The organism is Streptomyces sp. NPDC091292 (genome assembly GCF_044757265.1).
Lineage (GTDB): Bacteria > Actinomycetota > Actinomycetes > Streptomycetales > Streptomycetaceae > Streptomyces.
In genome coordinates, this window is the sequence record NZ_JBIVUQ010000011.1 from 1 (window position 1) to 115,343 (window position 115,343).

At 70.7% G+C, this 115,343-nt stretch carries 89 protein-coding genes (1 of these 89 running past the window's edge); 52 read left to right on the forward strand and 37 right to left on the reverse strand.

Features of this window, described 5'->3' with window-relative positions; translation table 11 throughout:
• The first annotated feature begins 217 nt into the window (after positions 1–217).
• The 3 genes from ACIQNU_RS26595 (at position 218) to ACIQNU_RS26605 (ending at position 2,467) form a co-directional block, all read left to right on the forward strand.
• The gene (locus ACIQNU_RS26595; protein ID WP_401371158.1) at positions 218–1,441 is read left to right on the forward strand and encodes an ATP-binding protein; all 1,224 of its coding nucleotides are present in this window, start codon (positions 218–220) and stop codon (positions 1,439–1,441) included.
• The gene (locus ACIQNU_RS26600; protein WP_401371161.1) at positions 1,438–1,800 is read left to right on the forward strand and encodes a nucleotide pyrophosphohydrolase; all 363 of its coding nucleotides are present in this window, start codon (positions 1,438–1,440) and stop codon (positions 1,798–1,800) included. The genes ACIQNU_RS26595 and ACIQNU_RS26600 overlap by 4 nt, the downstream gene beginning before the upstream one ends.
• A 184-nt stretch (positions 1,801–1,984) precedes the next feature.
• The gene (locus ACIQNU_RS26605; RefSeq protein WP_401371163.1) at positions 1,985–2,467 is read left to right on the forward strand and encodes a DUF6099 family protein; all 483 of its coding nucleotides are present in this window, start codon (positions 1,985–1,987) and stop codon (positions 2,465–2,467) included.
• A 143-nt stretch (positions 2,468–2,610) separates the two neighbouring features.
• Here the strand turns inward: ACIQNU_RS26605 and ACIQNU_RS26610 are convergent, their stop codons facing one another.
• A complete protein-coding gene (locus ACIQNU_RS26610; protein ID WP_401371166.1) occupies positions 2,611–2,895 on the reverse strand; it encodes a hypothetical protein in 285 nt (94 codons plus the stop codon).
• A 247-nt stretch (positions 2,896–3,142) separates the two neighbouring features.
• Here ACIQNU_RS26610 and ACIQNU_RS26615 point away from each other — a divergent pair, with 247 nt between their 5' ends.
• Entirely contained in the window at positions 3,143–4,066 is a 924-nt protein-coding gene (locus tag ACIQNU_RS26615) for an LLM class F420-dependent oxidoreductase (protein WP_401371169.1), read from the forward strand.
• Between the two features lie 113 nt (positions 4,067–4,179).
• Here the strand turns inward: ACIQNU_RS26615 and ACIQNU_RS26620 are convergent, their stop codons facing one another.
• Together ACIQNU_RS26620 and ACIQNU_RS26625 are read right to left on the reverse strand one after the other, a co-directional pair.
• Entirely contained in the window at positions 4,180–6,705 is a 2,526-nt protein-coding gene (locus tag ACIQNU_RS26620; protein ID WP_401371171.1) for a polynucleotide kinase-phosphatase, read from the reverse strand.
• The gene (locus ACIQNU_RS26625; protein WP_401371174.1) at positions 6,702–8,285 is read right to left on the reverse strand and encodes a 3' terminal RNA ribose 2'-O-methyltransferase Hen1; all 1,584 of its coding nucleotides are present in this window, start codon (positions 8,283–8,285) and stop codon (positions 6,702–6,704) included. The genes ACIQNU_RS26620 and ACIQNU_RS26625 overlap by 4 nt, the downstream gene beginning before the upstream one ends.
• 455 nt (positions 8,286–8,740) lie before the next feature.
• Between ACIQNU_RS26625 and ACIQNU_RS26630 the strand changes: the two genes are divergently transcribed.
• The 4 genes from ACIQNU_RS26630 (at position 8,741) to argF (ending at position 12,755) form a co-directional block, all read left to right on the forward strand.
• A complete protein-coding gene (locus ACIQNU_RS26630; RefSeq protein ID WP_401371177.1) occupies positions 8,741–9,253 on the forward strand; it encodes a hypothetical protein in 513 nt (170 codons plus the stop codon).
• Between the two features lie 272 nt (positions 9,254–9,525).
• Positions 9,526–10,296 carry a class F sortase gene (locus ACIQNU_RS26635; protein ID WP_401371180.1) on the forward strand — a complete coding sequence of 257 codons (771 nt, stop codon included), beginning with the start codon at positions 9,526–9,528 and terminating at the stop codon, positions 10,294–10,296.
• Positions 10,297–10,374: 78 nt separating this feature from the next.
• Positions 10,375–11,610, forward strand: a complete 1,236-nt coding sequence (locus ACIQNU_RS26640; protein WP_401371182.1) for an arginine deiminase — start codon at positions 10,375–10,377, stop codon at positions 11,608–11,610.
• A gap of 131 nt (positions 11,611–11,741) precedes the next feature.
• On the forward strand, positions 11,742–12,755 hold the full coding sequence (gene argF, locus ACIQNU_RS26645) for an ornithine carbamoyltransferase (RefSeq protein WP_401371183.1): 1,014 nt from the start codon (positions 11,742–11,744) through the stop codon (positions 12,753–12,755).
• Positions 12,756–12,803: 48 nt separating this feature from the next.
• Here argF and ACIQNU_RS26650 read toward each other — a convergent pair whose 3' ends face one another.
• Positions 12,804–13,241, reverse strand: coding sequence for an ATP-binding protein (locus ACIQNU_RS26650; protein WP_401371185.1), 438 nt, complete (start codon positions 13,239–13,241; stop codon positions 12,804–12,806).
• A 177-nt stretch (positions 13,242–13,418) separates the two neighbouring features.
• On the opposite strand from ACIQNU_RS26650, the gene ACIQNU_RS26655 reads away from it, so the two are divergent.
• The 3 genes from ACIQNU_RS26655 (at position 13,419) to ACIQNU_RS26665 (ending at position 15,876) form a co-directional block, all read left to right on the forward strand.
• Positions 13,419–14,252, forward strand: a complete 834-nt coding sequence (locus ACIQNU_RS26655) for an alpha/beta fold hydrolase (RefSeq protein WP_401371186.1) — start codon at positions 13,419–13,421, stop codon at positions 14,250–14,252.
• Positions 14,253–14,375: 123 nt separating this feature from the next.
• A complete protein-coding gene (locus ACIQNU_RS26660) occupies positions 14,376–15,353 on the forward strand; it encodes a helix-turn-helix domain-containing protein (RefSeq protein ID WP_401371188.1) in 978 nt (325 codons plus the stop codon).
• 121 nt (positions 15,354–15,474) lie between these two features.
• Entirely contained in the window at positions 15,475–15,876 is a 402-nt protein-coding gene (locus tag ACIQNU_RS26665; RefSeq protein ID WP_401371190.1) for a hypothetical protein, read from the forward strand.
• Here the strand turns inward: ACIQNU_RS26665 and ACIQNU_RS26670 are convergent.
• Complete coding sequence (locus tag ACIQNU_RS26670; protein WP_401371191.1) at positions 15,873–16,727, reverse strand: GNAT family N-acetyltransferase; 855 nt, start codon at positions 16,725–16,727, stop codon at positions 15,873–15,875. The two genes, ACIQNU_RS26665 and ACIQNU_RS26670, sit on opposite strands and share 4 nt — an antisense overlap.
• A gap of 45 nt (positions 16,728–16,772) precedes the next feature.
• Positions 16,773–17,474, reverse strand: coding sequence for an alpha/beta fold hydrolase (locus ACIQNU_RS26675; protein ID WP_401371193.1), 702 nt, complete (start codon positions 17,472–17,474; stop codon positions 16,773–16,775).
• 1,669 nt (positions 17,475–19,143) lie between these two features.
• On the opposite strand from ACIQNU_RS26675, the gene lanL reads away from it, so the two are divergent.
• The 4 genes from lanL to ACIQNU_RS26695 all read left to right on the forward strand — a co-directional run bounded on the left by lanL (position 19,144) and on the right by ACIQNU_RS26695 (position 24,232).
• Positions 19,144–21,915 carry a class IV lanthionine synthetase LanL gene (lanL, locus tag ACIQNU_RS26680; RefSeq protein WP_401371195.1) on the forward strand — a complete coding sequence of 924 codons (2,772 nt, stop codon included), beginning with the start codon at positions 19,144–19,146 and terminating at the stop codon, positions 21,913–21,915.
• A 44-nt stretch (positions 21,916–21,959) separates the two neighbouring features.
• Positions 21,960–22,121: a VenA family class IV lanthipeptide gene (locus ACIQNU_RS26685; RefSeq protein ID WP_401371197.1), complete on the forward strand. Its 162-nt coding sequence runs from the start codon at positions 21,960–21,962 to the stop codon at positions 22,119–22,121.
• Between the two features lie 144 nt (positions 22,122–22,265).
• A complete protein-coding gene (locus ACIQNU_RS26690; protein WP_401371617.1) occupies positions 22,266–23,345 on the forward strand; it encodes an ATP-binding cassette domain-containing protein in 1,080 nt (359 codons plus the stop codon).
• Positions 23,342–24,232 (forward strand): ABC transporter permease, encoded by an 891-nt coding sequence (locus ACIQNU_RS26695; RefSeq protein ID WP_401371199.1) that lies wholly within the window; start codon positions 23,342–23,344, stop codon positions 24,230–24,232. The genes ACIQNU_RS26690 and ACIQNU_RS26695 overlap by 4 nt, the downstream gene beginning before the upstream one ends.
• Positions 24,233–24,801: 569 nt before the next feature.
• On the opposite strand, the gene ACIQNU_RS26700 is transcribed toward ACIQNU_RS26695, so the two are convergent.
• Positions 24,802–26,331, reverse strand: a complete 1,530-nt coding sequence (locus ACIQNU_RS26700) for a helix-turn-helix domain-containing protein (protein ID WP_401371200.1) — start codon at positions 26,329–26,331, stop codon at positions 24,802–24,804.
• A 407-nt stretch (positions 26,332–26,738) separates the two neighbouring features.
• Here ACIQNU_RS26700 and acnA point away from each other — a divergent pair, with 407 nt between their 5' ends.
• Complete coding sequence (acnA, locus tag ACIQNU_RS26705; RefSeq protein ID WP_401371202.1) at positions 26,739–29,453, forward strand: aconitate hydratase AcnA; 2,715 nt, start codon at positions 26,739–26,741, stop codon at positions 29,451–29,453.
• 127 nt (positions 29,454–29,580) lie between these two features.
• Positions 29,581–30,159, forward strand: coding sequence for a TetR/AcrR family transcriptional regulator (locus tag ACIQNU_RS26710; protein ID WP_401371204.1), 579 nt, complete (start codon positions 29,581–29,583; stop codon positions 30,157–30,159).
• A 23-nt stretch (positions 30,160–30,182) separates the two neighbouring features.
• On the opposite strand, the gene ACIQNU_RS26715 is transcribed toward ACIQNU_RS26710, so the two are convergent.
• Positions 30,183–33,995 carry a GH92 family glycosyl hydrolase gene (locus tag ACIQNU_RS26715; protein WP_401371205.1) on the reverse strand — a complete coding sequence of 1,271 codons (3,813 nt, stop codon included), beginning with the start codon at positions 33,993–33,995 and terminating at the stop codon, positions 30,183–30,185.
• Between the two features lie 479 nt (positions 33,996–34,474).
• Between ACIQNU_RS26715 and ngcE the strand changes: the two genes are divergently transcribed.
• From ngcE to ACIQNU_RS26730, 3 genes are read left to right on the forward strand one after another with little or no spacing between them, the layout of a single operon-like run.
• Positions 34,475–35,929: an N-acetylglucosamine/diacetylchitobiose ABC transporter substrate-binding protein gene (ngcE, locus tag ACIQNU_RS26720; protein WP_401371208.1), complete on the forward strand. Its 1,455-nt coding sequence runs from the start codon at positions 34,475–34,477 to the stop codon at positions 35,927–35,929.
• A 46-nt stretch (positions 35,930–35,975) separates the two neighbouring features.
• The gene (locus tag ACIQNU_RS26725; RefSeq protein ID WP_401371211.1) at positions 35,976–36,899 is read left to right on the forward strand and encodes a carbohydrate ABC transporter permease; all 924 of its coding nucleotides are present in this window, start codon (positions 35,976–35,978) and stop codon (positions 36,897–36,899) included.
• 12 nt (positions 36,900–36,911) lie between these two features.
• Positions 36,912–37,871: a carbohydrate ABC transporter permease gene (locus tag ACIQNU_RS26730; RefSeq protein WP_401371213.1), complete on the forward strand. Its 960-nt coding sequence runs from the start codon at positions 36,912–36,914 to the stop codon at positions 37,869–37,871.
• 72 nt (positions 37,872–37,943) lie between these two features.
• Here ACIQNU_RS26730 and ACIQNU_RS26735 read toward each other — a convergent pair whose 3' ends face one another.
• Positions 37,944–38,504, reverse strand: coding sequence for a response regulator transcription factor (locus ACIQNU_RS26735; protein ID WP_401371215.1), 561 nt, complete (start codon positions 38,502–38,504; stop codon positions 37,944–37,946).
• A gap of 311 nt (positions 38,505–38,815) precedes the next feature.
• Here ACIQNU_RS26735 and ACIQNU_RS26740 point away from each other — a divergent pair, with 311 nt between their 5' ends.
• Both ACIQNU_RS26740 and ACIQNU_RS26745 read left to right on the forward strand, forming a co-directional pair.
• Positions 38,816–39,268, forward strand: coding sequence for a DUF2690 domain-containing protein (locus ACIQNU_RS26740; RefSeq protein ID WP_401371218.1), 453 nt, complete (start codon positions 38,816–38,818; stop codon positions 39,266–39,268).
• Between the two features lie 102 nt (positions 39,269–39,370).
• The gene (locus tag ACIQNU_RS26745; protein ID WP_401371220.1) at positions 39,371–43,771 is read left to right on the forward strand and encodes a hypothetical protein; all 4,401 of its coding nucleotides are present in this window, start codon (positions 39,371–39,373) and stop codon (positions 43,769–43,771) included.
• An 89-nt stretch (positions 43,772–43,860) separates the two neighbouring features.
• On the opposite strand, the gene ACIQNU_RS26750 is transcribed toward ACIQNU_RS26745, so the two are convergent.
• Positions 43,861–44,433 (reverse strand): DUF6461 domain-containing protein, encoded by a 573-nt coding sequence (locus ACIQNU_RS26750; protein ID WP_401371223.1) that lies wholly within the window; start codon positions 44,431–44,433, stop codon positions 43,861–43,863.
• A 258-nt stretch (positions 44,434–44,691) separates the two neighbouring features.
• Between ACIQNU_RS26750 and ACIQNU_RS26755 the strand changes: the two genes are divergently transcribed.
• From ACIQNU_RS26755 to ACIQNU_RS26780, 6 genes are all read left to right on the forward strand, one after another.
• Positions 44,692–45,891 (forward strand): ROK family transcriptional regulator, encoded by a 1,200-nt coding sequence (locus tag ACIQNU_RS26755; protein WP_401371225.1) that lies wholly within the window; start codon positions 44,692–44,694, stop codon positions 45,889–45,891.
• A gap of 133 nt (positions 45,892–46,024) precedes the next feature.
• The gene (locus ACIQNU_RS26760) at positions 46,025–47,128 is read left to right on the forward strand and encodes a substrate-binding domain-containing protein (protein ID WP_401371227.1); all 1,104 of its coding nucleotides are present in this window, start codon (positions 46,025–46,027) and stop codon (positions 47,126–47,128) included.
• 231 nt (positions 47,129–47,359) lie between these two features.
• Entirely contained in the window at positions 47,360–48,148 is a 789-nt protein-coding gene (locus ACIQNU_RS26765; protein WP_401371230.1) for an ATP-binding cassette domain-containing protein, read from the forward strand.
• Positions 48,145–49,449, forward strand: coding sequence for a sugar ABC transporter permease (locus ACIQNU_RS26770; RefSeq protein ID WP_401371233.1), 1,305 nt, complete (start codon positions 48,145–48,147; stop codon positions 49,447–49,449). The genes ACIQNU_RS26765 and ACIQNU_RS26770 overlap by 4 nt, the downstream gene beginning before the upstream one ends.
• A gap of 222 nt (positions 49,450–49,671) precedes the next feature.
• Positions 49,672–51,597, forward strand: a complete 1,926-nt coding sequence (dxs, locus tag ACIQNU_RS26775; protein ID WP_401371235.1) for a 1-deoxy-D-xylulose-5-phosphate synthase — start codon at positions 49,672–49,674, stop codon at positions 51,595–51,597.
• Positions 51,598–51,763: 166 nt separating this feature from the next.
• A complete protein-coding gene (locus ACIQNU_RS26780) occupies positions 51,764–53,260 on the forward strand; it encodes an amino acid permease (RefSeq protein WP_401371237.1) in 1,497 nt (498 codons plus the stop codon).
• On the opposite strand, the gene ACIQNU_RS26785 is transcribed toward ACIQNU_RS26780, so the two are convergent.
• The 4 genes from ACIQNU_RS26785 to ACIQNU_RS26800 form a co-directional block, all read right to left on the reverse strand.
• The gene (locus ACIQNU_RS26785; RefSeq protein WP_401371240.1) at positions 53,248–53,619 is read right to left on the reverse strand and encodes an NTP pyrophosphohydrolase; all 372 of its coding nucleotides are present in this window, start codon (positions 53,617–53,619) and stop codon (positions 53,248–53,250) included. The two genes, ACIQNU_RS26780 and ACIQNU_RS26785, sit on opposite strands and share 13 nt — an antisense overlap.
• A gap of 127 nt (positions 53,620–53,746) precedes the next feature.
• A complete protein-coding gene (locus ACIQNU_RS26790; protein ID WP_401371241.1) occupies positions 53,747–55,891 on the reverse strand; it encodes a 3-hydroxyacyl-CoA dehydrogenase NAD-binding domain-containing protein in 2,145 nt (714 codons plus the stop codon).
• The gene (locus tag ACIQNU_RS26795) at positions 55,888–57,114 is read right to left on the reverse strand and encodes a thiolase family protein (protein WP_401371244.1); all 1,227 of its coding nucleotides are present in this window, start codon (positions 57,112–57,114) and stop codon (positions 55,888–55,890) included. The genes ACIQNU_RS26790 and ACIQNU_RS26795 overlap by 4 nt, the downstream gene beginning before the upstream one ends.
• 164 nt (positions 57,115–57,278) lie before the next feature.
• Positions 57,279–58,130: a LysR substrate-binding domain-containing protein gene (locus ACIQNU_RS26800; RefSeq protein WP_401371247.1), complete on the reverse strand. Its 852-nt coding sequence runs from the start codon at positions 58,128–58,130 to the stop codon at positions 57,279–57,281.
• 79 nt (positions 58,131–58,209) lie between these two features.
• Between ACIQNU_RS26800 and ACIQNU_RS26805 the strand changes: the two genes are divergently transcribed.
• Together ACIQNU_RS26805 and ACIQNU_RS26810 are read left to right on the forward strand one after the other, a co-directional pair.
• Positions 58,210–58,749 carry a cupin domain-containing protein gene (locus ACIQNU_RS26805; protein ID WP_401371249.1) on the forward strand — a complete coding sequence of 180 codons (540 nt, stop codon included), beginning with the start codon at positions 58,210–58,212 and terminating at the stop codon, positions 58,747–58,749.
• Positions 58,746–59,108, forward strand: coding sequence for a DoxX family protein (locus ACIQNU_RS26810; RefSeq protein WP_401371252.1), 363 nt, complete (start codon positions 58,746–58,748; stop codon positions 59,106–59,108). Before ACIQNU_RS26805 ends, ACIQNU_RS26810 begins: the two co-directional genes overlap by 4 nt.
• A 78-nt stretch (positions 59,109–59,186) precedes the next feature.
• Here the strand turns inward: ACIQNU_RS26810 and ACIQNU_RS26815 are convergent, their stop codons facing one another.
• The 3 genes from ACIQNU_RS26815 to ACIQNU_RS26825 all read right to left on the reverse strand — a co-directional run bounded on the left by ACIQNU_RS26815 (position 59,187) and on the right by ACIQNU_RS26825 (position 62,197).
• Positions 59,187–60,494, reverse strand: coding sequence for an HRDC domain-containing protein (locus tag ACIQNU_RS26815; protein WP_401371255.1), 1,308 nt, complete (start codon positions 60,492–60,494; stop codon positions 59,187–59,189).
• A gap of 78 nt (positions 60,495–60,572) precedes the next feature.
• Positions 60,573–61,235, reverse strand: coding sequence for a LuxR C-terminal-related transcriptional regulator (locus tag ACIQNU_RS26820; RefSeq protein ID WP_401371258.1), 663 nt, complete (start codon positions 61,233–61,235; stop codon positions 60,573–60,575).
• 293 nt (positions 61,236–61,528) lie between these two features.
• Positions 61,529–62,197 (reverse strand): DUF3000 domain-containing protein, encoded by a 669-nt coding sequence (locus tag ACIQNU_RS26825; protein ID WP_401371261.1) that lies wholly within the window; start codon positions 62,195–62,197, stop codon positions 61,529–61,531.
• Positions 62,198–62,300: 103 nt separating this feature from the next.
• On the opposite strand from ACIQNU_RS26825, the gene hemE reads away from it, so the two are divergent.
• The gene (gene hemE, locus ACIQNU_RS26830) at positions 62,301–63,377 is read left to right on the forward strand and encodes a uroporphyrinogen decarboxylase (protein WP_401371264.1); all 1,077 of its coding nucleotides are present in this window, start codon (positions 62,301–62,303) and stop codon (positions 63,375–63,377) included.
• Between the two features lie 48 nt (positions 63,378–63,425).
• Here the strand turns inward: hemE and ACIQNU_RS26835 are convergent, their stop codons facing one another.
• Together ACIQNU_RS26835 and ACIQNU_RS26840 are read right to left on the reverse strand one after the other, a co-directional pair.
• Complete coding sequence (locus tag ACIQNU_RS26835; protein WP_401371267.1) at positions 63,426–64,823, reverse strand: FAD-dependent oxidoreductase; 1,398 nt, start codon at positions 64,821–64,823, stop codon at positions 63,426–63,428.
• A 27-nt stretch (positions 64,824–64,850) separates the two neighbouring features.
• A complete protein-coding gene (locus ACIQNU_RS26840) occupies positions 64,851–65,927 on the reverse strand; it encodes a DUF4349 domain-containing protein (RefSeq protein ID WP_401371269.1) in 1,077 nt (358 codons plus the stop codon).
• A gap of 135 nt (positions 65,928–66,062) precedes the next feature.
• Between ACIQNU_RS26840 and hemG the strand changes: the two genes are divergently transcribed.
• Positions 66,063–67,535 carry a protoporphyrinogen oxidase gene (gene hemG, locus ACIQNU_RS26845; protein WP_401371271.1) on the forward strand — a complete coding sequence of 491 codons (1,473 nt, stop codon included), beginning with the start codon at positions 66,063–66,065 and terminating at the stop codon, positions 67,533–67,535.
• A gap of 49 nt (positions 67,536–67,584) precedes the next feature.
• On the forward strand, positions 67,585–68,304 hold the full coding sequence (gene hemQ, locus ACIQNU_RS26850; protein ID WP_401371274.1) for a hydrogen peroxide-dependent heme synthase: 720 nt from the start codon (positions 67,585–67,587) through the stop codon (positions 68,302–68,304).
• Here hemQ and ACIQNU_RS26855 read toward each other — a convergent pair.
• From ACIQNU_RS26855 to ACIQNU_RS26875, 5 genes are all read right to left on the reverse strand, one after another.
• The gene (locus tag ACIQNU_RS26855; RefSeq protein WP_401371276.1) at positions 68,253–69,890 is read right to left on the reverse strand and encodes an alpha/beta hydrolase; all 1,638 of its coding nucleotides are present in this window, start codon (positions 69,888–69,890) and stop codon (positions 68,253–68,255) included. The genes hemQ and ACIQNU_RS26855 overlap by 52 nt on opposite strands.
• A 147-nt stretch (positions 69,891–70,037) precedes the next feature.
• On the reverse strand, positions 70,038–70,808 hold the full coding sequence (locus tag ACIQNU_RS26860; protein ID WP_401371279.1) for a TIGR04222 domain-containing membrane protein: 771 nt from the start codon (positions 70,806–70,808) through the stop codon (positions 70,038–70,040).
• Positions 70,809–70,817: 9 nt separating this feature from the next.
• On the reverse strand, positions 70,818–72,227 hold the full coding sequence (locus tag ACIQNU_RS26865; RefSeq protein WP_401371282.1) for a DUF692 domain-containing protein: 1,410 nt from the start codon (positions 72,225–72,227) through the stop codon (positions 70,818–70,820).
• A 221-nt stretch (positions 72,228–72,448) separates the two neighbouring features.
• Positions 72,449–73,213: a DUF4142 domain-containing protein gene (locus tag ACIQNU_RS26870; protein WP_401371619.1), complete on the reverse strand. Its 765-nt coding sequence runs from the start codon at positions 73,211–73,213 to the stop codon at positions 72,449–72,451.
• A gap of 234 nt (positions 73,214–73,447) precedes the next feature.
• Complete coding sequence (locus ACIQNU_RS26875) at positions 73,448–74,104, reverse strand: hypothetical protein (RefSeq protein ID WP_401371285.1); 657 nt, start codon at positions 74,102–74,104, stop codon at positions 73,448–73,450.
• Positions 74,105–74,304: 200 nt separating this feature from the next.
• Between ACIQNU_RS26875 and ACIQNU_RS26880 the strand changes: the two genes are divergently transcribed.
• Together ACIQNU_RS26880 and ACIQNU_RS26885 are read left to right on the forward strand one after the other, a co-directional pair.
• The gene (locus ACIQNU_RS26880; RefSeq protein WP_401371288.1) at positions 74,305–75,111 is read left to right on the forward strand and encodes a PIG-L deacetylase family protein; all 807 of its coding nucleotides are present in this window, start codon (positions 74,305–74,307) and stop codon (positions 75,109–75,111) included.
• A 46-nt stretch (positions 75,112–75,157) separates the two neighbouring features.
• On the forward strand, positions 75,158–75,778 hold the full coding sequence (locus ACIQNU_RS26885; protein WP_401371291.1) for a DJ-1/PfpI family protein: 621 nt from the start codon (positions 75,158–75,160) through the stop codon (positions 75,776–75,778).
• A gap of 92 nt (positions 75,779–75,870) precedes the next feature.
• On the opposite strand, the gene ACIQNU_RS26890 is transcribed toward ACIQNU_RS26885, so the two are convergent.
• Positions 75,871–76,647 carry a peptidyl-tRNA hydrolase gene (locus ACIQNU_RS26890; RefSeq protein ID WP_401371294.1) on the reverse strand — a complete coding sequence of 259 codons (777 nt, stop codon included), beginning with the start codon at positions 76,645–76,647 and terminating at the stop codon, positions 75,871–75,873.
• A gap of 87 nt (positions 76,648–76,734) precedes the next feature.
• Between ACIQNU_RS26890 and ACIQNU_RS26895 the strand changes: the two genes are divergently transcribed.
• Positions 76,735–77,727, forward strand: coding sequence for an ATP-binding cassette domain-containing protein (locus ACIQNU_RS26895; RefSeq protein WP_401371297.1), 993 nt, complete (start codon positions 76,735–76,737; stop codon positions 77,725–77,727).
• Complete coding sequence (locus tag ACIQNU_RS26900; RefSeq protein ID WP_401371300.1) at positions 77,724–78,392, forward strand: ABC transporter; 669 nt, start codon at positions 77,724–77,726, stop codon at positions 78,390–78,392. The genes ACIQNU_RS26895 and ACIQNU_RS26900 overlap by 4 nt, the downstream gene beginning before the upstream one ends.
• Positions 78,393–78,418: 26 nt before the next feature.
• Here the strand turns inward: ACIQNU_RS26900 and ACIQNU_RS26905 are convergent, their stop codons facing one another.
• The 3 genes from ACIQNU_RS26905 to ACIQNU_RS26915 form a co-directional block, all read right to left on the reverse strand.
• Complete coding sequence (locus ACIQNU_RS26905; protein ID WP_401371302.1) at positions 78,419–78,595, reverse strand: hypothetical protein; 177 nt, start codon at positions 78,593–78,595, stop codon at positions 78,419–78,421.
• A gap of 88 nt (positions 78,596–78,683) precedes the next feature.
• Complete coding sequence (locus tag ACIQNU_RS26910; RefSeq protein ID WP_401371305.1) at positions 78,684–79,559, reverse strand: polysaccharide deacetylase family protein; 876 nt, start codon at positions 79,557–79,559, stop codon at positions 78,684–78,686.
• A 110-nt stretch (positions 79,560–79,669) separates the two neighbouring features.
• Positions 79,670–80,359, reverse strand: a complete 690-nt coding sequence (locus tag ACIQNU_RS26915; RefSeq protein ID WP_401371308.1) for an alpha/beta fold hydrolase — start codon at positions 80,357–80,359, stop codon at positions 79,670–79,672.
• Positions 80,360–80,899: 540 nt separating this feature from the next.
• Here ACIQNU_RS26915 and ACIQNU_RS26920 point away from each other — a divergent pair.
• From ACIQNU_RS26920 to ACIQNU_RS26935, 4 genes are all read left to right on the forward strand, one after another.
• Positions 80,900–82,420, forward strand: coding sequence for a VCBS repeat-containing protein (locus tag ACIQNU_RS26920; protein WP_401371310.1), 1,521 nt, complete (start codon positions 80,900–80,902; stop codon positions 82,418–82,420).
• Positions 82,421–82,583: 163 nt separating this feature from the next.
• Entirely contained in the window at positions 82,584–86,240 is a 3,657-nt protein-coding gene (locus tag ACIQNU_RS26925) for a LamG-like jellyroll fold domain-containing protein (RefSeq protein WP_401371312.1), read from the forward strand.
• 90 nt (positions 86,241–86,330) lie between these two features.
• Positions 86,331–93,170, forward strand: coding sequence for an RHS repeat-associated core domain-containing protein (locus tag ACIQNU_RS26930; protein WP_401371315.1), 6,840 nt, complete (start codon positions 86,331–86,333; stop codon positions 93,168–93,170).
• On the forward strand, positions 93,167–93,451 hold the full coding sequence (locus ACIQNU_RS26935; RefSeq protein WP_401371318.1) for a hypothetical protein: 285 nt from the start codon (positions 93,167–93,169) through the stop codon (positions 93,449–93,451). The genes ACIQNU_RS26930 and ACIQNU_RS26935 overlap by 4 nt, the downstream gene beginning before the upstream one ends.
• Before the next feature lie 68 nt (positions 93,452–93,519).
• On the opposite strand, the gene ACIQNU_RS26940 is transcribed toward ACIQNU_RS26935, so the two are convergent.
• The 5 genes from ACIQNU_RS26940 to zapE all read right to left on the reverse strand — a co-directional run bounded on the left by ACIQNU_RS26940 (position 93,520) and on the right by zapE (position 99,752).
• Positions 93,520–94,416 carry a polyphosphate kinase 2 family protein gene (locus ACIQNU_RS26940; RefSeq protein ID WP_401371320.1) on the reverse strand — a complete coding sequence of 299 codons (897 nt, stop codon included), beginning with the start codon at positions 94,414–94,416 and terminating at the stop codon, positions 93,520–93,522.
• 80 nt (positions 94,417–94,496) lie between these two features.
• On the reverse strand, positions 94,497–95,840 hold the full coding sequence (locus ACIQNU_RS26945) for an alkaline phosphatase PhoX (RefSeq protein WP_401371323.1): 1,344 nt from the start codon (positions 95,838–95,840) through the stop codon (positions 94,497–94,499).
• 239 nt (positions 95,841–96,079) lie between these two features.
• Entirely contained in the window at positions 96,080–97,687 is a 1,608-nt protein-coding gene (locus ACIQNU_RS26950) for a SulP family inorganic anion transporter (RefSeq protein WP_401371326.1), read from the reverse strand.
• A 297-nt stretch (positions 97,688–97,984) separates the two neighbouring features.
• Positions 97,985–98,350, reverse strand: a complete 366-nt coding sequence (locus ACIQNU_RS26955) for a hypothetical protein (protein WP_401371329.1) — start codon at positions 98,348–98,350, stop codon at positions 97,985–97,987.
• Between the two features lie 301 nt (positions 98,351–98,651).
• Positions 98,652–99,752: a cell division protein ZapE gene (gene zapE / locus ACIQNU_RS26960; RefSeq protein WP_401371332.1), complete on the reverse strand. Its 1,101-nt coding sequence runs from the start codon at positions 99,750–99,752 to the stop codon at positions 98,652–98,654.
• Between the two features lie 37 nt (positions 99,753–99,789).
• Between zapE and ACIQNU_RS26965 the strand changes: the two genes are divergently transcribed.
• From ACIQNU_RS26965 to msrB, 4 genes are all read left to right on the forward strand, one after another.
• Positions 99,790–100,587 (forward strand): pyrimidine reductase family protein, encoded by a 798-nt coding sequence (locus tag ACIQNU_RS26965; RefSeq protein WP_401371334.1) that lies wholly within the window; start codon positions 99,790–99,792, stop codon positions 100,585–100,587.
• A gap of 119 nt (positions 100,588–100,706) precedes the next feature.
• Complete coding sequence (locus tag ACIQNU_RS26970; protein ID WP_401371338.1) at positions 100,707–101,180, forward strand: indole-3-glycerol phosphate synthase; 474 nt, start codon at positions 100,707–100,709, stop codon at positions 101,178–101,180.
• Positions 101,181–101,473: 293 nt separating this feature from the next.
• Positions 101,474–102,871, forward strand: a complete 1,398-nt coding sequence (murC, locus tag ACIQNU_RS26975; RefSeq protein ID WP_401371341.1) for a UDP-N-acetylmuramate--L-alanine ligase — start codon at positions 101,474–101,476, stop codon at positions 102,869–102,871.
• A 48-nt stretch (positions 102,872–102,919) separates the two neighbouring features.
• Positions 102,920–103,327 carry a peptide-methionine (R)-S-oxide reductase MsrB gene (msrB, locus tag ACIQNU_RS26980; protein WP_401371344.1) on the forward strand — a complete coding sequence of 136 codons (408 nt, stop codon included), beginning with the start codon at positions 102,920–102,922 and terminating at the stop codon, positions 103,325–103,327.
• A gap of 71 nt (positions 103,328–103,398) precedes the next feature.
• On the opposite strand, the gene ACIQNU_RS26985 is transcribed toward msrB, so the two are convergent.
• The 3 genes from ACIQNU_RS26985 to ACIQNU_RS26995 form a co-directional block, all read right to left on the reverse strand.
• On the reverse strand, positions 103,399–104,280 hold the full coding sequence (locus ACIQNU_RS26985) for a lytic polysaccharide monooxygenase (protein ID WP_401371347.1): 882 nt from the start codon (positions 104,278–104,280) through the stop codon (positions 103,399–103,401).
• 139 nt (positions 104,281–104,419) lie between these two features.
• Entirely contained in the window at positions 104,420–106,393 is a 1,974-nt protein-coding gene (locus tag ACIQNU_RS26990) for an amino acid transporter (RefSeq protein ID WP_401371350.1), read from the reverse strand.
• 107 nt (positions 106,394–106,500) lie between these two features.
• Positions 106,501–107,094, reverse strand: coding sequence for a hypothetical protein (locus tag ACIQNU_RS26995; protein ID WP_401371353.1), 594 nt, complete (start codon positions 107,092–107,094; stop codon positions 106,501–106,503).
• A gap of 181 nt (positions 107,095–107,275) precedes the next feature.
• On the opposite strand from ACIQNU_RS26995, the gene ACIQNU_RS27000 reads away from it, so the two are divergent.
• From ACIQNU_RS27000 to ACIQNU_RS27010, 3 genes are all read left to right on the forward strand, one after another.
• Positions 107,276–109,594, forward strand: a complete 2,319-nt coding sequence (locus ACIQNU_RS27000) for a germacradienol/geosmin synthase (protein WP_401371355.1) — start codon at positions 107,276–107,278, stop codon at positions 109,592–109,594.
• Positions 109,595–109,744: 150 nt separating this feature from the next.
• Positions 109,745–110,197: a hypothetical protein gene (locus ACIQNU_RS27005; RefSeq protein ID WP_401371358.1), complete on the forward strand. Its 453-nt coding sequence runs from the start codon at positions 109,745–109,747 to the stop codon at positions 110,195–110,197.
• Positions 110,198–110,418: 221 nt separating this feature from the next.
• Entirely contained in the window at positions 110,419–111,072 is a 654-nt protein-coding gene (locus ACIQNU_RS27010; RefSeq protein WP_401371361.1) for a PDZ domain-containing protein, read from the forward strand.
• Between the two features lie 29 nt (positions 111,073–111,101).
• Here ACIQNU_RS27010 and ACIQNU_RS27015 read toward each other — a convergent pair whose 3' ends face one another.
• Positions 111,102–111,857 (reverse strand): metallophosphoesterase, encoded by a 756-nt coding sequence (locus tag ACIQNU_RS27015; RefSeq protein WP_401371363.1) that lies wholly within the window; start codon positions 111,855–111,857, stop codon positions 111,102–111,104.
• Between the two features lie 203 nt (positions 111,858–112,060).
• Here ACIQNU_RS27015 and ACIQNU_RS27020 point away from each other — a divergent pair, with 203 nt between their 5' ends.
• The 4 genes from ACIQNU_RS27020 to ACIQNU_RS27035 form a co-directional block, all read left to right on the forward strand.
• On the forward strand, positions 112,061–112,681 hold the full coding sequence (locus ACIQNU_RS27020; RefSeq protein ID WP_401371366.1) for a LysE family translocator: 621 nt from the start codon (positions 112,061–112,063) through the stop codon (positions 112,679–112,681).
• A 168-nt stretch (positions 112,682–112,849) separates the two neighbouring features.
• A complete protein-coding gene (locus tag ACIQNU_RS27025; protein WP_401371368.1) occupies positions 112,850–113,974 on the forward strand; it encodes an aminopeptidase P family protein in 1,125 nt (374 codons plus the stop codon).
• A gap of 34 nt (positions 113,975–114,008) precedes the next feature.
• Positions 114,009–115,058, forward strand: a complete 1,050-nt coding sequence (locus ACIQNU_RS27030; RefSeq protein WP_401371371.1) for a phosphotransferase family protein — start codon at positions 114,009–114,011, stop codon at positions 115,056–115,058.
• 151 nt (positions 115,059–115,209) lie between these two features.
• Positions 115,210–115,343: the 5' end (the start) of a hypothetical protein gene (locus tag ACIQNU_RS27035; RefSeq protein WP_401371374.1), read on the forward strand. Its footprint extends 928 nt past the window's final position; only the first 134 of its 1,062 coding nucleotides appear in the window; its start codon is at positions 115,210–115,212; the stop codon falls past the right edge of the window.

A 115,343-nucleotide genomic window follows, 5' to 3' on the forward strand; every position in this document is an offset into this window, starting at 1 on the left:
CGATCCGACGAGCCTGGCACACCCACCGCTGGGACAACCGCCCGCGCAGCCCCCGCATCCGATAGCCCGGCTCAACGCCTACTGGCGGACGCTCTTAGGCGGGGCGGTGGCCAAGCGCGCGCGATCCGTTCTGTTCCCCGGTCTGATCCCTCGTTCGTAGGAAGCCGGTTCAGGCGGAACGGTTCGCCTGGACCGGCGGTCCCTACCGTCCGGAGACATGACTGTGCTTTCCCGCGGGGCGGCCGGGCCGTCCGCGCGGCCCGGCCGCCCCGGCCTCACCGAACTCCGGCTGTCCGCCTTCGCCGCGCACCGCGCCGCCACCTACCCGCTGGGCCCCCTGACGCTCTTCGCGGGCCCCAGCGGCAGCGGCAAAACAGGTGCCCTGCGCGCGTACGAGGCGTTGGCGCGGCTCGGCGGCGGCGCGTCCCTCGCCGAGGCGTTCCCCGACCCGGCCGCGTGCGTACCCGAACGGGCCCGCCCCGACGCCGAACAGCGGCGCGGCTTCCGCATCGGCTGCACGGTCGACGGCCCCGCCGGAGCCGTACGGCTCGACCTCGCCGTCCAGGCCGAACCCGAACTGCGGATCGTCGGCGAACGCCTCACCCTCGACGGGCTGACCCTCCTGGAGACGGCGTTACGGGACCCCGGCCGGCCCACCGTGCAGGCGGCCTGGCACACCGCGGGGGCCACACCGGTGACCCGCGCGCCCCTGCCCGACGACCTCCTGGGCACCGCGCTCGTGCCGCTGCGCGTCGCGGGCAAGACCGACGGACAGCGTCTGGTGATCGCGGCGGCGGAACAGGCCGTCGTCGCCCTGCGATCGGTGTTCGCGTGCGACCCGCGCCCGGACCGTATGCGCGCGCCCGTCCCCTGTGGCGACGGCCGGCTCCTGAGCGGCTGCGACAACCTCGCCGATGTCCTGCTGCGCACGCGCGCGGAGTGCGGCCGACGCCACGGTCTCTTCGTCAACGCCGTCCGCGCGGGCTGCGCGGGGCCGGTCGCCGACGTGCTCACCGAGGCGCTGCCCGACGGCACGGTACGGGCGGTCGTCGACCGGGGCGACGGGGTCCGTACCCCCGTGCGGCAACTGGGCGAGGGCGAGCTGCGGTACCTGGCGTTCGCCCTGGTCCTGCTCACCGGACCGGGAGTACTGGAAGTCGACCCGGTGGCCGAGGTCCCGTCCGCCTACCAGTCGCTCACCGTCCTCACCGACGGCCTCGACCGGTGCCTCGACGCCCGCCAGTTCCGCGAACTCGTCACTCTCGCCCACGCGATGTGTGCACGCGGGCACATCCGGCTGGTGGGGACGGTGGGCGAAACGGCACCGCTGAGCGAGGCGACAAGGGTGGAGATGGGGGAGACGGGGGAGACGCAGGAGACGGGGGAGACAGGGGAGGCCGCGAGGGCCGGTGTTCTCACGGTGGTAGACCTGGGACGGTGACCACCGCATCCTCAGAGCCCCACGCAACACCTCTCGACGTCCCCTCCTTGCAGCGACGGTTGACCGAATTCGCCGCCGCACGGCACTGGCAGCCCTTCCACACCCCCAAGAACCTCGTCGCCGCGCTCAGCGTGGAAGCCTCCGAACTCGTCGAGATCTTCCAGTGGTTGACCCCCGAGCAGTCGGCGCGGGTCATGGACGACCCCGGCACGGCGCACCGCGTGACCGACGAGGTGGCGGACGTCCTCGCCTACCTCCTTCAGCTCTGCGAGGTGCTGGGCGTCGACCCGCTCGCCGCGCTCGCCGCGAAGATCGACCGCAACGAACACCGCTTCCCGATCCCGGAAGAAGGGGCCTGAACCTGCCCGTCTCTGACAACTTCGTCACTCTCCGGAGTGGATGTCTTATCCACATTCGATTTTCTGTCCACAAATATCGGGCTACCTCTGGCTTTTCGTCCCGAAGGTGCTCACTCTAGGTAGTGGACAAAGGAGTTGGAGCGGACGTGTCGCGGGGCACGTCCCGGAGAGGCAGGGGCGGCGGATGGATGCGGTGCGGCTCATCGGAGTGAGCAGACGTGCCCTGGCGGCGAGGACCGACGCACCGGGCATCATGACCGAGTCGTGGCAGGCTCAGGCCCTGGCCCAGGCGATGGGCAGCAGGCTGGCGGTGACAGGTCCGCCGGAGTTACGGGGCGAGGCGCTCGGCCTCAGCGAGATCGGCGGCCGTGGCTGCGGCGCGCTCGACATCCCGGCCCTCGGTATCGAGGGAATACGGGCGGCGCGGCTGACGGAGATCAGCGACGCCCGGCGCGCCCTGGTGGAGTTGGGCGCCCTGCTCGGCGACGTCGGGATCGCGCTGGTCGGCATCGCCTACTCGGCCGAAGAAGAAGGCACCTACTGGCAGTGCATGGAGGCGATCGACGCGGCGGACGAATGCCGGGACCGGGTCGTGGAGATGATCCGCAGACTGCTGGTGCGCGACCAGGCCATCGCGGAGCCCGACTCGACGGCGGGGGCTTCGTGAAGGCCGGGACGGCGCCGCGGCGATCGGCGCCCGGGGCGATGCGCCGGCCGACGCGGTTTAGGCAATGGTGGCCGATCTCGTGGACGCTGTGCGCGCTCGCCCACTGGACGACGGCCGGGTGGTCGCGGTGGCGGGTCCGGCGGTCAGAAGTCCGGGCCGGCGCCCCTCCCGGAGGCGGTTTCGGGGGCCCTCCCGGAGGCGGCTGTGTCGCCGGCCGCCGTGGTGTCCGGCGACGGGCGACGGGCGCCCGAGGACTGCTGGAGGTCGGCGTCGAGCTGCGACAGATCCGCGGTGAGCGCTGCCATCAGCTCTTCCATCTGCTGCAACAGGCCCTTGGGCGACCCCTGTCGGCCGGGCACGGTCGGCTCGGTGGCGACCCGCGTGGACAGTTCGTGCCCGGACTGTTCGGGACCGGCTTCCTGGGACATGGCGGCCTCCTCGGCCTTCGCCCTCCGCGTGGGGGAGGAGCGGTGACACAAGCGACGCATCGGCGGCGGCCACCGGCGCGGATGCCGGGCGGTCCGGCACCGCCCACGCCAACGATCACTGAGAGACCGGGTCACCGTCGCGGGCGCCGTCGCGGCCGGCGGTTGACGGAATTTCACCCGACCGTGGCCCGGCCACGGCGGCACGACCAGGACGGTTGACGTGTGTTCGACCGTGCAGGATGGAGGTATGGATCTTCGCATCTTCACAGAGCCCCAGCAGGGCGCGACCTACGACACACTCCTGACCGTCGCCAAGGCGACCGAGGACCTCGGATTCGACGCGTTCTTCCGCTCCGACCATTTCCTCTCCATGGGCTCGTCCGACGGGCTGCCCGGACCCACCGACGCCTGGATCACACTGGCCGGGCTCGCCCGCGAGACCAAGCGGATCCGGCTGGGCACGCTGATGACGGCCGGCACCTTCCGGCTGCCGGGTGTGCTCGCGATCCAGGTCGCGCAGGTCGACCAGATGTCGGGAGGCCGCGTCGAACTGGGCCTGGGCGCCGGATGGTTCGAGCAGGAGCACACGGCGTACGGGATTCCGTTCCCCAAGGAGAAGATCGCGCGCCTGGAGGAGCAGCTCGCGATTGTCACGGGGCTGTGGGCGACGGACATCGGCAAGACGTTCAGCTTCGACGGGAGGTACTACCAACTGACCGACTCACCCGCACTGCCGAAGCCCGCGCAGGCCAAGGTGCCCGTGCTGATCGGCGGGCACGGCGCGACCCGCACACCGCGCCTCGCCGCGCAGTACGCCGACGAGTTCAACATGCCGTTCGCGTCGATCGAGGACAGTGAGCGCCAGTTCGGCCGGGTCGGGGACGCGGCGGAACAGGCCGGAAGGGGCAGGGACACGCTGGTGTACTCCAACGCGCTCGTGGCCTGTGTCGGCAAGGACGATGCCGAGGTCGCCCGGCGGGCCGCCGCGATCGGCCGGGACGTGGCCGAACTCAAGGCCAACGGTCTCGCAGGTTCCCCGGCGGAGGTCGTCGACAAGATCGGGCGGTACGAGGCGATCGGTTCCCGGCGGATCTACCTCCAGATGCTGGACCTGTCCGACCTGGACCATCTGGAGCTGATCGCGTCGCAGGTCCAGTCGCAGTTGTCGTAGCGGAGCCGCTGTCCGGGGGTCCGGCGGCAGAGGGAGGCGCGCCGTGAGGCGCGGTCTCCCCCCTGCCGCCGGGCGTGGGCCGGCTCCCGCGGACGGGGTGTCGTTCGGGGGTGTCAGAGGCGGGGGTCCACCGGTTCCGACTCCAGGGACAGCACCGCGAACACCGCTTCGTGGACGCGCCACAGCGGCTCGTCCCCGGCGAGACGGTCCAGGGCCTCCAGGCCGAGTGCGTACTCGCGCAGGGCGAGGGAGCGCTTGTGGCCCAGGTGACGGCCGCGGAGCCGGGCGAGGTTGTCGGGGCGGGTGTACTCGGGACCGTAGATGATCCGCAGGTACTCCCGGCCCCGGCACTTCACACCGGGCTGTACGAGCCGGTCCTGACCGGTGCGGACGAGGGCGCCGAGCGGCTTCACCACCATGCCCTCACCGCCCTGGCCCGTCATCTCCAGCCACCAGTCGACGCCCGCCTGAACCGACGCCTCGTCGCCGGTGTCGACGAGGAGACGGCGGGTGGTGCGCAGCAGACCGGTCGGGTCGTGTTCCACGAGCCGGTCGATGAGGGCCAGTTGCTCGTCGTGCGGGAGCCCGGCGAGGGACCGGCCACGGACAGCGAGGATCTGGAAGGGGGCGAGATGGACACCGTCGAGACCGTCGGTGGTCCAGCAGTAGCGACGGTAGGCGTCGGTGAACGCGGCGGCGTCCACGGCCCGTTCGCGCTGCCGGGCCAGCAGGCCGGCCACGTCCGTGCCGCGCGCGGAGGCCGCTTCGAGGGCCGCGACGGCCTCCGGCAGCACGGCGCCCGAGGCGGCGCCGACCGCCGCGTACTGGGCCCGCAGCAGCCCGGACGCCTTCAGCGACCACGGCATCAGCTCCGCGTCGAGCAGCAGCCAGTCCGTGTCGAGCGATTCCCACAGCCCGGCGCCCGTCGCGGCGGCGCGCAGCCGGCCGAGGATCTCCTCGGTGATCTTCTCGTCGTCGAAGAAGGGCCGGCCGGTGCGGGTGTAGAGGGAGCCGGTCGGGCCGTCCACGCCGAAGCGTTCCCGTGCCGCGTCCGCGTCGCGGCACACCAGCGCCACCGCGCGCGAACCCATGTGCTTCTCCTCGCACACGACACGCTCGACCCCGTCGGACAGGTACTGGGCGAACGCCTCGGCGGGGTGCTCCAGGAAGCCCTCGCGCGAAGAGGTCGCGGTGGGTGCCATGGTCGGCGGGAGGTAGGGCACGAGCCGCGGGTCGACCGCGAAGCGGCTCATGACCTCCAGGGCCGCCGCCGCGTTCTCCTCGCGCACGGCGATCCGCCCGGCGTGCCGGGTCTCCACGACCCGCCGCCCGTGCACGTCCGACAGGTCGAGGGGCCGCCCCTCGTGACCACCCGGTGCCTCGGCGGCGAGCGGGCGGACGGGCTCGTACCAGACCTGCTCGGCCGGTACGTCGACCAGTTCGCGTTCGGGCCAGCGCAGGGCGGTGAGGGCGCCGCCGAAGACACAGCCGGTGTCCAGGCAGAGGGTGTTGTTCAGCCAGCGGGCGTCGGGCACCGGGGTGTGACCGTAGACGACGGCCGCGTGGCCCCGGTAGTCCTCGGCCCACGGGTAGCGCACGGGCAGGCCGAACTCGTCGGTCTCGCCGGTGGTGTCGCCGTACAGGGCGTGCGAGCGGACCCGGCCGGAGGTGCGGCCGTGGTACTTCTCGGGCAGCCCGGCGTGGCAGACCACGAGGTTGCCTCCGTCGAGGACGTAGTGGCTGACCAGACCGCGGACGAACTCGGCGACGTCTGCGCGGAACTCGTCGCTCTCGCGGTCGAACTGCTCAGCGGTCTCGGCGAGACCATGGGTGAGCTGGACCTTCTTGCCGGCGAGCCAGCGGCCGAGCTTGTTCTCGTGGTTGCCGGGCACGCACAGCGCGTTGCCCGACGCGACCATCGCCATCACGCGCCGCAGCACCCCGGGACTGTCGGGGCCCCGGTCCACGAGGTCGCCGACGAAGACGGCGGTGCGGCCGTCGGGGTGGACGCCGTCGACGTAGCCGAGCCGGGTCAGCAGGGTGTCCAGCTCGGAGCGGCAGCCGTGGATGTCGCCGATGATGTCGAAGGGACCGGTGAGGTGGGTGAGGTCGTTGAAGCGCTTCTCGGTGACGATCTCCGCGCCGTCGATCTCCTCGACGCCGCGCAGGATGTGCACCTTGCGGAAACCCTCGCGTTCGAGGCCGCGCAGCGAGCGGCGGAGTTCGCGCTGGTGGCGCTGGATCACATGGCGCGGCATGCCGGCCCGGTCGGGGCGCGCGGCGTTGCGTTCCGCGCACACCGACTCGGGCACGTCGAGGACGATCGCCTGGGGCATGACGTCGTACTCGCGGGCCAGCCGGACGAGCTGCTTCCGGGCGTCGGACTGGACGTTCGTGGCGTCGACGACGGTGCGGCGGCCGGCGGCGAGGCGCTTGCCCGCGATGTAGTGCAGGACGTCGAAGGCGTCGCGGGAGGCCGCCTGGTCGTTCTCGTCGTCGGAGACCAGGCCGCGGCAGAAGTCGCTGGACAGGACCTCCGTCGGCTTGAAGTGGCGGAGGGCGAAGGTCGACTTGCCGGAGCCGGTGGCGCCGATCAGCACCACGAGGCACAGGTCGGTGACGGGCAGCGTGCGGGTCATGCGGCCTCCTCCTTCGCGGTGTCGCGCCCGGGGGCGTGGCCGGTGTCGCGGGGGGTGTCGTGGTCGGGATGGTGACGGGGGCCGTGGTCCGTGTCGTGGCGGGCGTCCTGGCGAGGGCTCGGGCCCTCCTCCGGCTCAGGGTCCGCCGCCCTGCGGAACAGGGCCAGCTGGGTGGGCGGCCCCACCTCGGGGTCGTCGGGGCCCACAGGACGGAGTTCGACGGTGTAGCCGTGCCGCGCGGCCACGGCGTCCGCCCAGGCACGGAACTCGTCGCGCCGCCACTCGAAGCGGTGGTCGCCGTGCCGGACATGCCCGGCGGGCAGCGACTCCCAGCGCACGTTGTACTCGACGTTCGGCGTGGTCACGACCACCGTGGCCGGACGCGCGGCGCCGAACACCGCGTACTCCAGGGCCGACAGCCGGGGCGGGTCGACATGCTCGATCACCTCGCTGAGCACCGCGGCGTCGTACCCGGTGAGACGGCGGTCGGTGTACGTGAGCGAGCCCTGGAAGAGCTTCACGCGCGCGGCCTGCCGCTCGCCCATCGTGTCCAGACGCAGCCGCCGCGAGGCGATGGTCAGCGCCCGTACGGACACGTCGACGCCGACGACCTCCGTGAACCGGGCGTCCTTGAGCAGCGCCTGCACCAACTGGCCCTGACCGCAGCCCAGGTCGAGCACCCGGCCCGCACCCGCGTCGTGCAGCGCGGTGACGATCGCCGCCCGGCGGCTGACCGCGAGCGGCACCGGCTTCTCCTCGGTGTCCGTGCCCTCGTCCACGGCGTTGTCGATCTCCTCGACCTCGCTGTCGTCGGCCTCCGCGAGGCGTGCCAGCTCAAGGCGTTCCCTCGCGGCGCGCGTCAGCGACCAGCGGCGCGCCAGGTAGCGGCTGGTGATGACGTTCTGCTCCGGGTGCGCCGCGAGCCAGCCCTCGCCCGCGCGCAGCAGCTTGTCGACCTCGTCCTCGGAGACCCAGTAGTGCTTGGCGTCGTCGAGGACCGGCAGCAGGACGTACAGATGCCGCAGCGCCTCGGCGAGGGTCGGGGTGCCGTCGAGGACGAGCCGTACGTACCGCGAGGCGCCCCACTCCGGGAAGCGGTCGTCCAGCGGTACGGGGTCCGCCGTCACCGTCCAGCCCAGCGGCTCGAACAGCGCACGGACCAGGTCGGCTCCGCCGCGCGCGGGCAGCGCGGGCACCTCGACACGCAGCGGCAGCGGTACGCCCGGCAGCTCGGGCCGCGCCTTGCACTGCCCCTTCATCGCGCTGGAGAACACCCCGCTCAGCGCGACCGCGAGCAGGGACGACGCGGCGTAGGGGCGGTCGTTCACGTACTGCGCGAGCGTCGCGTCCGGCGCGCCGCCCCGGCCCTTGCCCTTGCCGCGCCGGACCAGCGCCACCGGATCCACCTCCAGCAACAGCGCGGCCGTGCAGCGCTCGGGCGTCGCCTCGGGGTAGAAGACGTGCGCCGTGCCGTGCGAGGTGGAGAACGCCTGGGCGCGCCCGGGATGCTTGTGCAGCAGAAACCCGAGGTCGGTCGCGGGGCGTTCGGGGGTACCGGTCGTACTGATCGTCAGGAACACCTGACCGAGTATCGCCGGGCGCGGCGCCCGTATCCAGGGACTTTTCCCGTACCCGGACGCCGACGGCCCGACACGGCCCCCGTCCGGACCTCGCACCGCCCGTGCCCGGCCGCTGCCCGGCCGCCACCCCCCACCTCCGCGCGGACGCGATCCGAGCGCCCGCCCGTACCCCACGCCACCCCCCGGCCCCGGGTCCAGTGGGCTTGCTCCGTACGGGCCCCGCCGACCCGTGCGGGCGCACCCCGGCAAGATCACCTGACTGTCCTAGCGCGGGCCCGTGTGACCTGCGGTGTTCGGTCGCGGGCGCCCGCAGGAGGCGGAAATTCCCACTGGCGGACGAGCGGCTGGAGATGCGGTGGCCCCGGGGGCGCTTTCACATGAGTGATCGACGGTGCCGACTCTCGTCAGCGCATGGGTAATGGCCCTTGCGCGGTTGGCGCCTGACGGAGGATCACATGAACGTACGACGCATTCTGGTCTCGGCCGGGATGGCCGCCGCGACGGCCGCCCTGGCCGTGGCGCCGGCCTTCGCCGCCGCCGCTCCCGCGGGCGGCCCCCCGCGCAACGAGGAGACCCTCGACTTCCGGCCCAACCCGGCCCGCTCCGGCGGCTCGGTGGAGGTCACCACGTTCCACTGCGGTGACAGCCAGTTCGCCTGGGTCGACACGGATTCGATCCGTGACGCGAACCGGGTGAAGCTCACCCGGGGCTTCGGGGACCGTACCCTGACGGGCCGCCTGCACCTGCCCGACGAGACACGGCCGGGCCGCCATGACATCACGGGCCGGTGCGAGAACGGCTCCGAGCTGCGCGGTGTCCTCGAAGTCGTCCCGGGCCGCGGCGCCCACGCCGGATTCGGCATCGACCAGAACAACACCACGCACGCGGTCGCCGGATCCGTGCTGATCGCCGGTGCCGGACTCGGCGGGGCCTTCCTGCTGCGTCAGCGCCGCGCCCGCCAGGCCTGACCCTGACTCCGGGTCCCCCTGATCCCCTGTCCCGCTGACTCCCCGATCCGATCCGATCCACTCACCAGCCGCCGACCACCCTCCCACCACCCTCCCACCACCCGCCGACCACCCGCTCCCGGGGCGCTCCGGGAGCGGGATCCGCGCTCCCGCCCGCCCCCGGGCCCGCGCACCCCCGTCGGCGGAACCTCTCGCCCCGGGGGCAGGCACACTCCACCGCCGAACCGCGCCGCGTACTCGCCTACCGTCGCGCCGCAGAAGGAGCCCGCCGCATGTTCTGGCAGCACAAGACCGCCCGCGCGGTCTACGTCGACCCCGAGACCGCGCACGCCCAGGCCGTACGCGCCGAGATCATGAACCCCCGGTCCCGGCGGGGCCGGCACAGGCGCGGCGGCTGGTCGATGGTCGCCCTCGCCGTGCTTCTCGGCGTCCGGCTCGTGCAGGGGGACCCGTACGCCGATCCGCCGCAGCCCACCGCCGCGGCGGCCGTGGGAGCCGCGCCGGGCAAGAGCGGGTCGCAGGACGGCGCCAAGGGGTCCCGCCCCTCGCGCTTCGGGGAGATCGCGCCCGGCGCCCACGCCCCGATGAGCCCGTCGCGCCCCGCACGCCTCGCGATCCCGTCGATCGGCGTGAACGCGCCCTTCCTGGACATCGGCTACGACGCACAGGGACAGATCGACGCACCGCCGCCCGAACGGGCCGACACGGCGGGCTGGTTCGCCTCCGGACCCACACCGGGCGAGCAGGGCACGGCCGTGATCTCCGGCCATGTCGACACCCGGCGCGGCCCCGCCGTCTTCTACTCCCTCGGCGCCCTCCCCAAGGGCTCGACCGTCGAGATCGCACGGGACGACGGCAAGACCGCCGTGTTCACCGTCTACGGGGTCGAGGTCGTGCCCCGCGACGACTTCCCCGCCGAACGCGTGTACGCAGACACCGGCACGCCCGAGCTGCGGCTCATGACGTGCGGCGGCACGTTCACCGGTGGCCAGGGGTACGACGCGAATGTGATCGCGTTCGCCAAGCTGACCGACGTACGGTAGGCGCGCCTTCTCCGGCCCGGCGTGCGCGGGTCGGCCGAAGGGCGCGCGTCCGGTGGCGGGGCGGGGAAGGATGGGCCCATGGGATTCCACGTCGACTCCGAGACCGGCCGGCTGCGCCGCGTCATACTCCACCGGCCGGATCTGGAGCTGAAACGCCTCACCCCCAGCAACAAGGACGCCCTCCTCTTCGACGACGTCCTGTGGGTACGCCGGGCCCGGCAGGAGCACGACGGGTTCGCCGGCGTCCTGCGGGACCGGGGCGTCGAGGTCCACCTCTTCGGCGACCTGCTCACCGAGTCGCTGGAGATCCCGGCAGCCCGGAACCTCGTCCTGGACCGCGTCTTCGACGAGAAGGAGTACGGGCCGCTGGCCACCGGCCATCTGCGGGCCGCCTTCGAGACGCTGCCCGCCGCCGAACTCTGCGAGGCGCTGGTCGGCGGCATGACCAAGCGGGAGTTCCTGGCCGGGCACCCCGAACCGACCTCCGTCCGCTTCCACGCCATGGAACTCGACGACTTCCTGCTCGGCCCGCTCCCCAACCACCTCTTCACCCGCGACACCTCCGCCTGGATCTACGACGGTGTGTCGATCAACGCGATGCGCTGGCCCGCGCGGCAGCGCGAGACCGTCCACTTCGAGGCGATCTACCGGCACCACCCGCTGTTCCACACCGCCGACGCCGGGCCCTTCCACGTCTGGTCCGAGGGCCAGCTCGACTATCCGTCGACCATCGAGGGCGGCGACGTCCTGGTCATCGGCAACGGCGCCGTACTCATCGGCATGAGCGAGCGGACCACACCCCAGGCCGTCGAGATGCTCGCGCACAAACTGTTCGCGGCCGGGTCGGCGCGGACGATCGTGGCGCTCGACATGCCGAAGCGGCGCGCGTTCATGCATCTGGACACTGTGATGACGATGGTCGACGCGGACACCTTCACGCAGTACGCGGGCCTCGGCATGCTCCGCTCGTACACCATCGAACCGGGCGTGGACGCCCGCGAGTTGAAGGTCACGGACCATCCGCCGGAGCACATGCACCGCGCCGTCGCCGCCGCGCTCGGCCTGGGCGAGATCCGGGTCCTCACCGCCACCCAGGACGTCCACGCGGCGGAGCGCGAGCAGTGGGACGACGGCTGCAATGTCCTCGCGGTCGAACCCGGCGTCGTCATCGCCTACGAGCGCAACGCGACCACCAACGCCCATCTGCGGAAACAGGGCATCGAGGTGATCGAGATCCGCGGCAGCGAACTCGGCAGGGGGCGCGGCGGGCCACGGTGCATGAGCTGTCCGGTGGAGCGGGACGCCGTCCGCTGACGCATACCCCGGGCCCCCAGTCCGTATATAAATGTGGGTTATCGTATAGACTTCCAAAGTCCCGGGCCCCGCAATTCCCGGTCCCGCAGCTCTCCGCCCCGCAGTCCTCAGCCGATCCAGGAGTCCCCGCCATGGTGCATGTCCCGACCGGTTTCACCGGCCGTCACTTCGTCAAGGAGCTGGACTTCACCGCGCAGGAGTTCCTCGGCCTGGTCCGGCTGGCCGCCGAGCTGAAGGCCGCCAAGAAGGCCGGCACGGAGACCCAGGAGCTACGGGGCCGGAACATCGCCCTGATCTTCGAGAAGACCTCGACCCGCACCCGCTGCGCCTTCGAGGTCGCCGCCGCCGACCAGGGCGCCACGACCACGTATCTCGACCCCTCCGGCTCCCAGATCGGGCACAAGGAGTCCGTCAAGGACACCGCACGCGTGCTCGGCCGCATGTTCGACGCCATCGAGTACCGCGGCGACAGCCAGGCAGCCGTCGAGGAACTCGCCGCCCACGCGGGCGTGCCCGTCTACAACGGCCTCACCGACGACTGGCACCCCACCCAGATGCTCGCCGACGTCCTCACCATGACCGAGCACTGCGCCAAGGACATCGACCGGGACCCGTACGTCCTCGCCTACCTCGGTGACGCCCGCTTCAACATGGGCAACTCGTACCTGATCACGGGCGCGCTGCTCGGTATGGACGTCCGGATCGTGGCGCCCGAGGCGTACTGGCCCGCCGACGCCGTGCTCACCCGCGCGCGGGAGCTGGCCGGGACGAGCGGCGCCGTCATCACGCTCACCGAGGACACCACGGAAGGCGTGCGGGGCGCCGACTTCGTCGCCACCGATGTGTGGGTGTCGATGGGGGAGCCCAAGGAGGTGTGGGACGAGCGGATCACCGCACTCGCGCCGTACGCCGTGACCATGGACGTGCTGCGCGCCACGGGCAATGCGCAGGTGCGGTTCCTGCACTGCCTGCCGGCCTTCCACGACCTGGGGACGAAGGTGGGCCGCGACATCTACGAGAGCCACGGCCTGGACTCCCTGGAGGTCACCGACGAGGTGTTCGAGTCGGACCATTCGGTCGTCTTCGACGAGGCCGAGAACCGGCTGCACACCATCAAGGCGGTCCTGGTGGCGACCCTCGCCTGAACCCGCCCCCGAACTCGACCGCGCGTGCGGGTTTCGGCGTATGGGCGATCAGGAGTGCCGGCGCTGGCGCGGCACCGAGGGCAGCGTGAACCACACCGCCTTGCCGGTCTCCGTCGCCCGGTGCCCGCACGACGAACTCAGCGTCCGGATCAGCAGCAGCCCCCGCCCGTGCTCCTGCCAGGGATCCGGCTCGCCCAGCGGTCCCGGCCGGGTGAGATGGTGCGGCGGTGCGGGGTCCGGATCGTGCACCTCCACCTGACAGCCGGTCGGCAGCAGCTCCACCACCAGCTCGATCGGATCGTCGCCCGCCGTGTGCTCCACCGCGTTGGCGACCAGCTCGGCCGTGAGCAGCTCCGCCGTGTCACTGTCGGCGGCGTGCTCGATGTCGGCGAGCGCCGTCCGCACCAGGGCACGCGCCACCGGCACCGCCGCAGTGGTGTGCGGCAGCGCGATACGCCAGGAGGCGGGGGCGGAGGGTTCGGGCACGACATGTCCGTTCGGGGGAGCAGGTGGTCCTGCCGTCAACCTTATGAATGGTACGGGGTGCCGCGGCAGGGCCGACGGTAGGGCGAACAGGGGACCTCCGCCCCTGGTCGGCCAATGGTGCGGGCACGCGCACCGGGCCAGGATGGACCCAGCACACCACCCCTGGGAGGTCTCGTCATGCCGGACGTCGCACTCACCGGAGGCACGCTCACGTACGGAGACAGCGGCGGGGACGGCCCCGTCGTCGTCCTGCTGCACGGGCTGGTCCACGACGCCACGGTCTGGCGCAAGGTCGTCACCGCCCTCGGCCCCGGCTTCCGGCTGATCACGCCGACGCTGCCCTACGGCGCCCACCGCACCCCGATGAACCCCGACGTGCCGCTCTCCCCGGACTCCGTCAACGCCATGATCGTGGAGTTCCTGGACCGCCTCGACCTGCGGGACGTGACCCTGGTCGAGAGCGACTGCGGACGGGCCCAGACCGTCGCGGCCCGCCACCCGGAACGGCTGGCCCGGCTCGTCCTGATCTCCTGCGAGGCGTTCGACAACTACCCGCCGGGGCTGCCCGGCAAGATGCTCACGCTCGCCTGCCGGACCCCCGGCGGCATCCCGTTCCTGGTACGGACCCTCGGTCTGAAGGCGCTGCGTAAGCTGCCCGTCGGAATCGGCGCCCTCGCGAAGTATCCGATCCCCGACGAGATCGTGGCGGGCTGGCTGGAGCCGCTGCGCACCGACCCGGCGATCCGCGCCGACTTCCGGCGCTACGGCAGGGCCGTACGCGGGACCGAACTCCTCGAAGCGGTCGAGGGCCTGGCGAAGTTCGACCGGCCCGCCCTCGTCGTCTGGGCGACCGAGGACCTGATGATGCCCCGCGAGCACGGCAGCCGCCTCGCCGCGCTCCTTCCGCAGGGCCGGCTCGTCGAGATCACCGACTCACGGACCCTCATCGCCGAGGACCAGCCGGGGCAACTTTCCGACGCACTCAGGGAGTTCATCGTGACGACGGGCTGATCCGCTCCACGTACGCCACATCACCGCCCGCATGGTGGCATCGCCAGGTATTGGGTGCATGGGTACATTGAGGCGTATCGCTGGAGAGTCGGAGCGTCGGCTCGATGCGAAAGTGGTGGGGGCATGCTGATCGAGACAGTGTTCCGGAGCGAGGACGTACCGGCGGCGGACCGGTTCGAAAGCTGGCGTGAACGCATGGCGCGGACCCATGCCCCGATGGACCTCAGCAGCGAGTACGCGGCGGATTTCCGGGCGTTCCAGAGGTTCATCTCGCTGGGTGAGGTGACCGTCTGGCCGGCCTCTTTCCAGCCCCTGGTCTTCCGGCGGACACCGAAGCTGATCCGGCAGTCCGATCCCGAGGTGTACCACCTCTCCCTTCTGCTGAACGGGGCCGCCGGCGCCACCTGGGGCGAGCAGCGGGTCGCGACATACAACCCGTTCGACTTCCATGTGAACGACTCCTCGCGGCCCTACGACATCTGGACCGGCCCCGAGCCCATCAGGTCGGTGGGTGTCGAGGTGCCCAAGGCGCTGTTGCCGCTGCCCAGGGACCGGGCCGACCGGATCATCGGGCACCGGCTGTCGGGGCGGGAGGGGATCGGCGTCCTGCTGGCGCAGTTCCTCGTGCAGGTGACCGAGCACACCGACCAGTACGCGGTGTCCGACGGGCCACGGCTGGGGACCGTACTGCTCGATCTGGTCGCCGCGCTGTTCGCCCACACCCTCGACGCGGAGGATTCCGTACCGCCCGAAACGTATCGGCGGAATCTGGCGCTGGAAATCAGGGCATTCATCCAGGCCCATCTTCAGGACCCGCAGCTGACCCCTCGGGCGATCTCCCAGGCGCATGGAATTTCCCTCAGCTATCTCCACCGGATCTTCCAGGACACGGACGAATCCGTGTCCGCCTATCTGCGCCGTACACGACTGGCGCGGGCCCGCGACGACCTGGCCGATCCGGCGCTGCGTGGCATTCCCGTCCACGCCATCGCGGCGCGCTGGGGATTCACCCACCCGGCCGCTTTCAGCCGGGCGTTCCGTGACGCCTACGGAATTCCGCCGACCGTCCACCGTCGCCGGGCCATCGGGCCCTTGGAGTAGACGGAGCGTCAAGCAATCATGGACCCCTCGCCAACGACGGCCGGGCTGGTCAGGCGCATGCTGGGAGACGGTGGACAGACCCTGGCCACACAGATCGGTAAGTGGATCACACGGGGGAACAATGGAACAGCCCGAAGTGGTGATCGAGGGTGTCGAATTCCCTGAGGCCCGGCCGCGGATCGCCGCCGCGCTGAGGTCTCTCTCCGATGTCTCCTACCAACAGCGCGCCTGGGTCCGGCGCACACCGGCGGCGGACGACCCGCCGGGCGACCTCACGACGGCGATCAATGTGCTGTACGACGACCATCACGTCCTGGACGACCCCGAAGCCGCGTGGGGGCCGGTCCTCAGAAACGACACGGAGGTCGCCGCGATGAAACGCCTCGCGGATCTCCTGAATTCGCTGATCGAGGAAAAGGGGTGGGCCGGGGACGAGGAATACGTGGCCGCCCCGGCGTGGACGTCGGTGGCGGAGGCGGCAGACGCGGCACTCCGGGAGATGTGCCGGCCGCAGGCGGGCTAACGGCGTGGCTGCCAGGACCAGTTGCGGCGTTCGTAGGCCACCTGGAAGCCGAGGCGGAGCATGTTGTGCAGCGAAGAATTATGGGTCCCCGCGGTCCCGGCACCGGACTCGGCGCCCGTCTCCGCGATGAGCAGACGGCACCCCAGCTCCTGGGCCACCCGGGCCCGCGCCGCCAGCAGAGCGGTCTGACCGCCGCGCTTGCGGGCGTGGGGCAGTACGGCACCGGCGAACATCTGCGCCGTCCCACCATGGACGTGAAGGGTTCCGGTGCCGACGATCTCCCCGTCCAGCCAGGCCGCGAAGGGGTGCCACCCCGGCCGGGTCGCGGTCGCGGCGCCCATCTCCGCGTACCGCTCGACCGGCATTCCGAAGGCCCGCATCATGACCGATCCCCACTCGGCGGCCCGGTCCGCCTCCACAGGGGCCACCTGGATTCTGGCGGGGGACATGCCCAGCGCGTCGGCGCGGGCGACGGCCTCATCGGTCGGGCAGGCGAGCTTCACCCAGGACGACGCCGGGACGATTCCTTCCCGCTCGCACACCTCCGCCCACTCCTTGGGCAGGAAGGCGGGCGCGATCTGGAAGGTGGCCTGCGGAGTCCGCTGCGCCCGGTAGAAGGCGCAGACCTCGCCGATCGACTCGGCGGTGACCGGCGCGGTGACACCGAAGCCGAGGGCCTTGCTCCAGTAGTGGGTGACGTCCTCGCGCATCGACAGCACCACTCCGCCACCGATCCGCGCGGCGCTCATGCCCAGTGCGGTACGGACGGCCTCGGGAGCCTCCGTCTCGAAGCTGAAGAGCGCCTCGGCCTCGGACCGCTCGGCGACGGACGGATCGACGACATCGGTCATGAATCAGCTACTCCTTGTGTGACAGGTCGGGCGGCAGCGGGACAGTCAATCCTGCCGGGCGGCGGCCCGCTTGATCAGCTCGGCCACGGCTTCCGGCTGCGAGACGTACACGGCGTGGCTCGCGGAGGTCTCGCTCACGGTGGCTCCGGCCCGCTCGGCCATCGCGCGCTGCGCCGGGGGCGGGATCATCCGGTCCTCGGTCGTGACGAGGTACCAGCTCGGCCGGGTCCGCCAGGCGGCCTCGGTGACCGGCCCGTTCAGCGCGTCCAGACCCCACGGAACCTGCGAGTCCGCCATGAACCGGGCGTCCTCGGCGGCGACATCGCCCGCGAACGACGCGGCGAACTTCTCCCGGTCCAGGAAGAGGAAGCCGTCCTGGGGCGGCAGGATCGGCGGTACGGGCGCGCCGGGAGCCGGGTCGGCGATGAGGGTGCCGACCGACTCGTCCTTGTCCGGCGCGAAGGCCGCGATGTAGACGAGCGCGGCCACACTGTCGTGTCGGCCCGCCTCGGTGATCACGGCCCCGCCGTAGGAGTGGCCCACGAGCACGGCGGGCCCGTCCTGGGCGTCCAGCACCTGGCGCGTGGCCGCCGCGTCGCCCGCGAGGGAGTGGGTCGGGTTCTGCACGACGCTCACGCGGAATCCGTCGCGGGTCAGGAGGCGGTACACCGACTGCCAGCCGGAGCCGTCCACGAATCCTCCGTGGACGAGGACGACATTTTTGACAGGGTTCTGGCCAGAACTCATGCGATTACTCCTAGATCACCTTGATTCATCCGATTGTCGGAGATCTTCCGGCGAGTGGCCGTCACGAAACGCGTCATCGCCCGTGAGAAGGCGTCCGGCTGGCCGTGCAGCCGTGCGGGTGGGAGGGCAGGCGGGCGGAGGTGCCGGTGCCGATCGGCTGTCAGGGGTTTTCGCTTCGCGTCGGCGGACAGAACTCGACGCGGCACTTGATGAGTGGGGAGGGAGCCCTGACGACGGCCCCGGTTGGTCCGGGGCCGTCGGTCTCGTAGCGGCTGCACCTCAGCCGGTGCTGCCTCCTCTTGCACGTCGTCCCTGGGGCCCTCCCTGCTCCATGCGGGAGCGTCTCACCGCATGGTTCCGACTCAGCCCTGGTTCACGGGAGTTCGTCGATGGCGCAGCCCTGGCGACATGCAGATTGAACTGCGACAGGCTGTCGTTGGCGGGTCCGGCCACGTGATTCACCGGGGGCGGGTTGTGGCGCTGGGTCGGCTGGAACGGCCCCTGGAAGTCACCTGCCGGGAAGTCGACCGCCGAGAATGCCTGGGCCTGCTCGTAGGCCCGCCGGTTCGCCTCCCGTGTCAGCTCGTCCGCCAGGGGCGGGTCTGCCGAGTACGGCTGAGACTGAGACTGGGGCTGGGCACTTTGATGGGAGAAGTACGCGGCCTGTTCCGGACTGAGTGTCGTGCCCCCCGCATACCCCTGGAACTGGGGCTGTTGGTAGCCCCCCGAGTATCCCTGCGAGTACGCCGAGGAGTGAGCCGGGGCAGACGGTTGTTGCCACGTCCCCGCTGCCGCTGCCGCTGCCGCTGCCGCTGCCTCGGCCGGATCCATGGTTTGGTAGTCCCACTGGTCGGGGTTTTCCGCTGGAGGCGTCCCCCTGCCCTGTTGCCGCTCCCGCTCCCTCAACTGGTCCTGAGCATCCCGGTCGACAGCGGCCACCCAGGTGCCCGAGGGCCGTTCCCAGGTAGCGGCCTGCTCCCGGTACTCAGGCAGTGTCGCCCCCGGCCGTGCCGACCGCGCCTGGCCCGGATCCATCTGCGACGGTTCCGTCCGCGCCAGATACCCTCTGGCCTCCTGGGCCATGATCTGTCGCGCCAGCTCAGGGTCGATCGGGCCGCTGCCCTGCGGAGTGCGTCCTGCCGGCGCCTCCCGACTCCACTGGCGCCGATACTCGTCCCCGTAGGGATTGTTCGAGGCGAAGTTCCTCCGACCCTCATCTGACATGCGTGCTACATCCCCGTAATCGATTTAGTCGCCACCAAGACCGGCAGGGCGACCGGGGCGGTTCTCCACCGGCCCGCTGTTGCCCGTGCGCTCCGCTCGCCCGATCCGGTCTGGCCGGATACTTCCCCAACGGGCGGGGCCCGGACATGGTTCAAATCTCGGGCACACGGCAACGTCTCGCCGCTGCACTTTCCCATGGCTGCCTCGCTCCACAGGCTCCGCCGCCGGTCTGCCCCAGAGCCTTCGGGTGAACTGCTTGGCCCACTAAGCCCGTTACAACCAGCGCTCGCCGTCCGTGCGCCGTCCCCGCGCCGGTCGCCGCTGTGAAGGGACGGCGCACCACCGCGCGCTCAGCAAATCAAGTGATTCCAGCGGGCCCACGGTGAACGTACCTGTGACGTGGGCACGTTCCGACCAGCGGTTCTCGCTGGTGGGAAGGGTGCTCATGACGAACGACGCAACTGAGGCCGAGACCGGAGCCGAGGGTGAAGTCGAGGCCGAAGTCGAGGCCGAGACCGAAGACGGGTTGCAAGCCCTTCTCCATCGCGCGCTGCTCGTCACGGGTACGGACACGCGCTGGACGGTCGCCACGGACGACTTGTGGTGCCGCGTCGCACCGCGCTCGGGGAGCCACCCCGAACAAGGCTGGAAACTCCACCTGTCGGCGACAGCCGGCTCCGCGCCGACCGTCCTCACAAGGGCGTTGGAAGTGCTGCTGCCGGACGGGTCCGGGTTCAAGTTCGCCCGCTCCCTCGACCAGGTGAGCGCACTCAACTCCAGGGCCACACCCAGGGGGAGTTCCGGCAAGTTCCTCACCGTCTACCCCCGTTCCGACGCCGACGCCGCCCGGCTCGCCCAGGAGTTGGACAGAGCCACGACCGGGCTGGCCGGCCCGCGGATCCTGTCCGATCAGCCCTATGCCGCGCACAGCCTGGTGCACTATCGCTACGGGGCCTTCGTCGGCAGGCAGCGGCTGTCGGACGACGGTCTGCTGATGTGGTTCATCAAGGACCCCGCCGGAAATCCCGTGGAGGACGAGCGCACCGGCCGCTACTCCCCGCCCCCCTGGGCGGTCTCCCCGTTCCCCGGCGCGGCGCCCCTCCCTCCACGCACACCGGCCGCGGCGAGCGGCGCGCCGGGACCTGTGGTGCTCGGCGGTCGTTTCGCCGTGCGGGAGGCGATCCGGCACACCAACAAGGGCGGCGTCTACCGGGGCACCGACGTCCACACCGGCCACCCCGTGGTGATCAAGGAAACACGGCCGCACGTGGAGGCCGACGCCTCCGGCCGCGATGTACGCGACTGGCTGCGGGCCGAGGCCAGGACCCTGGAGCGGCTTCAGGGCACGGAACTGGCTCCGGAAGCGCTGGCGCTCTTCGAACACGGCCACCATCTGTTCCTGGCCCAGAGCGAGGTTCCGGGCGTCACCCTGCGCACCTGGGTCGCCGAGCACTTCCGCGACGTCGGGGCCGAGTGCTACCGCGCCGATGCCCTGGCCCAGGTCGTACGTCTGGTGGAGCTGGTCGCGGCGGCCCACTCCCACGGCTGCGTTCTCCGGGACTTCACCCCGGCCAACGTCATGGTCCGCCCGGACGGTGAACTACGCCTCATCGACCTCGAACTCGCCGTCGTGGACGACGGCACCTCCCCGCCGACCCGGGTGGGAACCCCCGGCTTCAGCGCCCCCGAGCGGCTGGCCGACGCACCCGTCTCGGCGACCGCCGACTACTACAGCCTCGGCGCGACGGCGTGCTTCGTGCTGGCCGGGAAGGTACCGAACCTGCTGTCCGAGGAGCCCGCAGGCAAGGCCCCCGAGGAACGGCTCGCCGCCTGGCTGAACGCCTGCGCCGGGCCGCTCCGCCTGCCCGGCGGCATGGCGGCGATGATCCTCGGACTGATGCGGGACGATCCCGCCGAGCGCTGGGACCCGGCCAGGGCACGCGAGGCCCTTCGGACGTCGGGCCCCGCGCGACCCGGCGCCCGCCCCCCGGCGCCGCAGACCCGCGAGGCCGGGAGACGGACGCCGGCCGCCCCGGTCCACCGCCCGGAGGTGGCCGGACTCAGCGGCCTGGTGGCCGGGATCGTGGACCACCTCGTCGCATCGATGAATCCGGCGGACGAACGCAGGCTGTGGCCGGTGTCGACCACGGCAGGCGAGACCGGCCCCTGCACCGTGCAGCAGGGCTCGGCCGGGGTCCTGGCCGTCCTGACGCGGTACTACGAACTCACCAAGGACCCCCGCCTGCCCGAGGTGATCTCGACCGCGGGCCACTGGACCGCGCGCCGCTCCGACACCCGCTCCACCCGCCCCGGACTCCACTTCGGCGGCCGGGGCACCGCGTGGGCGCTGTACGACGCGGGCCGCGCCATCGACGACCGGGCGCTCGTCGACCACGCGCTGGCCCTGGCACTGGCTCCGCAGGACTCCACGCTCCACCACGACATCACCCACGGCACCGCGGGCAGCGGCACGGCCGCCCTCCACCTGTGGCACCGTACGGGCGACCCGCGCTTCGCCGCGCTTGCCGCCGACGCGGCCGACCGACTGGCCGCCGCCGCGCAGCGCGAGGCGTCCGCGGTGGGCTGGCCGGTTCCCGCGGACGCCCTGTCCGGAGAAGTCGGCAAGCGTTATCTCGGTTTCGCCCACGGGACGGCCGGGATCGGCTGTTTCCTCCTCTCCGCCGGGCTCGTCCCACACCGCCCCGAGCACAGGGAACTGGCCGTGGAGATCGGCGAGCAACTGGTGGCCGACGCCGTACTCGTGGGCGGGGCGGCCCAGTGGCCCGCCTACGCCACGGACACGCCCACGGCCCCGTACTGGTGCCACGGTGCGGCGGGCATCGGCAGCTTCCTGGTCCGGCTGTGGCAGGTCACCGGTGACGACAGATTCGGCGACCTCGCCCACCTCAGCACCCGTTCCGTCACGGAACGCGCCTCCCGCGCCCCCCTCACCCAGTGCCACGGCCTTGCGGGCAACGGTGACTTCCTGCTCGACATGGCCGAGGCCACGGGCGACCCCGCGTACCGGACGCAGGCCGAGGAGCTGGCCCGCCTCGTCCTCGCGGAAGCCGCCCACCGCCATGGCCACGCGGTCTTCCCCAACGAGTACGGGGACGTCTCGACCAGTTGGAGCGACGGATCCGCCGGGATCCTGGCGTTCCTCCTGCGGCTGCGGCACACCGACTCCCGGCACTGGATGATCCAGCTGCCGGGCTGAGCGGCAGGAGGCCTGCCGCCACCTCTCAGAGAAGGAAGAAGATCATGGAGAACCTCAACCTCGACCTCGAACTGCTCGCCGAGCTGCACGCCCTTCCGGAGACCGACCCGGTCGACATCGGCGGAGCACCGTTCAGCGGGACGTGTGCGTGCACCGGCCTCCTGACCCTCCTCAACACGGTCTGTGTGGGCATCAGCTGTAGCTAGCCAACCGTCACGAGCCCCCGGGCGGAGGCTGTCCTGGGACAGCCTCCGCCCGGGGTGCCGGCCCGGTCCTCCCCTGTCCCCGAGCAGTAAGGCTGACGCAGCGTGCCGACGAGACGCGCCGACGACCTCGCCCCCACAGCCCTCATGACGGCCGCCCCCACCGGTGCGCACGCCATACGCCACCCGTCCGGGCCGGCGTACGCCATCAGCACACGCGGGCTGGTCAAGAGCTATCCCGGCCCCGAGGGCGCCACCACCTACGCCGTGCGCGACCTGGACCTCGACGTGGCACGGGGCGAGATGTTCGCCTTCCTCGGCCCCAACGGCGCCGGGAAGTCCACCACCATCGCCCTGCTGTGCGCCCTGGCCCGGCCCACCGCCGGCCACGCCACGGTGGCGGGCGCCGACGTCCTCACCCAGCCCCACCGGGTACGGCGACAGGTCGGCATCCTGTTCCAGCACAGCGCGCTCGACCCCGACCTGACGGTGAGCCAGAACCTCCACATCCACGCACGCCTCTACGGGATGCGCAGCCGGTACGCCCGCCAACGCGCCGCCGAGGTGCTGGAGACGGCCGGACTGACCGACCGGCCGCGCTCTCCCGTCCGCACGCTGTCCGGCGGTATGCGGCGCCGCCTGGAGATCGCCCGCCAACTGTTGCACGCGCCCGACGTGCTGTTCCTGGACGAGCCGACCACCGGGCTCGACCCTCACGCCCGCGCCCAGATCTGGGAGCACCTGCGCGCCCTGCGCCAACGGCACGGCAGCACGCTCTTCGTCACCACCCACTACCTGGACGAGGCGGAGAACTGCGACCGCATCGCGATCATCGACCACGGCCGGCTCGTGGCACAGGGAACGCCGCTCGCGCTGAAGGCAGCGATCGGAGACGACCGGGTCGTGCTGCGTACCGGAGACGACGCCGCGGCCCGAGAGGTCGTCCGGCGGACCGCACCACCGGAACATCCCGTCACCATGGACGCCGACGGGGTCTGCCTACGGGTGCCCGGCGGCAGCGCCTGGATCCCTCGCCTGTGTGCGGCACTGGAGGGCCACGGCATCGCGGTGCACGCCGCTTCCGCGACGCCGCCCACCCTCGACGACGTCTTCTTCCACCACACGGGCCGCAGCCTGCAAGCCGCCCCGACAGCCCCGACACCGACCGGCCCCACTCCGGGCGCGACCACGACAGACACCGGCGACGGTGACGGTGACGGCCTATGACCACCATCCCCCTCCACCCCGCCGACACCTCCGCCCCGCCCGGAACCTCCCCTGCGTGCGGCGCCTCCGGCAGTGGACGACCGACCCGCCTCCAGCACGAACTGCGCGCGTTCCACGCTCTGGTCCACCGCGATCTGCTGCGCCTGGCCGGCCAGCGCATTCAGACCGCGCTGATGCTGCTCCACCCGGTGCTGTACCTCCTCATCCTCGGCGGCGGAATGTCCGCCCTCATCCCTCAGACGTCACTGGGCGTCGGGTATCAGACCTACCTCTTCCCCGGCATGCTGATGATGACGGTGCAGACCCCGGCCTTCATGGTCGGCGTCCGCCTGATCACCGACCGGCAGAGCGGCTACCTGCGGGAACTGCTGATGGCCCCGGCCAACCGCACCACCCTGCTCCTGGGCAGCTGCGCCGGAGGCACCCTGGTCGCCACGGTCCAGGGCGTGGTCCTGCTCAGCATGGCCGGCGTGGTCGGCCTGCCCTACGACCCGCTTCTCCTGGCGCTTCTCCTCGCCGGCATGGTCCTGGTCTCCTTCACGATCACCGCCTTCGCCCTGGCCCTCGCCGTGAGCCTGCGAAGGGCCGAGGCGTTCCACACCCTCCTCGGTGTGGTGATGATGCCTGTGCTGTTCCTCTCCGGCGGCTTCTTTCCGCTCCAGGCCCTCCCCGGCTGGGCCCGGATCCTGGCCGACGTCAATCCGCTGGCCTACGGGGTGGACCTGCTCCGCCGTGGCATCGCACTGCGGGCGCCGGACCGGGCAGCCGTCGGTGGCATCGAATGGGCGGGCTGGCAGCCTCCCCTCCTCCTCGAAGCCGCCCTGCTCCTGGTCAGCGGTGTGCTGGCCCTGTTGTGGGCGGGCCGCCGCTTCAACCGCCTTGAATGACCGACTGACCGTCACCGCCTCGGAGGCAAGCACTCGCGCGCCGCGTTGATACGGACCTTGACGCCGGCGGTGCCCTGTGGCGGGCGTGGCAGCGCGCCGATGCGGCGCCACGGGCAGCCGAGCCGGCCGAACCTCCCTCCGGTACTGGACTGCTGGTCTTGGAGGGACGAGGCGGCCCGCAGCTTCGTCAGCGGCGTCTACCACCTGAGCATGCGCCGACTCTTCAGAGGCGTAGAAGTGGTGCAGGGCGTGAAAGCCGTGCTCCCGGGACGGTCAGGCCGGCGAATCCATCGACTCCCTGGCCCGCCGGCCTGGGCACTCCGACCCCGGGTTCACGCTGCGGGAGTACTCACACTTCCTGCCGCGAGCCGGCGCGCGCGGGGCGGCGCCGCCATCGACGCGATCTTCGCGTAGCCGCGGCCGGCCGGCAGGGCCCGTTGAGTGTGGGCCCGGAGCCCGCCCAAGGCCCAAAGTCCCGGAGAAGTCCCGGAGAAGTCCCAGAGATGCCGCCGCACCCCTCACCTGCCCGCTACGGAGCACGTCAGAGGAGGTGCAGCGGCATCGTCATGTCAAATGTCCCGGAACGTCTCGATCTGGGCGCCCACCGAGTTGAGGCGTTCGGCCAGGTCCTCGTAGCCGCGGTTGATCACGTACACGTTCCGCAGGACCGACGTGCCCTCGGCGGCCATCATCGCGAGGAGGACGACCACGGCGGGGCGCAGGGCGGGCGGGCACATCATCTCGGCGGCGCGCCAGCGCGTCGGGCCCTCGACCAGGACCCGGTGCGGGTCGAGCAACTGGAGACGTCCGCCGAGCCGGTTGAGGTCGGTCAGATAGATGGCGCGGTTGTCGTAGACCCAGTCGTGGATCAGGGTCTGGCCCTGCGCGGACGCGGCGATGGCCGCGAAGAACGGGACGTTGTCGATGTTGAGGCCGGGGAACGGCATCGGGTGGACCTTGTCGATGGGCGCCTCCAGTTTGGAGGGCCGGACGGTGAGGTCGACCAGGCGGGTGCGGCCGTTGTCGGCGACGTACTCGGCGGAGCGGTCGTGGTCGAGGCCCATCTCCTCCAGGACCGCGAGTTCGATCTCCAGGAACTCGATCGGCACCCGCTTCACGGTCAGTTCGGACTCGGTGACGACGGCCGCGGCCAGCAGGCTCATCGCCTCGACCGGGTCCTCGGACGGCGAGTAGTCCACGTCGACGTCGATGTTCGGCACACCGTGCACGGTGAGTGTGGTGGTGCCGATGCCGTCGACCCGGACGCCCAGGGCCTCCAGGAAGAAGCAGAGGTCCTGGACCATGTAGTTCGACGACGCGTTGCGGATGACGGTGGCGCCGTCGTGGCGGGCGGCGGCGAGCAGCGCGTTCTCGGTCACGGTGTCGCCGCGCTCGGTCAGCACGATCGGGCGGCCGGGGGAGACGTCGTGGGAGACCTGCGCGTGGTACAGGCCCTCGGTCGCGGTGATGTCGAGGCCGAAGCGGCGCAGCGCGATCATGTGCGGCTCGATGGTGCGGGTGCCGAGGTCGCAACCGCCCGCGTAAGGCAGCTTGAACTGGTCCATGCGGTGCAGCAGCGGGCCGAGGAACATGATGATCGACCGGGTGCGGCGCGCGGCCTCCGCGTCGATCGCCGCCATGTCCAGCTCGGCGGGCGGCACGATCTCCAGGTCCACGCCGTCGTTGATCCAGCGGGTGCGGACACCGATGGAGCCCAGCACCTCCAGGAGGCGGTAGACCTCCTCGATGCGGGCGACGCGGCGCAGGACCGTGCGGCCCTTGTTGAGGAGGGTGGCGCACAGCAGTGCCACACAGGCGTTCTTGCTCGTCTTGACGTCGATGGAGCCGGAGAGGCGGCGACCGCCCACGACTCGGAGGTGCATCGGCCCCGCATAGCCCAGGGACACGATCTCGCTGTCCAGGGCTTCCCCGATACGGGCAATCATCTCAAGGCTGATGTTCTGGTTGCCGCGCTCGATCCGGTTGACGGCACTCTGGCTGGTGCCGAGCGCCTCGGCCAACTGGGACTGAGTCCAGCCACGATGCTGTCGGGCGTCACGGATGAGCTTGCCGATGCGTACGAGGTAGTCGTCTGCCATGAGCCGTACGTTATCTCAGATATGAGATGGGGTTCGCGCTGGGGGTGGCATTCGGGTGAGGGCTGTGTGCCCACCGGCGTCCATCGGGCCGCGTTCTGACGATCCGTCGGCGCACGACCCGCGTCAACTCGAACCGGTCCGTCCGGGTGGCGACGTGGTGGCCGGCCACGCCAGGGGCGCACGCCGACACCGTCCGGGCGCACGCCGGTGCGGTCCGGGCATGACCCCGGCGGCGCGATGTACTAGAGTTATCTCGACATCGAGATATCTGCCGAGGCGCACCACAGCCCCGCGGCACCGCCGATCCGGCGGTAAGGGTTACCTAACTTAGCCTTACCTCAGCGGATCGGCAACGTGACGTGGCGGCAGGATGTGGTGGAACGCGCACATATATGAAGGAGACTGTCGTGTCGGCGAACAGCTTCGACGCCCGCAGCACGCTGCGCGTGGGCGACGAGTCGTACGAGATCTTCAGGCTGGACAAGGTCGAGGGCTCCGCGCGCCTTCCCTACAGCCTCAAGGTGCTCCTGGAGAACCTGCTCCGCACCGAGGACGGCGCGAACATCACCGCCGACCACATCCGGGCGCTCGGCGGCTGGGACTCCCAGGCGCAGCCCAGCCAGGAGATCCAGTTCACGCCGGCCCGCGTGATCATGCAGGACTTCACCGGCGTGCCCTGTGTCGTGGACCTCGCGACCATGCGTGAGGCCGTCAAGGAGCTGGGCGGCGACCCGGCGAAGATCAACCCGCTGGCCCCGGCCGAGCTGGTCATCGACCACTCCGTCATCGCCGACAAGTTCGGCACGAACGACGCCTTCGCGCAGAACGTCGAGCTGGAGTACGGCCGCAACCGCGAGCGGTACCAGTTCCTCCGCTGGGGCCAGACCGCGTTCGACGAGTTCAAGGTCGTCCCGCCCGGCACCGGCATCGTCCACCAGGTCAACATCGAGCACCTGGCCCGTACGGTCATGGTCCGCAATGGCCAGGCGTACCCCGACACCCTCGTCGGCACCGACTCGCACACCACCATGGTCAACGGCCTCGGCGTCCTCGGCTGGGGCGTCGGCGGCATCGAGGCCGAGGCCGCGATGCTCGGCCAGCCCGTGTCGATGCTCATCCCGCGCGTCGTCGGCTTCAAGCTGACCGGTGAGCTGACCCCCGGCACCACCGCCACCGACCTGGTCCTCACGATCACCGAGATGCTCCGCAAGCACGGTGTCGTCGGCAAGTTCGTGGAGTTCTACGGCGAGGGCGTCGCCGCGACCTCGCTCGCCAACCGCGCCACCATCGGCAACATGTCGCCGGAGTTCGGCTCCACCGCCGCGATCTTCCCGATCGACGGCGAGACCATCAAGTACCTGAAGCTGACGGGCCGCAGTGAGCAGCAGCTCGCGCTCGTCGAGGCGTACGCCAAGGAGCAGGGCCTCTGGCTCGACCCGGCCGCCGAGCCCGACTTCTCCGAGAAGCTGGAGCTGGACCTCGCCACGGTCGTCCCGTCGATCGCGGGGCCGAAGCGCCCGCAGGACCGGATCGTCCTCGCCAACGCGTCGCAGCAGTTCAAGCAGGACGTGCGGAACTACGTCAGCGACGACGAGGAGGCCGGCAAGGAGTCCTTCCCGGCGTCCGACGCCCCGGCCGCCACCAACGGCGTCCCGACGAACCCGACCACCGTCACCGCCCCCGACGGCTCCACGTACGAGATCGACCACGGCGCCGTCACCGTCGCCGCGATCACCTCCTGCACCAACACCTCGAACCCGTATGTCATGGTCGCCGCCGCGCTGGTGGCCAAGAAGGCGGTCGAGAAGGGCCTCACCCGCAAGCCGTGGGTCAAGACCACGCTCGCCCCGGGCTCCAAGGTCGTCACCGACTACTTCGACAAGGCCGGGCTCACGCCCTACCTCGACAAGGTCGGCTTCAACCTCGTCGGCTACGGCTGCACCACCTGCATCGGCAACTCGGGCCCGCTGCCCGACGAGGTCTCCAAGGCCGTCAACGACCACGACCTCGCCGTGGTCTCGGTGCTCTCCGGCAACCGCAACTTCGAGGGCCGGATCAACCCCGACGTCAAGATGAACTACCTGGCGTCCCCGCCGCTCGTCGTCGCCTACGCCCTCGCCGGCTCCATGAAGATCGACATCACGCGCGACGCGCTCGGCATCGACACCGAGGGCAAGCCCGTCCACCTCCAGGACATCTGGCCCACCGAGGCCGAGGTCAACGACGTCGTCGCGGGCGCCATCGGCGAGGACATGTTCAACAAGTCCTACCAGGACGTCTTCGCGGGCGACGCCCAGTGGCAGGCGCTGCCGATCCCGACCGGCAACACCTTCGAGTGGGACGCCGAGTCGACGTACGTCCGCAAGCCCCCGTACTTCGAGGGCATGACGATGGAGACCACCCCGGTCTCCGACATCGCGGGCGCCCGCGTCCTGGCCAAGCTGGGCGACTCGGTCACCACCGACCACATCTCCCCGGCCGGCGCCATCAAGGCCGACACCCCGGCCGGCGAGTACCTCACGGGCCACGGTGTGCAGCGCCGTGACTTCAACAGCTACGGCTCGCGCCGCGGCAACCACGAGGTCATGATCCGCGGCACCTTCGCCAACATCCGCCTGCGCAACCAGATCGCGCCGGGCACCGAGGGCGGCTACACCCGCGACTTCACCCAGGCCGACGCTCCTGTCGCCTTCATCTACGACGCCTCGCGCAACTACATCGAGCAGGGCATCCCGCTCGTCGTCCTCGCGGGCAAGGAGTACGGCTCCGGCTCGTCCCGCGACTGGGCCGCCAAGGGCACCGCGCTCCTCGGCGTCAAGGCCGTCATCGCCGAGTCGTACGAGCGCATCCACCGCTCGAACCTCATCGGCATGGGCGTCCTGCCGCTCCAGTTCCCCGAGGGCGCGTCCGCCGAGGCGCTGGGCCTCACCGGCGAGGAGACCTTCTCCTTCACCGGAGTGACCGAGCTGAACAACGGCACCACCCCCCGCACGGTCAAGGTCACCACGGACACCGGCGTCAGCTTCGACGCGGTCGTCCGGATCGACACCCCCGGCGAGGCGGACTACTACCGCAACGGTGGCATCATGCAGTACGTCCTGCGCTCCCTCATCCGCAAGTAGGCATCCGCGAGCAGGCGGGCGCGGACGGCAGACCGCATCCGAGGGCCGCACCCCTGGACGTCAGGGGTGCGGCCCTCTGCTTCCGCCGGGCCCCGCAAGCCTTGTAGGCGCTTCTGTAAGGACACGTATGCGACAGAACCCCGCGCGGCGCACCGCCCTGCTCGACGCCGCCATCGAAGTCCTCGCCGGGGAAGGCTCCCGGGGGCTCACGCTGCGCGCCCTCGACCGGGAGGCCGGCGTCCCGACGGGCACCGCGTCCAACTACTTCACGGACCGCGCCGACCTGCTCGGGCAGGTCCTGGGGCGGGTACGGGAACGGCTCACCCCCGACCCGGCCGCACTCGGCGCCACCATGACCGCCGAACCCTCCAGGGAACTCGTCGTCACGCTGATGCACCAGCTCATCGGCCGGATGGAGGCGGACCGCAGCAGCCATCTCGCCATGATGGAACTGCGCCTCGAAGCGACCCGGCGGCCCGAACTCCGCGAGGAGCTGAGCGGCTTCTTCAGCACCGAACTCGACGCCAACATCGCCTTCCACCTCGGCGCGGGGCTGCCCGGCGACCGCACAGGGGTCGTACTGCTCTACCTCGCGATGCTCGGCCTCCTGCTGGACGAACTCACCCTGCCCGGCCTCCTCACGCACCATCGCCCCGACCAACTGGTCGAGGCGATGGTGACAAGGCTGCTCGGCGAGGAGCCCTAGACGGCCCTGTACGTACTGACCCGTCAGGACAGCAGCTCCACCTCCGCGAGCGTCGACTCGGTGTCGAACACCAGCCGGTAGTGGGCGTACGCCTTCGACGAGCCGACCGAGAAGACCCGGGTCTGCTTGTCCCAGGCGAAGGACTCGCCCGCCCGCTTGTCCAGGTCCTTCCACGCCGTACCGTCCGCGGAGCCCTGGAGGACCCAGCCCTTCGGGGCCTTCGTACGGTCCGCCGAGGTCAGCGTGTACTGCGCGGCCTGGGTGTCACCCGCCACCGGCAGGTCGACGGACACCACGGTCGCGCTCGTCGCCGACGTGTTGTCGAACAGCGCGCCCGCACCCTTCAGGGCGTCCGTGCGCGGCGTGGGCACCTTGTCGTCCTGCGTCACCGAGGACGGCGCCGCGTTCTTGCCGGTGCCCCACGACGACGGCTTCGAGCCCATCGAGAACTCCAGGACTCCGCCGCGCGCGATCTTCTCGTGCGGCAGCGCCGTCGAATTCCACGCCTTGCCGTTGACCTTCAGGCCCTGCACATAGATGTTCTTGCCGCTGTTGCGGGGCGCCTTGACCACGAGGTCGCGGCCGTTGTCCATATGGACCGTGGCCTTGGTGAACAGCGGAGAGCCGATCGCGTACTCGCCACTGCCCATCACCAGCGGGTAGAAGCCGAGCGCCGAGAAGATGTACCACCCCGACATCTCGCCGTTGTCCTCGTCACCGAGGTAGCCCTGCCCGATCTCGCTGCCCAGGTAGAGCCGGGAGAGGACCTCGCGGACCTTCTCCTGCGTCTTCCAGGGCTGACCGGCCGCGTCGTACATGTAGGCGGCGTGGTGCGCGGGCTGGTTCGAGTGCCCGTACTGGCCCATCCGCACATCACGGGCCTCCGTCATCTCATGGATGACCCCGCCGTAGGAACCGGGGAACCCGGCCGTCTCCGGCGTCCCGAAATAGGTGTCGAGCTTCTTCGCGAGCCCGCTCCGGCCGCCGTACAGATTCGCCAGACCCCGCGAGTCCTGCGTCGCGGTGAAGGCGTATCCCCAGCCGTTGGTCTCGGTGTAGTCGTACCCCCACACCCGCGGGTCGTACTTCTCCGCGTCGACCCGCCAGACACCCTTCGTGTCACGGCCCTGGAAGAAGCCGATCTTCTCGTCGAAGAGGTTGACGTAGTCGCGCGCCCGGTTGAGGAAGTACTCCGACTCCTCCTTGTAACGTTTCTTGCCGGTCTTCTTGTAGAGGGCCTTGCCCATCTCGGCGATGCCGTAGTCGTTGACATAGCCCTCCAGCGCCCAGGACAGACCCTCGTGGGTGTCCGTGCTGGTGTAGCCGAGGAACGGCGAGGTGGTCATGCCCTTGCGGCCCACACCCGACGACGGCGGCACGACGGTCGCGTTCTTCAGCGCCGCGTCGTACGCCGCCTCCGCGTCGAAGTCGACGCCCTTGACGTACGCGTCGGCGAACGCCACGTCCGAGGAGGTGCCGGTCATCAGGTCCGCGTACCCGGGCGACGACCAGCGCGAGGTCCAGCCGCCGTCCTTGTACTGCTGCACGAACCCGTCGACCAGCTCACCCGCCTGATTCGGCGTCAGGAAGGAGTAGGCGGGCCAGGTCGTGCGATACGTGTCCCAGAAGCCGTTGTTGACATACGGCTTGCCGTCGACGATCTTCGCGCCGGTGTGCGTCGGCGTGTCCGGGTTCGGCTGCGGCGAGAACGGCGACGCGTACTGGTACTTCGAACCCACCTTCTCGAAGCCCGAGTTGGGGTACAGGTACAGCCGGTACAGGTTGGAGTACAGGGTGGTGAGCTGGTCGGGCGTGGCGCCCTCCACCTCGACGCGCCCCAGGACCTTGTCCCACTCCTGCTGGGCCTTCGAGCGGACCTTGTCGAAGGACGAGCCCGCCGGGATCTCCTGGCGCAGATTGTCCTTCGCCTGGTCCACGCTGATCAGCGAGGTCGCCAGGCGCAGCGTCACCGTGCGGTCCTTGCCCGGCTTGAAGCGCAGGAAGCCCGACACGTCACCGCCCGCGTCGCTCTTCAGCTTGCCGCCGCCGGTGACCGCCGTGTCGAAGACGCCGTACACGAACAGGCGGGTCGCGCCCGTCGACAGTCCGGACTTCACGTCCGAGAAGCCGGTCACGACACCGTTGTCGGTGTCGAGGGTGAGTCCGGCCTTGTCGGAGACGTTGTCGAATATCACGCTCGCGTCGTCACCGGGATAGGTGAACTTGAACATCGCCGCGTGGTCCGTCGGCGTCATCTCCGTCTTGAGACCGTTCTCGAAGGTCACGCCGTAGTAGTGCGGGCGCGCCGTCTCGTTCTCGTGCCGGAAGGGCAGCGTCCGTGCGGTCCGCGAGGCGTCCGGGGTGCCGGCCGCGAGGGACGGCATCAGCTGGAACGTCTGCCGGTCACCCATCCAGGGGCTCGGCTCATGGCTCGCGCTGAACGCCTGGAGCGTGGGCAGATTGTCCGCGTTGTTCCCGCGCGCGTAGTCGTACAGCCAGCTCAGGGAGCCCGCGTTGGTCACCGGGGTCCAGAAGTTGAAGCCGTGCGGGACCGCCGTCGCCGGGAAGTTGTTGCCCCGCGAGAAGCCGCCGCTGGAGTTGGTGCCGCGGATCGTCGACGCGTAGTCCGACAGATGCGCCTTCGGCTTCTCCGGCTTCGCGACCTTCAGCGCCACGTCGTCGATCCAGCCCCGGAACTTCGCCGGGCCCTTCGGCGAGTCGTACGCCACCAGGATCCGGTCGACCGTCTTGCCGGCCGCGACCGAGCCGATCCGCGAGACGACGTTGTTCCACTGGTTGACGTAGAGCGCCTTGGCCGCGCCCTGCCCCTGCGGAGTGAGCTTGAAGCCGTGCGCGTCCAGGGCGCCCAGATCACTCAGATAGGTGCCGTCGGTGAAGGCGAGGTCCATGGACACGTTCGTCGCGTCGTAGTCCAGGTCGCCCGCGGCCATCGACGGGAAGATCTTGTACGACAGCTCGGTGTCCCGCCCGACGCCCACGTTCACGTCGAACACCTTGTTGTACGAGTAGGCCCGGCCGTCCGCCGTGTGCGAGCCCGCGTACCGCAGCGCCCGCTTCCCGGTGAAGCCCGCGCCCGCCTTGGCGGTGGGGGAGCCGCTGGGACCCCGGTCGACCAGCGACAGCATGTCCTTCGGCGTCGGATCACCGGCGTCGGCCGTCGCGAACTGGACGTCCGCGAGCTGGGTGGCGGACGCGCCGTTGTTCTTCGTGATGTCGAGGCGGAAGTGCGCGAAGCTCTCCGGCGCCGCGAGGTCGTAGATCTTCGTCTGAAAACGGCCGCTGAACGTCTCGCCGCTCCGGGTGTCGAGGGTCTTCCACTCCTTGCCGTCGGCCGAGCCCTGGAGGGTCCAGTCCTTCGGGTCGCGGTCGGCGAAGTCGTTGGCCGACGTCATGGCGTACTTGATCGCGGTGACCGGCTGGTCCAGGTCGAACTCGACCCAGCCCGTCGGCGCGAACGTGAGCCACTTGGTGCTGGACTCACCGTCGACGAGGTTCTCCTTGACCTCACCGGAGCCCGCGTTCTCCCCACTTGCCCGGACATCGGTGACATGGTCCGTGACGTTCCCCGGGATGCCGGCGCTGTAGCCGCCGTCCACACCGGACGTCCGCTTCTCGCCCGTGGGCCCGGTCTCCACCGTGCTGAGCCAGTCGGGTGCCGGGTCACCGGACTCGAACGACGAGCCGAACTCCTTGTCGGGCACCGCCGCTTGACCCGGAAGGGCCACCGCGGCGCCCTGCCCCGTGACCACGAGCGCCAAGGCCGCCGCCCCCAGGACGGCGGTCGAACCTAGTCTGTGCCGAGATCTGCGCCGCATCCCTCTGCCCCTCCTCAGGAACCAGACAACGTTGTCAATTCCACATCGCAAGGAACAGTAGTGCGTCAAGTGCTCTACCGTGTCAAGGGTGTTGTGCGTGATGTCTGTGGTGTATCGCGCGGGAGGGTGGTACGACCACTCATTCGGCGTTGTTTTCGGACACCCCGTAAGGGCTCGCCGAACTCGCCTCCGGCTCTTATTTCCGTGAGGTCTCAACTCGGGAAAGACTGCCGGCCCAACCTGCATTCGATCTTGCCCGCGCCCCCTCAAGTGGACTATACCTGTCGGCGTCCGCACCGGTTCCGAGACCTGCGGACCGCCCCGGGGGGATGGGGAGACGGATCACGGTGTCAGGGGGCATCAACTCCGTATATTCCAGGCGTTCCCGGTACTTCCAGCACGACCCCAGCTTCATATCACCGCGGTGCCGGGGAGGATCCGGTTCACCGCCTGAGTCCTGGAGAAGAGAGGACTTGAGCATGGGATCCACTTCCGCCCAGAACAACCACGAGGGCGTCGGCCGTCGCGATCTGATCAAGCGCTCCGCCGCGCTCGGTTTGATCGCCGTGCCCACGATGGGTTTCCTGTCCGCGTGTGCCACCGGTGGTGGCGACGGCGACACGAAGGAGACCGACAAGCCCAAGGGCGAGACGTCCGCAAAGAACCCCCTGGGGGTCAAGAAGGGCGCTCCGCTGGAGGCGTTCATCTTCAAGGGCGGTCTGGGCGACCAGTACGCGAAGGACGCCGAGGCCGACTACAACAAGACGTACGGGGTCACGGTCAAGCACACCGGCACCCAGCAGGTCGGCCCCAAGCTGACCCCGCGGTTCGCCGGCGGCAACCCGCCGGACGTCATCGACAACTCCGGCGCCGACCACCTGGACATGAACAAGCTGTCCACCCAGGGCCAGCTCCAGGACCTCGCCGCGCTGCTCGCCGCGCCCTCCATGGACGACGCCGCCAAGAAGATCAGCGACGTCATCCACCCCAGCACGATCGAGAAGGGCAAGCACGGCGACGTCTTCGACGTCCTGTACTACGCCTTCACGATCTACGGCACCTGGTACTCGCAGAAGACCCTCGACGACAACGGCTGGGCCTACCCCAAGACCCTCGACGAGATGGTCAAGCTCTGCGGCGACATCAAGAAGAAGGGCATCGCGCCCTGGACGTACGCGGGCAAATACCCGTACTACGTCCACTTCAACCTGTTCGCCCAGATCGCCAAGATCGGCGGCATGGAGAACTGGATCAAGATCGACAACCTGGAGCCCAACGCCTGGACCAGTAACGACGCGGTCAAGCAGGTCATCGAGCACTACGAGGAGCTGGCCGCCAAGAAGTACTTCCTCGAAGGCAGCCAGGGCCTGACCCACATCCAGTCGCAGACCTCCTGGAACAAGGGCAAGGCCGTCTTCATCCCGAACGGCTCCTGGGTCGAGAACGAGTCCGCCCCGACCACGCCGAAGGACTTCGCCATGGCGGTCGGCGCGCTCTTCGACGGCGGCGCCTCGGACAAGCTCCCGCAGGGCACGCTGCGCGCCGAGCCCAGCGAGCCGTACATCGTCGCCAGCAAGGGCAAGAACCCCGAGGGCGGCATGGAGCTGCTGCGGATCATGCTCTCCAAGAAGCACGCGCAGAACTTCGCCACCAAGGTGAAGTCGCTGACCTGCGTCATGGACGCCACCGAGGGCATGACCCTGTCCCCGGGTCTCGCGTCCGCGAGCAAGGTCTTCAAGGACGCCGGCGACAACCTGATCAGCCTCCAGCTGCAGGAGTGGTACCCGGCGCTCACCGACGAGAAGATCGGCGGCCTGACCGGCCAGCTGCTCACCGGTGACCTCAAGGCAGCCGACTGGATCAAGAAGACGCAGGCGTACGCCGACGACGTCGCCAAGGACGACTCCGTCAAGAAGTTCCAGCGCACCGCCTGATCCGTCCGTTCGGCAGCTGAGTACACAAGGGGAAGGCCGGGAAGTCATGCGGCACGGGAAATACCGATTCATTGTGGGCTTCCTGGCCCTGCCTTTGATTCTTTACGCGGTCTTCGTGATCTCGCCATTCGTGCAGGCGTTCCAGATCTCGATGACCGACTGGTCCGGGCTGGTCGGGACGGCCAAGTTCGTCGGATTCGACAACTTCCAGCGGCTCTGGGAGAGCGCCGACTTCTGGAACGCGCTGCGGCACAACATCTATATGCTGCTCGCCATTCCGGTGGTCACTCTCGGCCTCGGCCTGTTCTTCGCCTTCATGCTGAATGTCGGCGGCAAGCGCAAGAAGAACGAAGTGGTCACGGGCGTGACCGGCTCCAAGTTCTACCGCTTCGTCTACTTCTTCCCGCAGGTCATCTCGATCACGATCATCGCCGTGATCTGGTTCAACATCTACAATCCGGACCCGAGCGACGGCATGCTCAACTCGCTGCTCGGCGCCGTCGGTCTGGACAGTTGGCAGAACGCCTGGCTCGGCGAGAAGAGCATCGCGCTGCTCTGCATCAGCGCGGTCATGGTCTGGGCGAACGTCGGCTTCTACGTCGTGCTGTTCTCGGCGGCCATGGCGTCGATTCCCCGCGAGATCTACGAGGCGGCCCTCCTCGACGGGGCCAGCCGCTTCCACACCTTCTTCCGGATCACCCTCCCGCTGCTGTGGGACACGGTGCAGACCGGCTGGGTGTACATGGGCATCATCGCGCTCGACGCGTTCGCCCTCGTCCAGATCATGTCGGTGAACAACGGCGGCCCCGACGGTGCGACGGACGTCATGCCGCTGAGGCTCTATCAGACGGCCTTCCGCGACAGCCAGTTCGGATACGCATCCGCGATGGGCATCGCGATGCTGATCGTCACCATGGCCTTCGCAGTACTCACGATGCGTTTCGCGCGGCGTGAGCGGATCGAGTTCTAGGGGTACGGGCGAATGGCAACCGAAATCGACACGGTCTCCAAGGACGACGGGGACGGCGGGGGCGGCGGACGCGGCGGGAACGGCGCGGAGCGTCCCCGTATCACCAAGAAGCTCGGCCCGACCGACGGCCGCTCCTCCGAGGGCGGGGTGCTGAACGTCTTCTCGCACGGCATGCTCGTCGTGTGGGCCCTGATGGTCGGCGTGCCCCTGCTGTGGGTGCTGTGGAGCAGCTTCAAGGACACCAACTCGATCCTCACGGACCCCTGGGGCCTGCCGACGACCTTCCACTGGGAGAACTGGTCCAAGGCGTGGGACGACGCCAACATGGGGACCTACTTCGTCAACACCGTGATCGTGGTGGGCGGTTCGGTGATCGGGACCATGGTCCTCGGCTCGATGGCCGCGTACGTCCTGGCCCGCTTCGAGTTCCCGGGCAACCGGTTCATCTACTACCTGTTCGTCGCCGGTATGTCCTTCCCGGTGTTCATGCTGGTCATCCCGCTCTTCTTCGTGCTGCGGGACTTCCCGGGAACCTCGCTCCTGGCGACGTACCAGGGTCTGATCCTCGTCTACATCGCCTATTCGCTGCCCTTCACGGTCTTCTTCATGACCGCGTTCTTCCGAACACTGCCCACGTCGGTCGCGGAAGCCGCCGCGATCGACGGGGCGTCGCACACGCGGATCTTCTTCCAGGTGATGCTGCCGATGGCCAAGCCCGGCCTGATCAGCATCGGCATCTTCAACTTCCTGGGGCAGTGGAACCAGTACCTGCTGCCGATGGTGCTCAACCAGCAGGAGGACAAGTACGTCCTGACGCAGGGCCTGGCGATGATCGCGCTGCAACAGGGCTACGAGAACGACTGGGGCGCGCTGATGGCCGGCATGATGATCGCGATGCTGCCGGTGCTGATCGTGTACTTCGTCTTCCAGCGCCAGGTGCAGGCAGGTCTGACGGCGGGCGCGCTGAAGTAGCCGCCTTCTCTTTCGCAGGGGGAGGGCCCTGGCGCCGAACGGGCGCCAGGGCCCTCCCCTCTGTCCGCGCGGTCAGTTCAGGAGCTGTGCCTCCCAGGCCAGGCGGGCCGCGAGGGTGCGGTTCGGGGTGCCGAGCCGGTCGAGGATGGTCTGCACATGGTCCTTCACGGTGGCCGGTCCGACGGCGAGCGCTTTCGCTATCTCCGGGTTGGTCAGACCCTTGCCGACAAGGGTCAGCACCTCCTGTTGACGGGGTGTCAGTTTCTCCTGCACCTGCCGCAACGCGCTGTTCGTGTGCGGCTGTTCATTGCTGCGCAGGAATCCGGTGACCACGGTCCGCGCCCAGGGCGCCGGCAGTGACCAGCCCCCCGAGGTGACGGTCCTGATGGCCTGGGCCAGTGATCGGGCACCGCTGTCCCGCTCGGCGATGCCGAGCGCCCCCGAGCGCAGGAGGCGGTGCAGGGAGAGATGGTCGTGCGCCGGGACGAGCAGCAGCAGGGGTGGCGAGCCCCGGCGGCGCAGCCGGGACAGCGAGGTGAGCAACTGGTCGGCTCCCCGGTCGGAGCCGAGGAGACAGACGTCCAACGCCCCGCGACGGGCCGGGGAATGCGTGTCCTGCAACGTTCCGGTCATGGACACTCTGATGTCCGATTCCCTGGTCAACAGGGCTTCCACACCTGCTCGATACACTTCGCTGTCGTCAAACAGCCCTACGTCGATCATGGCCCCCCCGGGTCTCATGAAGCGCTTGCTGTACGGACCTGAGTCTACGGATCCGCCTACGCCGAACAAGGGGGATTCCGCTCCACCGATCGGCGGGGGGCGCCCCTCGCGCCACCACCGATCAGTGGTGGTGGCCCCCGGAGCCTCCGGATTGAATGCCCATGTCAACAAGGGGTCGCGGGGGACACCCGGGAGACCCCGAGGCATCGGGAAGGACACGGGTGAAGAAGCACCTGATCAAGAGGGCCGCCGGCGTCGTGGGCGCGGCCACCGTCATGACGCTGGTACCGCTCGCGGGCACGTCGTACGCGGCGACCTGTAGCGGAACCGGATGTACCAACAAGGGCCCGGTGGCCACGGGTTGCGACGCGGGCGCCACGACCAAGAAGTCCACCGGTGACTCCTACCGGTACGCGGAGCTGCGCTGGTCCGCGACCTGTACCGCGGGATGGGTCCGCGTGGTCACGAAGGACTCCCCGTGGGGCCCCGACTACGCCACGATCGAAGCCTGGAACAAGAACACCTGGGACCTGACCAAGTCCCTCAGCGTCTCGGCGGTCAGCAACGGCTCCGACTGGTCCAACATGATCGGCGGCGCTGGTTACGCGTACCGCGTCTGCTACAAGAACGCTTGGGACAACACCCTTTCCTGCAGCGGCTACTGGTACTCCTGAGCCGTTTTCGCACCAACCCGACCACAGTTCTTCAGCCGGTGCCCCGTCCGTGAAGCGTTTCCGTCGCGGACGGGGCACCGGCATGCCGGTAAGGAGTTCAGGGTGATACCGAAGAGAAGACGACGGGTGTCGTGGGCGGCGGTGGTGGCCGCCGCCGCGATGCTCGCGGGGACCGTCCAGGGGTCGGCGGGTGCCGCGGACCCCGGACCGGGCGGCGAGGCGGGCGCGAGGCCCGCCGCGCCCGCCCCCGACGCGGTGCCCGCCGACCGGCGGGCCGCGCTGCTGGGCGAGGACTGGAAGGAGTCGGGGGATGTCGCGTGGACGACGAGCGGTGACGCGAGCGGCTTCCACGTCCTGACGGCCCGCGAGCGGGACGGCTACGCGTGGCGTACGGCGGCGACGCTGTCGGAGCCCGGGTTCGACGCGGACGCCTGGATCGGGAACATCTGCGTCACCGGGTCCGGGAAGCGGGCCGTCGTGGTGTACGCGCCCCGGACGTTCACCAACAAACCGGCGCTGATGGCGCGCGGCGCGTTCACGGCCGTGGTCGACCTGGCATCGGGCGAGGTCACCAAGCTCAAGGTGAAGGCGTCGCTGTCGTACTACAACCCGGGCTGCGGCACGGGGGAGAGCGCGGTGCTGACGCAGTCCGGCGGGGACGATCTGCCCGGCACCCGGCTGATCCGCCTGGACACCCGCACGGGCGCGGTGGCCGAGCCGATCCGTACGAAGGGACAGGTCACATCGGCCGTTCCGGCGGCCGGCGGCACCGTCGTCGGCGCGTCGGGCGCGCAGGTGGTACGGATCGACGCGCGGGGCAGGGGCACCGCGCTGGCCCGCACCGACGGGGTCCCGTACCGGCTGACGCCCGACGGGGACGGCGGGCTGGTCTTCCTCGACAAGCGGGGCGAGACGTCCCGCGTGAAGCGGATCGGCGCACCGGCCGTCGCCCGCCCGGACGCCACCCGGACCCGTCCGGCCGTCCTGGCGCAGGGCCGGGCGACCGAGACCGGACTGACCCGCAGCGCCGGGACCGTCTACGTCACCGGAGCGACCAAGCGCACCGCCGCCTCCGCCGAACTGCCCGGTACCGTACGGCGGTTGGCGGGGGAGCCGAAGGACGTGACCGTCTCCACACGGGGCGCGGCCGTCCTGGAGCACCCCGAGTGGGGTGACGGCAAGGGAACGCTGCTCCTGCCCGGCGACGCGGGCCGCGCCCGTACCGTCAAGCTGTCGATGACCGTGCGGGACTCCGGGCGCGAGGCGTCGTTCACGGTGGATCCGGCGCGGCGGGAGTCGGAGCACGCGGCGCAGGGGCGCGCGATGTCGCCGGGTCTGACCGGCGCCGCGCCCTCCGCGAAGGCGGCTTCCGGCCCCTCGGCGAAGGCGGTGGCGGCGGCCTCGCCGACCGACCCCGTCGAGGACGAGCGCACCTGCTCGGTCCCGCGCAACGACCCGCGCAACCAGGCGATGCAGCCCAAGCCGCGCCAGGTCGAATGGGCCGTGGACATGGCGGTCACCGGATATCTGAACACCCACATCAGCCGCCCGGCGAACTGGAAGAACCTGGGAATGCCGGCGTACGCGCCGCAGAGCCTGTTCCTGAACCCGGTCGTCGAGGGCGGTGGCCGGGCGATGGCGCAGGTCATGCTCGGCGTGACCGCGCAGGAGTCGAACATGTGGCAGGCCGCGCGCTCTGCGGTGCCGGGTGTGACGGCGAACCCGCTGATCGGCAACTACTACGGCATCGACCTCTACGACGGTTCCAGCGCCAACGACTGGGACGTCGACTTCGCCGAGGCGGACTGCGGTTACGGCATCACGCAGGTCACCGACCACATGCGGATGGCCGGACGCGAGGACGGACACGGCGGCGCCGCCTGGGACTACCAGAAGCAGCGGGCCGTCGCGCTCGACTACACCGCCAACATCGCGGCGGGCCTCCAGATCCTGATCTCCAAGTGGAACGAGACCCGCGCCGCCGGCATGACCGTCAACCACGGCACGTCGGGCCGCCCCGAGAACTGGTACTACGCCCTGTGGGCGTACAACTCGGGCTTCTACGCCAAGACCACCGACGGCTCCCCGTGGGGTCTGGGCTGGGCCAACAACCCCGCCAACCCCGAGTGGGACGCGGGCAGGCTGCCGTTCATGGAGAACGCGGCCGGCGGCGACGACGCCAGCGCGGCGGCCCGCCCGCAGCTCTGGCCCTACCAGGAGAAGGTCCTCGGCTTCGCCGCCCACCCGCCGTCCTTCCTGGAGTCCCCGGGCGTCATGGTCCCCGCCTTCCGGCAGGCCACCTGGAACGGCACCGGGGAGGCCGTGACCGTCAAGGGCAGCGCCCTGTACAACCGGGCGGGCGTGAAGGCGCCCGAGAACGCGTTCTGCGACACTTCCAACTCCTGTGACCCGAGCCGGATCTCCGACTCGGCGTCGAACGACAGCGCGACCAGTGGGCCGTGCGGCCGTGCGGACTTCAAGTGCTGGTGGAACAAGCCGGTCACCTGGAAGACCGACTGCGTCGACACCTGCGGGTACGAGTTCATCCGCTTCGCCAACACGATGCCCGAGGAGGCCGACGGCACCGCCTATCCACCCGTCTGCACCACCGCCGGACTGCCGTCGGGCGCCCTGATCGTCGACGACGTCCCCCAGGGCACCCCGGTGATCCGCCCCGGCTGCTCGAACAGCGGCTGGTCCAACGCGGGCACCTTCTCCTTCCAGTTCTCGAACAACGGAACCGAGACCGTCTACCCCTCCAAGGTCGACCTGCACCAACTCGGCGCGGGCTTCGGCGGCCACTTCTGGTTCGGCCACACCCGTATCGCCGACGACAAGGGCATGCGGCTGAAGATCGAGGGCAAGTGGCGGCTGAAGGACCCGCTCAAGAGCCAGGCCAAGGTGATGGTCCACCTGCCCGACCACGGCGCCCAGACCGCCAGGGCGACCTACGAGATCGACACGGCCCACGGCACGGAGCGCCGCACCATCTCGCAGCCGGGGAACGGCAACCGCTGGGTGTCGCTCGGCGCCTTCCGCTTCGACAACACGCCCGAGGTCCGGCTCAACTCGATCGCGTCGGACGGCACGGGCGACAAGGACATCGCCTTCGACGCGGTCGCGTTCGTCCCCGGAAACTACGACCTGATCCCCGACATCCGGCTTCCGGACGGGGACCCGAACGCACCCGAGCCCGCCGAGGTGGAGCCGGTGACCACGGTGCCCGGGGACGTCTTCCCGCGCCCCGGACTCCAGGCGGCCACGGCGGGCAGGTCGGCCGGGAAGCACCCGGACGCCTTCGACTGCCGGCCCGTCAAGGGCAAGAAGAACACCGAGGTCTGCCTCGAATTCCCGGACGAACCGGCGAAAAGCAAGCCCACCCCGCCTTCCTCGTCGGCGCCCGGGATCAGCGCCGCCGACTTCTGCGACCAGAACGGTTCGGCGAAGTTCTTCAGCAGAACGAAGGCATGCCTTCAGGACACCTTCTCCGCCACGGTCTACAAGGACGGTGTGCCGATCGCGCAGAACATCTACGCGTACGACCACGAGATCGCCCTCGACATCGAGAGCGCGACCTTCCGGCAGACGGTGACCATCAAACCCACGACCGTGGACCCGAAGGTTCCCTCGGTCGGCATCAACCTCCAGTCCTTCTGCTCCCCGAAGTGCTCGTCTGGCGGCATCATCTGGTCCGTCCCGGCCACCTGGGCACCCGGTGACATGCATACGGCGGTCGGCACGATCGACCACACCTGGCTGGGCACATCGGGCCACGACACCATGCATCTGAACTGGATCATCTCGTCGACCATGGCGGGAGCACCGAACGGCGGCGCGGACTTCGAGGTGGCGGGCGGAAAGATGGACATCCGCTGCGACCTCGAAGCCAAGGCCACCAGGGGGAAGCCGGGCTGTGTCTTCCCGGAGTACATCCCGACCTACGTGGTCAACACCGCGGCGAACCCCTCGGCGGCGGCCTTCTACTGGATCCTCATGCAGAAGCTGCCCTCCCACCCGGGCAGCCGGGAGCACGACCAGCCGCTGAACTACCTCGCCGATTCGACACGGCAGGGGCTGAACCGGGAACTGGTGTGCCCGAAGTCGGGCCCGGACAAATTCGTCGGCAACCCCGCGTCGAAGCCGCCGGGCGGAACCTCCAGCTGTGACGAGTACCCGTTCGCGGCCACCTACCAGAGCGGAGGGATGCCCCCGCAGGCCGTCCTCTCCGGAAAGGACTGCACCCAGATCTACGCGTCGCCGGTGGCCGGCGGGGGTTGGACCATCCTCGAAGACCCGAATTACGCCCGGGTCAACACCTGGACCGAGATCTGTGGCCGGGCCAGCATTCCCGGCGACGAGAACTCGGGCGCGGCCAACCGGATCGGTCTGTTCTTCGTGCCCAAGAACCGTGTGCTGGACAAGGACCGGTTCTATCTGAGCACCCCTGGCTTCGAGGAGTGCACGGACCTGGCTCAGATCTGCTTCGTACGGACCCGTAACTGACGCCCGTACGCCCGTGAAGCGGGGCGGCCCGGCCGGAGCGCGTGCTCCGGCCGGGCCGCTCGCCGTCCGCCCGGTCCGTTGGCGGTCCGTTACGAGGAGGTGAGGACCACCGCGGGCAGGACCCCGTGTTCCAGGGTGGCGCGCGGCAGGTTCAGGTCGAACGCCTGTTCCGTCATGCGGAGGATGAGCAGGCCCGGGTCGGTGTCGGGGGCCGCGGTGCCGTCGGCGAGCAGGAGACCCGCCGCGTGGAGCGCCGGAACGAGCGACGAAGGGTCGGCGCCGCCCATCTGGTCCGCCTCGACCCCGGGTTCGAAGTCCGCCACGACCTCGCCGTCACGGGCGTACAGGAACCATCGGGGCGGTGTCCCGCTGTCCAGGAGCACCACCGCCTCCGTACCCGCGGAGACCCGCCGCAGGGTGGCCCGGTCCATGCCCTCCGCGCTCCAGTGCTCCAGGGCGAACGCCCACCCCGCGCAGGTGCCCAGACGGGCGACCGGACCCTCGTCCATGGCGAGCGTGAAGGCGTCGCCGTCCGACACGGCGGGCAGGATCCGTCCGGGGTCCCCGCCCAGACGGCGGGCCAGCTCCCGGGCGTCCAGCCCCCGCGCGAACGTCGCGCAGTAGGTGTCGAAGACGTCCGCCATCCATGTGACCCCGTCCAAGTCGCCCTCCCCGTGGCCGGCCCGGCAGCTGTGCGCGGGTTGTTCCGGCACCGTACCCGGCCCCCCGCTGACCGGGCTTTCGTCCGGTCGCCCCCGGTGGTGGGTCGGTAACCGATTTCCGTCAAGGACTTGACTGCGGTAACCCGTTCAGCGGAGCTTGGAGTTCACAACTTGTAAATGACCCGGGTTTCGCTGTGGTGATCCGGGCCACAGGGGCGGCACCGCGTCCGCCCGCAGAGGGCAGAGGTGGATGAGTCGATGGAGACTCCGGGGTCGCAGTCGTCGTTGCACCGGGCCAATCTGGAGCGCGTGGTGCGCGCCGTGCGGCTGGCCGGGTCGCTCACCCAGGCCGAGATCGCGCGGACCACGGGGCTGTCGGCCGCGACGGTCTCCAACATCGTCCGGGAGCTGAAGGACGGCGGAACGGTCGAGGTCACGCCCACGTCGGCCGGTGGCCGCAGGGCCCGCAGCGTCTCGCTCAGCGGCGACGCCGGCATCGTCATCGGCGTCGACTTCGGCCACACCCATCTGCGCGTGGCGATCGGCAACCTGGCCCACCAGGTGCTCGCCGAGGAGTCCGAACCCCTCGATGTGGACGCCTCCGCCGCCCAGGGCTTCGACCGGGCGGAGGTCCTGGTCAACCGGCTCGTCGCGGCGACCGGCGTGGACCGCGCGAAGATCGCGGGCGTCGGGGTCGGGGTGCCCGGTCCGATCGACGTGGAGTCGGGCTCCCTCGGGTCGACCTCGATACTGCCGGGCTGGACCGGCACCAAGCCCGCCGAGGAGCTGCGGGGGCGGCTCGGCGTGCCGGTGTACGTGGACAACGACGCCAATCTGGGCGCACTCGGCGAACTGGTCTGGGGCAGCGGACGGGGCGTCAAGGACCTCGCGTACATCAAGGTCGCGAGCGGTGTGGGTTCGGGTCTGGTGATCAGTGGGCAGATCTACCGGGGTCCCGGTGGAACTGCGGGAGAAATCGGACATATTACACTCGATGAATCAGGGCCCGTGTGTCGCTGCGGCAACCGCGGGTGTCTGGAGACCTTCGCGGCGGCGCGCTATGTGCTGCCGCTCCTGCAGTCCAGCCATGGCACGGATCTGACCATGGAAGGGGTGGTCAGGCTGGCGCGTGACGGTGACCCGGGCTGCCGTCGTGTGATCGCGGACGTGGGGCGCCACATCGGCAGCGGTGTGGCGAATCTTTGCAATCTGTTGAACCCGAGCCGGGTCGTCCTCGGTGGCGATCTGGCGGAGGCGGGAGAACTGGTTCTCGGGCCCATCAGGGAATCCGTCGGAAGGTATGCCATACCCAGCGCGGCCCGTCGTCTTTCCGTACTTCCTGGGGCACTTGGCGGCCGTGCCGAGGTGCTCGGGGCCCTTGCGCTGGCGCTCAGCGAGATGGGTGATTCCACCCTTTTGGACGGTTCTGTCCAGGTGGCCACACCTGTCTTCACTTAGTTCACGCATGGCACCGTTGTCATCTCGTTAAGGATTTACTCCTTGACGCTGGCGTGGTGGCCGAGTTGACTTCCAGCCACCTCGGCCGCAACGTCGCGGCCTCGTCAGGGAGGTTTCTGAAGTGAACACGCGTATGCGTCGTGCAGCCGTGGCCGTGGCCGCCACCGCGATGGCCGTTTCGCTGGCTGCCTGTGGCAGCGCCAAGGAGTCCGGCGGTGGGTCGAAGGAGTCCGATGGCGCCAAGAAGGGCGACGACCTGAACATAGGTCTGCTCCTGCCGGAGAACCAGACAGCGCGCTACGAGAAGTTCGACAAGCCGCTGATCGAGAAGAAGGTCAGCGAGCTGACGAACGGCAAGGGCAAGGTCACCTACGCCAACGCCAAGCAGGACGCCAGCACCCAGAACCAGCAGGTCGACACGATGATCACCAACAAGGTGGACGTCCTCATCGTGGACGCCGTCGACGCCAAGGCCATCGAGGGCTCCGTCAAGAAGGCCAAGGACGCGGGCATCCCCGTCGTCGCCTACGACCGCCTGGCACAGGGCCCGATCGACGCCTACACCTCCTTCGACAACGAAGAGGTCGGCCGCGTCCAGGGCAAGGCGCTCCTGGAGGCCCTCGGCTCCGACCCCAAGGCCGGCGACATCGTCATGATGAACGGTTCCGCCACCGACCCGAACGCCGCCCTCTTCAAGAAGGGCGCCCTCTCGGTCCTTGAGGGCAAGGTGAACATCGGCAAGTCCTACGACACCAAGGAGTGGAAGCCGGAGAACGCCAACGCCAACATGGAGGGCGCGATCTCCGCGATCGGCAAGAACAAGATCACGGGCGTCTACTCCGCGAACGACGGCATGGCGGGCGGCATCATCACCGCCCTGAAGGCCGCCGGCTTCTCCAAGCTCCCGCCGGTCACCGGCCAGGACGCCGAACTCAACGGTGTGCAGCGCATCGTCACCGGCGAGCAGTACATGAGCGTCTTCAAGTCGTACCCGCAGGAGGCCGCCGTCGCGGCCGAGATGGCCGTCGCGCTCGGCAAGGGCGAATCGCTCGACTCCATCGCCAAGGACAAGGTCGACTCCCCGACCACCAAGCAGGTCCCGTCGGTGCTCGTCCCGGTCGTCTCGCTGACCAAGGACAACATCAAGGAGACCGTCATCAAGGACGGCTTCTACACGCTGGACGAGATCTGCTCGGCGCAGTACAAGTCCGCCTGCGACAAGATCGGCCTGAAGTAGCGAGTCCCGTCGCGCGGGGAACCCGTTCCACCGGGTACCCCGCCCGCGGCCGGACCGCCGCCCAGACCTGCCCGGTGCCCCGTCACCATCGCCCCGCCGCACCGGCGGGGCACCGGGCAGAACACGGACCGGCGCCCCGGCCGACCCCTCACCGAGGGATTCCGCTGTCCTTCAGTTCAACCCTCCGCGCCCGCACGGCGCGGCATCCCCGCCGGTCAGGCGGCGAAGGAGATGGTTCACGTGTCCGCTACGCCCGTGTTGGCGTTGCGCGGGGTCTCCAAGCGGTTCGGTGCCGTACAGGCGCTCACCGACGTAGAGCTTGAGGTCCACGCCGGCGAGGTGGTCGCCCTGGTCGGCGACAACGGCGCCGGAAAGTCCACGCTGGTCAAAACGATCGCCGGCGTGCACCCCATCGACGACGGAGTCGTCGAGTGGGACGGCCGGCCGGTGCAGATCAACCGGCCGTACGACGCCCAGAGTCTCGGCATCGCGACGGTCTACCAGGACCTCGCACTCTGCGACAACATCGACGTCGTGGGGAATCTTTACCTCGGCCGCGAGGTCGTCCGCCGGGGTGTCCTGGACGAGGTCGAGATGGAGCGCCGCGCCCGCGAACTCCTCGACACCCTGTCGATCCGCATCCCCAGCGTCCGTATCCCGATCGCCTCGCTCTCGGGCGGCCAGCGGCAGACCGTCGCCATCGCCCGCTCGATGCTCGGCGAGCCCAAGCTCGTCATCCTCGACGAGCCCACCGCCGCGCTCGGCGTCGAGCAGACCGCCCAGGTCCTCGACCTCGTGGAGCGGCTGCGGGAGCGCGGTCACGCCGTGATCCTCATCAGCCACAACATGGCGGACGTGAAGGCCGTCGCGGACAAGGTGGCGGTTCTGAGGCTCGGCCGGAACAACGGCGTCTTCGACGTCAAGTCCACCTCGCAGGAAGAGATCATCTCCGCCATCACCGGCGCCACGGAGAACGCCGTGACCCGTCGTGCGGCGCGTCATGGGGAGGCCCAGAAGTGAGCATCGACAAGGGCGGCTCCGCGCCCACCGACACGGTCCCCACGGGCTCGGTCGAGAACACCGAGGCCGCGTCGGCCGCCGTCACCGCCGTCGACCCGCGCCTGCTCGTCCGCGAACAGGGACTGGGCGGCTACCTCTCCGAGTTCAAGCGCAAGATGCGCGCCGGCGACCTCGGCTCCCTGCCGGTCGTCCTCGGCCTGATCATCATCTGGGTCATCTTCCAGAGCCTGAACTCCAACTTCCTGAGCGCCGAGAACCTCTCCAACATCTCGGTCACCATGGTCGGTACGGGCATGATCGCCGTCGGTATCGTCTTCGTGCTGCTGCTCGGCGAGATCGACCTGTCCGTCGGCTCGGTGAGCGGTGTCGCGGGCGGCGCCTTCGCGGTGCTCAGCGTCACGCACGGCATGAACGAGTGGCTGGCCTTCGTCCTGGCCATCCTCACCGGCACCGCCGCGGGCGCCATCCACGGCTTCTTCTTCGCCCGGATCGGCGTGCCCGCCTTCGCCGTCACCCTCGCGGGGCTGCTGTTCTGGAACGGCTTCATGCTCCAGATCCTCGGCAGCAACGGCACCATCAACCTGGACAGCAACGGCATCGTCGCCAAGCTGACCAGCTACTACTTCACCGATGTCGCCGCCGCCTACGCGCTCGCGATCGTCGTGGTCGCCGTGTACTTCCTCACCTCGTACCTGGGCAACCGGCGCCGTGAGGCGGCCGGGGTGCCGTCCCAGCCGCTCGCGGAAACGATTGTGCGGACGGTGCTCCTGGCGGTCCTGGCCTTCGCCGTCGCCATCCTCTACAACCAGTACAAGGGTCTGCCGCTGGCCGTGGTGATCTTCATCGCGGTGCTGCTGCTCACCGACTTCATGCTGCGCCGCACCACCTTCGGCCGGAAGATCTTCGCGCTCGGCGGCAGCGTCGAGGCGTCCCGGCGTGCCGGTATCAACGTCGAGATGGTCCGTATCTCGGTCTTCGCGATCTCCGGCACCTTCGCGGCGATCGGCGGCCTGTTCATCGCGTCGAAGATCGCGTCCGCCAACCAGGGCGCGGGCGGCGGTGACCTGCTGATGAACGCCATCGCGGCGGCCGTCATCGGCGGCACCAGCCTCTTCGGTGGCCGGGGCCGCACCTGGAACGCCCTCCTCGGCGTCCTGGTGATCGTCTCCATCCAGTACGGCCTCGCCCTCCAGGGCATCGCCTCGCCGATCCAGTACATGATCACCGGCGCGGTGCTGCTCGCCACGGTCGTCATCGACGCCGTGACCCGCAAGACCCAGAAGTCGGCGGGCCGCGCCTGACCGCAGCCCGTCCCCTCCGGGCCCCGCCCGGCCGCCTGTGCCCCGCTCCGCCCCCCGGCGCGGGGCACAGGCATGCGCCCCCCTGCGGGCCGTGCACGCCGGTGTGAATACACCCGAACGGGTGACGTAAGTCCCCGGGCCCAGGGCGCCGTCCCCGCGGCCGGAACATTAGACTCGGCAGACCCGGCTACTGTCGAACAGCTCTATTGCAAGGAGGCACGGGTGCCGCTGCTGACCCGCATCACGGGACCGCGCGATCTGGACCGGCTCAGCCCGGAAGAGCTGGACCAGCTCGCCGGAGAGATCCGGACCTTCCTGGTCGAGGCGGTGTCCAAGACCGGCGGCCACCTCGGCCCCAACCTCGGCGTGGTGGAGCTGACGATCGCGCTGCACCGCGTCTTCGACTCACCGAGGGACCGGGTGCTCTTCGACACCGGGCACCAGAGCTATGTGCACAAGCTGCTCACCGGCCGTCAGGACTTCTCGAAGCTGCGCGCCAAGGGCGGCATCTCCGGCTACCCGTCGCGCGCCGAGTCCGAGCACGACGTCATCGAGAACTCCCACGCGTCGACCGTCCTCGGCTGGGCCGACGGCCTCGCGAAGGCCAACCAGGTCCTCGGCAAGGACGACCACGTCGTCGCCGTCATCGGCGACGGCGCCCTCACCGGCGGCATGGCCTGGGAGGCGCTGAACAACATCGCCGCCGCCAAGGACCGCCCCCTCGTCCTCGTCGTCAACGACAACGAACGCTCGTACGCACCGACGATCGGCGGCCTCGCCGACCACCTGGCGACCCTGCGCACCACCGACGGGTACGAGCGGTTCCTCGCCCGTGGCAAGGACCTCCTGGAGCGCACCCCCGTCGTCGGCCGCCCGCTCTACGAGACGCTGCACGGCGCCAAGAAGGGCCTCAAGGACTTCATCGCCCCGCAGGGCATGTTCGAAGACCTCGGCCTGAAGTACGTCGGCCCGATCGACGGCCACGACATCGAGGCGCTGGAGTCGGCGCTCACCCGCGCGAAACGGTTCGGCGGCCCCGTCATCGTGCACTGCCTCACCGAGAAGGGCCGCGGCTACCAGCCCGCCGAGCAGGACGAGGCCGACCGCTTCCACGGCATCGGCCCCATCCACCCCGACACCGGCCTGCCCATCGCCGCGTCCGGCATGGACTGGACGTCGGTGTTCGGCGAGGAGATGGTCAAGCTCGGCCATGAGCGGGACGACATCGTCGCCATCACCGCCGCGATGCTCCAGCCGGTCGGCCTGAAGAAGTTCGCCGACGCCTTCCCCGACCGTGTCTACGACGTCGGGATCGCCGAACAGCACGGCGCGGTCTCCGCCGCCGGCCTCGCCACCGGCGGCCTGCATCCCGTCTTCGCCGTCTACGCGACCTTCCTCAACCGCGCCTTCGACCAGCTCCTGATGGATGTCGCGCTGCACAAGTGCGGAGTGACGTTCGTCCTGGACCGGGCCGGCGTCACCGGCACCGACGGCGCCTCGCACAACGGCATGTGGGACATGTCGATCCTCCAGTGCGTGCCCGGCCTCAGGATCGCCGCGCCGCGCGACGCCGACCAGGTCCGCCTCCAGCTCCGCGAGGCCGTCACCGTCTCGGACGCGCCGACCGTCGTGCGCTACTCCAAGGGCGCCGTCGGCCCCGCCGTTCAGGCCGTCGGCAAGGTCGGCGGCATGGACGTCCTGCGGAAGGCCGGCGCCGACCGCCCCGATGTCCTCCTGGTCTCGGTCGGCGCCCTCGCGCCGATGTGCCTGGAGATCGCCGGGCTCCTCGACAAGCAGGGCATCTCCACCACAGTCGTCGACCCGCGCTGGGTCAAGCCCGTCGACGAGGCCCTGGCGCCGCTCGCCGAGCAGCACCGCGTCGTCGTCACCGTCGAGGACAACTCCCGTGCGGGCGGCGTCGGTTCGGCCGTCGCCCAGGCCCTGCGGGACGCCGGAGTCGACGTACCGCTGCGCGACTTCGGCATTCCGCCGCGCTTCCTCGACCACGCCTCCCGCAAGGAGGTCATGGCGGAGATCGGGCTGACGGCCCCGGACATCGCCCGCCAGGTCACGGGTCTGGTGGCCAAGCTCGACGGGCGTTTCGCGCGGGCGGCGACGGTCGACGCGGTCGAGCCCGTACGCGACTGACCTTTTCCGCCACCGCGTGTAGTCCGAACGGTCCACAACGGGCCGGTTCCACTCCCTGTACGGGTGATGGAATCGGCCCGTTCGCGTGAATCCGCTCGCGTCGGGGCAGACGGAACCCCTGCCCTCTCGATCATGTCGAGGACGACAAGCGCGTGGAGGTACACCCGTGAGCACCCTCTTCCGGACGAAGAGCGTCGAGCAGTCGATCCGGGACACCGAGGAGCCCGAACACGCCCTCAAGAAGTCGCTGTCCGTGCTCGATCTCACCGTGTTCGGCGTCGGCGTCATCATCGGCACCGGCATCTTCGTCCTCACCGGAAAGATCGCCAAGGAGACGGCGGGCCCCGCGGTCGCCCTCGCCTTCGTCGTCGCGGGCGTCGTCTGCGCCCTCGCGGCGCTCTGCTACGCGGAGTTCGCGTCGACGGTCCCGGTGGCGGGCTCCGCGTACACCTTCTCGTACGCCTCGCTGGGCGAGTTCCCGGCCTGGATCATCGGCTGGGACCTCGTCCTCGAACTGGCCCTGGGCTGCGCCGTGGTGGCGGTCGGCTGGTCGGGCTATGTGCAGTCCCTGATGGACACCGCGGGGCTCCACATGCCGCAGGCGCTGGCCGGCACCCAGAACGGCACCTTCGGCTTCGATCTGCTCGCCTGCATCCTCGTCCTGGTGCTGACCGGCATCCTGGTCCTCGGTATGAAGCTGTCCTCGCGGGTCACCAGCGTCATCGTCGCCGTCAAGGTCACCGTCGTCCTGATCGTCATCGTCGTCGGCGCGTTCTTCATCACCGGCTCCAACTACAAGCCGTTCATCCCGCCCGCCCAGTCCGTCCCCGGCAGCTCCGACATCACCGCCCCGCTGATCCAGCTGATGTTCGGCTACACCCCGACCAACTTCGGCGTCATGGGCATCTTCACCGCCGCGGCCGTGGTCTTCTTCGCGTTCATCGGCTTCGACATCGTCGCCACCGCCGCCGAGGAGACCCACAACCCGCAGCGCGACGTCCCCCGCGGCATCCTCGGCTCCCTCCTCATCTGCACGATCCTGTACGTGGCCGTGTCCGTCGTCGTCACCGGCATGCAGAAGTACACGAACCTCACCGTCGACGCCCCGCTCGCCGACGCGTTCAAAGCGGTCGGGCACCCCTTCTGGGCCGGGCTCATCAGCTTCGGCGCGGCCGTCGGACTCACCTCGGTCTGCATGATCCTGCTGCTCGGCCAGAGCCGGGTGTTCTTCGCGATGAGCCGGGACGGGCTGCTCCCGGAGGTCTTCTCGAAGGTGCACCCCACCTTCGGTACGCCGTACCGCACGACGATCCTGCTCGGGGTGATCGTCGCGATCGTGGCCGGCTTCACCTCGATCAACGAACTCGCCGAACTCGTCAACATCGGCACCCTGTTCGCGTTCGTCGTGGTCGCCATCGGGGTGGTCCTGCTGCGTAAGCAGCGCCCGGATCTGCACCGCGCCTTCCGCACCCCGCTGGTCCCGCTGGTGCCGATCCTGTCGGTCCTCGCGTCGGGCTGGCTGATGCTGAACCTGCCCGCCGAGACCTGGCTGCGGTTCGGCATCTGGATGGTCATCGGCGTCGCCGTCTACTTCCTCTACGGGAAGTCCCACAGCAGGCTCGGCCGCCATCTGCCGAAACTGCCGGTCGATCAGGCGCCGTAGACGGTCCGCGGCCCCACCGTCCGCGCCCCCGCCTCACCGACCCGCCGCCGCAGCTCCCGGTCGGCCGTGACGACGACGCACGGGCGGTCCCCGGCGCCGGCCGCCAGCAGGGTGATGTGGTCGTCGCCGCTGCCCGGCGCGTCCTCGACCCGGACACCCGGAACCGACGGCACCCCCCGCGCGGCCCCCTCGACCACCAGCACGATGTCGAGGGGGCCGGGGAATCCTTCGACGCCCTCATCGGCGTATCGCACCAGCCGGTCCCGCAGCCGCTCGGCGGCGCCCCGCCGATCCCGCCACCATCCGTCGGGCACCGACCCGACGACATTGGCACCGTCGACGATCATCAGAGTCACCATGGGGTCAGTCTCCTCCCACGAGGGATGAACTCTCACCACGGATGAACTCTCACCACGTGCGGAAGGGGTGTGCGGGGAAACTCACCCGCACACCCCTTCCGCACGTGCCCCGCCGGCCAAGCCGTGGCTACGCCGGAACGCTCGCCACCCCGGGCGCCAGGAACGGCTTCCCGTTCACCCGCTCGGAGACGCCCTCGCGGTCCAGGTACGGGGTGATGCCGCCCAGGTGGAAGGGCCAGCCCGCGCCGGTGATCAGGCAGAGGTCGATGTCCTGGGCCTCGGCGACGACACCCTCGGCCAGCATCAGGCCGATCTCCTGGGCGACCGCGTCAAGGACCCGGGCCCGTACCTGCTCCTCGGTCAGGACGCTGTCGCCCTGCTTCAGGAGCGCGGCGACCTCGGGGTCCAACTCGGGCTTGCCGGAGTCGTACACGTAGAAGCCGCGCTTGCCCGCCTTGACCACCGCGGCCAGGTTCTCGGAGACCGTGAAGCGGTCCGGGAAGGCGCGGTGCAGGGTCTCGGAGACATGCAGACCGATGGCCGGGCCGACCAGTTCGAGCAGGACCAGCGGCGACATCGGCAGGCCCAGCGGCTCGACGGCCCGCTCGGCGACCGCGACGGGCGTGCCCTCGTCGATGACGTTCTGGATCTCGCCCATGAAGCGGGTCAGGATGCGGTTGACGACGAACGCCGGGGCGTCCTTGACCAGCACCGCGCTCTTCTTCAGCTTCTTGGCGACGGCGAACGCGGTGGCCAGCGACGCGTCGTCGGTCCGCTCCCCGCGGACGATCTCCAGGAGCGGCAGGATCGCGACCGGGTTGAAGAAGTGGAAGCCGACGACCCGCTCGGGGTGCTTGAGCTGCGACGCCATCTCGCTGACGGACAGCGACGAGGTGTTGGTCGCGAGGATCGCGTGCGCGGGCGCCACCGCCTCGACCTCGGCGAACACCTGCTGCTTGACGCCGATCTCCTCGAACACGGCCTCGATCACGAAGTCCGCGTCGGAGAAGCCCTCGGCCTTGTCCAGGACGCCGGTGACCAGGCCCTTGAGGCGGTTGGCCTTGTCCTGGTTGATCCGGCCCTTGCCGAGCAGCTTGTCGATCTCGGCATGGACATAGCCCACGCCCTTGTCGACGCGCTCCTGGTCGATGTCGGTCAGCACGACCGGCACTTCGAGGCGGCGCAGGAACAGCAGGGCGAGCTGCGAGGCCATCAGCCCCGCGCCGACCACGCCGACCTTCGTCACCGGACGCGCGAGGCTCTTGTCGGGCGCGCCCGCGGGCCGCTTGGCGCGCTTCTGCACCAGGTTGAACGCGTAGAGCCCGGCGCGGAGTTCCCCGCCCATGACGAGGTCGGCGAGCGCCCGGTCCTCGGCGTCGAACCCGGCCTGGAGGTCACCGTCCTTGACGGCGGCGATGATGTCGAGCGCGCGATACGCGGCCGGGGCCGCGCCGTGCACCTTGGAGTCGGCGAGGAACCGGCCCCGCGCCACGGCCTCGTCCCATGCCTCGCCCCGGTCGACCCCGGGCCGCTCGACCACGATCTCGCCCGCCAGGACGGACGCCGTCCAGATCAGCGATTGCTCCAGGAAGTCGGCGCCCTCGAACAAGGCGTCGGCGATGCCGAGTTCGTAGACCTGCGCGCCCTTGAGCTGCCGGTTCTGGTTCAGCGAGTTCTCGATGACGACCGACACCGCACGGTCGGCGCCGATCAGGTTCGGCAGCAGCGTGCAGCCGCCCCAGCCCGGGACGAGACCGAGGAAGACCTCGGGCAGCGAGAAGGCGGGCAGCGCGGCGGACACGGTCCGGTAGGCGCAGTGCAGACCGACCTCGACACCGCCGCCCATCGCGGCGCCGTTGTAGTACGCGAAGGTCGGCACGGCCAGGCCCGCGAGGCGCTTGAACACCTCGTGCCCGCCCTTGCCGACGGCGAGGGCGTCCGCGTGGTTCTTCAGCAGTTCGACGCCCTTGAGGTCGGCGCCGACGGCGAAGATGAACGGCTTGCCGGTGATACCGACCCCGACGACCGAACCCTCGGCGGCCTCCTTCTCGACCTGGTCGATCGCGGCGTCCAGATTCGCCAGGGAGCGCGGTCCGAAGGTGGTCGGCTTGGTGTGGTCCAGGCCGTTGTCGAGGGTGATGAGCGCGAACCGGCCGCCCGTCGCGGAGCCGCCGGACGCCGGGAGGTCGAGATGGCGGACGTGCGCCTCGGTGACGACCTCGTCCGGGAACAGCTCGGCCGCGCCCTTCAACAGTTCAGCGGTGGTGGTCACTTGCTGCCTCCGGCGGACTCGAAGTGCGGGTTCTCCCAGACGACCGTGGCGCCCATGCCGAAGCCGACGCACATGGTGGTCAGTCCGTACCGGACGTGCGGCTGCTCCTCGAACTGGCGGGCGAGCTGTGTCATGAGCCGGACGCCGGACGAGGCCAGCGGGTGGCCGTACGCGATGGCGCCGCCGTACTGGTTGACGCGCGCGTCGTCGTCTGCGATGCCGTAGTGGTTGAGGAAGGCGAGCACCTGCACGGCGAACGCCTCGTTGATCTCGAACAGGCCGATGTCGGAGATCGACAGACCGGCCTTCGCGAGGGCCTTCTCGGTGGCCGGGATCGGGCCGTAGCCCATCACCTCGGGCTCCACACCCGCGAAGGCGTAGGAGACCAGCCGCATCTTGACGGGCAGGTCGTTCGCGCGCGCGAAATCCTCGGCGGCGATGAGCGAGGCGGTCGCGCCGTCGTTCAGCCCCGCCGCGTTGCCCGCGGTGACCCGGCCGTGCGTACGGAACGGGGTCTTCAGGCTCGCCAGGGACTCCAGTGTGGTGCCGGGCCGCATCGGCTCGTCGCGGGTGGCGAGACCCCAGCCGGTCTCCCCGGCATCCGGGCTCGTCCGGCGGATCGAGACCGGGACCAGATCCTGCTGGATCTTCCCGTTCGCGTACGCCTTCGCGGCCTTCTCCTGGGAGCGCACGGCGTACTCGTCGGCGCGCAGCTTCGTCAGGTGCGGGAAGCGGTCGTGCAGGTTCTCCGCGGTCATGCCCATGAACAGGGCCGACTCGTCGACCAGCTTCTCGCTGACGAACCGCGGATTCGGGTCGACGCCCTCGCCCATCGGGTGGCGGCCCATGTGCTCGACACCGCCGGCCACGACGACGTCGTACGCGCCGAAGGCGATCGAACCGGCGGTCGTCGTGACGGCGGTCAGCGCGCCCGCGCACATCCGGTCGATGGAGTAGCCGGGCACGGACTGCGGCAGGCCCGCGAGGATTCCGGCGGTGCGGCCGAGGGTCAGCCCCTGGTCGCCGATCTGGGTGGTGGCCGCGATCGCCACCTCGTCGATGGTCGCGGGGTCGAGGGCCGGGTTGCGGCGCAGCAGCTCCCGGATCGACTTCACGACGAGGTCGTCGGCACGGGTCTCGTGGTAGATGCCCTTCGGGCCCGCCTTGCCGAACGGGGTACGGACGCCGTCGACGAAGACGACGTCCCTGACGCTACGAGGCACGATGGCTCTCCTCCAGATGCGGGACGGCACTGCCGCGCGGCGCGCGCCGACGACTGGCGCGGCGCGCTGCGGACACCGCCATGCTACTAGCGGGTAACCAGGCTGCCCAGCCCCCCTGCCCGGAGCGGCGAACGTCACACACGAACAGCACCCCGCGCCGGTGATCACTCGCGATAGGCGGCGGTCGCGATCCGTACGAACGAGTGGATCAGGGGGTTCGTGTCGCCCTCGTTCCACGCCGCCACCATCCGGCTCGGTGGCATGTCGGTCAGCGGTACGACGGTGAGCCCCGGGCCGGGGTCGTGGCCCACCAGCGTCATGCCGACCGTGCCGTTCCAGAGGACGGCCTGCCGGCACTCCTGGACCGCGCGCACCACCGGACCCTCGCGGGGCTCCCCGCCGCTCCAGTACGACTGCCAGAGCGGATCGGTGCCCTCCGGGAACAGGAACCAGCGGCGGTCGGCCAGATCGGCCAGTGCCAGGTGGTCGCGGCCGGCCAGCGGATCGCCGGCGCGCAGCAGCGCTCCCGCCGGGTCGGCCCGCAGCTCGCGCACGGTCAGTCCGGTCGCGTCGAACGGCGCGCGGGTCAGGGCGACATCGACCAGTCCGGCGTGCAGCCCGCAGGTGGGATCGGTCAGATCGGTCTCCCGGACGCGGACCTCGACCCCCGGGTGCCGCTCTCGGTAGGCGTCGGCCAGCCGGGTCGCGCGCGGGTCGGTGCTGTCGCCCAGGATGCCGACGGTGAGGGTCGCGGCACCGGCCGCCGCGGCGACCCGCACCCGGACCCGGTCCGCCTGGTCGAGCAGGGCGCGCGCCTCGTCGAGCAGTACCGCGCCGACCGGGGTGAGCGCGACACCGGCGGACGACCGGTCGAAGAGCGGGGCGCCGATCCCGGACTCCAACTGCCTGATCGCCCGGCTCAGCGCGGGCTGGCTCATATGCAGCCGGGAGGCCGCCCGGCCGAAGTGGAGTTCCTCGGCGACCGCCACGAAGTAGCGCAGCGTACGTAGCTCCATGCTGCGACGATACCCGTACGGTATCGAGGTCGCGGAACGGGTCTTGGACAGCGGGACGGCCCGGCGGTGCAATCGACGTATGACTGACGAACCGAGCATTCATGAGCCGGGAGCCGCCGCCCCCGCCGTACCTGTACGTGTACCTCTCCCCGTGTCGGTGGTCGGTCCGGACGACGGCGAGACGATCGTCCTGGGCACCACGCGCCTGCGCGTCCTGGAGGACGGCAGCACCACGGGACACCGCATCGGAATCGCCGAGTCCGTCCTCGCACCGCACACCCCCGGCCCGCCGCAACACCGCCACGCCCGGCACGACGAGGGTTTCTACGTCATCTCCGGCGCGGTGCGGTTCACGGTCGGGGAGCAGCACCACGACGTCACGGCGGGCTCGCTGGTGATGGTCCCGCCGGGGGCCCCGCACACCTTCGCCAATGTGACCGACGAACCGGCCGTCATGCTCAGCACGTTCACACCGGACCTGTACGTCCAGTACTTCCGGGATCTGCGGGACCAGATCGCGAGCGGCCAGGCGCTGACCCCGGAGGCGAACATCCGGGTGATGAGCCGTTACGCGACCGAGCCCGCCACGGAGTACGGGCAGCGCGGAGGGGACGCGTGACCATCGCCTACTGGATCGTGGCGGGCCTGCTCGCGCTCTTCTACCTCTACGGAGGCGGCGTGAAGGTGGTCAGGAGCCGGGAGCAGCTGCTGCCGATGATGGCCTGGGTCGACAGCACGCCGATGCCGGCGGTCCGGGTCATCGGGCTGATCGAGGTGCTGGGTGCGATCGGGCTCGTCCTCCCGCCGCTGACCGGCATCGCTCCCGGGCTGGCCCTGGTCGCCGCCGTCGGCTTCGTGGTCCTCCAGCTCGGCGCGGTCAGGGTTCACCTGAAACGGGGAGACCGTCAGATCGCCCTCAACGTCACGCTTCTGCTCACGGCGGCCGTGACCTGCTGGCTGGCGACGACCTGGCTGTGACCGCCCGCCGCCCGCCGGGCACGCCGGACCCGCCCCGGCGGGGCAGGACCGGTCGCCACGCGCTCGGTCGCGTCCGGCTCAGGCGGTGGCGGCGCCCGGTGTGGCCTTCAGCGCGGTGACCAGCAGCGGCGTGACCTGTTCGATCTGCCACGGGCGGGCGCCGTGCGTGGCGAGGGCCGCCGCGACCGTGTCGGGCGTCGGGCCCGCCGGCGGCTCCCAGCAGACGCGCCGCACGGTGTCGGGCGTGATCAGGTTCTCCTGCGGCATCGTCAGCTCGTCGGCCAGCGCCGACACGGCGGCCCGCGCCGCCGAGAGCCGCGCCGCAGCCGCCGGGTCCTTGTCCGCCCAGGCGCGCGGCGGGGGAGGCCCGGTCACCGGCTGACCCGGCTGCGGCAGCGCCGAGTCCGGCAGCGCCTTGGCCCGGTCGACGGCGGACTGCCACTGCTCAAGCTGGCGCCGCCCGACCCGGTGGCCGAAACCGGGCAGTGCGCCCAGCGCGTGCGCGTTCGGCGGCAGCGCCAGGGCGGCCTCGACGATCGCCGCGTCCGCGAGCACCTTGCCGGGGGAGACGTCACGCCGCTGCGCGATCCGGTCCCGGGCCTCCCACAGCTCCCGCACCACCGCCATCTGCCGCCGTCTGCGCACCTTGTGCATCCCCGACGTACGGCGCCACGGGTCCTTGCGGGGCGGCGCGGGCGGTGCGGACGCGATGGCCTCGAACTCCTGGTGGGCCCAGTCGAGCTTGCCCTGCCGGTCCAGCTCCTTCTCCAGCGCGTCCCGCAGGTCGACGAGCAGTTCGACGTCGAGCGCGGCATACCGGAGCCAGGGTTCGGGCAGCGGACGGGTCGACCAGTCGACGGCGGAGTGGCCCTTCTCCAGGACGTATCCGAGGACACCCTCGACCATCGCGCCCAGGCCGACCCGGGGGAATCCGGCCAGCCGCCCCGCGAGTTCGGTGTCGAAGAGGCGGGACGGACGCATGCCTATCTCCCGCAGACACGGCAGGTCCTGGGTGGCGGCGTGCAGCACCCACTCGGTGTCGGCCAGCGCGTCGCCGAGCGTGGCGAGGCCGGAGACGGCGACGGGGTCGATCAGCGCGGTGCCCGCGCCCTCGCGGCGCAGCTGCACCAGATAGGCCCGCTGCCCGTAGCGGTAGCCGGAGGCGCGCTCCGCGTCCACCGCCACCGGGCCCGTGCCCGCGGCGAAGGCGGCGACGACCTCGGCCAGGGTCGCGTCGTCGGCGACCACGGGCGGGATGCCGTCACGTGGCTCCAGCAAAGGAATGGGCGCCCCGTCCGCCGTGACGCCTGTGGAGCCGTCGTCCGGAGGGGCGCCCCCGGTGGTTCGCAGTGATGTGTCTGCTGCGGTCTCTTGGGCGTCGGTCACCTGTCAAGGGTACTTGCGGAAACACCGCGCCCGCCGACGGAACGTTCCGTCGACGGGCGCGGTACCGGCGGAAACCGGTCAGTGGATGATGCCGGTACGCAGCGCGACGGCCACCATGCCGGCCCGGTCGCCGGTACCGAGCTTGCGCGCGATACGGGCCAGGTGACTCTTGACGGTCAGCGCGGACAGGCCCATCGAGACGCCGATGGCCTTGTTCGACTGGCCCTCCGCCACCAGCCGCAGCACCTCGACCTCACGGCCGGACAGCTCGCGATAGCCACCCGGGTGGCTCGGGGTACCCGGGGGACGGCGGTGCATACGGGCGGCGGCGGCACCGATCGGGGCGGCACCGGGTCGGGTGGGGAGCCCGATGTTGGTGCGGGTGCCCGTGACGACATAGCCCTTCACGCCACCCGCGAGGGCGTTGCGAACGGCGCCGATGTCGTCGGCGGCGGAGAGGGCGAGGCCGTTGGGCCAGCCCGCGGCTCGGGTTTCGGACAGCAAGGTCAGGCCACTGCCGTCAGGCAGATGGACGTCGGCGACGCAGATGTCGCGCGGGTTGCCGATGCGGGGGCGGGCCTCCGCGACGGACGACGCCTCGATGACATCGCGCACCCCGAGCGCCCATAGGTGGCGGGTAACGGTCGAGCGGACGCGCGGGTCGGCCACGACCACCATCGCGGTGGGCTTGTTCGGACGGTAGGCGACCAGGCTTGCGGGCTGCTCAAGGAGAACGGACACAAGGCCCTCCTGGGGTGCGGGACGGGGCCGGCTCTGGGGATGAAGCCGGGACGAACCGTGCTTTCAAGGTCACAAACCTCTTCGGCAGCAAACTCGCCGGGCTTTAGAGAAAGATCACGATCTAGTGAGTAACAATTCGTGCAATTCGGACACGCGATCGATCATCCGAAGATCGAACCGAGTGATTACACGGCCGAAACTGCACGGATCGGAGGGGGCGCCGACGGCGACGAAAGGGGCGTGGGGGGGTCCGACCCGGCCGGGTCGGACCCCCCACGCCCCTTGACGGCGGTTCAGGGAGCCTGGGGGCCCCGGCGTTGGGGGAGACAGACCACGGACGCGTCCGTCGGGCCCGCCGGCGGGAGACCCGCGATCTGACAGAGCAGATCGCACCAGGCCGCCAGATGCGCCGCCGTGTCCGGCACACCGTTCAGCCCCTCGCGGGGCGTCCAGGACGCGCGGATCTCGATCTGCGAGGCGGGCGGGCGCTCCGCGAGCCCCCCGAAGTAGTGCGACCCCGCCCGGGTCACGGTCCCGCTCGACTCCCCGTACGACAGACCGCGCCCCTGGAGCGCGCCGGTCAGCCACGACCAGCACACCTCCGGCAGCAGCGGGTCGGCCGCCATCTCCGGCTCCAGCTCCGCGCGGACCAGCGTCACCAGCCGGAAGGTCCCCTTCCAGGCGTCGTGCCCCGCCGGGTCGTGCAGCAGCACCAGACGGCCGTCCGCGAGATCCTCGTCGTTCTCCACGACCGCGGCTTCCAGCGCGTACGCGTACGGGGCGAGGCGGCGCGGCGGGCGCGCCGGGTCGACCTCGATCTCGGGCCGCAGCCGCGCACCCCGCAAGGCGTCGACAGCCGCGCGGAACGCCGCCGGTGTCACGTCCCCCGCATCCCGCGGGTCCTCCTCGCTTCCGTCCGTTCCGTCAGCGCCGTCCGACAGTTGTTCCTGAGCCGCAGCCATGCGGGGAAGAGTAAGGGGAACCCGGCCCTCGTGCAGGGAGAGACACCCGCCCGTACCGGGGCTGTCCGGATCGTGTCCCCGGCCGCATGGGAGACTTTGCGGCGTGAGCGCCAACCACCGCCCCTCGGGCCAGCCGACCACACCGTCCGACGCCCTTCGGGAATCCGCGTTCCTCAAGGCCTGCCGACGCGAACCCGTACCGCACACCCCGGTCTGGTTCATGCGTCAGGCCGGACGGTCGCTGCCCGAGTACCGCAAGGTCCGTGAGGGCATTCCGATGCTCGAATCGTGCATGCGGCCCGACTTGGTCACCGAGATCACCCTCCAGCCGGTCCGCAGGCACCACGTCGACGCCGCGGTCTACTTCAGCGACATCGTCGTACCGCTCAAGGCCATCGGTGTCGACCTCGACATCAAGCCCGGCGTCGGCCCGGTCGTCGAGCGGCCGATCCGCACCCGCGACGACCTCGCCCAACTGCGCGACCTCACCCCGGACGACGTCGCCTACGTCACCGAGGCGATCGGCATGCTCACCGGTGAGCTGGGCGCCACCCCGCTGATCGGATTCGCCGGGGCGCCTTTCACCCTCGCGAGCTACCTCGTGGAGGGCGGCCCGTCCCGCAACCACGAGCACACCAAGGCCCTCATGTACGGCGACCCGCAGCTCTGGGCCGACCTCCTGGACCGGCTCGCGGAGATCACGTCGGCCTTCCTGAAGGTGCAGATCGAGGCGGGCGCGAGCGCGGTGCAGCTCTTCGACTCCTGGGTCGGCGCACTGGCGCCCGCGGACTACCGCAGGTCGGTCATGCCGGCGTCCCGGAAGGTCTTCGAGGCGGTCGCCGGGTACGGGGTGCCGCGCATCCACTTCGGCGTGGGCACCGGTGAACTGCTCGGGCTCATGGGCGAGGCCGGGGCGGACGTCGTGGGCGTCGACTGGCGCGTCCCGATGGACGAGGCCGCCCGCCGCGTCGGACCGGGCCGCGCCCTCCAGGGGAACCTGGACCCGGCGGTCCTGTTCGCCACCCCGGAGGCGGTGGCCGCCAAGACGGACGAGGTCCTGGCGGCGGCAGCCGGCCTGGAGGGCCACATCTTCAACCTCGGCCACGGAGTCCTCCCCGACACGAACCCGGACGCCCTGACCCGCCTGGTGGACCACGTCCACACCCGGACGTCCCGATAGTCCGTACCCGACCGTCCCTACCTGACCTGGTCTCGCGGCCCTGCTTCCCTACTCGCTCAGCGCGCGTACGGCCTTGCGGGCCGCGACCAGGATCGGGTCCCAGACCGGGGAGAACGGGGGCGCGTATCCGAGGTCGAGGGTGACCAACTGGTTCACGGTCAACCCAGCGGTCAGCGCCACCGCCGCGATGTCGACCCGCTTCGCCGCGCTCTCGCGCCCCACGATCTGCACCCCGAGCAGCCGCCCGCTCCCGCGCTCCGCGAGCATCTTCACCGTCATGGACTGCGCGCCGGGGTAGTACCCGGCGCGGCTCGTGGACTCGATGGTCGCGGTCACGAACCGGAGCCCCGCCGCCCGTGCGTCCTTCTCCCGCAGCCCGGTCCGCGCGATCTCCAGGTCGCACACCTTGCTGACCGCCGTACCGACGACCCCGGGAAACGTCGCGTACCCGCCGCCGACATTGCTGCCGATGATCTGCCCGTGCTTGTTGGCGTGCGTGCCGAGGGGGACGTGCCGTTCCCTTCCGGCCACCAGGTCGAGCACCTCGACGCAGTCGCCGCCCGCCCAGATGTTCTCGTGGCCGCGCACCCGCATCGACAGGTCCGTGAGCAGTCCGCCGTACGCGCCCAGCGGCAGCCCGGCCGCGCGGGCGAGCGTGGTCTCCGGGCGGACGCCGATCCCGAGGACCACCACGTCCGCCGGGTACTCGGCGTCCTCCGTGGCCACGGCCCGTACCCGGCCGTCGTCCCCCGTGAGGATCTTGGTGACCTCGGTGTCGTCGACCATCGTGATCCCGAGCCAGACCATCGCCGAGTGCACGAGGCGCCCCATGTCCGGGTCGAGCGTGGACATCGGCTCCCGGCCCCGGTTGACGACCGTCACCTCGTAGCCCCGGTTGATCAGCGCCTCGGCCATCTCCACGCCGATGTACCCGGCGCCCACGACGACCGCGCGCCGCCCGGAGGTGGCCCGCAGCGTGTCGAGGAGGGCCTGACCGTCGTCCAGGGTCTGCACGCCGTGCACGCCCGGCGCGTCGATCCCGGGCAGCGGCGGACGGACCGGGCGGGCGCCGGTGGCGATCACGAGCTTGTCGTAGCCCGTCCACTCCTCGGCCCCGGACTCCAGGTCCCGCGCGCGCACCCGGCGCCCGGCGGTGTCGATCTCCACCACCTCGGTCCGCAGCCGCAGATCGATCCCGCGCTCCCGGTGCTCCTGTGGCGTACGGGCGATGAGGTCGTCCCGCTCCGGCACGTCACCGCCGACCCAGTAAGGGATCCCGCACGCCGAGTACGACGTGAAGTGCCCCCGCTCGAACGCGACGATCTCCAACTCGTCCGGGCCCTTCAGCCGGCGCGCCTGCGACGCGGCGGACATGCCCGCCGCGTCGCCGCCGATGACGACCAGCCGTTCCCGCGTACCGTTCAGCCGCTCACTCGTACCGTTCATACGAACACGCTACGGGTGCCCGTCACTTCAGTCCCGTTCGCCCTGCTCCGTCACCGGCGGCGCCACCGGCAGCGATCCGGGGGCCTGCGCCGGTACGGGGGCCGGGGCCGCCACCGCCGGGGTCCGGCGGTTCCTGAGCGGGCGGATCAGCTTCAGCCAGGCCAGGACCAGCACGGCGCCGACCGCCAGGAACGGCAGCACCGCGCCGATCACCACGGCGAGCCACCGCAGCATGGTGACGAACGCGTTCCAGCCACCCGCGACCGCGTCCACGAACCCCGGGTCACCGTCGTCCTTCGCGGGCGCCTTCGCCTTCGTCTCGGACAGCGTCAGCGTGATCGTGGCGAGGCTCGTGCGGTCCTTCAGTGACGCCTGCTGGGCGAGCAGCGACTCCAAGTCGGCCTGCCGCGTGCTCAGTTCACCCTCCAGTGTCACCACGTCGCTGAGCTTGGTCGCCCGGTCCATCAGCTCCTGGATCCGCGCCACGCTGATCCGCTGCGACTTGATACGGCTGTCGACGTCGACCACCTGCTGCGTGACGTCCTGCGCGGACTCCTTGCGGCTGAGCTGATAGCCGGTGCCGGAGAGGGTGTCCAGCACCTCCTCGTAGCGGTCCTGCGGCACCCTCAGCACGATCCGGGACCGCTCGTGGCCCTTGGCGTCGCGGTCCGTCGATTCGTTGCCGACGATGCCTCCGGCGGTCCCGGCCGCGTCGCGTGCCGCGTCGAGAGCCTTCGAGACGTCCTTGACCCGTACGGACAGGCTCGCCGTGCGGATGATGTGCTGCTCGGTGAGTTGCGCGGGGGACTTCCTGCCCGCCTCGTCCTTGGCGGCGCCGGACCCGGCCTGGGCGCCCTCCGGTCCCGCCGCCTCCGCGGGCGCCTTCGCGTCGCTGTCCGCCGGCTGTTCCGCGGAGAGGTCCGCGGCGGACTTGTCGGAGCTGCCGCCTTCGTCGTTCGCGCCGCAGCCGGCGAGCGCGAGTGACGCGGTGAGGAGGACGGCGGCGAGGAGTGGCGCGCGGCCCGGCAACCCCGGGCGCCAGGTCCGGGATGTGTCGGCTGCGTGGGACGTGTGCATATCGGTGTACCCCCGAGGAGTCGTCATGACGGACACCTCTTCGACGCCGGAAGACCCCGTCGCGTTGTCGCCGCCCGGTCGCGATGCCATCACGGTCCGGACTCGGCCCGTCGCCCGGACCGGACGCCGGGGTGCGCCCGGGGCTCTGAGAGAGTGGGGGACATGCACGCAGCGGACACACGGGCGGACACAGGGACCGGTACGGGGACGGGCGCGCGCCCTGAACGGATCGTCGTCATCGGGGGCGGCATCGCCGGACTGGCCGCCGCCCACCGCCTGCTCACCCGCGACACCGGTCCGGCGCCCCACGTCACCGTCCTGGAGGCGTCCGACCGCGTCGGCGGCAAGCTGCTCGCCGGGGAGATCGAGGGCGCCCGGGTCGACCTCGGCGCCGAGTCGATGCTCGCGCGCCGCCCCGAAGCCGTGGGCCTCGCCCGTGAGGTCGGCCTCGGCGACCTCCTCCAGCCGCCCGCCACCGCCACCGCGTCCCTCTGGACCCGGGGCGCCCTGCGACCCATGCCCAAGGGCCATGTCATGGGCGTGCCCGGCGACCCGTCCGCGCTCTCCGGGGTGCTCTCCGCCGAGGGCCTGCGCCGGATCGAGGAGGACCGGGAGCTGCCGCCCACCGAGATCGGCGAGGACGTGGCGGTCGGCCGGTATGTCGCCGACCGGCTCGGCCGCGAGGTCGTCGACCGGCTCGTGGAGCCCCTGCTCGGCGGGGTCTACGCGGGCGACGCCTACCGCATCTCGATGCGCGCGGCCGTCCCTCAGCTCTTCGACGCGGCCCGCGCCCACCCCTCACTCCTGGACGCCGTCCGCGAGATCCAGGGCCGCGCCGCCGCGCACCCCCCTGCCGGACCGGTGTTCCAGGGCATCGCGGGCGGCGTCGGCACCCTCCCGCTCGCCGTCGCCGACGCGGTACGCGCGCGCGGCGGCGAGATCCTGACCGGCGCTCCGGTCACGGAGCTGCGCCGAACCACGGACGGCTCACCCGAGCCGGGCGCCCGCTGGCGCGTCGTCACCCCGGGCCGCGTCCTGCACGCGGACGCCGTCGTCGTCGCCGTCCCGGCCCCCGCAGCCGCCCGCCTGCTCGCCGCCGATGCCCCGGCAGCCGCCGCCGAACTCGCCGCCGTCGAGTACGCCTCCATGGCGCTGATCACCCTCGCCTACCGGCGCCGGGACGCCCCGCTCCCCGAAGGCAGCGGCTTCCTGGTGCCGCCCGTCGACGGACACACCGTCAAGGCGTCCACCTTCGCCTCCCGGAAATGGGTCTGGATCGCCGAGGAGAACCCGGACCTCCACGTCGTACGGACATCGGTCGGCCGTTACGGGGACGAGCGGGACCTCGGTCGCGACGACGCCGAACTCGTCGGCCTGTCCCGGCACGACCTGCGCGCCGCGACAGGCCTGACCGCCGCCCCCGTCGCGACCCGGGTCACCCGCTGGCACGACGGCCTCCCGCAGTACCCCGTCGGGCACCCCGCGCGCGTGGCCCGCGTCCGCGCACACGTCGCGGCGCTCCCCGGACTCGCCGTGTGCGGCGCCCTCTACGACGGTGTCGGCATCCCCGCGTGCGTCGCGAGCGCGTACGCCGCCGCCGACCTCGTCGCCCCCGCGGGCGCGCCGGCGGGCTGAGGAGGGTACCCGGTGCCCGGCCCGCCGGGCGAAGCGGGAGAATGGCGGCATGAGTGACGACGCCCCCGGCAAGATCCCGAACATCGGCAAGAAGGCCAAGGACCTCAACGAGGTCATCCGCTACACCCTGTGGTCGGTCTTCAAACTCCGCGACGTGCTGCCCGAGGACCGCTCCGGGTACGCCGACGAGGTCCAGGAGCTGTTCGACCAGCTCGCCGCCAAGGACGTCACCGTCCGGGGCACGTACGACGTGTCCGGGCTGCGGGCCGACGCCGACGTCATGATCTGGTGGCACGCGGAGACCGCCGACGCGCTTCAGGAGGCGTACAACCTGTTCCGCCGCACCCGGCTCGGGCGCGCCCTGGAGCCGGTCTGGTCGAACATGGCGCTGCACCGCCCCGCCGAGTTCAACCGCTCCCACATCCCCGCGTTCCTCGCCGACGAGAACGCGCGCGACTACATCAGCGTGTACCCGTTCGTGCGCTCCTACGAGTGGTACCTGCTGCCCGACGAGGAGCGCCGCACGATGCTCGCGGACCACGGCAAGATGGCCCGCGGCTTCCCGGACGTGCGCGCCAACACGGTCGCCTCGTTCTCGCTCGGCGACTACGAGTGGATCCTCGCCTTCGAGGCCGACGAACTGCACCGCATCGTCGACCTGATGCGCCATCTGCGGGCGTCCGAGGCCCGCCGGCACGTCCGTGAAGAGGTGCCGTTCTACACGGGCCGCCGCAAGAGCGTGGCCGAACTCGTCTCGGGCCTCGCCTGACGGGACTCACCATCTGCCGGTGACAGCGGCCTGGGCTCCTCGTGCGGGGCGCAGGCCGTTCCCCGTGGCGGCAGCGTGCCTTCCAGGACGTACGCGTCCAGATGGGCGTTGACGCAGGCGTTGGGCCCGCCGCCCACGCCGTGCTGTCCCGCGCCCCGCTCGGTCACCAGACGGGCGCCGCCGAGTCGGCGCTCCAGCTCCAGGGCGCCCGCGTACGGTGTGGCCGCGTCCCGTTCGGCGGCCAGGATCAGCGTCGGCGGCAGCGCGCCCGCGGCGGCCCGTACGTCGACGGGCCGCTGCCGGGGCGCCGGCCAGTACGCGCACGGCAGGTTCGCCCAGGCGTTGTCCCAGCTCTCGAAGGGCGCCGTGCGCGCGAGGCGGGTGGCGTCGCGGTCCCAGGTGCGGAAGTCCGTCGGCCACGCGGCGTCGTTGCACTCGACGGCCGTGTACACGGCGTTGGCGTTCTCCGTCTCGGCGGCGGCCCCCGTGACCGGGGCCGCCTGCTGCACCAGGAGTTCGGGCCGGCCGTCGAGGTACGCGGACAGGGCCGCCGCGCGCATCGGCCAGTAGTCGTCGTAGTAGCCGGTTTTCAGGTACGCGGCCTGGAGTTCCCCGGGGCCGACCAACCCGCCGGCGGGGTGCGCGGAGACGGCCGCGCGGACCCTCTCGTAACTGCCCTGGACCTCCTCCGCCGTGCGACCGAGACCGTACGCCTTGTCGTGCTTCGCGACCCAGGTGCGGAAGTCCGCCCAGCGCCGCTCGAACGCGGCCGACTGGTCCAGGTTGTTCCGGTACCAGATCCCCTTCGGGTCCGGATTGACCGCCGAGTCGAGGACCATCCGCCGCACGTGCGACGGGAACAGGGTCGCGTACACCGCGCCCACATAGGTTCCGTACGACGCGCCCATGAACGTCAGCTTCGACTCGCCGAGAGCCGCGCGCAGCACTTCCAGATCGCGTGCGTTGTTGAGCGTCGTGTAGTGCCGCAGCGCCGCCCCGGCCCGCCGCTCGCAGCCCCGCGCGTACGACTTCGCCTGCGCGATCCGCTCCTTCTTGTACGAGTCCGACGGGTGCGTCGGCGACTGCGTGGGCGCCTTCACGAACTGCCCGGGGTCCTGGCAGGACAGCGGCGCCGAGCGGCCCACGCCGCGCGGCGCGTAGCCGACGAGGTCGTACGCGGCGGCGATCCGCTTCCACTCGGGGAAGGCGCCGATCATCGGGAAGTACATGCCGCTGGCGCCGGGGCCGCCCGGGTTGAACACGAACGCGCCCTGCCGGGCCGTGCCCGTCGCGTTCACCCGGCTGACGGTGAGGCTGATGTGCCGGCCGTCGGGCCGCGCGTAGTCGAGGGGGACGCGGACCGTGCCGCACTGCACGGGCGCCTCCACCTGCTCGTCGGCGGCGCAGGGGCCGAAGCGGATGCCCGTGGCGGACGCGCGCTGCGCGGCCTTCGCCGTGCCGACGGACTCCGGGGAGCCCGGGGTGCCCGGGGACGCGGGCAGTGCGGTCGCCCCGCCGGCCGGTGCGGCCACGAGGGCGGAGAGAACCACGGACCCGGCGGTGCCCCAGAGGGCGGCTGCTCGCATCGCTCCTGCGTCCCTTTCCCACCATGAGAACTCATGGGACCTCATGGGACCTCATGAGAGTTCACATCATGAGTAATCACATCATGACAAAAGGGATACTCCGTCCGGCGGTTGACCATGTAAAGCACCGGTCCGCCGGTGTCGGCGTCAATGACCCCGTTGCGTGAACGCGGACAGCAGCCCCGGGTCCCGCGCCGCGGCCACCCCGCCCACGGCCACCGCCGTCAGATACGTACGGTCGTCGCCCTCCGTACTGCCCAGCTTCAGACCGCCGAGCAGCCGCTGCCCGGACGGCGAAGCCCATCGCGTGTACGGGTGGACCTCGACCCGCGCGATGAGCAGACAGCTCACCGTCAGCGTCAACGGCAGCGCGAACCACGCGAGGACCTGTCCGGGCCCGCCCGGCACGTCCTGCCCCGGCGCCAGCAGCGCGACCGCCCCCAGCACCAGCACCGCCACCAGCGCACCCCGCACCTGGCGCACCGCGCCCGCGACCGTGCTCCGCGCGCTCTCCGGGACCGCGAGCCCGTCGGCGACCAGCCGTTCGGACAGCGCCCGTACCGGCTCGGCCGCCGCCGTCGCGGCCCGTATCGGGCCTATCCGCGACTGACCCTCCGGGCCGATCGCGCCGAGCACCGAACGCTCCAGGTCGTCCCGGCCGCGCGGATCCACCACCGTCGCCCAGCCCGTGTGCGCGAGCAGCAGCCGCCGCTGACGGGCCATCGACACCAGCGCGACATCGGCGACCCGGTACGGACCGCCGGACAGGAACGCGGCCTCGTACACGGTCAGCCGGTGCCCGCGCCCGCGCTCCCTCGCCCTGTCGACGGCGGCGGCCCGGACGGTGGCGAGGCAGAGCCGGCAACAGGTGACACCGGCGACGGCACACGCCATGAGCAGGAGAAGGAACCAGAGCATGGCCGAGTTCTATGCGAAGTGCCGGGGGCGGCGCCACGGTTTGTTCACCATATGGACGCGGTGTTGCCGGGGTGTGATGTCCCGGCGCAGCGCGAGCCGCGCGGCCCGCACCAGCCGGGCGACCCGGCGGTCCGAAGGCGGCCGGGGAGCCGACCGCTCCAGCCACCACGCCGTCAGCCGCCGCCGCGCCTCCGGGTCGCCGGGGCGCCCGGCGAGCAGCAGATGCTCGGCGAAGTCCAGCGCGTCGTGCCGGTACCCGGCGGTCATCGGCCGGGTGTGCGCGTACGCGGTGAACTCCGCGCGGTACGCCTCGCCGATAATGTCCGGCAGTTCGGGCGCGACCTTGGCGACGACGTCCGCCCGCTTGGCGGTCAGCGCCCGGCCCTGCACCCCGAGCCGCACCCGGTCGAACCCCTCGGGCACCGGGGTTCCGGCGACCAGGGCCGACAGAAGCGCGGCCTGCGCGAGGGCCACGCGCTGGCGGGCGGCGGGGGAGGCGGGGGTGACCGGGGTGTCCGGGGTTTCGGACATGGCGGTCCCGGTGCTGCTCGGCTGCTCCGGTCCCCTCCGGGTGGCCGCCGCGACCGTCACCGTCGTCCGGATCACCCTCAGTTCGCGCTCCAGCTCGGCCGGCTCGGGGAAGTTCTCGTCCCGCTCCAGGAGCACACCCGGCGGGCGCACCCGGGACGCGAGGTCGGCGAGGATCGCGACGACCGGCTCGGGCACCGGGTGCGCGTGGCTGTCGTGCCAGACCCCGTCCCGCTCGAAACCGCCCGCGACATGCACGTACGCGAGGGCCTCGACCGGGAGTTCGTCCAGCGCCTTCGCCGGGTCCTCACCCCGGTTGACGTGGTTCGTGTGCAGGTTCGCCACGTCGATCAGCAGCCGGACACCGGTACGGTCCGCCAGCTCGTACAGGAACTGTCCCTCGGTCATCTCCTCGTGCGGCCAGGCGATGAGTGCGGCGATGTTCTCGACGGCGAGCGGTACGGGCAGCGCGTCCTGGGCGATACGGACGTTCTCGCAGAGCACGTCGAGCGCGTCACGGGTGCGCGGCACCGGCAGCAGGTGTCCGGCCTCCAGGAGGTCGGACGCGGTGAGCGTGCCGCCGGCCCGTACGAACGCGATGTGTTCCGTGACGAGGGGCGAACCCAGCGCCTCCGCGCGTGCGGCCAGCGCGGCGAGGCGTCCCTCGTCGGGCCGGTCGGCGCCGCCGAGGCCGAGGCTCACGCCGTGCGGGACGACGGTGACGCCGCGCTCGCGCAGCCGCAGCAGCGATGCGGGGAGATGGCCGGGGCAGAGGTTCTCGGCGACGGCCTCGACCCAGTCGACGCCCGGCATCCGTTCCACCGCCTCGGCGATCTCCGGGCGCCAGCCGATGCCGGTGCCGAGATGGATCGTGTTCCCCAGGTATGTCATGTCCCCCTCCTTCGCCAGTCCTTCGCCGTGCGGTGGTGCGGTGGTGCCGCGTGCGGTGGTGCCATGTGCCGTGGTGTCACCGTGCGGGCGTTGCCCGTTCCTGGGCGTGCGGTGCCCGGTGTGTGACCGTGTCATGGCCCCGGCGCGCGTGGCTGAACCCGGAGGGGGGCATGTTCAGAGCTTGTTTTGAGGTTCGAGCGGTTGTTCTGTTCAGCCCTGCTTCAGCCCTGCGGGTCGGGCCGGTCGGTGTTGACCTGCCCCGGTGTCGTCGCCGATGGCCGTGACGTGGTGGAGATGTCACCGCCGGTCGGACCGACGCCGGGGGCGGCCGGGGCCTGGCCGGTGGGGGGCGGGGGGCCGGTGGGGCTGGCGGTCGCGGTGGCGGCGCCGTTGGCGATGGCGTCGAAGTCGACCAGGCCGGTGTTCTCCAGGACCGTGATGTGGTCGAGGACCGTCTGGTTGGCGTCGGTGGCGAGCTGCCGGACCAGGGTGTTCCGGGTGCTGTCGCGGACCTGGGCGACCAGCGCGAAGACCTTTCCGTGCGCCACGCGCAGCAGATTCGCGAAGTCCCGCTGGTACTGCTCGCCGGTGGCGGCCGTCAACTGCTGGAGCCAGCCCTGCTGCTGGGCGTTGGGCTGGTTCGGCAGCTCGATGCCCAACTGCGCGGCGACGGTCCGTACCCGCTTGTCGAGGTCGGTGTGGCCGACGACCAGATGGTCGCCCGCCTCCTTGATGGCCTTCGTCGGCGCCCGCTCGATGGCCTGCTGCCCCGCGGGCAGTTCCCACAGTCCCGCGAGCCGGACCCGCACGATGAAGTCCCGGTCGGTCGCGGTGAGCGGCCCCCACTGGGTGGCCACGGTGCCCGCGGCGACATTGGCCTGCGGGGTCCCCGAGCGGTCCGCGTACGACCACACCGGGTACGCGAGCGCCCCGAGCGTGGCGACGAGCGCCGCGATGATGAGTGCCGTGCCGTTGATGCGCCGCAGCAAATGAGCCTCCCGGGGCGACCGTGCTTCGCGTGGTGCGTGAGCGGTGTGGAGCGGATGTGGAGCGGGGTGGGGCGAGGTGTCTGAATCAACCGCTGACCGAGCGGCGGTTCAAGCTACTTCGCGGTATTGAGAGGTACGCAATCCGGGGGCCGGGTGTTCAACCGGTGCGTGAAAGGTGTTCAAGGGGTCGGGGCGGTCGGCGTGGGTGTGGTGCGGTGTGGTGTGGTGCGGTCAGCTCGGGAGGCAGATGCCCAGGTCGAGGATGGGCAGGCCGAGGTCGAGGCAGAAGCCCTTGTCCGGGGGTGGGGTTGTCGCGGGGGGCGCGGAGGTGCCGGGGGGTGAGGTGGGGCGAGTGGGGGACGCGGGGGATGTGGGCGATTGGCCGGGGCTGCCGCCGGTGCCGCCTCCGGGTGTGCCGGTTCCACCGGAGCCGGGGGTGTTCGGGCCGGGGTGCGCGGGGGTGCTGCCCGGTGTCGCGGAGCGGCCTGACGGGTCGCCCGTGGGGCCTGTCGGGGAACTCGCCGGGCCGTCCGACGCGTCGAGGGAGTCGATTCCGCCGGGTGCCTCGGGGCGGCCCTGACCGGTCCGGTGAGGCGTTTCTCCCGGTGCGGGCGGCCGTCCGCTGCGGTCGGGGCCGGCCGCCGTGGGGGCCGGGTGGCCCCGGTCCCGCGTATCGCCGGAGCTGTCGTGGTCGAGGGCGGGGAGGACGGCGAGGGCGGCGGCGACCGCCGTACCGACGAGGAGGGCGGCCCGCCGACCGCCAGTGGCCGGGCGCGGCTGCGCGTGCAGCGGCGCCAGATGCCGGCCCAGGGACCTCAACTGCCGCAGAAGCAGCAGGAACACCAGCCCCAGAGCGCTGAGCACGCTCGCGAGCAGGACATCTATCACCCAAATCCCCCTGGACAGCAGTCAGTTCACCGAATGTGCTGCGAATGCACTGATTGCCGAGAATGCGGTCACGTGTGGGGCGCGCGGGACCGGATCAACTGATCGTGACGGAACCGTGACGGTACGCAGTGGCCGCTCGCGGCGCGCCTCCTTGGGGGACGTACGATCAGGGCCCTCTCGTACCGGAAGGCGGTCCGTCCATGCCTGTGCCGAGTCTGCTCGCGGTGTTCGCCCACCCGGACGACGAGTCGCTGTCGGCGGGCGGAGTGCTCGCACGTCACGCGGCTGCGGGCGCGTGTACCGGGGTGACCACGTCGACCTGGGCCGAGGGCACCCCGCGCGCCGCCGAACTGGCCGAGGCGCTGCGGATTCTGGGCGCGGGTGAACCGAGGATGCTCGGTTACGCCGATGCGCGCGTACCGCACTCGGCTCCGGGCTGTGCGCGGTTCTGCGACGCGCCGCTCGACGAGGCCGTGCGGCGGTTGGTGGCGCACATCCGGGAGTTCCGCCCGGAGATCGTGGTCACCCATGACGGCTACGGCGGGCTGACGGGCCACCCGGACCATGTGCACACCCATCGCGTGACCGTGCTCGCCGCCGAGGCGGCCGGTCTTGAGCGGCTCCACCCGGATGCCGGTCCTCCGTGGCACCCGCGCGCCCTGTACCTCGCCACGCATCCGCGGTCGGCCGTGCCGGCGCTGAGGGACCTGATCGGGGAGCGCAAGGCGGTGTACAGCGTTCCGGACGAACACGTCACCGCGACCGTCGACGTCACCCCCTGGATGGAACAGAAGATCGCCGCTGTACTGGCACATCGCTCCGAGGTGGCGCGCGGAGCCCTGCCGGGGCTGATCGCGGGCCTTCCGCCGGAGGAACGGCGGCGGCTGTTCGCCACCGAGTGGTACATCCGCCACAGCCCGGTGCACGCGGCCGGAGCCGGAACCGAAGCCGAAGCCGTGCCCGGAACCGCGGCCGGAGCCTTGCCGCAGACCGCACTGACCGTCTGATCTCCGCACCCCCGGGCCCCACCAGACGGTGGCTAAGCTGCGGCGCATGGACATCGTGATCCCGCTCTTCGACCGCTTCGAGCCGCTCGACGCGATCGGGCCGTACGAGATCCTCGCGTACCTGCCCGGTGCCACCGTCCGGTTCGTCACGGCCGAACCCGGCCTGGTGCACGACGCGCTGGGCGCCCTGCCGGTGCACGTCCCGACCGGGTACGCCGAGGTGGAAGGCTGCGACGTTCTGCTGATCCCGGGCGGTGGCAGCTTCCTGGCCATGGTGGACGACCCGGAATTCCTCGGCTGGGTGCGCCGCGTCCACGCCGGCACCCGCTTCACCACCTCGGTCTGCACCGGTTCCCTGGTGCTCGGCGCGGCCGGCCTGCTGGACGGCCTGACCGCCACCACCCACTGGGACGCCGCCGCCGCACTGGAGTCGTACGGCGCCGTCTACACCCCCGAGCGGGTGGTCCGGCACGACCGGGTGATCACCTCGGCCGGGGTCTCGTCCGGCATCGACATGGCCGTCCGGCTGGCCGCCCTGCTCACCGACGAGGTGACAGCCCAGGCCATCCAGCTCTACACCGAGTACGACCCGCAGCCGCCCTTCGACACCGGCTCGGTGGCCAAGGCCCCGGCCGAGGTGCTGGAAAGGGCCCGCACTCTGCGCTAGGGCCTCTCGTTTGGATCAGGCCGGGCTCGCGGGCCCTGGCACCGCACGAAAGACCCTAGCCCCCTGGGCCGTGTCCGGAGAGTCCCGCGTCGCTACGCGCGGGGAACAGGGCCCACGCGGTGATGTCCCTCGGCCACGACCGTGTCGCCGGGGGCGATCTCCGTGAAGCCCGCGTCCCGTACCACCGGCAGCCCGCTCGTGGTGAGTTCGGGCCAGCGGGCCGGGTCGGCGGTGCGTACCGAGAGCGGGAAGCCTGCGTCGCGCCACGCGGTGCGCTCCTCGTCGGACAGCTCCCACCAGGCGAGTTGGGCGCCGTGCCCCGCCTGTGCCATCGCCTTGCCCGCGGTCATCGTGACCTCGGGGCTCATCCACAGCACGGGCGCCGTCGCGTCGGCCGCCGCGGGCGGCTCCGGGTCGTCGAGGTCGGTGCCGGACACCTGGAGCCGGGCGAGATCCTTGGGCCAGCCGTCCAGCGGGACCGGCGGGAAGACCCGTACCTCCGCCGACTTGCCGGTCACCGTGATACCCGGCAGCGCCTCGGCCCGTCGCCACTCGGCGCCCCGCGCCCGCCGCACCACCTTGCGGATCCGCGCGTCCTGCCAGTTCCGGACCGCCTCCGCCCATTCCCCGTCGCCCAGCGACCGCGAGTCGCTGAGGAGGGTGAGCACCGCGCGGGCGGCGGTCTCCAGCGCGTCCGTACGGGGCGGGGGGTCGGACTTCTCGATCCGGACGACGAGCGGGAGCACGAACTGCGGTGCGTCGTCGCGTGCGATCGGTTCCGTGCGGAACGGGCTGTCCTGACCGTGCCTGGTGTCGTCGGGCGGTGGGGTGCCGTCCTGAGGCGTCGGGGCTGTGTCCTGGCTGCTCACCCGTCCAGTCTGCCAGGCGGAAGATCGGTGGTCGGTCCCGCTGCGAAGGCCGCCCCGGGCCCCGGCCCCGTACGCGAGGATGGCTCCATGACCACGGCCCGAACCGACGGCACCGCACGCCCGTCCACTGCGGCGTCCGGGATCAGGCTGCTCGGGGTCGGCCGGCGGTACGGGCTCGCAGGGCCGTGGATCCTGCGCGGCGTGGACCTCGCCGTGCCCGCCGGGCACCTCGTGCGGATCGAGGGCGCCAACGGCACCGGGAAGTCGACCCTGCTGCGTCTGCTCGCCGGGATCGACGCCCCGACCGAGGGCCGCGTCCGCGGCCGGCCCCGTACCGCCTACGTACCCGAACGCTTCCCGCCCCGCCTCCCCTTCACCGCCGTCGCCTACCTCACGCACCTGGGCCGCGTCCACGGCCTCTCGCGGCGGGCCGCCGTGCGCGCCGCGCGCGAGTGGATGGAACGCCTGGGCGCGGCCGGCCATCTGGGCACTCCGCTGGCGGAGTTGTCGAAGGGCAGCAGTCAGAAGGTCGCCGTCGCGCAGGCGCTGCTCGCCGCGCCCGATCTGCTGGTGCTGGACGAGGCGTGGACCGGCCTGGACACGCGGGCCCGCGCCGAACTGGACCGCGCCGTCGGGGAGCGCACGGCCGCGGGCGGTGCCGTGGTCTTCGTCGACCACGATCCGCTGCGGCTGGCGGGGGCGGCCGATGCGACGTACGCGGTGGACGGCGGGGGGCTGGTGGAGGGGCCCGGGACCGGGAGTCCGGTGGTCGTGATCGAGGCGCAGGCGGAGGCGGGGGCGGAGGTGTCGCTGCCGGTGGGGGCGACGGTTGTGAGGACGTCGCGGGAGGGCGTGATCAGGGTGACGGTCCCGGCGGCTTATTCGGACGAGGTCCTGCGTACGCTGCTGACGGCCCGGCCGGCCTGGCATGTCATATCGGTACGGTCTCCGGGGCGTCGGGGACCTGTGGGGCCGGCGCGGGAGGCCGGTGGCGCGGAACGTTCGCAGGCGGCCTCGGAGGTGGCTTCGCAGGTGGCTTCGGAGGCGGCTCCGGTGACGGCTCCGGAGGCCGACCAGTGACGGCTCTGCTCCGCTACCAGACGGCACTTCTCCTCCGCTCGCAACGCTGGCTGCCGCCCGTCGTGCTGTACGTCGCCGTCCTCGCCGTAGGAATCCGGGGCGGGGAGCCGGTCCTCGACTCGCTCGGCTACGGCGCCGCCGCCCTGCTCCCGGTCGCCGCCTGGCTCGTCCGGGTCTGTGCCACCAACGAACCGCCCGCGGCGCGGAGTTGTGTCGCCGCTTCCGTGGGGCCCGTGCGGGCGCACCTGGCGTCGCTGCTCACCGGAGCGCTCGCCGCGACCCTGCTCGGCGCCGTCGCGACCGCCGTCGTCACGGTGATCAGCGACCCGTCGAGCACGAATCACCGTATTCCCGTACCGCTGCTCCCGGCGGGTGGGGCCGGGCTCCTGGCCATGCTCGCGTGTGCGCTGCTCGGTGCGGCCGTCGGAGCGGTCACGACGTGGCCGCTGCTGCGGTCGCCGGGGCGTTCGGTGCCCGCGCTGCTGCTGGCCGTGCTGCTGGCGCTGGTCGTGTCGGGCTCACCGGGGCGGGAGGCGGTGACGGCGCTGGTGACGGGTTCGCAGGAGGGGACGGTTCCGGTGCCGGTGGTGCCGCTCGCGGGTGCGGCCCTGGTGGCGGTGGCAGCGGCGACGGCGGCCTGCGCCCTCGGCTCGCGCCGCGCCTGAGACGAACGCGGCGCCCGGATGTCCGTTCAGCCGGAACAGGCGGTGCGCTGGGCTTCCTGCCACTCGCACACCGGACAGAGCGTGGCGCCCCGGTGGGACTCCGGGTACTCGGTCGGCTCACGGCACAGCACACACTCGGCGAAGGGGCCTCCGGCCGGGTCCGGGGTGGGCGGGTTCGCCGCGCTGGTGGGGTGGTCGTCCATGGGGCCCAGGGTAGGACGCGCAGCACGACGCCTGTCGGCCGAGGGCACCCCACGCCCGCCCTCCACTTGGCTACTGCTTGCCTGCTGCTTACCTACTGCCCTGCTTGGTGCCCTGGTCCCGGTGGCTGTCGCCGATCAGCTCCGACACCTTGACGAACTTGAAGCCGCGCTTACGGAGTTCCGGTACGACCGTCCGGATCGCCCGCTCGGTCGTCGGGGCGGCGCTGCGGGTGCAGTGCATGACGACGACGGACCCGGGCCGTACCCCGTCGAGCACCTGCTGGGCCACCGCGTCGGCGTCGGTGGCGAACGCGTCGCCGCTCACCACGTCCCACTGCACCGCCGTGACCCCCGTCGGGGTGATCGCCTTCAGCGCACTGTCGTCGTAACAGCCGCCGGGGAAGCGGAAGTACGGCATCGGGTTCGGCACGCCCGCCTTGCGGAAGGAGGTGTACGCGCGCTCGACGTCGGACCGCATCCGGTCGGCCGGAACGGTCGGCAGGCCGTAGCAGTCGGCGGTGAAGGAGTAGTGGCTGTACGAGTGGTTGGCGACCTCGAAGAGGGGATCGCTGCCGATGGAGCGGGCCTGGTCGGGGTACTCGTCGGCCCAGCGGCCCGTCATGAAGACGGTCGACGGAACCTTCAGTTGGCGCAACGTCGCGATCAGCGCCGGGTTGTCGAAGTGCTCCCCGGCGGCGGCACGGTCGCCCTGGTCGGCGGTCATGTCGGCGTCGAAGGTGAGCGCGACGGTCTTGCCCAGGTCACGGGGTCCGTTCTGGAACACCGGGGTCAGTCCGCGCGGGCCGGGGGAGAGGGTCGGGGGACGCGACGCGGACGAGTGTGGACCGGCGGAGGCCCCGGGCTGCTCCGGGCGCACGGTCTGCGAGGCGCCGCCACTGCCGCACCCGGCGAGGGCGGCCCCCAGGGCACAGAGGGCGACTGCTTTGCGTACGGTAATGATCACCGCGTGACCATATACTCGTATAAACGACAAATCGCCCAGCAGTGGCGCAAGCCGGAAAACCGGCCCCGGACGTCACCCGCTTACCGGGCAGCCCCCTGGGTGCTCGCTGGTCATATCCATCCGTCGAGGGCGTGCAGGAAGCCGTCGAAGTCGTCCCGGTGGAGGGTGTGCCCGGCGCCTGCGACGGTCCGTACGGTGAAGCCGCGCGCGGTGAGGTCGGCCTTGAGGTTGTCGGAGACGAGGGAGCCCCGGCCGGCGGTGACGACGAGCGAGGGCACGGCGGGCCGCTCCGGTACGAGGTCGGCGGCCCGCGCCCCCGTGACGCCGAACGCGGTGTCCGGGTCCCATGCCTGAAGGGTCGCCAGCTCGACGTCGACGTCGGCGTCCTCCCAGTCCGGGTTCAGCTCCACGATCATCTCGCGGGTCGCCTCCCCGAAGCCGGTGAAGGCCGCGGGGTCGAGGGCCAGCGTGCCGAGCGCCCAGGCGGGGTCTGCGTACACGACACGGTCGGGCGCCAGCCGCTCGACGGCGAGCGAGACGGCGAGCGCGCCGAGCGAGTGCCCGATCACCAGCTCGGCCCCCACGGGCACCGTGTCGACCAGGTCCTCGGCGAACAGCTCCGCGCTGTACTCCCCGCGCCCACTCGCCCCGTGCCCCCGCAGATCGACACCGACGACCCGATACCCACGCGCGGCGAGCACGGGCCCGACCCGCCGCCAGGTCCGGTGATCGGACATGATCCCGTGCACCAGAACGGCAACCCGCTCCCCATGCCCCCACTCGCCCCCACGCAACAACACGGACCCCACCCCTTCCCGAACACACCGTCACCCCCACAACGCCCCGACCCCACCCCTGCGTTCCCAGCCACCCCCCTCAACCCGAGCCCCACGAGCCCACCCCACGACACCCCGGCCCCGGGAACTCCCGCACCTGACGCCGGACGTTGACGATTTCCGACCGTCCTCATGCCGACGTTTGACAGTCGGCGGACCGCGTCACGCGCGACAACTCCCCCTCGAATCAAGCGCATTGCGGTGTCAAGTCATTCCGGCGCAGCACACTCCACCCGTCTGTCGACGTTGGCCGGTTCTCTGCTTCCTTTCGGTGGAGATTGGTTACTTGAGGTGGCTGAGTATGAGGCTTTCCCTCAGCCTCAGTTAGTCGATTTCGTCAAGCAATATGGCTAAAAATTGGACACCAAGTAGCCAGAATTTGTGGCTCAATTCACCTTGACTTAAGGAACCGCTTCACCGTTGACTCACTCCCCTTACGACTTCTGTGACTCTGGGGTGGGGACAGTGGAGTTGTGTTGGAGCCTGCGTGCCCGCACGCATGTAGTGGCAACAGGAATCGGGTCGCTGCTGCTGGCGACGGCCGGAATGCTTTCCGTAGGTGTTCCGGAGGCGTCCGCCGCCGCCTGCACCGCCGGCGCCGAGTCGGACTTCAACGGGGACGGCATCCGCGACACCGCCGTCGCCGACCCCCAGGCCACGGTCGCCGGTCAGGCGAGCGCGGGCCTGGTGCGGGTCATCCTCGGCGGCGGCAAGGGCGTCACGGAGATCAGCCAGTCGCTGACCGGAATGTCCGCCTCTCCCGAGGCCGGGGACCAGTTCGGATACTCCATCGCCGTGTATGACGCGGACCAGGACGGCTGCGCCGACCTCGTGGCCGGTACTCCGTACGAAGACGTCGTCGTCGGCACCGAGAACCAGGTGGACGCCGGTGCCGTCTATGTCGTTCATGGTTCACCGACCGGGATCGGTGAAGGGTCCGTCATCGAGCACTTCACACAGCGGCAGCTCGACGCCGCGACCGTGACCGAAGCCACCGACCTCTTCGGATTCGCGCTGGCCGCGGGCAACACATCGGGCGGAAAGCCCTACCTCGTCGTCGGCGCGCCCGGCGAGGCCGTGGGCGCGGTCGAGGACGCCGGCTGCTTCACCTATGCCCAGGGCACCTCGGTCGGCTCGGTCAACCAGGACGACGTGGGCGTGCCGGGCGCACCGGAGACCAACGACCGCTTCGGCGCCTCCCTCGCGGCGACGAGCCGCTATGTGGCCGTGGGCACACCCGGTGAGGCCATCGGCGTCGAAACCTTCGCGGGAGGCGTGCTCCTGTTCCAGCACACGCTGACCGACTCCCGGCCCACCTACCTGGTCGGGGCGAACGAGGACCACGCCGCTCTGACGTCGGGCACGGCCGAGAAGGACGACCGTTTCGGGACAGCCCTGTCGCTGCTGCCCTACCGGCCCTCCGGCGCCTCGTCCGAGACGGACGCCCTCCTCGCGGTGGGGACCCCCAACGAAGACGTCGGAAACGTCGCCGATGCCGGAGCCGTCACCGTGGTCCGCGTGACGCCCTCCGGAGACCTCTCCGAGGTGAACCTGATCGACCGTCTCTCGCCGAACGTCGAAGGGGACCCCGTGGTGGGGGACTTCTTCGGTCAGCGCGTCGCCCTCGCCCACACGCAGCCGGGAGCCGTGGGTACGGCGGCGACGGTGAAGCTGGCGGTCGGCGTCCCGAACCAGGAGGTCGGACCGGCCGAGAACGCCGGAGCCGTCCATGTCCTTCCGGGACTTGGCGCGCCGGGGACCGGCGACAGGATCCTCACCCGGGGTGACGGTCTGCTGCCGGACACGGCCGAGGCCCGCGACTTCACGGGCCTGGGCCTGTGGGCCACCGCCACGGACCTCTATGTGGGAGTGCCGTACAGCAAGTCGGCGGGGGCACAGAAAGGCGTGGTGTACGCGGCTCCGTGGAGCGTCGTCGGCGGCGGTGCCGGGACGGTCAGGACCCTCAGGCCGGGCGCCGACGGGGTCCCGGACGAGGGCAAGGCATTCGGCTCGTCGATTCGCTGACCGGCGCACGGCGCACGGCGCACGGCACACGGCACACGGACCCGGGGTGGGGACAGTGGGAAGCAGAAGAGAACTCCGTCCGCGGAGACAACTCCTACAGAGGCGAGGGCTCCGTCCGAGGAGTGGGCTTTGGCTGCGCGGCCGGGTCGCCGTCGTCGCCTGCGTGGTGCTGCCCCTGCTGGCGGGCGGCGTCAGCGGCGCGGCGGTGGCGGATGCCGTCGGGGCGCCTGCCGGAACGACGGCACGCGGCGAGACGACGGCACGCGGCGAAGCAGCCCGGGACGGGTCGGCGCACACAGGCAAGAGCGCCGCCGACGAAAGCCAGGCCGTCGATGCCGCGGCTGCCTCCGGTCGGCGCGTGGAAGTGTTGTCCCTTCGCGACGAGCGCAGCGAGACGTTCGCCAACCCGGACGGCACCTTCACTGTCAGGGAGTACACACAGGCTGTCCGCACCCGCAAGGACGGCAAGTGGATCCCGATCGACACGACACTGATCCGGCAGCCCAACGGCCGCCTCGTCCCCAGGGCCACCACCACCGCCATGTCCCTGTCGGGCGGCGGGGACAGCGTGTTCGGCACCCTGGTCCGCGACGGCCGGACGATGTCCGTCTCCTGGCCGGCCGACCTGCCGGAACCCGAGGTCGTCCGCGACACCGCCACGTACCGGTCCGTACTGCCGGGCGTCGATCTCGTCGTACGGGCGGAGAACGACGGGTTCGCCCATCTGCTGGTCGTCAAGTCGGCGAAGGCGGCGGCCAACCCGAAGCTCGCCGACCTCGAACTCCCCCTCTCCGCCGACGGACTCGACCTGCGGCAGGACGCGGGCGGCGGGCTCACGGCCAGGGACCGAGCCACGGGCGGCACCCTCTTCGAGGCCCCGCAACCCGTGATGTGGGACTCCAGCGGCGCCCCACTGTCCCGACCCGTCACACCGCGCACCACGGGATCCGGACCGTCGGACGGCGCCCGGGTCGCCGATGTGCGCCTCGGACTCCGGAAGAACAGCATGTCGCTGCGCCCGGACCTCGGACTGCTCCGCGGTAAGGACACGCGGTACCCGGTCGTCATCGACCCGGTCACCAAGACCGCCACCCGTACCGGCTGGACCTGGGTGTCCTCGGGGAACCCCGGCCTGGAGGGCTGGAAGTTCTCCAACTCCGCGGACGGCGTCGAGGCGGGAAAGGGTGTCGGGCGCTGCCCGGCGGACGTATCGGTCCGCTGCACCGGCACCAACGATGTGCAGCGCCAGTACTACGCCCTGCCCACCGGCAGTTTCGAGGGCAAGACCATCCTCAAGGCGGAGTTCGCGATCACCCTGGTGCACACGTACAACAGCGAGGCACGGTCCGTGCAGTTGCACCGGGTCAACAGCAAGGGCGGCAGCGCGATCAACGCGCGGACGAACTGGTCGAGCAGACCGTCCAGCAAGGAGCACCTCACCTCCGCCTCGCCGGCCAACCCGGCGGGCTCGTGCTCCACGACCAATCAGAACGTGCGCTTCGACGTGAAGAGCACGGTGCAGAAGGCGGCCTCCAGCGGCTGGGACACCACCACTTTCGGTCTCCAGGCCGCCTCCGAGGACGCGTACGCCTCCTGGAAGAGGTTCTGCAACAACGCCGCACTTGAGGTCACCTACAACCGGCCCCCGTACCAGCCCCGCATGGACGAACTGGCCATGTCCCCTGGCGGTAAGTGCGCCTACGGAGAAGCGGCGAAGCACTACGTGAACAAGGCGCCGACCCTGTCCGCGATCATCTGGGACCCCGACCACGGCGACGCCGGTGGCAACACGGAGAGCCTGCGGGCCCAGTTCGAGATCTTCTGGACCGCCGCCGACGGAACGGTGAAGACCTACACCGTCACCACCGCCGCCAAGGCGTCCAACAGCGACCCGGACCGTGACAGCGGCTGGGAGCGGTTCACCTACAAAGTCGGCACCGACATCCCGGGCGACGGCACCGGCGCCTTCACGCCCGCGCAGAACACGGTGATCGGCTGGTGGGTGCGCGGCAGTGACGGCGAGGCATGGGGCCCCTGGAGCAGCGCGGGTGCCGGTACCCGCTGCGAGTTCATCCTGGACTCGCAGAAGCCGGACCCGCCCACGGTCACCTCGGCGGAGTACCCGAACGACGACGCGTGGCACACCGGCGTCGGCGACTACGGCTCCTTCTCGCTGTACTCGCCGGGGACGGACATCACCAAATACCGCTACCAGTTCTCCGGAGAGACGACGAAGGAGATCGTGCCCGTCGAACCGGGCCGGCCCGCGGTCGTGCGGTGGATGCCGAAATCGTTCGGCTCGAAGATCCTGTACGTCGAAGCCGTCGACCAGGCGGGCAACAAGGAGTACGTGACGGAGAGTTACGTCTTCGATGTCGCCAGGGGGCGCTCACCCAAGGCTTCCTGGGCCCTGTCGGACGCGGAGGGATCGACCCAGGCCGTGGGGACCGACGGTGCGCCCGGCGCCGCGGCGGGGCCCGGTGTGACGTTCGGTGTGGACGGACCGCACGGCTCCGTACTGACCGCGGCCCGGCTCGACGGCAGCTCCGGCGCCTACCTGAACACCGGACAGCACGTCGTCGACACCGACAAGACGTTCTCCGTTGCCGCCTGGGTGATGCTCCCCCAACTGCCCAGTACCTCGATGAGCGTGATCAGCCAGGACGGCTCGGCCCAGTCGGGGTTCTCCCTCGGCTACGACGCCCTCTCCAAGAAGTGGTCGTTCCTCGCACCGGACAGCGAGATCGACTCGATGATGTCGTGGCAGGTACTCGGCCCCCAGCCGGTGCCCGGGGAGTGGACCCATCTGGTCGGCGTGTACGACAAGGACGAGCCGACGACGCCGGGCGGCACGCCGGGCACCCTGCGCATGTATGTCAACGGAACCCTCGTGAAGGGTGACATCCAGCAGCGCCCCACCACCTGGAACGCGACCGGAGCCCTCCAGATCGGGCGCGCCCTTGAGCCCGCCGGATACACCGCGAACCTCAACGGCACCGTGGCCGGTGTCCAGGTCCTCGACCGGGTCGTGACCGAATCCGAGACCAGAAGCCTCGGCGGTGTCGCACCCCTCCAACTCGCCTACTGGGACATGAACGAAGCCCAGAGCGGTCTCGTCCCCGAGTCGTCGGGCGGCACCGGCCTGACCCTGAGCGGTACCGCCTCCGTCTATCAACCCGACGACACCTGCGACCCGTTGGATCCCACCTGCGTCGTGGAGCAGCCGCTGTCCGGCGACGGACACCTCGCCCTGAGCGGCACCGGTGGCACCGGTGGTACCGGTGGCTACGCCGACCGCGCGGCCGGACTGCTGAAGGCGAAGGCGAGCTTCACCGTCACCGCGCGGGCCAGGCCCACCACGCTGGACTCCACGACGGACCAGACCGTGCTGTCGCTCCCCGGCACGGCGGGCACAGCGGCCCTCGTGCGGTTCGACACGGACCAGAACCGGTGGCAGTTCGCGCTGACGGACAAGGACGCGGCGAACGCGACGGTCACCGAGTTGACCGCTTCCGGATTCCCGGCCACGACCGAGGGCGACGGGGACCATCTGGCGCTGTCGTACAACGCCCTCTTCGGTGAGGTGCGGCTGTACGTCGACGGTCAGTGGACCGGCGAAGTCCTGAAGTGGCCCACCACCTGGGACCTGACCAAGGCGGCCGTGCAGGTGGGGCGTGGTGGCATCGGCTCGACGGGCCTCCAGTACTTCTCCGGCGCCCTCGACGAGGTGCGCGTTTTCGAGGGTGCGCTCGACCAGTCCCTGGTGACGGAGGTGGCCGGACTCGAATCCGGCGAGAACCTGGGCGGATCCGTGCCCTGACGGCCCCGAGCGGTCCCCCCCGGCCTCGCCGTCCGCCCGTCGCCCCCGTCGTCCTCCGCCCGGCACCACATGACCTGATGGAGATGTGTCATGGCTACCCCCCGCTGGTTCCGCACGTCCTCGCGCCTCACCCGGCCCGGCCTCCGCCGGCAGTTGATCGTCGCGCTGGGGCTCTCCCTGGCCGTCGGGCTGCTGCCGCAGTACGCGCCCGAGGCGACGGCATCGGCGTCGGACACCGGGCTGACCCGGCCCGAGGTGCAGGAAGACCTCGGCAAGCCGATACCGGTCAAGGCGCTCAAGGCCGGGCGCCCCGGCACCAATCCGGTCGACAAGGCGCGGGTGAAGGGCCCGGCGAAGGTCACGTGGCCGAAGGCCGCCCACGAAGAGGTCACAGTGGGGGACAAGCCGAAGCGGCTGCCGGGTCTTCCGCTGCGGATCGGGCCGCCCCGCAAGGCCACCGAGGCCAGACCGGCGGCGGACGCAGTCGACGTAGAAGTCCTCGACCGTGCCCGGACGAAGGCCGCGGGCGTGGACGGCGTCCTGCTGACCGTCTCCCCGGCGGACGCCACCACGAAGAAGGGCGCGGCCCGCGTCGAACTCGACTACTCCGGGTTCGCCGATGCCTATGGCGCGGGGTACGGATCACGGCTGCGGTTCCTCCAGTACCCCGCGTGTGTCCTGACCACCCCGGCGGCGAAGGGGTGCTCGACCCCGCGCGAGCTGCCCACCAGCCACGACGCCGCCGCCCGCGCCCTGAGCGCGGACGTGCCGGTCGCGGCCCGGACGTCCGGCGCCGCGACCCCGACCGTGCTCGCCGCGGCGGCCGGTGCCTCCGGCGATCAGGGTTCGTTCGGCGCGACACCGCTCTCGCCGTCCGCCGAGTGGAGCGTGTCCAACTCCTCCGGCGCCTTCAACTGGTCGTATCCGCTGCGCACTCCGCCCGCTCCCGGCGGTCTGGCACCGTCCGTGTCGCTCGGCTACAACTCCCAGGCGGTCGACGGTCAGACCGCGGCCACCAACAGCCAGGGGTCCTGGATCGGCCAGGGCTTCGGCTACGAGGCCGGATTCATCGAGCGCCGCTACAAGCCGTGCGCCGACGACGGACACGACAAGGCCAACGGCGACCAGTGCTGGGCCTTCGACAACGCCACCGTGCAGCTCGCGGGCGGCCCCTCCGGTGAGTTGATCCTCGACGACACGACCAAGCAGTGGCGCCTCAGCAGTGACGACAACACCAAGGTCGAGAAGATCACCGGCGCCGCCAACGGTGACGACAACGGCGAGCACTGGCGCCTGACCACCACCGACGGCACCCAGTACTACTTCGGCCTGGACAGCCTGCCCGGCTGGGCCTCCGGCGACGAACAGACCGGCTCGACCTGGACGGTGCCCGTCTACGGCGACGACGCGGGCGAACCCTGCTACAAGGCGGCCTTCGCCGACGCCTACTGCACCCAGGCCTGGCGATGGAACCTCGACTACGTCGTGGACATCCACGGCAATGCCATGTCGTACTTCTACGGCAAGGAGACCAACTACTACACCCAGGGCCTGAAGACCGGCGAGAACGGCAAGCCCTACATCCGGGGCGGCCACCTCAAGCGCATCGACTACGGACAGCGTGACCAGGCCGTCTATGACACCCCGGCCTCGGCCCGCATGGTCTTCGACACCGACGAACGGTGCCTCGGCGCGGCCACCGACTGCGAACCGGGCGACCTGACCGACGCGACGGCCACCCGCTGGCCCGATGTGCCCTGGGACCTCAACTGCAAGGCCGACACCAAGTGCCCGGGGCAGAACTCCCCGACGTTCTGGACCCGCAAGAAGCTCAGCAAGGTCACCACGCAGATCCGCTACGGCACCGGCTACGCCGACGTGGACTCCTGGACCCTGGGCCATCTCTTCACGGACAACGGTGACAGCTCGAAGTCGCTGTGGCTCAAGACGATCAAGCAGACGGGCCACGCCGGTTCGGGGACCGTGGAGATGCCGACCGTCGAGCTGGGGGGAGCGCAACTGCCCAACCGGGTCGACAAGGCCGGCGACAACATCCAGGCGATGAACCGCTTCCGCCTCACGAGCGTCGTCAACGACACCGGCGGCAGCCTCGACATCGGCTACCGCGCGGCCGAGTGCACCGCCGCGGCGCTGCCCGACCCCGACACCTCCACGAAGGCGTGCTACCCGGTCAAGTGGAGCCCGCCGGGCGCGACCGACCCCCTCACGGACTGGTTCCACAAATACCTCGTCGAACGCGTCACCCAGACCGACCTCACCGGCCACGCGCCGGAGATGGTCAGCAGTTACGAGTATCTGGGCGGCGCCGGCTGGAAGAAGGCCCGCGCGGACGGCATCACCAAGGACGAGTACCGCACCCGCAGCGACTGGCGCGGCTACGGCAAGGTCCGGGTCACCAAGTCCGGCGGCACGGTCAGCCCCGCGAACCAGCGCACCGAGCATGTCTTCCTGCGCGGACTGGGCGGTGAGGTCACCGACTCCACCGGGACCAGCCATCCCGACGACAACGAACTGTCCGGACAGGAACTGGAGACGGTCACCTACGACGGCGCCTACACGGCCGACAAGATCGTCTCCAAGAGCATCAGCACCACCTGGCGTCGCACCACCGCCACCCGCGCCGAGTCCTGGGGCACCAACAAGGCCTTCTACGTCCGGCCCGCCACCACGACCTCGTACACCACGCTGGAGAACGGCGGTCAGCAGGAGGTCAGCTCCACCACCCGCTACGACGACGCCACCGGCCGGCCCGTGGAGACCGACGACTACGGCAAGGTCGGCGACGCCCAGGACAACGTGTGCGTCCGCACCGAGTACGCGGACAACCCGGGCAAGAACCTGCTCGCACTGACCTCACGGGTCGAGAAGGTCGCCGTGTCCTGCGCGACCACGCCGGACCGCAAGAGCCAGGTGATCTCCGACGACCTCACCTTCTACGACGGCAAGGCGTTGGGCGAGGCCCCCACGAAGGGGGACACCACCAAGGTCCAGCGACTGGCCTCGCACGACGGCACCAAGGCCACGTACGAGACCGTGACGTCCTCCGCCGTCGCGGACTTCGACGCCTACGGACGGCCGCTGAAGGTCACCGACGCCGCCGGCAGCCCGACCTCGATGAAGTACACCGAGACGGACGGCCTCACCACGGAGAAGCTGGAGACCAACCCGCTGGGGTGGACGACGACCACCGAGTACGTCCGCTCCTGGGGTGCCCCGGCCGCGCAGATCGACATGAACGGCAAGCGCTCGGACCTCGCCTACGACGCTCTCGGCCGGCTCACCTCCGTGTGGCTCCCCGACCGGGACAAGCCCAACAGCACTCCGTCGGTCAAGTACACGTACCTCATCCGCAAGAACGACGCGGTCGCCGTCAAGACCGAACGGATCGAGAACGACGGCGTGTCGTACGGCACCGAATACACGCTGTACGACGGCCTGCTGCGGCCACGCCAGCAGCAGAGCGAGGGCCCCGGCGGCGGCAGCATCGTCGCGGACACGTTCTACGACGGGCTCGGCAACATCGTCGAGGCCAACGCCGACTACTACGTCCAGAAAGCCCCCGCCGACACCTTCGTCGTGCCCACGGCGGAAGTGGACGGCCATACCGTCACCGAGTACGACGGCGCGGGCCGCACTACGGCCGAGATCTTCAAGGTCGCCAATGCGGAGAAGTGGCGTACGACGTACGCCTACGGAGGCGACCGCGTCCATGTCGACCCGCCCGCGGGCACGGCACCCTCGACCACGATCAGCGACGGTCGCGGCCAGACCGCGGAGATCCGCCGCTACAAGGGCGACAAGCCGCTGCCGAACGGTACGGCCGCCGACTACGAGTCGATCCGCTACACCTACACACCCGGCGGTCAGCTCGACACCGTCACCGACGCGGCGGGCAGCGTCTGGGACTACGGCTACGACCAGCGCGGACGCAAGATCGCGGCGAGCGACCCGGACACCGGCACGACGGACTTCGGTTACGACGCGCTGGACCGTATGACGTTCACGAAGGACTCCCGCGGCAAGAAGATCTCGACGAAGTACGACGTGCTGGGCCGGCCCGTCTCCACCTGGGAGGGCGAGCCGGACACCGGGACGCGGCTGACCGTCAGCACCTATGACTTCGTCAGCAAGGGCCAGCCGTACGGCACCTACCGCTACGAGGGCGGTGTCTCGACCGTCGCCACGATCAACACCCAACTGGACACGATGTACCGCCCGGTGACCACCCGGGTGATCCTCGGCGGCGCCACCGCGACGGAGCTGAAGGGCACCTACGAGTTCGGCACCCAGTACAACCACGACGGCACCGTGCAGTCGCAGCGGATGCCGGCGGCGGGCGGTCTGGCGAGCGAGACGCTGACCTATGCCTACGACGAGATTCAGCGACCCGTCTCGATGACCTCCCTGCTCGGCGGCGCGCGGGCGGGCACCTATGTCTCGGAGGCCGGCTACTCCCCGACGTCGCAGCTCCAGACCCTGACCCTCGGAGCCCTGGGCACGACCGGCAGGATGGCCGCTCTCGCCTACGACTACGAGAAGGGCACCGACCGGCTGACCGGGACGCGGGTCCGGGTGGAAGGTGTCACCGGCGAGACGCAGGACACCCACTACACGTACGACGCCACCGGAAACGTCACCTCCATCGCGGACACCCCGACCGGCGGCCAGTCGGACGTCCAGTGCTTCACCTACGACTGGCAGCGGCGGCTCAAGGACGCCTGGGCGACCTCCAACCCCTCGGACGGAGCCGCCGGTTCGGAGCGGAAGAACGCCGCCTGCACGCCGAACCCCACAGCGAGCACGCTCGGCGGCGCGGCGCCGTACTGGCAGTCCTTCGACTACGACCGGCACGGCAACCGTGAGCGGCAGCTCCTGCACGGGATCGCCGGGGCGCCCGACGTCACCCGCAGCTACACCTACGGAAAGGACGCGGCGGGCAACGGCGGACCGCACACCCTGACCGCGGTCGAGCAGAACACGCCGGCCTCCGGCGGCGATCCCGCGGTCCTGCGCCAGGACACCTTCACCTACGACCAGGCGGGCAACACCGACGCGCGCGTCCTGGGCGGCACCACCCAGGACCTCACATGGAACGCCGAGGGCAAGCTCGCCGCGGCCGGTACCGACACGTCGTATCTGTACGGTGTGGACGGCACCCGCGTCCTGCGGCGCGAGGCCGGCCGGCAGACGCTGTACCTGCCCGGTATGGAGCTGAACCTCGACACCGCCACGCGGGCCGTGGAGGCGACGCGGTACTACGGATTCGGCTCGCAGACCGTGGCGATGCGTACGCCCAAGGGCGTCCACCTCCTCGCCGGTGACCACCAGGGCACCATGTCGATCGCGATCGACGCGAAGACCGGTGACGTGATCCGGCGGCGGATGGACCCGTTCGGCAAGGAGCGGGGCACCGGCTCGGCGCCCTGGGTCGACGACAAGGGGTTCCTCGGGAAATCGGTGGACGCGTCCACGGGGCTCACCCATGTCGGGGCGCGTGAGTACGAGACGGAGAACGGGCGGTTCATCTCCGCCGACCCGGTGATCGACTTCACGGATCCCCAGCAGATCAACGGCTACGCGTACGGCAACAACAACCCTGTCTCGATGGCCGATCCCTCGGGGATGAAGCCGGACGACTGCACATATGTGGGCATCACCTGCAAGCCGACCGGGAACGGTGGGTGGGACGTCAAGGCCACCTCGACGTACTACAGCTATTACAAGCCGCTCACGCAATCGGAGCGGAAGGCCGTGGAGGCCCGTTCCCAGGCGGAGGCGCGGGAGCGCCGGATGAAACAGGCCGCCAAGGAACTCGCCGGGATCATCGCGGACGAACTCGGTATCACCGACGCCCTGGACTGCTTCACGACGGGCAGCCTGGGCGCGTGCGGGGCGACCATCTTCAACGTCGCCACGAGTTTCATGGGCGGCCTGGTGGCGAAACTCGGCACGAAGTACGGGCTGCCGTGGAACTGGAAGAAGGGCATCGCCCTCGCGAAACGCATCGGCGGTCTCGTCGGCGGTCTGGTCAAGGACTTCAGAGCCTGGCTGAAACTGGAGCGGAAAGCCGACGACTTGGCGGACGCGGCCACATCGTCACCGGGCTGCCCCGTCCGGAACAGCTTCACTCCCGGGACGAAAGTCCTGATGGCGGACGGCAGTACGAAGCCCATCGAGGACGTCGACATAGGCGACAAGGTCCTGGCGACAGACCCGGAAACAGGCCGGACCACGGCCCGGACGGTCACCGCGGAGATCAAGGGCGAGGGCGTCAAGCACCTGGTCAAGGTCACGGTCGACACGGACGGGAAAAAGGGCAAGAAAACGGCATCGGTGACAGCCACCGACGGCCACCCGTTCTGGGTCCCGGAGTTGAACGCGTGGATCGACGCGACGGATCTGTCACCGGGCACCTGGCTCCGCACGAGCGCGGGCACGAAGGTCCAGATCACAGCAGTCCAGAGGCACACAGCCCCTCGGGAAACGGTGCACAACCTGACGGTTGAGGGGGTGCATACGTATTATGTGGTGGCGGGGGCTGCGCCGGTTCTCGTCCACAATTGCGGCACGACTACGATCTACCGTACCTCGCCAATCGGGCGAGGAAGTTCGGAGCTTGATGGAGGTCTGAATCCCGAACACTTCCCTCGCTCTGATGACGGCTCCTTCGATGGCGCTGCGCACTTTGGAAATGAGAAAACCGCGAGCGAGTGGGCGCGTGGATCTGTTGACACTCACGGCGTGGGCCTAAAAATCGAAGTTCCCACAATGTGGCTTCAGAAGCACGTTAATGCAGGTCGGATTGAGGAGTGGGAGGGGATGACTGAGCAGCACATGGAGTACGTGGTCCCACGCGAGCTCTTCGCTGAGCTCAACTCATTCCCCAGGCTCCCTTGGAGTGGCAGATGACCAGCGAGTTTCCGCGTCTGGAGAAGTGGCAGATCGTCTCAGCAGTGGTGGTCGAGCAGATGCCATACGGCCTTAGGGTTCGAGTGCCATCCGGAGAGATCGGCGTCGTTGATCGCGTGCTGATGCATGACCTTCCGTTGAGATCGTCTGAATGGCCCACCCAAGGTGATGAACTGCAAGTGGTCTCGGGCGGGTACACCTCGGGAGGTCAATTGCGACTGAGTGCCCGCAGCTCTGACTTGGATGTTGCAAGAACCCGGGGAAGCGGCAGTTCTCTCTGAGATGAGTGCGAACGATGCTCTCTGGCTGAGGAGGGCGGGCATAATCCGGAGTCCAAGAATCGCCCCCCTCACCCCTCCGCAAGAAGCTGATGCCGGGATTCCTCCACGTCGAACGTTGCCTTCGGGTACTGCGGGTCCAGGGAAATCAGGTGTTCCAGGAGTAGCGTGCTGATTGCCCAGTTTCTGTACCATTTCCTGTTTGCCGGGATGATGTACCACGGGGAGTGTGGTGTCGTGCAGCGTTCCAGGGCCAGTTCGTAGGACTCCTGGTACGCCGGCCACAATGACCGTTCCGCGATGTCTCCCGGGTTGAATTTCCAGTGTTTGTTCGGGTTGTCCAGGCGTTCCAGCAGGCGGCGTCGCTGTTGCTCGTACGAGATGTGCAGGAAGCACTTCACCACCGTGGTGCCGTCCCCCGTCAGGGATTCCTCGAAGCGGTTGATCTGGCCGTAGCGGCGGGTGAGTTGGCTGCGTGGTACCAACTCCCGTACCCGCGCGATCAGTACGTCCTCGTAATGCGACCGGTCGAAGATGCCGATCTCGCCCGGCTCCGGCAGCGCCTTTCTGATCCGCCACAGGAAAGGGTGGCTCAACTCCTCCCGGGTCGGAGACTTGAAGGCTCTGATCCGGCAACCGGACGGGTTGAACAGGCCGATCACATGTTTGACCGTGCCGCCCTTGCCGCTCGTGTCCATCCCTTGCAGCACCAGCAGCACGCGCCGCCGGTCACCCCCGGTGCTCGAAGCGAACAGACGTTCCTGGAGGTCGGCGAGGCGTTCACCCATCAGGGCGGTCGCGGCGAGCCCGGCGGCCTTGTCGTGCGGGCCGCCGGGCGTCGCCCCCGCGTCGTAAGTGGACAGATCCACGCGCTCACCCTCCGGAACGCGCAGCACGTCCCGCAGCAAGGGAGCGCCGTCCCCCTTGCGCCCCTTGTCTCCCTTGCCCCGTTTCGCCTTGTTGCCCATCGCGCACCCCTTCCGGTCTGCCCCCTCGATCCTGCGGGGCTCCGGAAAGGTCCGCTACTCGTGCGACGTCACCACAACCTTCACCGCCACGGCCCCGTCACCGCGAAGGTCGTCCCCGGCGTGTAGCAGTTCACGTACATCGTGTCCCGCCGTGGCGAGAAGGCGACCCCGGCGAACTCGCCCCACTCCGGTTCTTCGGGCGTCCCGATGTTCTGCCGTCCGCGCGCCATCGCGTACACCTCACCCCGCCGCGTCACCCCGAACACATGCTGCGCGCCCGCGCCGTCCTCGCAGACCATGAGCCCGCCGCTCGGCGCCAGACAGATGTTGTCCGGCTCCGAACCCGGCAGCTGCACATCCGTGTCGGGGCCGAAGACGATCACCAGGGTGAGGCGGCGCCGCCGGGGGTCGTAGCGCCAGACCTGCCCGAAGTGGTCGCCGGCCGAGCCCTCGCGGCTGCGCGCGTACGAGGACACGAAGTACACACAGCTCCCGCCCCAGTAGCAGCCCTCCAGCTTCTGCGCGTGGGTGATGCCGCGCGGGCCGAAGTCCTGGTTCCGGATCGGCGTACGCACCGCGAGCGGATCGGGAACGTCGACCCACTCGACGCCGTCGAACTCCGCACCCGGCTCCTGGACCGACGACAGGTCCGGCACGTCGGGCACCCGCATCGCCTGGAGCCGCCCGCCCGCGCGCAGCGAACCCCGGCCACCCTCGGGTTTGCGCGGCAAAAACCGGTAGAAGAGGCCGAACGGCCGCTGGAAGGCGTCCTCCGTCTCGTAGACGATGCCGTGGACCGGGTCGACCGCGACGGCCTCGTGCTGGAAGCGGCCCATCGCCGTGAGCGGGACGGCCCCGGTGCGGCGCGGGTCGACCGGGTCCACCTCGAAGACGAAACCGTGGTCCTTGGTGTAGCCGTTCGTACCGGCCAGATCCTCCGTCTCCTCGCAGGTCAGCCACGTACCCCACGGCGTGGGGCCGCCCGCGCAGTTGACGGCGGTACCCGCGATGGCGACGCGCTCATCGAGTACATCGCCCCGGTGGTCGAGCGTCAGGGCCGTACAGCCGCCCTTGGCCATCGGGTCGTACGTCAGTTCGGGTACGGTCGGGACGGGGGTCGCGGCGGTGACACGGTTCTCGTGGTTGCGGACCAGATGGACGCGTCCGCTCCGGCCGGCGAACGCGGCCATCCCGTCGTGGTTGCTCGGCACCCGGCCCTCGCCGGAGCGCAGGGTGTCGCCCTCCCGTGAGAGAACCTTGTAGCGGAAGCCGCGCGGCAGGTCGAGGAGTCCGTCCGGGTCGGGGACGAGCGGGCCGTAACCCGACGCTCCGGTTCCGTGTGCGGCGGCCGTCCCCGCGAACAGCTCGGAGAGGGTGCCCGCGAAGGCGATTCCGGCGCCCAGCGCACCAGTACGGGCAAGCACTTGGCGGCGCGAGGCCGAAGTACCCGAAGTACCCGATGTTCCCGATGTTCCCGGAGTTCCCGGAGTTCCCGGTGTTCCCGGTGTTCCCGGTGTTCCCGAAGCTGTTGTCGTGGAGTCTGACATGGGGTTACCTCCTGTTGGCGGACAGGAATGTGACCCGCACGTGTGTAGCACGCCCCCGGGACCACGGGAACCACGCGCGCCCCGGGGAGACCTCCGTTACCCCGCGACCGGCCGCGTCACTCCCGTGCCTTTTCGGACACCGCCCCGGACACCCCGGGCACCGCCCCTGACACCCCGGGCACCGCCTTCGGCTCGCCCGCCATCACCCGCCCCGTCGCCCCCGACATCACGGCCGACGTGACCTTCACCCGCTCCGCCCCGCCCCCACCGTGCCGCGCCGCCCAGTTCTCCAGGGCCGTGCGGCAGGCGTGGTCCAGATGCTGCAGCCCTGACAGGTCCAGCTCCACGGGACGGTCGTGAGGCAGGGACTCCAGCGTGTCGAGCAGCTTCGGCAGCCGCAGGAACGTCGCGTTCCCGGACAGCCGCGCCTGGATCGGCCCCGCGCCCTTGTCCGTGACGTCGAGCCGGATGTGCGAGGCGTCCCACGCCGTCTTGGCGACCGCGAGCGCGAGGCCGATCAGTACGCCCTCGAACATGCTGACGGCCACGATCGACACCGCCGTCACGGTCAGGACCAGCACCTCGCCCCGGTGGTCACGCCAGAGCGCCGCCAGCGCCCGTACGGGAACGAGCTTGCAGCCCGCGTGGACCAGGACGGCCGCGAGCGCCGGGAGGGGGATCACGGCGAGCGCGGCGGGCAGCAGCGCCGCGAACAGCAGCAGCCAGACACCGTGCAGGATCCGGGACGCCTTGGTCCGGGCGCCCGCCTGCACATTTGCCGCGCTGCGCACGATCACCGCGGTCATCGGCAGGGCGCCGAGCAGCCCGCACAGGGTGTTGCCCGCGCCCTGCGCCATCAGCTCCTTGTCGTACTGGGTGCGCGGTCCGTCGTGCATCCGGTCGACGGCCGCCGCGCTGAACAGCGACTCGGCCGACGCGATCAGGGTGAACGCGAGCACGGTGCCGATCACGCCGAGACCGGCCAGTTCGGCGAAGTCACCGGCCTGCGGGAGCCGTACGGAATCCAGCAGTCCGTGGACCTCGACCTTGGCCACCGGCAGGGCGAAGGCCGCCGACGCGAGCGTGGCGACGGCGACCGCGGCGAGCGGCGCGGGGACGGCCCGCACCTGCCGCGGCAGCCGCCTCCAGAACACCAGGACGGCGATCGTGCCGAGGCCGAGCAGGAACGACGCCCGAGCGCCGGACGAGGAGAACGCGTCGACCAGCAGTCCGGGCAGCCCGGCGATCTTGTCGAGCCCCGTGGCGGGGGCCTCGGTGCCCGCCATCGCGTAGAGCTGACCGGCGATCAGGACCAGTCCGATCCCGGCGAGCATGCCCTCGACGACCGAGACCGAGATGGCGCGGAACCAGCGGCCCCAGCGCAGCGCGCCCATGACCAACTGGAGCAGCCCGGTGGCGAGCACGATGACACCGAGCACGGCCAGGCCGTAGGCGCGGACGGCTTCCAGGACGAGGACGGTCATGCCCGCGGCCGGACCCGACACCTGGAGGCTGCTGCCGGGCAGCGCTCCGGCGACGAGACCGCCCACGATGCCGGTGACCAGGCCGAGTTCGGCCGGTACGCCGGACGCGACGGCGACGCCCACGCACAGCGGCAGGGCGACGAGGAAGACGACGAGTGACGCGGCGAAGTCCTGCCGCAGGGTGGGGGTTTTGGGGGATTTGGGGATCTTGAGGGTGGTGGAGCGAAGGGTGCGGTGCATGTCGAGATGCCTCCTGCGCGCGCCCGCGCGGGCGCGTGGTTCTTACGCGTGGGGGAGTCGGTGCGGAGAGCGAGGCGATGAGGAGCGCACGCCCGGCCGTGCGGTACGCGCACAGAGGCGTACGGGGCAGGGAGTGCGTGAGTACGGGCGTACAGGCGTACGGCGTACGGGACGCGGGTGTGCGCGTACTCAAGTACGTCGGCGCATGGTTGTCGGGGTTCTACGCGCGCGTGGCGGCCGTTTCGCACAGGGGCGGCGCCGTGGCGTTCCGACGTGGTTCCTCGCCCGGTGGCCGGCTCAGCAGCGGAACACCTGGAGCATGGAGGGAAGGGTGGCCTCGGCGGGTCTCCGCCGGGCCGACGACGACCCGGCTGCGGGCGCCGGCGCGTGATGCCGCGCCGCCGTCACGCTCAGGGCGTCCCCGGCGGCACCGGGGGGCTCGGGTACGTAGTCCTCGCACCGGAGGCTGACCCGCGCGCGGAAGCGCGGCGCGGACTCCACGGGCGGCTGATGGTCACCGCACGTGACCATCTCGGCCGTGGTGAAGGCGACCGCCTCTTCGTGTGCGGATGCCAACGGCGCGGTCGGGGTCATGAGTTGTAACGCGAGCAGCACGACGGCGAGTACGGCGGGCAGCCCGCGCACCGTCGTCCCTGTCCACATGGGCTCGTCTCCCCGTCGCACGGTGCGTACCGATCGCCAGGGAATGGCCGGATCAGCGTCGTCCGGTTCTGGACGGCGCGTTCCCCTTGGCAATCAATACGTTAACGCGGCGAGCGTCCTATGTGGTTACCAGAACGTTGCGCGGAGATGAGTGACCGAAAGTGACCGTCTTCGATCGAATGGCTGGCCGAAAGCGCCCCGGGATGCGTACGTAAGAGCGGTGTTTTGCCACGCCTGTTCGGGTGCGGTGGCCATGGCGCGTGGACTGCGACGCCACTACGCCGCGCGGACCACGGTCCCCCTACGCCGCGCGGACCAGCTCCTTGGCGTCCCGCGCCAGCGCGGTCAGCCGCGAGATCGCCCGGAAGTACTTCTTCCGGTATCCGCCGTTGAGCATCTCCTCGCTGAACAACCGGTCGAACGGCAGCCCGGAGGCGAGCACCGGCACCTCCCGGTCGTACAGCCGGTCGGCGAGGACGACGAGCCGCAGCGCCGTCGACTGGTCGGGCACCGCCTCGACCCCGGTGAGGCACACGGCCTTCAGCCCGTCGGTCAGCGCGCCGTACCGGCTGGGGTGCACGCGCGCGAGGTGGGCCAGCAGATGCGGGAAGTCGTCGAGCGAGGCGCCATCGGTGGCGTACGCCGTCTTGGTGACCTGCTCGTCCGAGAACGGGGCCGGCGCCTCGGGCAACCCCCGATGGCGGTAGTCGTCGCCGTCGATGCGCAGGGCGCGGAAGTGGGCGGCCAGGCCCTGGATCTCGCGCAGGAAGTCGACCGACGCGAAGCGGCCCTCGCCGAGCTTGCCCGGCAGTGTGTTCGAGGTCGCGGCCAGGGCGACCCCCGCGTCGACCAGCTTCCCGAGCAGCGTCGAGACCAGGACCGTGTCGCCGGGGTCGTCCAGTTCGAACTCGTCGATGCAGAGCAGCCGGTGCCCGCTGAGCGTGCGTACGGTCTCCTGGAAGCCGAGCGCGCCGACCAGGTTGGTCAGCTCCACGAAGGTGCCGAACGCCTTCTGCTCGGGCGCGGCCGGGGTGGCGTGCCACAGGGACGCCAGGAGGTGGGTCTTGCCGACGCCGTAGCCGCCGTCCAGGTACACACCGCGCGGGCCCGCGGGCGCCGCGGCCCTCGCCCGGCCGCCGAACCAGCGGCGCCTGCCCTCGCCCGTCGGGTGCGCCCCGCCGAGCCCGGCCGCGAAGCCGCTCAGGACCCGCACCGCCTCCGTCTGGCTGGGCTGGGCCTGATCGGGCACGTACGTCGCGAAGCGGACCGCATCGAAGCGCGGCGGCGGCACCATCTCGGCGACCAGACGGTCCGCCGGGACGCGCGGCTCACGCGTACACAGGGACAGCGGGGTCGGGTCGGCTATGGGGCTCTGCCCGGGGGCGGCGGTGGAGGACGACACGATTGCTTACTTTAAGGGCCGTGCGAGACTGCTTGACATGCGACGCCTGTTCCCTGTGACCGATGAAACAGTGGCCACGACCGGGGCGGCGTCCCCGGTGGGCCGTCAGTGGAGCCTCGACGAGCTGGCCGACGCGTACGCCTATCCGGTGGACGCCGAGGTCTGGCTGCGCGCCAACATGGTCTCCACACTCGACGGCGCGGCCCAGCACGACGGCCGTTCGCAGGCCATCTCCAGCGACGCCGACATGCGGGTCTTCGGCACCCTGCGCGGTCTCGCGGACGCGGTGGTGGCCGGTGCGGAAACGGTACGCCAGGAGGGCTACGGGCCCGCACGCGCGCGGGAAGCCTTCGCCGCGCGGCGCGCCGCCGCCGGGCAGGGACCGGCGCCCGCCATCGCGGTCGTCAGTGCGGGCCTCGACCTGGATTTCTCGCTTCCGCTTTTCACCGAACCCTTGGTGCCGACGCTCGTGGTGACCGGTTCGGGCGCCCCCGCCGACCGGGTGGCCGAAGCCCGGAAGTCCGGCGCCGAGGTGGTCTTCGCCGGTGACGGCGCCCGCGTCGATCCCGCGCGCGTGGTGCACGAGCTGGCCGCGCGCGGGCTGCGCAGACTGCTGACCGAAGGCGGCCCCAGGCTGCTCGGACAGTTCGTGGCCGCACAGGTGCTCGACGAGCTGTGCCTGACCGTTTCGCCGATGCTCACCGCCGGGGACGCGCAACGCATCGCCGGAGGCCCCGCCCTGACGGTGCCGGAACGATTCGCCCTCGGCTCGCTGCTCGAAGAGGACGGCTATCTGTTCGGCCGGTACCACCGAGGTCGACATTCCGCGGAATGATTCGTTCCGGTTAGCTTCCTGTGGGCACACTAAATCTCGCAGACCCCGTGCGGTCACGGGGCAGGATGGTTTCCGCAGGGGGCCTGGCCACGGGCCCACGGATGAGAAGGGCGCCTGTCGTGTTCACGAGCGTACTGATGATCGAGAAGGCCCTGACGTCCGCCGACGTGGAGTTCGTCACGACCTTGCACGGCGACGAGAACGTCGCCTTCCATGTGTTGCTACAGCCCCGCGGGGACCAGGCGGACCGCCTGCTGCGCGCGATCGACGACGTAGCGATGGGGGAGCTGGACGAGGCGGCCCACGAACGGGAGACGCCCGAGGGCGCCGAGGCGGCGGGCCCCGCCGAGCAGGCACTCCAGGTCTCCCTCACCGCCCTGCACGCGGCGGGCTCCGAGGCGGACGGCAGACTGATCGAGAACCACCCGCTGGACGCACTCAAGACCCTCGTGGAGGAGACCGGCGCCGACGAAGTCATCGTGCTGACCGATCCGCACTATGTGGAGGAGTTCTTCCATCGGGACTGGGCGTCACGCGCCCGGCACAAGGTCGGCGTCCCGGTACTGAAGCTGTTCTCGCACAGCAAGGCTTAGGCCAACGGTAGGGCGCGGGTAGGTAGCCCACGGGTAGGGCGCGGGTGTGGTGCGGGTTACGCGGGTGTGGCGCGCGGACGGCCCGCGAGGGCCCGGCTCGCGCGGGACCGGCCGACGGGCACGGACCGGCGCCCGTACGGCATAGGGTGGGCCCGCCCGGCCGTCGCACCACGGCCGGGCGGCAGCCGTCCCCGGCACCAGGGCCCGCCCCCACGGCACCACGGCACCTGAGTACCCACACCACCCACGGCACCCACAGCACTACGGCACCGCGAGCACCAGGGGAGACACACATGGCACCCGGCATTCCACCCGCCATGGACCGACCTCACTTCATCGGCATCGGCGGCGCCGGAATGTCGGGCATCGCCAAGATCCTCGCCCAGCGCGGCGCCACCGTCGCCGGCAGCGACGCCAAGGACTCCGAGACCGTCGACGCCCTCCGCGCGCGGGGCGTCGCCGTCCACATCGGGCACGCCGCCGAGCACCTGGCGGCCGACGCGACCTGCGTCGTCGTCTCCTCCGCGATCCGCGCCGACAACCCCGAGCTGACGCGCGCCGCCGAACGCGGCATCCCCGTCGTGCACCGGTCCGACGCGCTCGCCTCGCTCATGGACGGACTGCGCCCCCTCGCGGTCGCGGGCACCCACGGCAAGACGACCACCACGTCCATGCTCGCCGTCTCCCTGTCGACCCTCGGCCTGCACCCTTCGTACGCCATCGGCGGCGACCTGGACGAGCCCGGATCGAACGCCGACCACGGCGACGGCGAGATCTTCGTCGCCGAGGCGGATGAAAGCGACCGCAGCTTCCACAAGTACGCGCCCGAGGTGGCGATCGTGCTCAACGTGGAGCTGGACCACCACGCCAACTACGCCTCGATGGACGAGATCTACGCGTCCTTCGAGACCTTCGCCGCCAGGATCGTCCCCGGCGGCACCCTGGTCGTCTCCGCGGACCACGAGGGCGCCCGCGAGCTGACCCGCCGCCTGCGTGAGCAGGGTGCCCCCGCGCGCGTGGTGACGTACGGAGACGCCCCGGACGCCGACGTGCGCGTCCTGTCGGTCGTCGCGCAGGGCCTCAAGAGCGAGGTCACCGTCCTCCTCGACGGCGAGCAGCTGACCTTCACGGTCTCCGTCCCGGGCCGCCACTACGCGCACAACGCCGTCGCCGCGCTCGCCGCGGGCGCCGCGCTCGGCATCCCCGCGGCGGACCTGGCGCCCGCCCTCGCCTCCTACACGGGCGTCAAGCGGCGCCTCCAGCTCAAGGGCGAGCAGGCCGGTGTCCAGGTCATCGACTCCTACGCGCACCACCCCACCGAGATGGCCGCCGACCTGGAGGCCATGCGCGCCGCCGCCGGGGACGCCCGCATCCTCGTCCTCTTCCAGCCGCACCTGTTCTCCCGCACCCAGGAACTCGGCAAGGAGATGGGCCAGGCCCTCGCGCTCGCCGACGCCTCCGTGGTCCTCGACATCTACCCCGCGCGCGAGGACCCTATCGCCGGGGTCACCAGTGCTCTGATCATCGACGCGGCGCGGGCGGCGGGCGCCGATGTGCGGGCCGCGCACGACAAGGTCACCGCGCCCGAGGTGCTCGCGGGAATGGCGAAGCCCGGTGATCTCGTTCTCACCATGGGCGCGGGTGACGTGACGGATCTCGGCCCGCGGATCCTGGACCGCCTCGCGGAGTGACGCGGGGGGTCCGACAGCGGTCCGCCGACAGAAGTGAGGACGATCTTCATGGCGTACGACATCGAAAAGCCCGACGAGCAGTGGCGCGCCGAGCTGAACCCGGCGGAGTACGCGGTGCTGCGTCAGGCGGGCACCGAGCCGGCGTTCACCGGTGAGTACACCGACACCAAGAGCAAAGGCGTGTACTCCTGCCGCGCGTGCGGTGCCGAGCTGTTCACCTCGGACACCAAGTTCGAGTCGCACTGCGGCTGGCCGTCGTTCTACGACCCCAAGGACACGGACGCGGTCGAGATCATCGAGGACCGCTCGCACGGCATGGTCCGTACGGAGGTCAGGTGCGCCCGCTGCGGCTCGCACCTCGGTCATGTGTTCGAGGGTGAGGGCTACGCGACCCCGACGGACCAGCGGTACTGCATCAACTCGATCTCGCTGAGGCTGGAGCCGTCCGGCGAGTAGGACCGACGACCAGTAAGGGGCCTTACGGGGTCTCAGGCGGCCTCAAGGGGCCTGAGCTGTGGTCGTCGGCGTCATTCCCGGCGCCGGCGGCGGAGCGCGACGGCGGTGCCTGTGGTGAGTCCCAGGGCCGCCAGTCCGCCCGCGAGCAGCGGGAGAGCCGGTCCCTGTCCCTCGGACGGGTCGGACGGGGTGGTGTCGGCCGCCGCCGGGGCCGGGCGCGCGTCGTCCGGGGTGGCGGGGCTTTGGGGCGTGGCGGGGGTGGTGGGGGTGGTGGCGCTGTCCGGCGTGGCCCGGCTGCCTGATCCGGACGCGGAGGCCGTCGCGAAGACCACGTCCGAGCACGAGTAGTACGTGTCCGGCGTACTGGAATTCCGCCACACCGTGTACAGGACCTGACGCCCGCTCCGGTCGGCCGGGAGGGTCGCCCTGATGCGGTAGGCGCCGTTCACGAGCGGCGGGTCGACGGCCGTGGCGAACGGTTTCGGCGACAGGTCCGACCAGGTCAGGGGCCGTGTCGGGGTGTATCCGTTCCGTGTCAGGTACAGCTCGAAGGTGCCCGTGTGCGCGATGGTCGACCGATAGGTGAGCGTGAGCGCGGCGCCGGGCGTGAGCCTGGTCGACGGCCAGTCCGCGCGCGCGAGATCGAGCCCCCGGAACGCGTCGAGCCCTCCACTGCACAGCTTCCCGTCCGGGACGGCCCGCCGGTCCTGGCCCCGGACATCGGCGATCCGCAGGTTGTCCCAGTCGGTGAAGGCGCTGCCTCCGGCGGCGACGGCGGCCCGGCAGGCGGCGGACCGCGCGGCGGCGCCGCCCTCCGGCGAGCAGGCCACCGTACGGCTGACCGGATCGGTCGGAGCCCCGTGAGCGGCGGCCGGGCCCGCCGCCCCCAGTACGCACAGGAGCGGGACGGCTCCGGCCAGGGCGACGACGGCGGCGGTGCGGTGTGCGGTCATCCGGACGTGACCCTTCCTGTCTTGTTCTGTCCTGCGTATGGGATGCACGGGGCGTACGTGGTGTACGCGCAGGGGTACGGGAGTGGCGCGCCCAGCGTTCAGCGGCACGGCGGAACACCCGGTTCACGCAACGCCCGGTTCACCCCACATGCACCCGAGGCCGCCGCGCCGGATCCGGCTCCGCGCGCCGCAGCACCTCACGCGCCACCGGCGCCACCTCGCCCTCGCCGAACACGAGGAACCTCAAGAAGTGGCTCACCGGATGGCCCTCGGTCCAGTTGAAGTAGACGTGCGGGACCTCGCCGGTGCGGTCGCGCAGTTGCAGCAGGATCGCGGCGATCGTGTTCGGTACGACGGCGCTGCCGACACGGAGACGGCGTACTCCGTGCTTCTCGTCGCCGTGCACGAACACGTCCTCCGTGAAGTCGGACGAGTCCTGGACGAAGACCTCCAGGAAGAGGACGGGCCCCCGTCGGGGGATATGCGTCTCCAGGCGCTGGCTGTGCTCCTTCGCGTGGTACTCCGCCCTGCTGTGCTCCTGCGGCTCGTTCGCGATGATCCGCAGCGGGCCCGCCCTCGCCACATGGTCGATCAGCCGGGCCGCGGTCTCGTCGAACGTGACGGAGTTGGTCCTCAGTTCGAACGCGCGGTGCAGCCGTGAGCTGAACGAGGTCACGAGGATCGCGAAGATGAACAGCCCGGCGATCTTGATGCCGTCGGGCCGCTCGATGACGTTCGTGACCAGGGTGTACGCGAACACGGCGGTGATGACACCGAATCCGACGGCGGCGCGCGGCTGGCCCCGCTGATGCGTGGCGACCGTCGACGCGAAGGATGCGGACAGCATCAGGACCAGTACACCAGTGGCGTACGCGCCGCTCTGGGCGTCGACATTCGCGTCGAAGTACAGCGTCACGCCGACCGCGATGGCCCCGAAGATGAACACGAGCGGACGCACGGCGCGGGTCCACTCGGGCGCCATGCCGTAGCGGGGCAGGAAGCGCGGTACGAGATTCAGCAGCCCCGCCAGCGCCGACGCACCGGCGAACCAGAGAATGGCGATCGTCGACACGTCGTACACCGTGCCGAACGCCTGTCCGAGGTATTCATGGGCGATGTATGCGAGCGCGCGCCCGTTCGCCGGGCCGCCCGCCTTGAACTCGCTCTGCGGGATGAGGATCGTCGTCGCCAGGCTCGACAGGAGCAGGAAGCAGCTCATGATCAGGGCGGCCGTGGTGAGCAGCTTGCGGGTGTCACGGATCCGCCCGACCGGCTTCTCGTACGTGTCCGCCGCACCGCCCCGCACCTGCGGCATCACCGCGACACCGGTCTCGAAGCCGGACATGCCGAGCGCCAGTTTCGGGAAGACGAGGAGCGCCACCCCGATCATCGCCAGCGGTGAGGAGTGCGAAGCGGACAGGGCCTGCGTCCAGTCGGTGATCTGTACGGGTTTCGTCAGGATCTGCCAGGCCGATGCGGCCAGGACGACCACGTTGAGCGTGAGATAGATGGCGACGAGGACCACCGCGACGCCGATCGCCTCGCGAAACCCCTTGAGGAACACGGCGGCCAGGGCGGCGATGAGCGCGAGCGTGAGCCAGGTGTTCTCACCGCTCAGCCAGTGCGGCGCGAAGGGGTTCTCGACCGCGTGCGCCGCCGCGTCGGCCGCCGAGAGCGTGATCGTGATCATGAAGTCGGTGGCGGCGAAGCCGAGCAGGACCAGGACGAAGATCTTCCCGGACCACCACGGAAGGAGCCGTTCCAGCATGGCGATCGAACCCTCGCCGTGCGGGCTCTCGCGCGCGACCCTGCGGTAGACGGGCAGTGCGCCCAACAGGGTGAGCCCGATCAGGACGAGCGTCGCGAGCGGCGACAGGAGCCCGGCGGCCAGCGCGGCGATACCGGGCTGGTAGCCGAGGGTGGAGAAGTAGTCCACGCCGGTGAGGCACGTGACGCGCCACCAGGCGTGGCCCTCGTGGTCGGCGGCGGGCGTGGCGTGCGGGCCCGGATGGCTGGCCGTCGTCGTGGTCAGACCTTCGAGCAGCCAGGAACGCAGCCGTCCGGTGACCCCCTGCGGGGTGTCCGGATCGTCGGCGGCGTGCGTGCCCGTCATGCGCACATCGTCGCCCGCCGGGCGGGCGGGGGCGACTCGCGTGCACCGACTCGCGTGCGGGGTCCGGCCGGTGACGGGCCGTCCGACGGCTACCCGTCAGCAACCCGTCAGCTCCCCTCCTCGGCCGCACCCTTCTCCGTGGTTTCCGTGGTTTCCGTGGTTTCGGTGGCGTCGGGCGCGTCGGAGTCGGGTCCCCGCGCGCGCACGCGATGGACGGCCTCCAGGGAGTCCCGCAGCTCCGACAGCCAGTCGTCCTCATGGCGCTGCACCAGCCGTACGCACCAGCCGAGCGCGTCGCTGCGGCTGCGCGCGACACCGGCCGCGACGAGGGTGTCCAGGACCTGGCGCTCGGACTGCCGGAGCCGGGTCATCACGGGCGCCGCGACATGGGTGAACAGGAAGCGCTCGGAGCCGCACTCCACGCCCCAGGACACCTTCCTGCGGAAGCGGTCCTCGGCCTCGCGCGCGACCGCGACGCGTTCGTCCCGGGTGCGCTCCCGGAACTCCTGGACGCGCCCTTCCACGGCGGCCCGCTTCTCGGCGTCCGACGCGCCGGCGGTGGTCCTGGGCTCGGGGACGCGGCCGATGACGGTGATCTCCTCGCGGTCGACCGTCACCTCCAGCAGGGTCTCGAAGAGATCGTCGGGCAGACGGCCGGCGAACCAGCCGCGAAGTTTCTCGTTCTGTTCCGCTGTAATCATGTAATTGACATTACTCCTATACGGGGTCGATGCAAGGGCTGATGGAGTGGAGGGCCGGCGCGGAGGCGGGGCCTTTCCCCGTCGGAACCGTCCTAGGCGGACCTGCTCGTCGTTTCACGCGATGGTGCGATCATGCGCCCGGTCGCGGATGCCCCGTTCGGCCCACGGGTAGGGCCCGGCCATGACGCAGCCGTTTGAACTCCCGCGGTTCTACATGCCGTACCCCGCGACCCTGAACCCGCATCTCGAAGAGGCCCGTGTCCACTCCCGCGAGTGGGCCCGTGACATGGGGATGCTGGAGGGCTCCGGCGTCTGGGAGCAGCGCGACCTCGACGCCCACGACTACGCCCTGCTGTGCTCGTACACGCATCCGGACTGCGACGGTCCGGCCCTGTCCCTGATCACCGACTGGTACGTGTGGGTGTTCTTCTTCGACGACCACTTCCTGGAGATCTTCAAGCGGAGCCAGGACCGCAAGGGCGGAAAGGAGTATCTGGACCGGCTGCCGCTGTTCATGCCGATGGATCTGTCGACGCCCGTGCCCGAGCCGACGAACCCGGTCGAGGCCGGACTGGCGGACCTCTGGGCACGTACGGTCCCCGCGATGTCCCAGGAGTGGCGGGAACGTTTCGCTGTGAGCACGGAAAACCTCCTCAACGAGTCGCTGTGGGAGCTGTCCAACATCAACGAAGGACGGGTGGCCAACCCCGTCGAGTACATCGAGATGCGGCGCAAGGTCGGCGGCGCGCCCTGGTCGGCGGGGCTCGTCGAATACGCGACGGCGGAGGTCCCGGCGGCCGTCGCGGGGACCCGGCCGCTGCGGGTGCTCATGGAGACGTTCTCGGACGCCGTGCACCTGCGCAACGACCTGTTCTCCTACCAGCGGGAGGTGGAGGAGGAGGGTGAGCTGAGCAATGGTGTGCTCGTCCTGGAGACCTTCTTCGACTGCACCACGCAGGAGGCCGCCGACGCGGTCAACGACATCCTCACCTCGCGCCTGCACCAGTTCGAGCACACGGCGCTCACCGAGACGCCAGCGATCTGCGTCGAGAAGGGGCTCGACCCGGCGCAGTGCGCGTCGGTGGCCGCCTATGTGAAGGGCCTTCAGGACTGGCAGTCCGGCGGTCACGAATGGCACATGCGGTCCAGTCGCTACATGAACGAAGGCGCCCTGAAGGAACGTTCCCCGCTCGGCGGCCCCACCGGCATCGGCACCGCGTCGACCGATGTCGCCGCCCTGTTCACCGCCGCTGCGGCGGAGCGCCTGCGCGCGCACACGCACGTACCGCATCAGCGGGTGGGCCCGTCGCTGCTGCCCGAGTTCGAACTGCCGTACAAGACCACGCTCAGCCCGCATCTGGCCACCGCGCGCGAGAGCCTGGTCGACTGGTCGCGCGAGATGGGGCTGCTCGGCGAGGGGCTGTGGGACGAGGCCGCCCTGCGCCGCTTCGACTTCGCGCTCTGCGCGGCGGGGCTGCACCCGGAGGCCTCTCAGGAAGACTTGGACCTGGAGTCGGCGTGGCTGACCTGGGGGACGTACGGGGACGACTGGTACCCGGCCGTGTACGGGCGCACTCGTGACCTGCTCGGCGCCAAGGCGTGCACCGAGCGCCTGAAGTCCCTGCTGCCCCTGGACGGAGCCGCGCCGGCGGGCCTTCCGTTGAACGCCCTGGAGCGTGGTCTCGCCGATCTGTGGACCCGCACGGCGGGCCCGATGGGCGCGGAGGCACGGCAGAAGTTCCGTACATCGGTGGAGGTCATGCTCGACGCGTGGATGTGGGAGCTGGGGAACACCGCGGCGCACCGCGTGCCCGACCCGGTCGACTACATCGAGATGCGCCGGGACACGTACGGCTCCGACCTGACGATGAGTCTCGCGCGCCTCTCCCATGGAAAGACGGTTCCCCCGGAGATCTACCGCAGCGGCCCGATGCGCTCCCTGGAGAACGCCGCCGCGGACTACGGCGGCCTGCTCAACGACCTGTTCTCCTACCAGAAGGAGATCGAGTTCGAGGGCGAGGTGCACAACGCCGTCCTGGTCGTACAGAACTTCTTCGGCTGCGACTACCCGACGGGCGTCGCGATCGTCCATGACCTGATGAACGCCCGGCTGCGCCAGTTCCAGCACGTCGCCGAGCACGAACTGCCCGTCCTGTACGACGATTTCGACCTCGGTGAGGACGCGCGGGAGGTCCTGGCCGGCTATGTGAAGGAGCTGGAGGACTGGATGGCCGCCATCCTCACCTGGCACCGCGAGTGTGGGCGCTATCAGGAGGAGAACCTGGTGCGTGGTGCTGGGGAGCCGTGGGCGTCAAGGGTGCCCGGGGTGACTGGTGTGACTGGTATGACCGGGACGCCCGGGGCGGCTGGGGTGTTCGGGCTGTCCGGGGTCGCGGGGGCGGCCGGGGTGGCCGGGGCGGCGCCCGCACTGCCGTTCGCCTGGCGCGCCCGGCCGGCCGGGGTTCCCGCCGAGACGGTGTCCATCGCGGCGCTCGGGTAGCCGGAACCGCACGGGTCCCGCCGGACGACATCGGTCCGTTTGGGAAGAGCTTGCGAGGAATGCGTATCTCGACGGCTGACTCATGATTATTTGTGGAAGCTTCCATCCGAAAGATCATCGATCACCATTTCGGATCTCTTGGAGGTTTCCATGAATCGCATCGGACGGACAAGTGCGCTGGCGGTCGCGGTCGTAGGACTGTGGGGCGCGGCGGCGTTACCGGCCGCCGCCGCGCAGAGCGCATCCGACGGCGTCGGGGAGTCCGTCGGGATCCTGGCGGATCCCCACTCGGTGCCCGTGATGTACGGCGGCGTCCAGCGCGGACTCGTCCAGTGGCAGCAGGACCCTGACGCGGCGTCGGGCCGCAAGGGCGACTCCATCCGGGTCTGCGACACCTACTCCGGGGACGGCCGCGGCGTGGAGGCCCGCCTCATCGTCAACGGGTCCGTCGACCGCATAGCCACGACGCAGGGGCACAACGCCCCCTACTGCAGCCCGTGGAAGTCCGGCGACCTCACCGAGGGCAAGGGCTACATCGCCAAGACGTACACCATGTCCAACAACGTCTTCACCTTCGCCGGGGACTTCCACGTCACCGCCTGACGTACGGGTTCCGGGGCGGCCGGGCCCGGCCGTTCTCGTCCGCTCCGGTGAACCGCAGCCCGTGCGCGCGCAGTGTGTCCCTGCGCCGTGCGGGCTCGTAGGCGCGGGTGAGGTTTCGGTGTGCGGGGGTGAGTTCGGGGGCGCTCGGTCATCTGACCGTCACTCGTTCGGGGACCGTGGTGAACAGGCGCGCCGGGTAGATCGTCTGCCGGAGGCGAGCCATGGAACAGACCGCGTTGCGTCCCAAGCCGATGCCCGGCACGTCCGGCAACGGTCCCACATCCGGCTCCGGGCGCCGACAGCATGCCGCCCGGCGGCGCGGGAGGCGGCTGATCGCCCTGCTTCTCGGGCTGCTGTTCGGCGTGGTCCTACTGCTGTCGGGCACCGGCCTCGGCACGGTCAGCGCCACCGTCATCGGCATGAGCAGACTCGCCGACCTTCAGAAGCAGGCGGGCGCCCAGCAGCCCGGCGCCCGAGATCCCGGTACGCCCGGCACTCCCGGCGCTCAGCGACCAGGACAGCCGACCGGTGCCGAACCGTCCCGGGGAGCCGCGAGTTCCGCCGCGGACATCAAGGCCGGTACGGGCGCGGCCCCTTCCACCGGCGCCCGCGCGACCCTCGGCGTGGAAGCCGTCGACGCCCCGGACGGCGCGGGCGCCCTGCTCGTGGGAATCCACGTACCGGGGCCCGGCCACGCGGCGGGCCTCGTACGGGGAGACGTCCTGGTGGCCTTCGGCGGGACCGCCGTCGGATCGGCGGCCGACCTGGCAGCCGCCGTCGCCGCCGCCCGCCCCGGCGCCGGCGTCTCGCTCAAGGTCCGGCACGAGAACGGCGTCCGTCAGGTGCTCTCCGCAATCCCGGGCTTCGTCACCTGAGACCGGTCACCCGAGGCTGTCCGGCGCGATCAATCCGCCACCCGGAAATGCGTGGTCAACCGGCGCTCGTCGTCGAGGACGTGGAAGGCGAACCCGGGCGGCGCCTCCCGGTCGGCGACATCCGCCCCCTCCCACGGCAGCCGCAACGTCCAGGTGACACCCGGGCCGACGACCAGCGGCAGCCCGGCGAAGACGGTCGATGCCGGGGTGTGCGCGTGGCCGGTCAGGACCCCGACGATCTCGGGCCGGCGCGCCAACAGGGCAGCCAGCGAACGGGGTTGGCGAAGCTGGTACGAGTCCGGAAGCGGGTGGTGCAGCGCCACCGGCGGGTGGTGGAACGCCAGCAGCACGGGCGCGTCCCCGTCGAGGCCGTCGAGGGTGTCCTCCAGCCAGGCGTGGGTCTCGCCGTCGAGCAGCCCGTCGTCGGAGCCCGGCACGCTGGAGTCCAGCATCAGGACGACGGCCCCGCCGATGCGGTGCGCGCTGTTCACCGGGCCGTCCGACGGTGCGGTGCGCAGCAGGGCCTTGCGGTAGGGGCCGCGGCTGTCGTGGTTGCCGGGGCAGGTCAGCACCGGGAAGGGCGAGTCCGGGTCGTGCAGCCCGAGGATCCGCGCCGCCTCCTCGTACTCCGCCTCCGTCCCGTGGTCCGCGATGTCGCCCGTGACCAGCAGGGCGTCCACCCGCCCCGGCAGCGCCCGCAGACGGCGCATCACCCGCTCCGCACGCTCCGTCGCGCGGTCGGTTCCGTCCAGGTGCAGGTCACTGATGTGCGCCAGTACCGGCATCGTCGTACGCCCCTCCCGTGTCCAGCGTCAAGGACCACGGGACCATCGGCAACGGGCCCCTGTTAACGGTCTGCTGAGATCTAACCATTACCCCTAACGCCCGAGCAACGCGCACCCATTAGATGCGGCGCGTGGGAGACGTACGGGCGAACGCCCGGAAAAACCGGTGGCCCCGCCAAGCCACCGCCCCCCACGATGACCGCATGCTGAGCACCCTCGCCGCCTTCCTCGGCGCCTGTCTGCTGATCGCCGCGTCCCCGGGACCGAGCACGGTGCTGATCATCAAACAGTCGCTGCGCAGCAGACGGTCGGGCTTCCTGACCGTCCTCGGCAACGAGAGCGGGGTCTTCGTCTGGGGTGTCGTCGCCGCGCTCGGGCTCACGGCGCTGCTCGCCGCCTCACAGATCGCCTACGACGTGCTGCGGATCGTGGGCGCCGTCGTGCTCGTCGTCTTCGGCGCCCAGGCCCTCTGGAACGCGCGCCGCGCCAAGGGCGCGTCGGCGGACGGCTGGGACGCGCCCGAGAAGTCCGCCTGGGCGAGCTACCGGGGCGGGCTCCTGCTCAACCTCGCCAACCCCAAGGCGGCGATCTTCGCCATGTCCTTCCTTCCTCAGTTCGTACCGGCGGGAGCGCCCCAACTCCCCACCATGGTCGGCCTCGCCGCCCTGTGGGCCGTCTTCGAGATCGGCTACTACGGCCTGTACGTGTGGTTCGTGAGCCGCCTCAAGAGCGTGCTGTCCCGTGCGGGGGTGCGGCGCCGGCTGGAGCAGGTGTCCGGGGGAGTGCTGCTCCTGCTGGGCGCCCGTCTGGCTCTGGAGGGCTGACCGGCGCCGGAGCCGCCTCGCGTCGGCCCCGGCCGCCGGGCAGGATGCCTTTCGTGGGCCGCGTCGGGCCCGAAGGGTTCGAGACCCCGCAAGACCCCATTGCTCCCCGCCCCCCCTGGCCCCCCCACCCCCCACCCCCGACCTCACAGACCCCCAGAGGGAGACCGCATGACCAGCACGCCCGAGCCCTTCACCGCGGACGACTACAAGGCCCGTATGGACCGGGCCGCGCGGACGGCCGCCGACGCCGGGCTCGCCGGACTGCTCGTCGCGCCGGGCCCCGATCTCGTCTGGCTCACCGGATATCAGCCCCCCGCCGCCACCGAGCGGCTGACCACCCTCGTCCTCGTCCCCGGGCAGGACCCCGTCCTCGTGGTGCCCGCGCTTGAGGCCCCGGACGCGGCGAAGGCGGCGGGCGCGCCCGCTCTCACCCTGCGCGACTGGACCGACGGCAAGGACCCCTACGCCGCCACCGCGTCCCTGCTCGACCCCAAGGGCCGCTTCGGTATCAGCGACAACGCCTGGGCCCTGCACCTGCTCCGTATCCACAGCACGCTCCCCGACACCTCCTACGTCTCCCTCACCGAAGCCCTGCCGATGCTCCGCGCCGTCAAGGACGCGGCCGAACTCGAACGTCTCGCGGCTGCCGGTGCCGCTGCTGACGCAACGTACGAGGAGATCAAGAAGGTTCCCTTCGCGGGCCGCAGGGAGACCGACGTGGCCGGCGACCTCGCCGATCTGCTGCGCCGGTTCGGGCATGCGCAGGTCGACTTCACCGTGGTCGGCTCCGGACCCAACGGTGCCAACCCGCACCACGAGGCGGGCGAACGCGTCATCGAGCGCGGCGACATGGTCGTCCTGGACTTCGGCGGCCTGATGCACGGATACGGCTCCGACACCTCCCGTACCGTCCACGTCGGAGAGGCCGGCGTCGCCGAGCAGCGGGTCCACGACATCGTCCGCGATGCCCAGGAAGCGGGCGTCCGCGCGGTACGGCCCGGAGTGGCCTGCCAGGAGGTCGACCGGGCGGCCCGCGCGGTCATCGACGACGCCGGCTACGGGGACTTCTTCATCCACCGGACCGGACACGGCATCGGCGTCACCACCCATGAACCGCCCTACATGATCGAGGGCGAGGAGCAGCCCCTGGTGCCGGGCATGTGTTTCTCCGTGGAACCCGGCATCTATCTGCCCGGCCGTTTCGGCGTACGGATCGAGGACATCGTGACCGTCACCGAGGACGGCGGCCGGCGGCTCAACGACACCGCGCGCGAGATGGCGATCGTGCACTGACCGGGCGTCGGACCCGCGCCCTTGGAAGCGAGCGATGCAGCGACCTCCCGTACCCGACCGTGACCGGCCACCCCCGGAGCCCGACTCAGGGGCCGAGGCCCGAACCGAACCCCGAACCGGAATCGGAGCCCCCGCCGAGGAGGCCGTACGCGAGATCGTGCGCGCCGCGCTCGCCGGCGCCGCCCTCGGTCAGGGTCCTGCTCCGGGTCCGGAACCGGCGTCCCTGCCCGCCCTGAGCCTCATCGACGAGGGCGGCGAGCACTTCTCCTGGTGGGTCGGTTCCCGGCACGTGCTGCGGCTGGCGCCCGACCGCGACGCCACCGTCCGGCAGCGCCGGGAGATCCGGCTCCGCGATCTCGTGCGCCCGTACATCGGTGTGCCGGTGCCCTCCCGGATCGCGTCCGGTACGTGGGGTCCCGGGCTCGGGTACACCCTGGACCAGCGGCTGTTCGGAGCGTCGGGCGAGGAGAGGCCCGTCTCGGTCGCCGGTGAGCCCGATCTCGCGGGACTTCTCTCCGGGCTGCGTTCCGTCCCCGTACGGGAGGCCGCCGCGCTCGGTGTGCCGCAGGCACCGCCGCGCTCCCTGGACCGGCTGCGGGCCGAGGCCGAACGGCCCGCCCGACTGCTCACCGCCGACGGCGAGTTCGACGCCGGACGGCTCACCCGCCTCACCGCGCACACCGCCGAACGGCTCACCCCGCGCGCGGGGGCGGTGGTCGTGCACCACGACCTCAAAGGCGAGCACTTGTTGGTGACCGGCGACGGGCGCGTGTGCGGCGTACTCGACTGGACGGACGCGGTCGTCGGCGACCCCGCCGAGGACATCGGCGGCCTCGCCCTCTCGGTGGGCGCGCCCGCCGCCGTGCGCGCGGCGACCCTGGCGGGGTCCGGGCCGCGCGAGTGTCTGCGCGGGCTGTGGCTCGCCCGCTGCGACACGGTGATCCGGCTCGCCGACCGCCTGTACGGCACGGACGACAGCCCGCTGCCGCTGCTACGGACACAGCTCCAGCGCGCGTGGGAGCCGATTCTGCTGGAGCGCCTGGGGGACGTGGAACCGGACGCACCGGATCCGAACGAAGCCTGAAGGTGACGGCTGACGGCGATGGCTGACGATGCGTCACAGTCCATGCGTTCAACAGGAGTTCGTCCATTCGTCATCGCCGTAGTGGACAACGATCCCCCAGGGTGACGGGTCTTCCGTGATATGGGCCGACGTCACGCGTGAGGAGACCGTCATGAGTACTGGCATGCGCACCCGGGGCCCGAGGCGCCGGCGCCTCCGACTGTCCGCCCGGACCGTCATGGTCGCCGCCGTGGCGACGGCCACCGCGCTGGTCACCTCCGCCGCCGGAGCCGCTCCCGCTCCCGC

What these genes read in the sequence shown, in the direction of transcription:
- ACIQNU_RS26630 (WP_401371177.1), top strand. Translation starts at nt 8,741, where the DNA reads ATGAACGTACGACGCATTCTGGTCTCGGCCGGGATGGCCGCCGCGACG.
- ACIQNU_RS26700 (WP_401371200.1), bottom strand. Translation starts at nt 26,331, where the DNA reads ATGGCAGACGACTACCTCGTACGCATCGGCAAGCTCATCCGTGACGCC.
- ACIQNU_RS26955 (WP_401371329.1), bottom strand. Translation starts at nt 98,350, where the DNA reads ATGTGGACAGGGACGACGGTGCGCGGGCTGCCCGCCGTACTCGCCGTC.
- ACIQNU_RS26905 (WP_401371302.1), bottom strand. Translation starts at nt 78,595, where the DNA reads ATGGACGACCACCCCACCAGCGCGGCGAACCCGCCCACCCCGGACCCG.
- ACIQNU_RS27000 (WP_401371355.1), top strand. Translation starts at nt 107,276, where the DNA reads ATGACGCAGCCGTTTGAACTCCCGCGGTTCTACATGCCGTACCCCGCG.
- ACIQNU_RS26930 (WP_401371315.1), top strand. Translation starts at nt 86,331, where the DNA reads ATGGCTACCCCCCGCTGGTTCCGCACGTCCTCGCGCCTCACCCGGCCC.
- ACIQNU_RS26675 (WP_401371193.1), bottom strand. Translation starts at nt 17,474, where the DNA reads ATGAGTTCTGGCCAGAACCCTGTCAAAAATGTCGTCCTCGTCCACGGA.
- ACIQNU_RS26670 (WP_401371191.1), bottom strand. Translation starts at nt 16,727, where the DNA reads ATGACCGATGTCGTCGATCCGTCCGTCGCCGAGCGGTCCGAGGCCGAG.
- ACIQNU_RS26715 (WP_401371205.1), bottom strand. Translation starts at nt 33,995, where the DNA reads ATGCGGCGCAGATCTCGGCACAGACTAGGTTCGACCGCCGTCCTGGGG.
- ACIQNU_RS26695 (WP_401371199.1), top strand. Translation starts at nt 23,342, where the DNA reads ATGACCACCATCCCCCTCCACCCCGCCGACACCTCCGCCCCGCCCGGA.
- ACIQNU_RS26665 (WP_401371190.1), top strand. Translation starts at nt 15,475, where the DNA reads ATGGAACAGCCCGAAGTGGTGATCGAGGGTGTCGAATTCCCTGAGGCC.
- ACIQNU_RS27005 (WP_401371358.1), top strand. Translation starts at nt 109,745, where the DNA reads ATGAATCGCATCGGACGGACAAGTGCGCTGGCGGTCGCGGTCGTAGGA.
- ACIQNU_RS26710 (WP_401371204.1), top strand. Translation starts at nt 29,581, where the DNA reads ATGCGACAGAACCCCGCGCGGCGCACCGCCCTGCTCGACGCCGCCATC.
- ACIQNU_RS26895 (WP_401371297.1), top strand. Translation starts at nt 76,735, where the DNA reads ATGACCACGGCCCGAACCGACGGCACCGCACGCCCGTCCACTGCGGCG.
- ACIQNU_RS26865 (WP_401371282.1), bottom strand. Translation starts at nt 72,227, where the DNA reads ATGACATACCTGGGGAACACGATCCATCTCGGCACCGGCATCGGCTGG.
- murC (WP_401371341.1), top strand. Translation starts at nt 101,474, where the DNA reads ATGGCACCCGGCATTCCACCCGCCATGGACCGACCTCACTTCATCGGC.
- ACIQNU_RS26885 (WP_401371291.1), top strand. Translation starts at nt 75,158, where the DNA reads ATGGACATCGTGATCCCGCTCTTCGACCGCTTCGAGCCGCTCGACGCG.
- ACIQNU_RS26615 (WP_401371169.1), top strand. Translation starts at nt 3,143, where the DNA reads ATGGATCTTCGCATCTTCACAGAGCCCCAGCAGGGCGCGACCTACGAC.
- msrB (WP_401371344.1), top strand. Translation starts at nt 102,920, where the DNA reads ATGGCGTACGACATCGAAAAGCCCGACGAGCAGTGGCGCGCCGAGCTG.
- ACIQNU_RS26660 (WP_401371188.1), top strand. Translation starts at nt 14,376, where the DNA reads ATGCTGATCGAGACAGTGTTCCGGAGCGAGGACGTACCGGCGGCGGAC.
- ACIQNU_RS26855 (WP_401371276.1), bottom strand. Translation starts at nt 69,890, where the DNA reads ATGCGAGCAGCCGCCCTCTGGGGCACCGCCGGGTCCGTGGTTCTCTCC.
- ACIQNU_RS27030 (WP_401371371.1), top strand. Translation starts at nt 114,009, where the DNA reads ATGCAGCGACCTCCCGTACCCGACCGTGACCGGCCACCCCCGGAGCCC.
- ACIQNU_RS26595 (WP_401371158.1), top strand. Translation starts at nt 218, where the DNA reads ATGACTGTGCTTTCCCGCGGGGCGGCCGGGCCGTCCGCGCGGCCCGGC.
- argF (WP_401371183.1), top strand. Translation starts at nt 11,742, where the DNA reads ATGGTGCATGTCCCGACCGGTTTCACCGGCCGTCACTTCGTCAAGGAG.
- lanL (WP_401371195.1), top strand. Translation starts at nt 19,144, where the DNA reads ATGACGAACGACGCAACTGAGGCCGAGACCGGAGCCGAGGGTGAAGTC.
- ACIQNU_RS26730 (WP_401371213.1), top strand. Translation starts at nt 36,912, where the DNA reads ATGGCAACCGAAATCGACACGGTCTCCAAGGACGACGGGGACGGCGGG.
- ACIQNU_RS26640 (WP_401371182.1), top strand. Translation starts at nt 10,375, where the DNA reads ATGGGATTCCACGTCGACTCCGAGACCGGCCGGCTGCGCCGCGTCATA.
- ACIQNU_RS26995 (WP_401371353.1), bottom strand. Translation starts at nt 107,094, where the DNA reads ATGATTACAGCGGAACAGAACGAGAAACTTCGCGGCTGGTTCGCCGGC.
- ACIQNU_RS26825 (WP_401371261.1), bottom strand. Translation starts at nt 62,197, where the DNA reads ATGGCTGCGGCTCAGGAACAACTGTCGGACGGCGCTGACGGAACGGAC.
- ACIQNU_RS26860 (WP_401371279.1), bottom strand. Translation starts at nt 70,808, where the DNA reads ATGCTCTGGTTCCTTCTCCTGCTCATGGCGTGTGCCGTCGCCGGTGTC.
- ACIQNU_RS26950 (WP_401371326.1), bottom strand. Translation starts at nt 97,687, where the DNA reads ATGCACCGCACCCTTCGCTCCACCACCCTCAAGATCCCCAAATCCCCC.
- ACIQNU_RS26840 (WP_401371269.1), bottom strand. Translation starts at nt 65,927, where the DNA reads ATGACGACTCCTCGGGGGTACACCGATATGCACACGTCCCACGCAGCC.
- hemG (WP_401371271.1), top strand. Translation starts at nt 66,063, where the DNA reads ATGCACGCAGCGGACACACGGGCGGACACAGGGACCGGTACGGGGACG.
- ACIQNU_RS26940 (WP_401371320.1), bottom strand. Translation starts at nt 94,416, where the DNA reads ATGGGCAACAAGGCGAAACGGGGCAAGGGAGACAAGGGGCGCAAGGGG.
- ACIQNU_RS26605 (WP_401371163.1), top strand. Translation starts at nt 1,985, where the DNA reads ATGGATGCGGTGCGGCTCATCGGAGTGAGCAGACGTGCCCTGGCGGCG.
- ACIQNU_RS26755 (WP_401371225.1), top strand. Translation starts at nt 44,692, where the DNA reads ATGGAGACTCCGGGGTCGCAGTCGTCGTTGCACCGGGCCAATCTGGAG.
- ACIQNU_RS27015 (WP_401371363.1), bottom strand. Translation starts at nt 111,857, where the DNA reads ATGCCGGTACTGGCGCACATCAGTGACCTGCACCTGGACGGAACCGAC.
- ACIQNU_RS26985 (WP_401371347.1), bottom strand. Translation starts at nt 104,280, where the DNA reads ATGACCGCACACCGCACCGCCGCCGTCGTCGCCCTGGCCGGAGCCGTC.
- ACIQNU_RS26965 (WP_401371334.1), top strand. Translation starts at nt 99,790, where the DNA reads ATGCGACGCCTGTTCCCTGTGACCGATGAAACAGTGGCCACGACCGGG.
- ACIQNU_RS26765 (WP_401371230.1), top strand. Translation starts at nt 47,360, where the DNA reads ATGGTTCACGTGTCCGCTACGCCCGTGTTGGCGTTGCGCGGGGTCTCC.
- ACIQNU_RS26655 (WP_401371186.1), top strand. Translation starts at nt 13,419, where the DNA reads ATGCCGGACGTCGCACTCACCGGAGGCACGCTCACGTACGGAGACAGC.
- ACIQNU_RS26610 (WP_401371166.1), bottom strand. Translation starts at nt 2,895, where the DNA reads ATGTCCCAGGAAGCCGGTCCCGAACAGTCCGGGCACGAACTGTCCACG.
- ACIQNU_RS26685 (WP_401371197.1), top strand. Translation starts at nt 21,960, where the DNA reads ATGGAGAACCTCAACCTCGACCTCGAACTGCTCGCCGAGCTGCACGCC.
- hemQ (WP_401371274.1), top strand. Translation starts at nt 67,585, where the DNA reads ATGAGTGACGACGCCCCCGGCAAGATCCCGAACATCGGCAAGAAGGCC.
- ACIQNU_RS26785 (WP_401371240.1), bottom strand. Translation starts at nt 53,619, where the DNA reads ATGGTGACTCTGATGATCGTCGACGGTGCCAATGTCGTCGGGTCGGTG.
- ACIQNU_RS26800 (WP_401371247.1), bottom strand. Translation starts at nt 58,130, where the DNA reads ATGGAGCTACGTACGCTGCGCTACTTCGTGGCGGTCGCCGAGGAACTC.
- ACIQNU_RS27020 (WP_401371366.1), top strand. Translation starts at nt 112,061, where the DNA reads ATGCTGAGCACCCTCGCCGCCTTCCTCGGCGCCTGTCTGCTGATCGCC.
- ACIQNU_RS26760 (WP_401371227.1), top strand. Translation starts at nt 46,025, where the DNA reads ATGCGTCGTGCAGCCGTGGCCGTGGCCGCCACCGCGATGGCCGTTTCG.
- ACIQNU_RS26620 (WP_401371171.1), bottom strand. Translation starts at nt 6,705, where the DNA reads ATGACCCGCACGCTGCCCGTCACCGACCTGTGCCTCGTGGTGCTGATC.
- ACIQNU_RS26805 (WP_401371249.1), top strand. Translation starts at nt 58,210, where the DNA reads ATGACTGACGAACCGAGCATTCATGAGCCGGGAGCCGCCGCCCCCGCC.
- ACIQNU_RS26725 (WP_401371211.1), top strand. Translation starts at nt 35,976, where the DNA reads ATGCGGCACGGGAAATACCGATTCATTGTGGGCTTCCTGGCCCTGCCT.
- ACIQNU_RS27010 (WP_401371361.1), top strand. Translation starts at nt 110,419, where the DNA reads ATGGAACAGACCGCGTTGCGTCCCAAGCCGATGCCCGGCACGTCCGGC.
- ngcE (WP_401371208.1), top strand. Translation starts at nt 34,475, where the DNA reads ATGGGATCCACTTCCGCCCAGAACAACCACGAGGGCGTCGGCCGTCGC.
- ACIQNU_RS26635 (WP_401371180.1), top strand. Translation starts at nt 9,526, where the DNA reads ATGTTCTGGCAGCACAAGACCGCCCGCGCGGTCTACGTCGACCCCGAG.
- ACIQNU_RS26880 (WP_401371288.1), top strand. Translation starts at nt 74,305, where the DNA reads ATGCCTGTGCCGAGTCTGCTCGCGGTGTTCGCCCACCCGGACGACGAG.
- ACIQNU_RS27025 (WP_401371368.1), top strand. Translation starts at nt 112,850, where the DNA reads ATGACCAGCACGCCCGAGCCCTTCACCGCGGACGACTACAAGGCCCGT.
- ACIQNU_RS26835 (WP_401371267.1), bottom strand. Translation starts at nt 64,823, where the DNA reads ATGAACGGTACGAGTGAGCGGCTGAACGGTACGCGGGAACGGCTGGTC.
- ACIQNU_RS26935 (WP_401371318.1), top strand. Translation starts at nt 93,167, where the DNA reads ATGACCAGCGAGTTTCCGCGTCTGGAGAAGTGGCAGATCGTCTCAGCA.
- ACIQNU_RS26990 (WP_401371350.1), bottom strand. Translation starts at nt 106,393, where the DNA reads ATGACGGGCACGCACGCCGCCGACGATCCGGACACCCCGCAGGGGGTC.
- ACIQNU_RS26735 (WP_401371215.1), bottom strand. Translation starts at nt 38,504, where the DNA reads ATGACCGGAACGTTGCAGGACACGCATTCCCCGGCCCGTCGCGGGGCG.
- ACIQNU_RS26690 (WP_401371617.1), top strand. Translation starts at nt 22,266, where the DNA reads ATGACGGCCGCCCCCACCGGTGCGCACGCCATACGCCACCCGTCCGGG.